The organism is Bacillus sp. CH30_1T (assembly GCF_008364765.1).
GTDB lineage: Bacteria > Bacillota > Bacilli > Bacillales > Bacillaceae_B > Rossellomorea.
This window is the reverse complement of record NZ_VTUY01000003.1, coordinates 346,028-431,948: the sequence shown is the minus strand read 5'-3', so window position 1 is coordinate 431,948 and position 85,921 is coordinate 346,028. Positions and strand designations below refer to the sequence as shown.

The 85,921-nt window shown below is 39.8% G+C and carries 87 protein-coding genes, 3 pseudogenes and 4 riboswitches (1 of these 94 only partly in view); of the genes and pseudogenes, 21 read left to right on the top strand and 69 right to left on the bottom strand.

Annotation, left to right across the window (positions count from 1 at the left end):
• Positions 1-54 precede the first annotated feature (54 nt).
• The 3 genes and pseudogenes from F0342_RS07640 to F0342_RS07630 form a co-directional block, all read left to right on the top strand.
• Positions 55-618 (top strand): helix-turn-helix domain-containing protein, encoded by a 564-nt coding sequence (locus F0342_RS07640; protein WP_149155373.1) that lies wholly within the window; start codon positions 55-57, stop codon positions 616-618.
• Entirely contained in the window at positions 504-1,448 is a 945-nt protein-coding gene (locus tag F0342_RS07635) for an IS3 family transposase (RefSeq protein ID WP_262481674.1), read from the top strand. Before F0342_RS07640 ends, F0342_RS07635 begins: the two co-directional genes overlap by 115 nt.
• Before the next feature lie 31 nt (positions 1,449-1,479).
• Positions 1,480-1,728: pseudogene (locus F0342_RS07630) on the top strand (transposase); the annotation flags it as partial.
• Positions 1,729-1,776: 48 nt separating this feature from the next.
• On the opposite strand, the gene F0342_RS07625 reads toward F0342_RS07630, so the two are convergent.
• The 8 genes from F0342_RS07625 to F0342_RS07590 all read right to left on the bottom strand — a co-directional run bounded on the left by F0342_RS07625 (position 1,777) and on the right by F0342_RS07590 (position 10,693).
• Positions 1,777-2,433: a potassium channel family protein gene (locus tag F0342_RS07625; protein ID WP_149155370.1), complete on the bottom strand. Its 657-nt coding sequence runs from the start codon at positions 2,431-2,433 to the stop codon at positions 1,777-1,779.
• Positions 2,434-2,546: 113 nt separating this feature from the next.
• Positions 2,547-3,560, bottom strand: a complete 1,014-nt coding sequence (locus F0342_RS07620) for a cytochrome d ubiquinol oxidase subunit II (protein ID WP_149155369.1) — start codon at positions 3,558-3,560, stop codon at positions 2,547-2,549.
• Between the two features lie 75 nt (positions 3,561-3,635).
• The gene (locus tag F0342_RS07615) at positions 3,636-4,973 is read right to left on the bottom strand and encodes a cytochrome ubiquinol oxidase subunit I (RefSeq protein WP_149155368.1); all 1,338 of its coding nucleotides are present in this window, start codon (positions 4,971-4,973) and stop codon (positions 3,636-3,638) included.
• 246 nt (positions 4,974-5,219) lie between these two features.
• Positions 5,220-5,546, bottom strand: a complete 327-nt coding sequence (locus tag F0342_RS07610) for a hypothetical protein (RefSeq protein WP_188048451.1) — start codon at positions 5,544-5,546, stop codon at positions 5,220-5,222.
• A gap of 222 nt (positions 5,547-5,768) precedes the next feature.
• Positions 5,769-7,598 carry an ABC transporter ATP-binding protein gene (locus tag F0342_RS07605; protein WP_149155366.1) on the bottom strand — a complete coding sequence of 610 codons (1,830 nt, stop codon included), beginning with the start codon at positions 7,596-7,598 and terminating at the stop codon, positions 5,769-5,771.
• 4 nt (positions 7,599-7,602) lie between these two features.
• Positions 7,603-9,357, bottom strand: a complete 1,755-nt coding sequence (locus F0342_RS07600; RefSeq protein WP_149155365.1) for an ABC transporter ATP-binding protein — start codon at positions 9,355-9,357, stop codon at positions 7,603-7,605.
• 206 nt (positions 9,358-9,563) lie between these two features.
• Positions 9,564-10,019 (bottom strand): TlpA family protein disulfide reductase, encoded by a 456-nt coding sequence (locus F0342_RS07595; RefSeq protein ID WP_149155364.1) that lies wholly within the window; start codon positions 10,017-10,019, stop codon positions 9,564-9,566.
• Between the two features lie 131 nt (positions 10,020-10,150).
• Entirely contained in the window at positions 10,151-10,693 is a 543-nt protein-coding gene (locus tag F0342_RS07590) for a peroxiredoxin (RefSeq protein ID WP_113968382.1), read from the bottom strand.
• Positions 10,694-11,051: 358 nt separating this feature from the next.
• Between F0342_RS07590 and F0342_RS07585 the strand changes: the two genes are divergently transcribed.
• Positions 11,052-11,918, top strand: coding sequence for a mechanosensitive ion channel family protein (locus F0342_RS07585; RefSeq protein WP_149155363.1), 867 nt, complete (start codon positions 11,052-11,054; stop codon positions 11,916-11,918).
• A gap of 35 nt (positions 11,919-11,953) precedes the next feature.
• Here F0342_RS07585 and F0342_RS07580 read toward each other — a convergent pair whose 3' ends face one another.
• The 11 genes from F0342_RS07580 to F0342_RS07530 form a co-directional block, all read right to left on the bottom strand.
• Positions 11,954-14,725, bottom strand: a complete 2,772-nt coding sequence (locus F0342_RS07580; protein WP_149155362.1) for a VWA domain-containing protein — start codon at positions 14,723-14,725, stop codon at positions 11,954-11,956.
• Entirely contained in the window at positions 14,709-16,469 is a 1,761-nt protein-coding gene (locus F0342_RS07575) for a vWA domain-containing protein (protein WP_262481673.1), read from the bottom strand. The genes F0342_RS07580 and F0342_RS07575 overlap by 17 nt, the downstream gene beginning before the upstream one ends.
• Before the next feature lie 9 nt (positions 16,470-16,478).
• A complete protein-coding gene (locus F0342_RS07570) occupies positions 16,479-17,360 on the bottom strand; it encodes a DUF58 domain-containing protein (protein WP_149155360.1) in 882 nt (293 codons plus the stop codon).
• Positions 17,357-18,352, bottom strand: coding sequence for an AAA family ATPase (locus F0342_RS07565; protein WP_149155402.1), 996 nt, complete (start codon positions 18,350-18,352; stop codon positions 17,357-17,359). Before F0342_RS07565 ends, F0342_RS07570 begins: the two co-directional genes overlap by 4 nt.
• A 2-nt stretch (positions 18,353-18,354) precedes the next feature.
• Positions 18,355-19,830, bottom strand: coding sequence for a hypothetical protein (locus F0342_RS07560; RefSeq protein WP_149155359.1), 1,476 nt, complete (start codon positions 19,828-19,830; stop codon positions 18,355-18,357).
• Positions 19,831-19,841: 11 nt separating this feature from the next.
• Entirely contained in the window at positions 19,842-20,687 is an 846-nt protein-coding gene (locus F0342_RS07555) for an ABC transporter permease (protein WP_149155358.1), read from the bottom strand.
• Entirely contained in the window at positions 20,684-21,619 is a 936-nt protein-coding gene (locus F0342_RS07550; protein ID WP_149155357.1) for an ABC transporter ATP-binding protein, read from the bottom strand. The genes F0342_RS07555 and F0342_RS07550 overlap by 4 nt, the downstream gene beginning before the upstream one ends.
• Positions 21,616-24,018 carry a hypothetical protein gene (locus F0342_RS07545; RefSeq protein WP_149155356.1) on the bottom strand — a complete coding sequence of 801 codons (2,403 nt, stop codon included), beginning with the start codon at positions 24,016-24,018 and terminating at the stop codon, positions 21,616-21,618. The genes F0342_RS07550 and F0342_RS07545 overlap by 4 nt, the downstream gene beginning before the upstream one ends.
• A 491-nt stretch (positions 24,019-24,509) precedes the next feature.
• On the bottom strand, positions 24,510-25,628 hold the full coding sequence (locus F0342_RS07540; protein WP_149155355.1) for an N-acetyldiaminopimelate deacetylase: 1,119 nt from the start codon (positions 25,626-25,628) through the stop codon (positions 24,510-24,512).
• Between the two features lie 114 nt (positions 25,629-25,742).
• Entirely contained in the window at positions 25,743-26,453 is a 711-nt protein-coding gene (gene dapD, locus F0342_RS07535) for a 2,3,4,5-tetrahydropyridine-2,6-dicarboxylate N-acetyltransferase (RefSeq protein WP_149155354.1), read from the bottom strand.
• Positions 26,454-26,547: 94 nt separating this feature from the next.
• Complete coding sequence (locus F0342_RS07530) at positions 26,548-27,426, bottom strand: transcriptional regulator CcpC (RefSeq protein WP_149155353.1); 879 nt, start codon at positions 27,424-27,426, stop codon at positions 26,548-26,550.
• Between the two features lie 110 nt (positions 27,427-27,536).
• Here F0342_RS07530 and F0342_RS07525 point away from each other — a divergent pair, with 110 nt between their 5' ends.
• On the top strand, positions 27,537-28,262 hold the full coding sequence (locus tag F0342_RS07525; RefSeq protein WP_149155352.1) for a sulfite exporter TauE/SafE family protein: 726 nt from the start codon (positions 27,537-27,539) through the stop codon (positions 28,260-28,262).
• Here the strand turns inward: F0342_RS07525 and F0342_RS07520 are convergent.
• The 3 genes from F0342_RS07520 to F0342_RS07510 form a co-directional block, all read right to left on the bottom strand.
• Entirely contained in the window at positions 28,251-29,744 is a 1,494-nt protein-coding gene (locus F0342_RS07520; RefSeq protein ID WP_149155351.1) for an MDR family MFS transporter, read from the bottom strand. The genes F0342_RS07525 and F0342_RS07520 overlap by 12 nt on opposite strands.
• Positions 29,745-29,842: 98 nt before the next feature.
• Positions 29,843-30,283 (bottom strand): cyclic-di-AMP-binding protein CbpB, encoded by a 441-nt coding sequence (gene cbpB, locus F0342_RS07515; protein WP_113968397.1) that lies wholly within the window; start codon positions 30,281-30,283, stop codon positions 29,843-29,845.
• Positions 30,284-30,439: 156 nt separating this feature from the next.
• Positions 30,440-30,685: a YkuJ family protein gene (locus F0342_RS07510; RefSeq protein ID WP_034756109.1), complete on the bottom strand. Its 246-nt coding sequence runs from the start codon at positions 30,683-30,685 to the stop codon at positions 30,440-30,442.
• Positions 30,686-30,838: 153 nt separating this feature from the next.
• Between F0342_RS07510 and F0342_RS07505 the strand changes: the two genes are divergently transcribed.
• Both F0342_RS07505 and F0342_RS07500 read left to right on the top strand, forming a co-directional pair.
• Entirely contained in the window at positions 30,839-31,795 is a 957-nt protein-coding gene (locus F0342_RS07505; RefSeq protein WP_149155350.1) for an MBL fold metallo-hydrolase, read from the top strand.
• Positions 31,792-32,025 (top strand): glutaredoxin family protein, encoded by a 234-nt coding sequence (locus F0342_RS07500; RefSeq protein WP_149155349.1) that lies wholly within the window; start codon positions 31,792-31,794, stop codon positions 32,023-32,025. The genes F0342_RS07505 and F0342_RS07500 overlap by 4 nt, the downstream gene beginning before the upstream one ends.
• 62 nt (positions 32,026-32,087) lie before the next feature.
• Here the strand turns inward: F0342_RS07500 and F0342_RS07495 are convergent, their stop codons facing one another.
• The 8 genes and pseudogenes from F0342_RS07495 to F0342_RS07455 form a co-directional block, all read right to left on the bottom strand.
• A complete protein-coding gene (locus F0342_RS07495; RefSeq protein ID WP_188048450.1) occupies positions 32,088-32,588 on the bottom strand; it encodes a DUF3993 domain-containing protein in 501 nt (166 codons plus the stop codon).
• A 211-nt stretch (positions 32,589-32,799) separates the two neighbouring features.
• Positions 32,800-33,039 carry a hypothetical protein gene (locus tag F0342_RS07490; RefSeq protein WP_262481668.1) on the bottom strand — a complete coding sequence of 80 codons (240 nt, stop codon included), beginning with the start codon at positions 33,037-33,039 and terminating at the stop codon, positions 32,800-32,802.
• A gap of 260 nt (positions 33,040-33,299) precedes the next feature.
• Complete coding sequence (locus tag F0342_RS07485) at positions 33,300-34,523, bottom strand: EAL domain-containing protein (RefSeq protein ID WP_149155347.1); 1,224 nt, start codon at positions 34,521-34,523, stop codon at positions 33,300-33,302.
• Positions 34,524-34,677: 154 nt separating this feature from the next.
• Positions 34,678-35,445, bottom strand: coding sequence for a 2,4-dienoyl-CoA reductase (gene fadH / locus F0342_RS07480; RefSeq protein WP_149155346.1), 768 nt, complete (start codon positions 35,443-35,445; stop codon positions 34,678-34,680).
• Positions 35,446-35,580: 135 nt separating this feature from the next.
• Entirely contained in the window at positions 35,581-35,799 is a 219-nt protein-coding gene (locus F0342_RS07475) for a hypothetical protein (protein WP_149155345.1), read from the bottom strand.
• A gap of 215 nt (positions 35,800-36,014) precedes the next feature.
• Positions 36,015-37,030 (bottom strand): annotated as a pseudogene (locus F0342_RS07465) (putative bifunctional diguanylate cyclase/phosphodiesterase).
• Positions 37,031-37,043: 13 nt separating this feature from the next.
• The gene (locus F0342_RS07460) at positions 37,044-37,307 is read right to left on the bottom strand and encodes a diguanylate cyclase domain-containing protein (protein ID WP_149155342.1); all 264 of its coding nucleotides are present in this window, start codon (positions 37,305-37,307) and stop codon (positions 37,044-37,046) included.
• 65 nt (positions 37,308-37,372) lie between these two features.
• The gene (locus tag F0342_RS07455) at positions 37,373-38,107 is read right to left on the bottom strand and encodes a PAS domain-containing protein (protein WP_149155341.1); all 735 of its coding nucleotides are present in this window, start codon (positions 38,105-38,107) and stop codon (positions 37,373-37,375) included.
• A gap of 222 nt (positions 38,108-38,329) precedes the next feature.
• On the opposite strand from F0342_RS07455, the gene F0342_RS07450 reads away from it, so the two are divergent.
• Together F0342_RS07450 and F0342_RS07445 are read left to right on the top strand one after the other, a co-directional pair.
• Positions 38,330-38,617 (top strand): hypothetical protein, encoded by a 288-nt coding sequence (locus F0342_RS07450; RefSeq protein ID WP_262481667.1) that lies wholly within the window; start codon positions 38,330-38,332, stop codon positions 38,615-38,617.
• 256 nt (positions 38,618-38,873) lie between these two features.
• Positions 38,874-39,341 (top strand): YkyB family protein, encoded by a 468-nt coding sequence (locus F0342_RS07445; protein WP_149155340.1) that lies wholly within the window; start codon positions 38,874-38,876, stop codon positions 39,339-39,341.
• Positions 39,342-39,435: 94 nt separating this feature from the next.
• On the opposite strand, the gene F0342_RS07440 is transcribed toward F0342_RS07445, so the two are convergent.
• Entirely contained in the window at positions 39,436-40,338 is a 903-nt protein-coding gene (locus tag F0342_RS07440) for a chemotaxis protein (protein ID WP_149155339.1), read from the bottom strand.
• 206 nt (positions 40,339-40,544) lie between these two features.
• On the opposite strand from F0342_RS07440, the gene F0342_RS07435 reads away from it, so the two are divergent.
• Positions 40,545-40,745 carry a hypothetical protein gene (locus F0342_RS07435; RefSeq protein WP_149155338.1) on the top strand — a complete coding sequence of 67 codons (201 nt, stop codon included), beginning with the start codon at positions 40,545-40,547 and terminating at the stop codon, positions 40,743-40,745.
• 42 nt (positions 40,746-40,787) lie between these two features.
• Here F0342_RS07435 and queE read toward each other — a convergent pair whose 3' ends face one another.
• From queE to corA, 4 genes are all read right to left on the bottom strand, one after another.
• A complete protein-coding gene (gene queE / locus F0342_RS07430) occupies positions 40,788-41,513 on the bottom strand; it encodes a 7-carboxy-7-deazaguanine synthase QueE (protein ID WP_262481672.1) in 726 nt (241 codons plus the stop codon).
• Positions 41,507-41,941 (bottom strand): 6-carboxytetrahydropterin synthase, encoded by a 435-nt coding sequence (locus F0342_RS07425; protein ID WP_149155336.1) that lies wholly within the window; start codon positions 41,939-41,941, stop codon positions 41,507-41,509. Before F0342_RS07425 ends, queE begins: the two co-directional genes overlap by 7 nt.
• Positions 41,938-42,603 (bottom strand): 7-cyano-7-deazaguanine synthase QueC, encoded by a 666-nt coding sequence (queC, locus tag F0342_RS07420; RefSeq protein ID WP_149155335.1) that lies wholly within the window; start codon positions 42,601-42,603, stop codon positions 41,938-41,940. Before queC ends, F0342_RS07425 begins: the two co-directional genes overlap by 4 nt.
• A gap of 125 nt (positions 42,604-42,728) precedes the next feature.
• Positions 42,729-42,773, bottom strand: a riboswitch (PreQ1 riboswitch).
• A 182-nt stretch (positions 42,774-42,955) separates the two neighbouring features.
• Positions 42,956-43,951: a magnesium/cobalt transporter CorA gene (gene corA, locus F0342_RS07415; RefSeq protein WP_149155334.1), complete on the bottom strand. Its 996-nt coding sequence runs from the start codon at positions 43,949-43,951 to the stop codon at positions 42,956-42,958.
• Between the two features lie 130 nt (positions 43,952-44,081).
• Here corA and F0342_RS07410 point away from each other — a divergent pair, with 130 nt between their 5' ends.
• Complete coding sequence (locus F0342_RS07410; protein ID WP_149155333.1) at positions 44,082-45,233, top strand: aminotransferase A; 1,152 nt, start codon at positions 44,082-44,084, stop codon at positions 45,231-45,233.
• Between the two features lie 45 nt (positions 45,234-45,278).
• Here F0342_RS07410 and F0342_RS24765 read toward each other — a convergent pair whose 3' ends face one another.
• Positions 45,279-45,455: a hypothetical protein gene (locus F0342_RS24765; RefSeq protein WP_188048448.1), complete on the bottom strand. Its 177-nt coding sequence runs from the start codon at positions 45,453-45,455 to the stop codon at positions 45,279-45,281.
• Positions 45,456-45,814: 359 nt separating this feature from the next.
• Between F0342_RS24765 and F0342_RS07405 the strand changes: the two genes are divergently transcribed.
• Complete coding sequence (locus tag F0342_RS07405) at positions 45,815-46,489, top strand: GNAT family N-acetyltransferase (RefSeq protein WP_149155332.1); 675 nt, start codon at positions 45,815-45,817, stop codon at positions 46,487-46,489.
• A 165-nt stretch (positions 46,490-46,654) separates the two neighbouring features.
• On the opposite strand, the gene ptsP is transcribed toward F0342_RS07405, so the two are convergent.
• The 10 genes and pseudogenes from ptsP to F0342_RS07355 form a co-directional block, all read right to left on the bottom strand.
• Positions 46,655-48,376 carry a phosphoenolpyruvate--protein phosphotransferase gene (gene ptsP / locus F0342_RS07400; RefSeq protein ID WP_149155331.1) on the bottom strand — a complete coding sequence of 574 codons (1,722 nt, stop codon included), beginning with the start codon at positions 48,374-48,376 and terminating at the stop codon, positions 46,655-46,657.
• Entirely contained in the window at positions 48,376-48,642 is a 267-nt protein-coding gene (locus F0342_RS07395) for a phosphocarrier protein HPr (protein ID WP_149155330.1), read from the bottom strand. The genes ptsP and F0342_RS07395 overlap by 1 nt, the downstream gene beginning before the upstream one ends.
• Positions 48,643-48,950: 308 nt before the next feature.
• Complete coding sequence (locus tag F0342_RS07390) at positions 48,951-49,214, bottom strand: hypothetical protein (protein ID WP_149155329.1); 264 nt, start codon at positions 49,212-49,214, stop codon at positions 48,951-48,953.
• An 82-nt stretch (positions 49,215-49,296) separates the two neighbouring features.
• Positions 49,297-49,422 (bottom strand): annotated as a pseudogene (locus F0342_RS25695) (ATP-binding cassette domain-containing protein); the annotation flags it as partial.
• 172 nt (positions 49,423-49,594) lie between these two features.
• Positions 49,595-50,857 (bottom strand): hypothetical protein, encoded by a 1,263-nt coding sequence (locus F0342_RS07380; protein WP_149155328.1) that lies wholly within the window; start codon positions 50,855-50,857, stop codon positions 49,595-49,597.
• A complete protein-coding gene (locus F0342_RS07375) occupies positions 50,827-52,020 on the bottom strand; it encodes a DUF58 domain-containing protein (protein ID WP_149155327.1) in 1,194 nt (397 codons plus the stop codon). The genes F0342_RS07380 and F0342_RS07375 overlap by 31 nt, the downstream gene beginning before the upstream one ends.
• Positions 52,017-52,928 (bottom strand): AAA family ATPase, encoded by a 912-nt coding sequence (locus F0342_RS07370; protein ID WP_395940669.1) that lies wholly within the window; start codon positions 52,926-52,928, stop codon positions 52,017-52,019. The genes F0342_RS07375 and F0342_RS07370 overlap by 4 nt, the downstream gene beginning before the upstream one ends.
• A 267-nt stretch (positions 52,929-53,195) precedes the next feature.
• On the bottom strand, positions 53,196-53,942 hold the full coding sequence (locus F0342_RS07365; RefSeq protein ID WP_149155325.1) for an SDR family NAD(P)-dependent oxidoreductase: 747 nt from the start codon (positions 53,940-53,942) through the stop codon (positions 53,196-53,198).
• 154 nt (positions 53,943-54,096) lie between these two features.
• Positions 54,097-54,276, bottom strand: coding sequence for an aspartyl-phosphate phosphatase Spo0E family protein (locus tag F0342_RS07360; protein WP_149155324.1), 180 nt, complete (start codon positions 54,274-54,276; stop codon positions 54,097-54,099).
• 396 nt (positions 54,277-54,672) lie between these two features.
• Complete coding sequence (locus F0342_RS07355) at positions 54,673-54,867, bottom strand: hypothetical protein (RefSeq protein WP_149155323.1); 195 nt, start codon at positions 54,865-54,867, stop codon at positions 54,673-54,675.
• 165 nt (positions 54,868-55,032) lie between these two features.
• Here F0342_RS07355 and F0342_RS07350 point away from each other — a divergent pair, with 165 nt between their 5' ends.
• Entirely contained in the window at positions 55,033-55,212 is a 180-nt protein-coding gene (locus F0342_RS07350; protein WP_148968546.1) for a YkvS family protein, read from the top strand.
• Positions 55,213-55,344: 132 nt separating this feature from the next.
• Here F0342_RS07350 and F0342_RS07345 read toward each other — a convergent pair whose 3' ends face one another.
• The gene (locus F0342_RS07345) at positions 55,345-55,500 is read right to left on the bottom strand and encodes an IS110 family transposase (RefSeq protein ID WP_149155322.1); all 156 of its coding nucleotides are present in this window, start codon (positions 55,498-55,500) and stop codon (positions 55,345-55,347) included.
• A gap of 748 nt (positions 55,501-56,248) precedes the next feature.
• On the opposite strand from F0342_RS07345, the gene F0342_RS07340 reads away from it, so the two are divergent.
• Positions 56,249-57,634, top strand: a complete 1,386-nt coding sequence (locus tag F0342_RS07340) for a DUF2254 domain-containing protein (protein ID WP_149155321.1) — start codon at positions 56,249-56,251, stop codon at positions 57,632-57,634.
• A 43-nt stretch (positions 57,635-57,677) separates the two neighbouring features.
• Here the strand turns inward: F0342_RS07340 and F0342_RS25145 are convergent, their stop codons facing one another.
• From F0342_RS25145 to F0342_RS07295, 10 genes are all read right to left on the bottom strand, one after another.
• Positions 57,678-57,797 (bottom strand): DUF6254 family protein, encoded by a 120-nt coding sequence (locus F0342_RS25145; RefSeq protein ID WP_220154054.1) that lies wholly within the window; start codon positions 57,795-57,797, stop codon positions 57,678-57,680.
• 73 nt (positions 57,798-57,870) lie between these two features.
• On the bottom strand, positions 57,871-58,902 hold the full coding sequence (locus F0342_RS07335) for a YkvI family membrane protein (protein ID WP_149155320.1): 1,032 nt from the start codon (positions 58,900-58,902) through the stop codon (positions 57,871-57,873).
• 139 nt (positions 58,903-59,041) lie between these two features.
• A complete protein-coding gene (locus tag F0342_RS07330; protein ID WP_149155319.1) occupies positions 59,042-60,736 on the bottom strand; it encodes a M3 family oligoendopeptidase in 1,695 nt (564 codons plus the stop codon).
• A 176-nt stretch (positions 60,737-60,912) separates the two neighbouring features.
• The gene (locus F0342_RS07325; protein WP_395940668.1) at positions 60,913-61,371 is read right to left on the bottom strand and encodes a MarR family winged helix-turn-helix transcriptional regulator; all 459 of its coding nucleotides are present in this window, start codon (positions 61,369-61,371) and stop codon (positions 60,913-60,915) included.
• Between the two features lie 240 nt (positions 61,372-61,611).
• Positions 61,612-61,857: an aspartyl-phosphate phosphatase Spo0E family protein gene (locus F0342_RS07320; RefSeq protein WP_262481666.1), complete on the bottom strand. Its 246-nt coding sequence runs from the start codon at positions 61,855-61,857 to the stop codon at positions 61,612-61,614.
• A 215-nt stretch (positions 61,858-62,072) separates the two neighbouring features.
• Positions 62,073-62,585, bottom strand: coding sequence for a 1,2-dihydroxy-3-keto-5-methylthiopentene dioxygenase (locus F0342_RS07315; protein WP_149155318.1), 513 nt, complete (start codon positions 62,583-62,585; stop codon positions 62,073-62,075).
• Complete coding sequence (locus tag F0342_RS07310; RefSeq protein ID WP_149155317.1) at positions 62,582-63,229, bottom strand: methylthioribulose 1-phosphate dehydratase; 648 nt, start codon at positions 63,227-63,229, stop codon at positions 62,582-62,584. Before F0342_RS07310 ends, F0342_RS07315 begins: the two co-directional genes overlap by 4 nt.
• Positions 63,226-63,888, bottom strand: a complete 663-nt coding sequence (locus F0342_RS07305; RefSeq protein ID WP_149155316.1) for a 2-hydroxy-3-keto-5-methylthiopentenyl-1-phosphate phosphatase — start codon at positions 63,886-63,888, stop codon at positions 63,226-63,228. Before F0342_RS07305 ends, F0342_RS07310 begins: the two co-directional genes overlap by 4 nt.
• Complete coding sequence (locus tag F0342_RS07300) at positions 63,888-65,102, bottom strand: 2,3-diketo-5-methylthiopentyl-1-phosphate enolase (protein WP_149155315.1); 1,215 nt, start codon at positions 65,100-65,102, stop codon at positions 63,888-63,890. Before F0342_RS07300 ends, F0342_RS07305 begins: the two co-directional genes overlap by 1 nt.
• A gap of 111 nt (positions 65,103-65,213) precedes the next feature.
• Positions 65,214-65,316: riboswitch (SAM riboswitch) on the bottom strand.
• A gap of 50 nt (positions 65,317-65,366) precedes the next feature.
• On the bottom strand, positions 65,367-66,551 hold the full coding sequence (locus tag F0342_RS07295) for a pyridoxal phosphate-dependent aminotransferase (RefSeq protein ID WP_149155314.1): 1,185 nt from the start codon (positions 66,549-66,551) through the stop codon (positions 65,367-65,369).
• A 122-nt stretch (positions 66,552-66,673) separates the two neighbouring features.
• Here F0342_RS07295 and F0342_RS07290 point away from each other — a divergent pair, with 122 nt between their 5' ends.
• The 3 genes from F0342_RS07290 to mtnA all read left to right on the top strand — a co-directional run bounded on the left by F0342_RS07290 (position 66,674) and on the right by mtnA (position 70,090).
• Positions 66,674-67,456, top strand: a complete 783-nt coding sequence (locus F0342_RS07290) for a carbon-nitrogen family hydrolase (RefSeq protein WP_149155313.1) — start codon at positions 66,674-66,676, stop codon at positions 67,454-67,456.
• A 103-nt stretch (positions 67,457-67,559) separates the two neighbouring features.
• Positions 67,560-67,716: riboswitch (SAM riboswitch) on the top strand.
• Between the two features lie 116 nt (positions 67,717-67,832).
• Positions 67,833-69,017 (top strand): S-methyl-5-thioribose kinase, encoded by a 1,185-nt coding sequence (gene mtnK / locus F0342_RS07285; protein WP_149155312.1) that lies wholly within the window; start codon positions 67,833-67,835, stop codon positions 69,015-69,017.
• 17 nt (positions 69,018-69,034) lie between these two features.
• Positions 69,035-70,090: an S-methyl-5-thioribose-1-phosphate isomerase gene (gene mtnA, locus F0342_RS07280; RefSeq protein ID WP_149155311.1), complete on the top strand. Its 1,056-nt coding sequence runs from the start codon at positions 69,035-69,037 to the stop codon at positions 70,088-70,090.
• A 42-nt stretch (positions 70,091-70,132) separates the two neighbouring features.
• Here mtnA and F0342_RS07275 read toward each other — a convergent pair whose 3' ends face one another.
• The 3 genes from F0342_RS07275 to F0342_RS07265 all read right to left on the bottom strand — a co-directional run bounded on the left by F0342_RS07275 (position 70,133) and on the right by F0342_RS07265 (position 73,481).
• On the bottom strand, positions 70,133-70,729 hold the full coding sequence (locus tag F0342_RS07275; RefSeq protein WP_149155310.1) for a DUF2087 domain-containing protein: 597 nt from the start codon (positions 70,727-70,729) through the stop codon (positions 70,133-70,135).
• A 122-nt stretch (positions 70,730-70,851) separates the two neighbouring features.
• A complete protein-coding gene (locus F0342_RS07270) occupies positions 70,852-71,313 on the bottom strand; it encodes a methylated-DNA--[protein]-cysteine S-methyltransferase (protein ID WP_149155309.1) in 462 nt (153 codons plus the stop codon).
• A gap of 14 nt (positions 71,314-71,327) precedes the next feature.
• Complete coding sequence (locus F0342_RS07265; RefSeq protein WP_149155308.1) at positions 71,328-73,481, bottom strand: PAS domain S-box protein; 2,154 nt, start codon at positions 73,479-73,481, stop codon at positions 71,328-71,330.
• 170 nt (positions 73,482-73,651) lie between these two features.
• On the opposite strand from F0342_RS07265, the gene F0342_RS07260 reads away from it, so the two are divergent.
• Entirely contained in the window at positions 73,652-74,677 is a 1,026-nt protein-coding gene (locus tag F0342_RS07260; protein ID WP_149155307.1) for an acyltransferase family protein, read from the top strand.
• Between the two features lie 337 nt (positions 74,678-75,014).
• A complete protein-coding gene (locus tag F0342_RS07255) occupies positions 75,015-76,745 on the top strand; it encodes a B12-binding domain-containing radical SAM protein (protein WP_149155306.1) in 1,731 nt (576 codons plus the stop codon).
• A 26-nt stretch (positions 76,746-76,771) separates the two neighbouring features.
• Here F0342_RS07255 and F0342_RS25335 read toward each other — a convergent pair whose 3' ends face one another.
• Entirely contained in the window at positions 76,772-76,897 is a 126-nt protein-coding gene (locus tag F0342_RS25335) for a hypothetical protein (protein WP_262481665.1), read from the bottom strand.
• Positions 76,897-77,058, bottom strand: coding sequence for a hypothetical protein (locus F0342_RS24760; protein ID WP_188048447.1), 162 nt, complete (start codon positions 77,056-77,058; stop codon positions 76,897-76,899). The genes F0342_RS25335 and F0342_RS24760 overlap by 1 nt, the downstream gene beginning before the upstream one ends.
• A 164-nt stretch (positions 77,059-77,222) precedes the next feature.
• Here F0342_RS24760 and F0342_RS07250 point away from each other — a divergent pair, with 164 nt between their 5' ends.
• Positions 77,223-77,747 (top strand): hypothetical protein, encoded by a 525-nt coding sequence (locus tag F0342_RS07250; RefSeq protein WP_149155305.1) that lies wholly within the window; start codon positions 77,223-77,225, stop codon positions 77,745-77,747.
• A 27-nt stretch (positions 77,748-77,774) separates the two neighbouring features.
• Here F0342_RS07250 and F0342_RS07245 read toward each other — a convergent pair whose 3' ends face one another.
• On the bottom strand, positions 77,775-79,127 hold the full coding sequence (locus F0342_RS07245; RefSeq protein ID WP_149155304.1) for a TrkH family potassium uptake protein: 1,353 nt from the start codon (positions 79,125-79,127) through the stop codon (positions 77,775-77,777).
• Between the two features lie 265 nt (positions 79,128-79,392).
• Between F0342_RS07245 and F0342_RS07240 the strand changes: the two genes are divergently transcribed.
• Complete coding sequence (locus F0342_RS07240) at positions 79,393-79,593, top strand: alpha/beta-type small acid-soluble spore protein (RefSeq protein WP_044337619.1); 201 nt, start codon at positions 79,393-79,395, stop codon at positions 79,591-79,593.
• Between the two features lie 79 nt (positions 79,594-79,672).
• On the opposite strand, the gene F0342_RS07235 is transcribed toward F0342_RS07240, so the two are convergent.
• The 6 genes from F0342_RS07235 to F0342_RS07210 all read right to left on the bottom strand — a co-directional run.
• Positions 79,673-80,833 carry an anti-sigma factor domain-containing protein gene (locus tag F0342_RS07235; protein WP_149155303.1) on the bottom strand — a complete coding sequence of 387 codons (1,161 nt, stop codon included), beginning with the start codon at positions 80,831-80,833 and terminating at the stop codon, positions 79,673-79,675.
• The gene (sigI, locus tag F0342_RS07230) at positions 80,830-81,585 is read right to left on the bottom strand and encodes an RNA polymerase sigma factor SigI (protein WP_149155302.1); all 756 of its coding nucleotides are present in this window, start codon (positions 81,583-81,585) and stop codon (positions 80,830-80,832) included. The genes F0342_RS07235 and sigI overlap by 4 nt, the downstream gene beginning before the upstream one ends.
• Positions 81,586-81,784: 199 nt before the next feature.
• On the bottom strand, positions 81,785-82,963 hold the full coding sequence (locus tag F0342_RS07225) for a hypothetical protein (protein ID WP_223145709.1): 1,179 nt from the start codon (positions 82,961-82,963) through the stop codon (positions 81,785-81,787).
• Between the two features lie 210 nt (positions 82,964-83,173).
• Positions 83,174-83,965, bottom strand: a complete 792-nt coding sequence (locus tag F0342_RS07220) for a TerC family protein (protein ID WP_149155300.1) — start codon at positions 83,963-83,965, stop codon at positions 83,174-83,176.
• A 98-nt stretch (positions 83,966-84,063) separates the two neighbouring features.
• Positions 84,064-84,161: riboswitch (yybP-ykoY riboswitch) on the bottom strand.
• Positions 84,162-84,224: 63 nt separating this feature from the next.
• Positions 84,225-84,686 (bottom strand): hypothetical protein, encoded by a 462-nt coding sequence (locus F0342_RS07215; protein ID WP_149155299.1) that lies wholly within the window; start codon positions 84,684-84,686, stop codon positions 84,225-84,227.
• A gap of 186 nt (positions 84,687-84,872) precedes the next feature.
• Positions 84,873-85,921: the 3' portion of an SDR family oxidoreductase gene (locus F0342_RS07210; RefSeq protein ID WP_149155298.1), read on the bottom strand. The gene runs 40 nt beyond the window's last position; 1,049 of the gene's 1,089 nt are visible here — the last part of the coding sequence; the start codon falls outside the window, past its right edge; it ends in the stop codon at positions 84,873-84,875.

Sequence of the window (85,921 nt, the reverse complement as noted above, 5' to 3'; positions counted from 1 at the left end):
TCGGTATCGACCCCCAAAAGTTAGAGTAGACAACTAACTTTTGGGGGTGTTTTTATGGCTAAATATAGTGAGGAATTTAAACTAAAACTTGTCACCGAGTATCTGGATGGCCATCTTGGATATAAATCATTGGCGAAAAAATATAACCTACCCTCTAAGACACCACTACAAGATTGGGTAAGAGCTTATAAAACACAAGGAATAGAAGGTATAAAGCGAAGAGAAATAAACAAAGCGTACTCTGTTCAATTTAAATTAGATACGATACTATTTATGTTAGAGACAGGCGCTTCTTATCAGGAAACTGCGGAACAATTTAAGCTGAACAATCCTTCATTAATTCATTCTTGGACGAAAATATTTAATGAACAAGGAGTAGATGGCCTGAAACCTAAATTAAAGGGGAGACCTTCTATGTCTAAGAAACCTAGTAAATCGGAGAAGAAGGAAGAGAAGAAGGTAACACGCGAAGAGGAATTAGAACGCGAGAATGAATTACTGCGATTGGAAAATGCGTACCTAAAAAAGTTGAGAGCTTTTCGGGAGAATCCGAATGCCTTCMGCGAAAAGCACAAGCCAAGCTCGCATTCGAACTTAAAGAAGCAGGATTCCGATTAAAAGATATTTTCCAAGTAGTGGGGATTCCCGAAGCAACCTATCACTATCATGTGAAGGGTTTTGACAAAGAGGATTCGAATACAGAATTAAAAGAACTCATTACTTCCTTATTTAAAAAATTTCATGAACGTTATGGATATAAACGGATTACGAAGGAATTAAAGAAATTAGGTCATCATATCAATCATAAAAAAGTATATCGTGTTATGCGAGACCTCGGATTGAAATGTGTAAAATTCATGCGGAAATCCYGTAAATACAATTCGTATAAGGGGAACGTTGGAAAGRTAGCGAAGAACCGATTATCACGCCGTTTTAACACGCATGTCCCTCTACAAAAATTAGTAACTGACATTACAGAATTTAAATGTCTAAACGAAGAGAAGTTATATTTAAATCCCATTCTTGACCTCTATAACGGAGAAATCATCGCGTATGGAATCAGGAAACGTCCCACGTTAGATCTAGTCATGGAACCTTTACATGAAACGATAGAAATAATAAGAAATCACGCAATCTATCGAACCACCATCCATTCTGATCAAGGCTGGCATTACCAGCACAATCAATGGGTGAAGACATTAAAGAAGAATAATGTATTCCAAAGCATGTCACGGAAAGCTACATGCGCAGACAACGCTGTAATGGAAAACTTTTTTGGTGTTTTGAAGCAGGAAATGTATTATGGAGAAAAATTAGTTACCTTTGAGGATTTAAGAAGCCGGATTGAAGAATATATCCACTGGTACAATCATGAACGTTCAAAAGAAAAATTGGATGGACTAAGTCCAGTCGAATACCGAACTCAGTCCATCCAATCAGCTGCATAACAAAACTCTAACTTTTGGGGTTAGCCACCNATTAAAGAAGAATAATGTATTCCAAAGCATGTCACGGAAAGCTACATGCGCAGACAACGCTGTAATGGAAAACTTTTTTGGTGTTTTGAAGCAGGAAATGTATTATGGAGAAAAATTAGTTACCTTTGAGGATTTAAGAAGCCGGATTGAAGAATATATCCACTGGTACAATCATGAACGTTCAAAAGAAAAATTGGATGGACTAAGTCCAGTCGAATACCGAACTCAGTCCATCCAATCAGCTGCATAACAAAACTCTAACTTTTGGGGTTAGCCACCGTCAGCCTCTTTTTTATTATTATAATACCTTCTTTTCAAAACGGTTAATATCCGTATCTGCACCGATAACAATCAGGATATCACCTTCACGAATTTGTTCATCTGCTTGTGGAGACACAATAATATCCTTTTGTCTCTTAATCGCCACGATATTGATTCCAAATTGAGCACGGATATCCAGTTCAATTAATGAATTCCCACTCAGATTTTCATTCGCCACAATCTCTACGATGGAGTGTTCATCCGACAGTTCCAGGTAATCCAATACATTATTCGAAACGATATTATGAGCAATCCTTCTTCCCATATCACGTTCCGGATGAACGACTTGGTTCGCACCTATTTTGCGCAATACTTTTTCATGATAATCATTTTGAGCCTTAACGGTAATTTTTTTCACACCGATTTCTTTCATCATCAAGGTGGTTAAGATACTGGATTGGATATCGTCTCCAATAGCCACAATGACGTGATCAAAATTTCTGATTCCCAGGCTTTTTAATACGGATTCGTCCGTTGCATCTGCCACTACCGCATGAGAAGCAATGGAAGAGAATTCATTTACTTTATCTTCATCCTGATCAATCGCCATAACCTCCATGCCTTGATCTGATAATGAACGGACAATACTACCTCCAAATCGTCCTAAACCAACAACCACAAACTCTTTTTTCACCATACATCCCCCCGCACTCTCTATATCCTTTATTTTAGCATAAAAAAAAGGAGAAAATGAAATTTCTCCCTGTTGTTCCCCTGTATTAAATTTAGATGGGGTTTACAGATTAATCACTTCTTACCTTTAACATAATCTGCATCAAATAAAAACAGCCTCATTAACAGATATAAAGATGGAATCAATAATAGCAACCCTGCTATGAAGACGATGACCAGGGCCATTCCCATCGTTGGATTCGTTACACTTGTTTCTATCGTAATGAACGGTTTAAGAATATAAGGTAAATGCGATGCACCATAGCCAAAAAAGGCAAAGAAGAATTGCAGCATAACCAATATAAATGCCGTTCCAAAATTCTTACGCACGTATATCATTAGCGATGCACCAAAGAAGCATAGGAGTGACAACCCAAACATCCACCAAATATCAATTGCCTTCGCAAAATGCTCTGCATTATGCTCTCTCAACGATACAAATACTAATAAACTTGCGAGAATCGTAGGTGCACTCCAAAACAGAGAAAACGTCCTTAGTTCCTCCCTGGAATCCATATCTCCTGCACGGTTTGCATAATATGTTAGAAATGTCGCACTGATAAATAACACCGACACAATGGAGAGGGCCACTACACTCCATGAATAGGGGCTGGTAAAAAGCTCCTTTGCGAGGAAGATGACCTTATCTCCCTTCTCTTCCAGAAATCCACCTTCTGAAATCGTTAATGCCGTGGATAAGGAAGCAGGAATTAATAACCCGGTCGCCCCATATAGAAACAGATAAACGATATTGTCCTTTGATCCGTAATTTCCGAAAGCATAGAAACTTCCTCTTATAGCTAATAAAATGATGGCGAAACTTCCCGGAAGCAATAATGCCGTTCCATAATAATAGGCTGCGTCAGGAAAGAATCCGACAAGACCCACAAAGAAGAAGACAAAAAAGACGTTGGTTACTTCCCATACCGGAGAAAGGTATCGACTTATCAACACGTTCAATGTATGCTCCTTGCCTTTCATTCTCCCATAAAAGGCGAAGAAGCCGGCTCCAAAATCAATCGAAGCTACTATCAGGTAACCATAGAGGAAAATCCACAATACGGTAATCCCCACAACTTCCAAACTCATACCCATTCCTCCCTTAAAGCTTGAAGCCCCTTCTTCTCAGTCATCTGAAAAGAAGGAGTACCTATATATATCTGCTTAACTCGCTTTCTTAGGAAAACGTTGTTCTAATTCCGCCTCTGCAGGCTTATTTTTAAACATTTTAATCAGTACAACCACACATAGCACACCCAGAAGGATATAGAGGCCTACAAACAATGCAAACGTCAAGCCTACTCCATCAGCTTTAGTTGCTGCATCTGCCACTTTCATATACCCTCTCATAATCCATGGCTGGCGACCCACTTCGGCATAAATCCATCCAAATTCAATCGCAAGCATCGCAAGTGGTCCACTCGCTACAATTCCCCATAGCAACGGTTTATTCCATTCATTCCGCTTCTTCCACTTCCAGAATAAAACAAATGCTGCAGAAATAAAGATACTGTAGAACCCAATTGATACCATCAGGTCAAACATATAGTGAACCCATAAAGGCGGCCGCTCATCTTCAGGAAATTCATTCAGACCTATAACCTCTGTCTCAAAAGAACTCCCGGCCAGAAAACTTAAGAATCCAGGTAAGCGGATCTCATTATGGACCTCATTATTTTCATCCAGCGTTCCGAATACGATCAAGTCAGCATTCTCTTCCGTTTCAAAGTGCCACTCCGCTGCAGCGAGCTTTTCAGGCTGATACTCGGCAAGAAATTTAGCAGATAAGTCCCCTGCCAGAGCGGTGGCAAAAGCGAATACCAAAGCAGAAACCATCGTTAATCGCAGGGCTTTCTTATGATATTCCCCTCCTTTTTTACGAAGAATAGCGAATGCCGTAATCGCCGCCAACACTAAAGCCGATGTTAAATAGGCAGTCGTCAATACGTGAAAAACTTTCGTAGGCGTGGCAGGATTCAGCATTGCAGCAATCGGATCGATATTAATCGCTTTCCCATTCTCTAATTCAAATCCTTGAGGAGTGTTCATAAACGCATTCACCGTTGTAATAAACAGTGCTGAAGCCGAAGAACCAATCATAACCGGAATCGTCAACAGCCAGTGAATCCACTTATTCTTAAAACGGTCCCAAGTATAAAGATAGATTCCTAAAAAGATAGCCTCAAAGAAAAACGCAAAAGTTTCCATAAATAATGGCAATGCAATCACTTGTCCGGCCACCTGCATAAATGAAGGCCACAATAAAGACAGCTGTAACCCTATGGCTGTACCTGTTACAACTCCCACCGCAACCGTAATGGTAAATCCTCTCGCCCATCTTCTGGCAAGCAAAAGATAATGAGGATCATTTCGTTTGATTCCCATAAACTCCGCAATGGAAATCATAATCGGCACCCCTACCCCAATCGTCGCAAAAATAATATGGAATGCAAGGGTTGTCGAAGTGAGCATTCTACTCAAAATTACACCATCTAAAACCATTCTATACTCCCCCTACTGATCTACTTACTATCGTAAACAACTCTTTTCTACTGTTTATCACTTATTTTTCATTATAAAACCTGAAAATGAGTTTGTGATATGTTGAACATGAATATTTTGTGACGTTTTTCACAAACATTGATTGGTCTTTTATTTTAGAGGTTTTTGGGGTGGTTGGCAATGATGTTGCTTGGGGGAATGTTGCTTGTTTTTCAAGATGATGTTGGAACTATATTTGACTAGAGATTACTGATGGTTGAGGTTTTTTGGGAGAGAGTAGATTCGACCTCTTCCTTTACCTTGTGAATTAAGGTTCATGTTATTTAGTAGAAGATAGGCCACTCTGGAGGATTCAACACCTAAGAACTCTCTTGCTTGTTTGTTAGTAATAATCGGGCTTAAATCATAAATAGCCTGTTGGTGAGCATTCCGGTCAAATTCTCCACAATTAGGACAGTACCAAAACCTCATGTTACGTAACATATTGAATCTCTCGCAGCGGGTACACATAACACTGCGTATGATTCCTTCATGCTGTTGGTTAAATTTAGAATATGGAGCATGCTCATTCATTAGGAAATCGGCAATATTTTCAATTTCCTTCACTTCAAGAATTGAATTCGACCTTTAAGGAGATTTATCAACCGTTTTTTCATTATATCAATCTAATTTTCACGATACCAACCGTTCTGCAAATTCCGACCAATTCCGCAACACCCCACAGCCCCTATCCCCTCCCCTACCATAAACACTACAAAAAAACCCCACACACACCAGTGCAGGGCTCCTCCAAACTCACATCGCATCCAACATCCTGAACTGCGATTTAACCAATTCATAATAATCACCCTGTTGCTCCATCAGCTCATCGTGGTTACCGGATTCTTTAATTCTTCCATTTTCCAGAACAAAGATATTGTCCGACTCACGTATCGTAGATAGGCGGTGGGCGATGATGATTGCAGTGCGACCGTTCAGTAGTTTTTTTAGCGCGTTTTGAATTTTGACTTCTGTTTCCGTATCAATAGATGCTGTTGCTTCATCTAAAATAATGATTCGAGGGTTCGCAAGAAGTGCTCGTGCAAAAGACAACAATTGTCTTTCACCAACGGATAAAACGTTGCCCCGTTCTTCCACTTCGGTCTCGTAACCATTGGAAAGCTTCTCGATGAATTCATTGGCACCGATTGCTTCGGCGGCTTTCTTAACCTCTTCGTCCGTAGCATCAGGGCGTCCGAATCGGATGTTATCCATGATCGTTCCCGAGAAGATAAAAGTATCCTGCAAAACGATGCTGATTTGGCTTCGTAAGCTTGAAACCGATGCATCCCTCAGGTTTACTCCATCAATCTTCACTTCACCGTTCGTTGGATCGTAAAAACGGCTGATCAGGTTAGCGATTGTCGTTTTTCCTGATCCAGTATGACCAACTAATGCGACGGTCTGGCCTGCTTTCATTTCAAGGTTGATGTTTTGGAGTGCTTTTCGTTTGTCATCATAAGAGAATTCTACATTCTCAAACTGTATTCTTCCTTTGATGTCAGTCAGGTTCACCGCATTCGTTTTTTCATTTACAATCGGTTGTTCATCAAGGAATTCAAAGATACGCTCCGACGAAGCCATTCCAATCAGTAATTGATTGTAAACTTGACCGAGCCTTGAAATGGGTTCCCAGAACATCCCTAGGTAGAAGGCGAATGAAACGAATTCTCCCAGTTCCAGTGAGCCGCCTTGAATGAGATGGGCACCGTACCATATGAGGACCGCTGTCCCGATGGCGTTTGTCAGTTCTACCAGCGGGCGGAACATGGCATTTTTCTTTGTAGCTGTTCTCCAGCTATCGAAGTTTTCAGTGTTTACCCCATCGAAGAAGGCCATGTTTTCTTTTTCTTGAGTGAATGATTGAGTAACACGGATTCCTTGAATACTTTCATTCAGGTGGGAGTTCAGCTTCGATTGCTTGAGACGAACCATTTGCCAGGATCTGCGGATGTTTTTTCGTAAGCTGGTTGAGATAAAAAACATGATTGGCAGAATGACCATGACGGCAAGTGTTAACTCAGGACTTAACGTAAAGAGTATGACGATGATTCCAATGAGTAGAATGATATCCATTAAAAGATTAATAACTCCGTTTGTAAAGAGCTCCTGTAGGGAGTTAATGTCATTCATGATTCGAACCAGGATGGAACCGGCTGATCTCTGATCAAAGAAGCGATGAGATAGCCATTGAACATGGCTGAATAAGTGCTTTCTTAAATCATAAATAACTCCTTGCCCCAGCTGATTCATCCACCTGATCCTGAGCACATTTGCAACGTAGTTCAATACATAGAGTCCTGCGATAATTCCAACTAGTGTAAATAGTAAATTGGAATCCTTTTGCCTGATTGCTTTGTCTAATGTGTATACCCCAATCAGAATTGGTACGATCAACCGTACTGCTGTTGTGATCAGAACGGTAATGATGGATAAGGGCAGGAGTTTTCTAGAATAGGGTTTTAAATATGTTAATAACCGGTAGAGTTGTTCCCAGTTAAACGATTTATCGATCACTTGATCTGTAGAGTAATGGAATCTGCTTAATACGCTTTTGTTCACTTTGTTTTTCTGACTCAAATCCACTCACCTACCCTTCCTGTGTTTGTAATATCTGTTTCTGGTCTTTGTATTGGATATCATAGATTCGTTGATACGGGCCATTATTTTTCAGTAGGAAGTCATGAACTCCCCTCTCGACGACTTTCCCATTTTCCAGTACGAGTATTTCATCTGCATGCTTGAGGGATGAAATCCGATGGGCAATTATAAAGGTCGTTCGATCCGACATGACCTCTTTTAGCGCTTTTTGAATCCTGAATTCAGTTTCCATGTCTACGGCGCTTGTTGCGTCGTCAAGGATCAGGATCGATGGATCTGTACAAATCGCACGGGCAATGGCAATCCGCTGCTTTTGACCACCCGAAAGACCTAAGCCTCTTTCACCGAGCCTTGTGTCGTAGCCATCCGGCAATTCTGAAATAAAATTATGGGCTTGTGCCCGTTTTGCTGCTTCCATGATTTCTTCCATGCTTGCTTCTGGTCGTCCATACGATATATTCGCTTTGATCGTCGAGGAGAACAAGAAAGATTCCTGAAGTACGAAACCGATATTTTTTCGAAGTGATTTCAAAGAGTAATCTTTCAGACCCCGTCCATCGATGAGAATTTCTCCCTCTTCAGGTTCATAGAAACGAGTGATAAGCTGGGTGATACTCGTTTTACCAGAGCCGGTACCTCCGATCAGACCGATGACTTTTCCGGGTTCAGCCTTAAAGGTAATATCCTCGAGGGCTGCTTCATCATGAACGGTGTAATTCAGGGACACGTGCTTAAACTCTACTTCACCCTTCATCCGATCGACGTTAAGAACACCTTGATGATCTTTTATCTCTTCGTCCACTTCAAGAATTTCGAGTAAACGTTCCCCTGATGCTTTCGATTGGGAAAACAGGTTAATCGTAAATCCAAGATTCATGATCGGCCAGATAATATACCACACTAAACTGTAAAACGCGACAAGCTCTCCTGGTTGAAGGTTGCCATTCATCACGAGATAACCACCGTACGCGAGGAGTGTCACCACACTTACATTTCCCAAAAACTCCATTAAAGGAAAGTACTTTGCCCAAATGTCCGAGGTAAAAAGGTATTTATCTTTGTAATCACCATTTGATTGGTTGAATTTGTTGATTTGATGATCTTCTCTCGATAATGATTTTACTGTATTGATTCCTGAAATATTTTCTTGCACATTTGTATTCAGTTTTCCGAACGATTTACGGATACCCCTGAAAGCAGGATGAACCGCTTTATCAAATTTGTATACGGCAATTGCCAGGAACGGTAACGAAACGAGGGTGACGAATGTCAGTTGAGGCGAATAATAAAACATAACACCAAAGCTTACCGTTACTAAAAGGAAAAAGCGAAGCAGTTCTGAAAAACCAAAGGATAGAAAGAAACGAAATGCTTCTACATCTGCCGTCAACCGGGACATCAGATCCCCTGTTTTGGCGTTATCATAGTAACTGAATGGAAGGAATTGAAGCTTTTCATACAATTCGTTTCTCAACCGATAAACCGAAGTTATACCGAATAGATCCCCATGGTATTGTTGAATAAATGTGGCAACGCCTTTCACGATCATTATGCCGATAAATCCAAATGCTAAGTACGGAATCCACTGGTAGTTCCCTTGCAGAATCACATCATCAATCGTGATTTGCAGGATCATGGGATAGACTACAGTGATCACTGTAACAAAAATCAAGAAAATCATTGAAATGATAAAATGCCTTTTATATGGCCAATAAAAGGCTTTCAATTTTTTAAATGTATCCATAATTTCTCCCCCTTCAACGTTACAAAAAAAAGAACGTACTAATAAATATATCGGCTTTCGAAATATTTATCTACCCTTTTTTTTAGAATTTTTTACTTTTTTAAGAATTATCCTTCTAGTCTTATTATTCATATTAATTGTAAAAATGAATCCAAAAAAATAGATCGGTCTTTTGACCGATCTATTTCCACATATTTCGTTTGAACTTATTCGCTTTTTTCCATTTCATCCAGCACACGATTGACGCGTTTTTCAAGCATTTTCATTCCGCTTCCGCCCGCTTGGAAGTGACGAAGATTCCCGTCTTTATCAAATACATAGTAAGCTGGGACATATTGATTTTCGAATGCATCTGTCAGTTTATGCTCACTGTCTACGAAGATTGGCTGAGTGATTTCGTGCTCAGCCGCTACCTTCTTTATTTCGTCCAGATTCAAGTCATCCTCGGAGCGTGGCATATGAACAGCCATAACATTCAGTTTATCGCTGTATTGATCACGAAATTCATTTACTTGTGGCATGGCTTCTTTACAAAGGTGACATGAGATGGACCAGAAGTGAATAAGTGTCGGCTTTTCTCCTACCAGCTCTGCCTTTGTTACTTCTCCATTTAACCATTCTGTAGCACCGTTTAATTCTGGCATCGGTTCACGAAGCTTCATTAATATGGCCTCCCTTAATTTATATCGATCTTTTTTCTATTGTTCACAGGATGGTTTTGTACTACTCCTGAAAAAATCAACATGATAAGAAAATGGCCTAACAAACGGTTAGGCCATTATTCATTTAAAGATTATAATGTTTTTTGACCTGGCTTCCAGTTTGCCGGGCAAAGTCCGCCAGTTTGAAGTGCTTGAAGAACACGGAGAGTTTCTTCAACGTCACGGCCGATATTGTTGTGGAATACTACTTGGTATTGTAGTTCCCCTTCCGGGTTGATGATGTATAGTCCGCGAAGAGCAATACCTTCATCTTCGATTAGGACTCCGTATTCGCTGGATACGCTGTGGTTTGTATCTGCAGCTAATGGGTATCTTAACTCACCAAGACCATTTTCTTTACGGTCAGTGTTGATCCAAGCTAAGTGTGTATGAATAGTGTCTGTAGAGACACCGATAACTTCTGCATCTAAATCTTCGAACTCATCGTAACGGTCTGACATTGCTGTAATTTCAGTTGGACAAACAAAAGTGAAGTCCATTGGGTAGAAGAACAATACTGTCCACTTACCATTTTTCATATTTTCTTCCAGTGACACTTTACCGAATTCTTTGTTTGGCAATACAGCGTCCATTTCAAAACGTGGAGCTTGTTTGCCTACCATGCGTTCTGCCATTAGTGAATCCCTCCAATGAGTTTTTAATGAAATATTTTACCAGAGAAAGGAAGACGTGACAGCCTGTCCTTTCTGAATCACAATTTTCATTATATAGGATTAGTTTTTTTTAGTCAATATTAAATTATAATCAATTTAATATTAAAATCATTATAATTTATTGACAATATCCCTTACTTGGTTTTCCCTATTATGTAGAAGTTTACTCACTTTTCTGCTTGAATAAACATCTACATAAAGTTTACCATTTCTCAACTGGGGAATAAAACAATATGCTTTTTTATATACTCTTTGACATGTCCTATGGTGAATTGTGTATACTAGAATGGTCATTATTTAAAAGGAAGGATGTTTTGGATTGAATTACATACTTGGTCTTAGTGCTTTAAGTGACCGACTTTCGAATTTTAATTGGGGCGGTCTATTGGTGACGATCGGAATTGGCGCCTTACAGATAATAGCGATTTGGATTGCTTTCATTATCGTGAAAGGTGCAGCTAACAAAGTGGTTGAGAGAGTCTTTGATAAGTACAGAATGAGAAATGATGTTTCTGAAGGTCGCGCCCAAACACTGCAAAGTCTTTCAAAAAATATAATTGGATACATCCTGATTTTTGTTTTCTTTGTCACGATTTTACAAATCTTCGGTATCCAGGTGACGGCTATTCTCGCCGGAGCAGGAATTGTTGGCCTTGCAGTCGGCTTTGGGGCTCAAGGCTTAGTAAGTGATGTAGTGACTGGATTCTTTATTCTTTTGGAAAAGCAAGTGGATGTAGGGGATTACGTGTCCACTGGAAATTTCTCAGGGATTGTAGAAGAGGTTGGTTTACGTACGACGCATATTCGTGGGTTCGACGGTACTCTGCATTATGTGCCAAATAGAGAAATAACGAGTGTCAGCAATCATTCCCGTGGAAATATGAGAGCACTTGTTGATATCGGGATCTCATATGATGATGACATTGACAAAGCGATGGTCGTGCTTCAGCAGGTTTGCGATACGATCGCTCAAGAAGATGACAATATTGTAGATGGACCAAATGTGTTAGGTGTTCAGACACTTGGCGCTTCAGATGTAGTACTGAGAGTGCTATGCAAAACGAAAAACATGGAGCAATGGGGAGTGGAACGGAAGCTTCGTAAAGCTCTAAAAGAAGCTCTTGACCAAAATGGAATTGAAATTCCTTACCCTCATCAGGTTTATATTGAGAAGAAAGAAAGCTAATGAAAGTGAAAAGAGAAGGCACCGGCCTTCTCTTTTTATTTGTCTCTTCTCCTTTTTGCATTCAGTAGACGCTGAAGGCGATCATCATCCTTAGTTTCTTGAGGATCCTGTTTAACCTTGGATTTGTTTGTCGGCCCCTTTTTCTCAGAAACTTTAGGCATAGTCTGCTTGCTGCTTGTAGGTTTCTCCCACTCATTCCGCTCGCGGTTCTGTTTCACTTTGCTGCCAAGTTGTTCAAAAGTTGGTTGTTCTTTAGGAACGGAAACGGGTATCTTCCTTTTAAGCTTATTAAAAACTCCCATTATAGGACCTAATCCAAACCTTCTTATTGCAATTTCACTAAAGAATAGTAGAAAGCCCATACTAATAAGGAGTGAACAGATTGATTGCTCTCTGGATGATTTGTTGTTGAACTCTCGAAAGACTTCTTTAGGGGACGAATATCTCTTCCCTCCCGTTGCTTCTACTATCTCTTCCAGTGTTCGGGTTCCCCCCTTGTAGGTGTATTCTTTCGAATATGGAACCGAAAAGCCTGTTTGGTATGAGCTTCCACTCTCTTCACCTGCCTTGGAGATATTCATATGATATAGTCCAGGTGATAACCTGCTCTCAAATTCGACTTCATAGTCTCCCGGAGCCTTGATTCTCGTCGTTGCAGGAATCTCTTTTCCACTTTCATCAAGTGCCGTTACCTCAAGTTGCGAGACATCTCCCGCAGATGATGAAAGCTTTAACTGAGTATGTCCCCGATCGTCTTCCACATCGATGGTGTACGGGTTGGATTGAATATCAGGAAACGAACGTGTAACAAGCTGATTGACGAACGTCGGCCATCCTTTCCACCTGACGAAATCCCCTGTCCATTTTCCAGTTGTATCAGATGTAAATGCAAATGTCCTCCCCAGACCATATCTCCAGGTTGCCAAAATAGGATCATTCTTTTCACTCTTCATCTCAACTTGAGAAGTGCCTTTTGGACTAGTGGCAATATAGGCATTCATTTGCGGAATGCCTTCTGTAAATAACGTTTCCCAGTTAGACGAAGAAATCGCTGGATAGAATGGATTGTCTTCAATATAGGTCCTTGTAGTAATGACTGTCTCCCTTGTTAAGATACTCGGTATCACACTGGCGTCGACAACATCATAAAATCGACCTTTTCCCCATTGTGACAAATCATTTAATAGACCTCGATCTGCTCCTTCACCGATTGAGACGGTGGATAACGTGATTTGTTTATCGTGACCATCCTCAACAAGTGACTGGTAACTGCCTGACGTCGCAGATTGTCCATCCGTTAAAAGAATGATATGTTTTCTTTTTAAAGGCAAATCTTCTAAACTCTTATATGCTTGTTGTAAGGAGGAAAAGATTTCTGTTCCGCCACCAGGTGAAATGGAGCGTATTTGCTCTTCTACTTTTTTGCGATCAGAAAGTGGTTTCGTCTCCACGATTTCCCATGGTCGATCGTCAAATGCAATGACTCCCAGCGTATCTTTATCTCTAAGTAAAGAGACGGTTCTCGCAGCAGCTTCTTTTGCAAGGGCAATCTTCTGACCATTCATACTGCCTGAGCGGTCGAGCACAATGACTAGACCAAGAGACGGAAGCTCTTTTTTACCTTTAACATCCATATCGACGGGCAGTAATATTTCGATCGGCGTTTTAAAATATCCTCCAAGAGCAAAACTTTCGCTTCCGCCAAACATAATAAATCCTCGTCCAAATTCTTTCACGCTTTTCTCCATAAGGAGCATTTTTTTCTCAGGAATGCTTGTAGCAGATACATTATCAAAGAGAATCGTCTGATATTCCAGATAGGAAGTCAGCTTTCCAGGTAACTGCTCAGGTTTGTATGAATCAACGCTAAACCCTGCTGACTTCAGTAATGGGGTTAATGGACTTTCTCCAGAAGGGCTTTCCACCAGGAGTACTTTGGCTGGACCTTCTGAACGGGCAAGATTGTATAAGGTATTATTTTCTTTGCTTCCATCCCCTTCAGTAAACGCCTTTGCCTTATACACCAATAAACCCGATTCACCTACGACATGCTTGAACTGAAATTCATTGTTTCCTTCTTGCACTTGTACAATTTCCTTAATGATTGACCGATCATTTAAGGATATGCGCATCTCTATCTCTTTTTTAGTTGTGCTGTACGCGTTAACGGTTATGACTGTTTCTTCTCCTTCATATTGAATGGAGGGCGACGTAACATTTGTTACTGCCACGTCTTCTTTCGTATCCGATGAAATTGGAATCCAATCCACTTCAATCCCTTTTCCCTTTAATAAAGGTATGACATTTCCCCCAGACCCCGTCGTTTCCTTCCCGTCTGTAATGGCGACAATTCTTCCCCCACGGGTAAGGAGATTCGATGCATATTCCAGTCCTTCTTCGAGGTTTGTTTCTCCCTCTTTGATCTCTCCTGCAAATTGATCGATATGATTTCTTTCTGGTGAAATTGTTCGTTCAATTTCTGAGTTTTCTCCAAAGGCAACGATTCCGTATCCATCTTGTTCCCTAGTGGTTCGGGATGCTTGATTGATCAGATTCAGGATGTGATTCTCTTGTTCCGCCACAGATGCAGAGCGGTCTGCTAGAATAATTACCGACCGCCCTTTATCCGGGAACGTAATATACGGGTTAGCAAGGGCTATGATCAATAGACCCATCCCACATCCCCTCAATATGAGGACGAGCTTTTCTTCTTTCCTCTGCAATCCCTGTTTGGCAAATAGGAAGAGTACAAATCCAAGGGGAATCATTAACCATAACCAAAGAATATCTTTAAATTCGACTCCCACGTCTGTATACCTCCCATTCGATAAATAATAAAAGAATTGCTAAGATTAGAAACCACACAGTAAGGGCTTGGGGAATGCTCTTTGATTCCTCGTTTTTCATTCCTTTAGTGGGTTCAAGGGAAAAGGAAGACCCTTCTGATAATTGCTTTTCCCGATCATCAAGTACGACACTGAAATATTTCGTGTCACCATCTCGTATAGCCTGATATACGCCAGGGGCTTCGGGTGCCTTGAACCCTCCTTCCCCATTCCACTCTTTTACAAACTCACCTTCAGTGGAATATATATCCCAATTATCACCCGTAAGAGGTATTGTCCTCTCTTCTCCCGGTTGATAATAGCCAAAAAACCCATGATTTTCTGATAAAAACTGATAAGAATTATAAAGAAAGATCGGAAATCCCGGATGTAATGGGAAATCTGATTCGTTAAGGTGCAGATTTAACAGGACAAGCTTCTGACCATTCACTTCTCCCTTCTGAATGAGAGGAATGGAATCAGATGTAGCAACTGATTGGAGATTCTTTATTTGGATGGAATTCACTTTTCCCACATACACTTTTTCCAGATCAACATGTTTTAATAGGGGATCTTCATTCGTTGCTTTAATCCCATGTGTCAGAGGTTTGGATTCTTTTGACCGAGCCGGGACGATCATGGCAGGGCTCTCGAACGATAATTGCTGCCACTTCTCCTTTGTGGTCAAGATGATATCATCCCCGGACTTCTTTTGATCCTCTTCAATGGTTTTCACGTCAACTCCGATCGATTGAAACCCCTTTAATAAGAAGGGGTTAATTTCCCCTATAACATGAATGGCCGGCTTTGAAGCAGCCTGAATATTTGAAAGACTGTTATCTTCCATGTAATTATCATTAACATCGATTACCGCCTTATAAATTGGGCTATGGGAAAGATCAGATATTGGAACAACAGTTTCCTTTCCTGGATCCAATGTCAGTTCAACTGAAGAGATCTCATTCTTTTCATCGTGAATGGCGAGGTGACCCCTTAATGATACCCCACTTTGATTTTCGATCACAGCGACTCCTTTATAAGAAGATCCTAGCCGTTCAACCCCGAAACTTGTAAGGGAAACATTTACAGGTTTAGTCAAAAGATTATGTACCTGAATAGGAGTGGTAAGTTCTTCTGTAAAATCCTCTTTTTCCATTGAGTCTGAGAAGATATGTATGATTGATTCCGACCCGCTTGCCAATGCCTCTCCAAGGTGAATCGCTTTTTTCATATCTTCGTGGTCATTAGATAATGGAAGATTCTTTAAACCATTGAGAACAACCCGGTCGTTTGTTTCTTCCGAGACAATGGTGGTTACAGATTTCCCCACTCCTAATAGGGTTACTTTTCCACCTGTTCCTTCAATTAATGATTGAATGTCTTCTTTTGCTTCTTCAAAGTGAGATCGATTGTTCACCACTGCGTTCATAGAGGCAGAGGTGTCCAGTAAAATGACGAGATGATCTTTTGGGGCCATTTCGTTAAATATGTAAGGCTTTACCAGGGCAATCATTAAGAAGAAAAGGATCAGTACTTGTAAAAGAAGTAAGAGATTTTTCTGTAATCTATGAAACCATGGAGAAGCTTGCCATTCCTTCATAACCTCTTCCCATAGTAGATTAGAAGGAACAACTTGATCTCTGTATTGTTTTCGAAAGAAATACATTAAAATAACAGCGGCTATAAAAAAAGAAAATAAAAAAAAGATTGGATTCCCTATTCCCATCATATCACCTCAGCGGATCCATCCATTTTCTTTGAAATCCTTAAAGAATACTTCGTTTAATGGTGGCAGGCAACTTGTTTGGATATAGCCAAACCCCCATTTATTGCATAATGCTTCAATCTCTTTGTTGTGGTTCAGTAATCGATCCTGATAGAGCTCCACCATCCTCAGACTTATTGATACATTCGTTTCCCGGTGTTTTTCACTATCTAATAATTTGACATCACCTTGATAAGATGGTGTTAGCTCTTCTTCATCGAGGAGTTGGATAAAATAAACCATTTCTCTTTTAATCGAAAGTTTTCTGAGTGCTTCCTCTATCACAGAGAGTGATTCGAGTCCATCTGAAATAATAAAGGATACAGAGCTTTTTTTTCGTACCCCTTTTCCTACTTCCTCAAAAAAGGAGATTCCATCTTCCTCTGAACGGTCTAGGGAAAGCTCTTGAATGTCATGGAGAATGGCTTTTGCGTCCCGTGCCCCTTTTTTCATAAAGTACTTTTGGTGATGAGTTCCCATGCAATGCAATGAAAGCCGATCATCATTTGAAAGAACTAAAAATGACAGTGCTCCCGTTAATTCTTTCGCTCTCTTCCACTTTCTATCTTCAATTAACATGGAGTTCGAGCAATCGAGGTAAATATGAACCTTTATTTCTCTTTCATCCAGATACCTTTTGATATATACCTTTTCCGTTCTGGCATACACATTCCAGTCGATTTGCCTTACATCGTCCCCGATTTCATACATTTGATAATCGGAAAATTCCAAGGAACTCCCATGATTGGTTACGAGACGAGAGCCTTTATGATGACCGCTCTTTAATCGTTTGCTGGTAATCCTGTGCCTTTTCAATTGAGCTAGAAACTGGCTGTGCCAAAGTGTTGTCACCGACTATCACCTTTTTGAACGTAATCAATCATTTCAAGGATGAGTTCATCCGTTCCCACACTCATTGCTTCTCCTTCAAAATTCAGGATTATACGGTGCCGCAATACGAGAGGAGCCACCTTTTTCAAGTCCCCCATTGAAACATGGTACCTGCCTTGTGTTAATGCTCTCGCTTTGGCCATTAGGATGACATTTTGGAGCCCCCTTGGTCCGCTTCCAAATTCAACATATTGTTTGATTCTTTCCGTTGTTCTTTCACTTTTCGGGTGTGTTGCATCAATAAGATCAATGGCAAAGTCAGTCATTTCATCTGTGACCATGATTTCTTTCACCAGATCCTGAATGTTTAATAGTTCAGATTGATTCAGCTTTTTCTCAAGAACGATGTCGTCGGTTCCTGTTGTACGCTGGATAATTTGTTTCAACTCTGCTTTAGTAGGATAGGAAACTAAGATTTTACACATGAAACGATCAACTTGTGCTTCAGGTAAAGGGTACGTTCCTTCAAGATCAATGGGATTCTGTGTGGCCAAGACAAAAAAGGGCTTCTCCAATGTCATCGTTTCGCCTACCACCGTGACCGTATTCTCTGCCATTGCCTCAAGAAGGGCACTTTGCGTCTTGGGGGTCGAGCGGTTGATTTCATCAGCTAAAACTAAGTGATGAAACAAAGGACCTTGATGGAAAACGAATGGATGTTGATCGTCCCTGCTTTGTTTCATGACCATTGTTCCAGTGATGTCTGTAGGCATTAGATCCGGGGTAAACTGAATTCGTGAAAAGCTAAGGTCCATAACATCCGCCAAGGTACGCACCAACATCGTTTTCCCTAATCCGGGTAAGCCTTCCAAGAGAGTATGCCCTCCTGCAAGGATGGACCAAAGCACACCCTCTACGATTTCCTCCTGCCCTACGATAAAGCGCTGAACCTCTTCCTTCACTTCTATTATCTTCAATGAAGCTTTCTTAAATTGTTGCTCCTTATCTTCCATGTTCACTCTACCAACTCCCCTGGATCAATTTCACTAAAATAGGATTGCACGATATTCTCTAAGTCTTTAGGGATCATGGATCGATCTGACGACTCCCGGTAAGAAGAATAATAGTCTTGATACACTTCTTCATATGGACGAAGGGTTCCCTTTTGTACCGGCCCATCGCTCTCATATCGCTCTCCATGTTCACCCTCACCTAATTTGCCTGTATCTCGTTCAATATGGTTCTGTCCTTCTATTTTTTCCGGGACAGAAAGCATCTCCCTGGATCCTTGCCCGTTGCCGGCTCCGTTTCCTGCTAGAGGGGAAGAGGAAGAACCGTTTCCATCCCCCCCCTGGCCAGTTGAATTTGAAGCACTGTTGCCCGGCTGATTTCCATTTGCAGATGAAGAAGGATCCTTATTTGCCTGTGACTTACTGTTTGCCTGATCAGATGGTGCTTTACCGGAATTCTGTGCCAATGGATCTGAACCTGTTGTATCACCATGTCCGATTGCAGCCTTTAAGAGATCGGCTTCATTTTGAAGTTCATCTTGGAGTTTAGCAAGCTGATCTAATTCTTCTACGCTATTCGGTTCTTTCATTATTTCTGATAATTCTTCCAAGGAAGTAATATCCTGTGATTTCAAAGCCATTAAAAGCTGATCTCTTTGTTCTTTTGTCATTTGATTAAAAGCTCGTTGGAGTTTATCGCTATTTTTTTCTTGAAGCGCTCTGTTTACGTCTTCTACATTTATATCTGCTACCTTTTTCTTCACTTCCTGCAGCTTTTCATTCTGTTTTTCTTTTGATTTCTTCTGAAACTCGACCTCTTTAACTTTTTTGATTATTTCATCATATCGTTTGGTCGCTTCCTTTACTTTCTCGAGCTCTTCATTTTTCTTCAACAGCTTTTCTTTAATAGAAGCATTCTCTTTCTTTTTCGCCTGTTCTGCTATTCTTTTATTTGACTCCGCAATGATCTCCTTTTCTTTCTCAATCCGATTCGCTTCTTGAAAAGAGGTATCCCATTGAGTAAAAATCAGTAAGGATATAAGCATAAGAATTCCGCTTGACAACAGGAATGAGGGCTTAATTCTCTTCTTTCCAAATTTTAATACTTCCGGATGAGCCCTTTTCATCTTCTTCAATGCATCATGCACAACTAAGGAGGATAGGGCATGGCCACTGTGAAGGCTACTATAAGCGGCAGTTACACGATTGTCGTCCACAAACCTATCATAGGTTAAGGCACTATCCTTCAAGGTGGCTCTTCTTCGATAAAACAAAATCGCAACACCAATGAAAATAGAGTGGCTACCTACCCATAGGATTCTTTCCCAATATGGGATTACAACAAAGGCTGCTATCGAAACGATGCATAGAGCAAAGACTCCTGCATAAACAAGCAGGAGCTGAATGTAATACCATAATTGATTGATCCAGAGCTTTTTTCTTATTTGCCGAAGCAAATGAAGAAATTGTTTAGTTTCCATCTTCTCACCCTTTATTTAGTGCTCTTCACCTTCATGCTTGGTCGTAGCTTCATGATACTGAGGGACAGGGAAATCACTGCAAGAACAGTGTAAATGATCAGGAATGAAATCCATAAAGGAAACGTAACGCCGCTGCGAGTGTATATCTCTTCAATCATCATCGGTTCAAAATGGCCCATCATGACGATCCCGGGATTAAACATGGCAATTAGATATGGTGCAGGATTGGTCTGATTCTGGTAAGGACCGTTCCCGATTGCCATTGAGAGCATAAAGAGGAATAACGTCCCCCCTGCAAGAAACAATACCGTTGCATAGGTTGTGACCATCGACACGATCGTCTTTCGAATAATCGTTGAATATAAAACTCCGACGGAACCAAATGCAAAAACCAGAAACAAACTGTATCCGAAGACAAAAAGTAAATCCGTTGGGGAAACTCCCCCGAACAAGAACACAAAGCTGTATAGAGGCAAACTTGAGACAACGAGTAATAACAAATATGAAACTGACGATACCAGTTTACTCAGGATTATACTCAATGAGCTTTGCTCCGTCGTCAACAACATGTTTAATGTTTGCTTCTCTCTTTCTCCGCTGATGACACCGCCTGTTAACCCAGGTGTAATGAATAACACGAGAGCAAGCTGTAAAAATGAGAGAATCATAAACATCACCCGACTTTCTTCGGGACGAAAATAACCAGTATTTGAAAATCGCGTTTGCATGTAGATGAAACCGATCACGACAATTCCTACGGCAATTAAGTAGCATAACATCCCGATAAATGCCTTAATGGAGCGAAAGCGAAGTTTAAATTCTTTATTTAACATTGGATTGATGAGTAACTGCTTCATGAAAGTGTCACTCCTTTCGTGATCTCCATAAAGACATCTTCTAAATTCGTTTCAGTCTCTTTGAAACTCACAATCTGGATGTCGTTTAAAACAGCTTTTTTCAATAGCTCTATTTGCTCCGTTTCTTCTCCTTTATAAAGGAATTGAAACGTTGTATTCTCCTCGTCCACTTCAACCTTTGAAACAAAGGGGTCGTCTTCAAAGAAAGCCACAGCACTCTCCACCATTCCCCTTACCCTCACGACAATCAGTTTATCTGCCTGCAGTTGAAACTGGATATCCTGAACAGAGCCATGAGCTACGAGTTTCCCATTATCAATCACGCCAATTTCATCACACATTTCCGCAAGCTCCGGAAGGATATGAGAGGAAATTAAAATCGTTTTTCCCATTTTCTTTAATTCTTTAAGAATTTCCCTCATCTCGATTCTGGCCCTCGGATCAAGCCCTGACGCCGGTTCATCGAGTATCAGCACTTCCGGATCATGGATGAGGCACCTTGCTAAACAAAGACGCTGCTTCATCCCCCTGGATAAAAGGTCAACATAGGAATCTTTTTTATGAGATAAATTCACCAATTCCAACAGCTGGGGAATGAGTTTCTTTCTTTGATCTGCAGGAATTTTATAGCTTGCACCATAAAAGTCCAAGTATTCGTCAGCTTTTAATTGATCATACACTCCAAAGAAATCAGGCATATAGCCGATTTGTCTTCTGACCAATTTTGGATCTTTACTTATATTGAATCCGTTCACGGTAGCCGTTCCTTCAGTAGGAGCTAAGAGAGTAGCCAAAATGGAAAATGTCGTAGATTTCCCCGCTCCATTTTGACCAACAAAGCCAAATACGGTTCCCTTCTCAATGGATAAGTTCAGGTCATCAAGGGCCAGGAACGACCCATAGCGTTTAGATAAGTTTTGAATCTCGATCATGGTTGAACCTCTCCTTTCAACACAATGTTAGGAAGACGAACAAACGGATCCCCTTGAGATCGTTTTTCAAACTCGAAGACGATTTCCCCATTGTCATCTATATATTTGTTCAATTTATCATTTACCTTGATTGAGTTCGTGGATGATTCAGAAAGCACCAGCCGCTCATCTGTTTGTGGATCGACCAGAGAAAACTGAAGCACCCCTCCTGTATGAAGAGTCATATTTAACGAATGAAGAGTAACCTTCGATAATTCAATTTGATTAGGAAGGTGAATGGATAGTTCATATGTCCCATCTTCGAGTCCCATCTCATCTGCACCATTATGTGAGTAATGCTCAATCACCTGTCCCTTAACAGGCAACACATCTAGTTCAAGTTGTTCATTTCTAAGTGTAAAAGCACCCTTATAGTTTCCCATGGAAGGAAAATGTTGATAGAGTAATGAGAAATTTTCAGACTTGGATTCTTTGTTTTTAATCTTCATATTGAATATCTCCGCATCTGTATACCCAAAAATGACTGGGGAGTTATTTTCATTATCCACAGAAATCATTTGAGATGCGAAGTTTTCCAACCGTTCTTTCTTTTGCTGCTTAATATTTTGCTGATTCGGGAATGGCGCTGACATATTTGGGGTCACACCAATAGGAGAAGATAAATAATTCGTTGAAAGCTTTTTATCAACGTCGAGCGTATCCCCGGCTTTCATATCCCCCAAACGATACATTCTGGACCCCGACCAAATATATACATCTGTAAAATCATATGGAAAATCGTTTTGAATCGTACCGGATAAGGTTTGATCCTCTAACACTAATTCCGGTATAAACCTTCCTACTTCTTCCTTTTCGCTTGAACCGAGTAAAGTCCTCGTGGACCAGTATTCTACATCCCGAAATATAATGGATCGATTATCCTTCGTTATCTCTTCAACTGCAAACTTATACTGATTTACTCCCCCAGCACTATTCCTGACTCTTGCAGGTGTGATATCTAAATTATGCTTATTTGAAATAAAATCATAGTCTCCCCCGGAGTTTGATAATGCGCTAAAAGCTGAAATTCCATGTACGCTCTTATCTTCCTCGACTTTTAAGACATTCATTTGATTCAAATGAGGCTTCGAGATTCTATCTTTAGCTCCGGTGATAAAGATGCCTGAGGAAACGAGGACCGAAATGGCAGGAATGATCCACCATGCTTGTTCACGCTTATCCACTTTTCTTAATAAGAAATAGAGAAGAGGTACAATGACAATCAAATAAATGATGAGAATGATGACAAGTGTACTTACTTTAAAATTGGTAGTCGGAAAGAGCTCATTACTGTCAGCTACTTCATAATAAATTCTCTCCAGGAAACTTTGATCTCCGTTGGACTGCCCAAGGAGAAAGTGGGGTTTTGTTTTAGAAAGGACATTTGCAAACCAATCGTCATAGCTTTCCCATGCATTTAATGCAGGGTCACCTAGTGAGAATGCCGTCTGCCACACTTCTCCTAAGCCTTCAGAGCTTTTCACAACCAACGGGATCCCGTCTTGCTCAACCAGAACATCCGATTCTGGTTTAACAGTCCCTTTAAAGATTGCTAATGAGTTAAAGGTAGCTTCTATATTCTTCTTAACATTAAAGGTTGAAGTGTCGGAGAGTGTTGATTCTTCCCCGAAAGTAAGAGGAGCCATATCTGCTACAGAGCCTAGAGTACCCTCTAAATGAGGAGCCCCCCCTATAAATAAAACCCCACCTGTGTCAACCCAGCTTTTCAACGCTCTTTGTTGATCCTGACTAAGTTCTGATAAGTTATATTGGTCAATGATAAGATAATCAAGCATTTGAAATCCGGTCTTCTCTTCAGGAATATTTTCCTTTGTGAGTGTTAAAGCCTCTACCCGATTCCCTCCCATGTTAGTCCCTTTAATTCCCTTCAAACGGTCAGGATTTTCACTTAATAAACCGATGGTCGTATAATTGCTATAGATGAAATCAGGAGTTAATCGTTTATCTCCTTTAAATTTTATCTCCTTTCCTTTTTCCCAAGATCCTTGGAACAAATGAATGGTTTCCTGATTGGAGTTATGCCTGATTTCATCATTGAATCCTGGAATGGATAATGTATATGTACGTTTTGAATTTGCTGGTACATCTATGGATAACGCTCTTGCCCCTCCAGTCTGATAGGAAGGAGCATAATCAAACAATAGATCTCCTTTAAAATCAGAACCTGTATTTTCGACGGTTACTTTAAGGGGGAAACCTCTTCCCTCCTTCACTTTTCCATCGATTCCTTCTTCCACTGAAATTTTTATTTGTGCTTGTGCGAGTGTTGTGTCCTCCATGAAAAGAAACATCAAGAACCCTAATGTCATCACAAATATTGCTTTCCTCCATCTTTTCACATGCATTCCCCTCTTTCTTTCTCTCTACAAGATAGACGAAATCATTATGGGAAAAGTTTCTATTATTTTTATATTTTTCCTTATTATCCATCTACCTTAAGTGTAATTTTACACTATTATCAACTCTTAGCAAGACCATTTTAGAAATTTATGTTAATTATTTTTTGAATAGCTCTTCTCATAAACATTGTTGCTAGTTACACAGGGAAAGTACGACCGGTGAGAATCCTGTCGCCATTATGGCCTCTCCCACTGATTATTCACAGATTTCTAATAAAGTAAATTTATCTTTTTAATGAGGGAAATATGAAACATGGACCGTTCCTTTCCGCTCCAGGCACAAGATTCCCCGGGAAGGAAGTCGAGCCTCTTCATTGAGAAAGCCAAAGCAGATTCAATGTTGAACAACAATCTTGCGAAAAGAGCCTTTTAAACTGACAAAAAAAATCACGGAACGATATCCGTAGATATCGTTCCGTGATTCACACTCATTATTTTAATCCGCCAATATAATCTGAGAGAAGGGTGATGGCAAAGTCTATCGCTTCCTCATCAGGGTTTAATTTAGAATGATGCAGTCCAAATGGAGAATTCACGCCAAGCCAAAACATAAAGCCTGGTATATCCTCAAGCATATAACCAAAGTCTTCACCCGTCATAGCTTCTTTACAGATTACGAGGTTCCGATTCGTTTTTTGGAGGAAAGAAATGAAATGATTTGTCCAATCCGGGTCATTGTAGACTTGGCGATACATGCTGCCATAATCCACCTGAATATCACAATCATAACTGATTTTCATACCATCGATTAACGCTTCCAGACGTTTTTTTACACTTTCCATCGACTCGGCTGATAGGGTACGGATCGTACCTTCCAATCTGGCTGTTTCAGCGATTATATTTTGCACCGTCCCACTTTCCATTTTGCCGACGGTAATCACTGCACTGTCTAATGGATCCACATTTCGAGCCACAATCGACTGCAGTTGTGTCACAAAGGTAGAAGCAACGACAATCATATCCTTCGTATGGTGAGGATAGGCGGCGTGACCACCCTTCCCTTTAAAATCAATAAATAACTCAGACGTATTGGCAAAAAGCAGCCCCTCTTTAACAGCAACCGTCCCCACTTCATATTCCGGCGCAATGTGAAGTGCGAATATACAATCCGGCTTCCATTCCTTCATGATTTCACTTTCAAGCATGGGCTTCGCTCCACCTGGTCCCTCCTCTGCGGGTTGAAATATGAACAGAAGATTATCCTCTATCGGGTGGTGAACGAAATGGGTTAAAACCCCCAGCTCAATCGACATATGAAAGTCGTGGCCGCATGCATGCATTCTTCCTTCATGTGATGAAGGGAAATCCAATCCTGTTTCTTCCGTGATCGGCAGACCATCAATGTCACCACGGTACCCAATCATTCTTTTAGGATTGGTGCCATGAACCTTAACGAAAATGCCTGTTCTCCAGGTCTTAATCTCTATGCGGTCAGCAGGTAGGCTTGAAATATAATTCAATAGGTATTGCTGTGTTTTAAACTCTTGAAACCCAAGTTCAGGAATTTGATGGAGATCTCTCCTGATCGACTTAAAGTCTACTGTTGACATGGGTATCCTCCTTAAATGAATAATAGATGTATAGATAGTGAAATTGAGACCTTACAAGAAAAGAACAGACGCCAGCCGTCCGTTCTCTCCTTGATCATGCTATTGTTGAAATGATTACAGTTGACGTAATTCTTGTTTTATTTCAGTCTTTGATTTTGTTTTTTCATCAATGTCTTTTAATTTCTTTGCAGGTGTACCGGCCACAACCGTGTATGGAGCTACATCATCCACGACAATCGCTCCAGCTGCAACGACAGCTCCTTTTCCGACTGTTACACCTTCAAGGACAACGGCATTGGCACCAATGACTACATCGTCTTCAATGACGACGGGTTTTGCCGATGGCGGTTCAATGACCCCGGCAAGCACTGCACCCGCTCCAATGTGACAATTCTTCCCTACTGTAGCACGGCCACCAAGTACAACATTCATATCGATCATCGTTCCCGCACCTACTACAGAACCGATATTGATCATTGCACCCATCATAATGACCGCATTGTCACCAATTTCTACTTGGTCGCGAATGATGGCGCCTGGCTCAATACGCGCTTTAACTCCTTTTAGGTCAAGAAGAGGAATCGCAGAATTTCGGCGATCATTTTCTAATACGTAGTCGTCGATTTTATCTTTATTTTCTTCAAGAATAGTAGAAAGCTCGCTCCACTCCCCGAATACGACACCGGAATTTCCTTGAAGGAAGGTTTGGGAAGATGAACCAAAGTCGATTCCATCTATGTTACCTTTCACATAAACCTTCACAGGTGTTGATTTGGTACTATTTTGAATAAAAGAAATAATTTCGTTTGCGTCCATCATTTTCATATGAATACCCTCCGTAATTATGTATAAATTCAGAATTTGTTTCTTGAATTACTTTATCAAATTAAAGGATGTAAGACAACCCTAAACGTCAAAACTATGAGTTTTCTTCAATGAATTCGTTTACAACTTCAACAAATGCTTCTACTTGTCTTAATTGAAAGGCGGATTCATAACCCAGTAACCAAGTGTCCCTATGTATCAGAGAATCATGTTCATCGATTAAAGGGATTTTATAAATATCTTCTTCCATCCCGTCTAACGTGATTGCTGGTAAAATCGCGTAGCCGATACCGTTTAATGTCATCTGCTTACATGTTTCAATTTGATCAACAACGATCGTTCGCTTCGGGGTTGTCTGGAATTGCCGATGCCACCAGTCCTGAATTTCCTGATAATAATTCGAGTCACTTTTAAATTGAATAAAAGGCCGATCAGTTTTCATGACTTCTTCTATCGATTGAATCTCCCTATCGACCAAGTACAGTGTATCTTGAAAGAGATGGTGTTTGGGACCCTTCCAATCGGGAGTACCACGAATGATCCCGATATGCACTTCATTTTCATAAATTGCTTTAAGAATTTCACTGCTCCACCCTGTCATTAACGAAATCTTGGCATGTGGATAAGTTTTCACAAACCTTTTAAGTACTTTAGGAAGCCAATTCTGACCTACAATCGAGGCACATGCAATTTTTAAGGTTCCATGAACCTCGAACTCCAATGCTTGAATTCTGTCCTTCACACTTTCTTCCTTCAGAAGCATTTCTTCAGCCAACTTCACCACAAGCTCTCCGGCAGGGGTTAGGGCAAGTCCTTTTTGAGAGCGAAGGAATAATCTGGTACCCCATTCCTTTTCAATTGTCTGGAGTCTTTGTGACAGTGCCGGCTGTGATACAAATAGCCGCTCTGCTGCTTTACGCATGTTCATTTCCTGAGCTAGTACGTGCAGTAATTGATATTCTGAGAACGCCATCTTTTTCACCTTCATAAGTTTTTCTTATATTATATCTTAATTAATATAAAATTTCATTATTGCTAAGAATGGAATAGACTGATAGTAGGAACATGGGGAGGTGCCTGAAAATGGAAGTCGTTCTCTTTTTCACTGGATTGGTGGTAGCACTCATTGGAACGTTGGCAGGAAGCGGGGGATTGATTGGTATGCCGGTGATGCTTTTGCTTGGTTTACCCATTCATACAGCCATTGCCACGGCCAAATTTTCAAACATTATGAGTTCTTTTTCAAGCTTTGTTTATTTAATAAAAGATCGAAAGGTTACATGGAAAGAATGTTTACCTATTCTTCCTATTGCACTTGCAGGCGGATTGACCGGGGCATTTTTCTCGGATAAAATATCTCCTTCTTCGCTCGAATGGATGGCCTTTTTCTTTCTATTATTCGCCCTCCTGCTAAGTATCATAAAAGGATTCAAACCCAAGAAGGTGAACCCTAAGAAATTTAGGGTTTATGGACTTTTGTACTTAATCAGTACGTATGACGGATTGTTCGGACCAGGGCAGGCAACCATGCTCATGTACACTCATCTGCTACACGGGCTTTCATATTTAAAATCGGTAGCTCTCACCCGCTTTCAGACTTTTGTAAGCTGCTTAGGAGCATTCACCGTCTATTTTCACAATGGCCATGTAGAATGGGGAGCTGCCATCCCTTTTGCACTGGGTGCACTAATCGGGGCTCAAGTGGCAGTGAGGGTAGCAGCTAAACTTTCTACGAAACATGTACAAATTTTATTAAACGTGCTTACTCTCATTCTTATATTACAGCTGGGGAAAAATCTATTTCTTTAGCGATTGGTCCCTGGGTAGAAATAAGATGCCGATAAAGCTAAACAGGGCGAAAAGTAAAACGACTAGATATACAGATTGCAAGGAACCTGTAAGTGCATTTTGTAACAACTCGAGCATGTCGGAAGACAATTGCTCCCTATCTTGTTCATTCAAGAGCATATTCACATCATTGATCGAATAATCATTACCGCTTTCTTCAAAGTATCTCTGCAGGCGGCTGTTTAAGATTCCTCCCAATAACGCAGCTCCTATGGTCGTACCTAAATTCCTCATGAACATATTGGTGGCAGTCGCAATCCCTCTGACTTGCCACTCGACAGTAGACTGAATGGAAACGATAAAGGATGTAGAGCTTAGCCCCATCCCTACTCCTACAAAGAATGAGCCAAACGCGGCCCATAATGGACCATATGATGGATCCATCAAGACAAAGATAGTTCCACCTGCCAGAAGGGATATCCCCCCCATCATGGATGTTTTAAAGTAGCCGATCCTTAATAATAAGCGTCCGGCGATTGTAGCAGAAATTGGCCATCCAATAGACATGGCCGTCAATGTAAACCCGGCGACAGTTGCACTCCGCTCCATGACACCTTGTACAAAGGCAGGGAGGAAGCTTGAGATGCCGATTAACATAACGCCTGTTGTTAGTGAAACGATATTGGCGACCAAAATGGAACGGATCTTCCATAGATCAAAAGGCATCATCGGTTGTGCTGTTCGTCGTTCGTGATAAATAAACACAACAAACCCTAAGATGATAATGTTGATCAGAGACATTGCCTGCCAGGAGTCCCAAGGCAGGTGTACCCCTCCTTCCACCAGTAAATACATTAAAGATGAGAGAGTTACGACTAATAGAAATGCACCACCATAGTCGATAACCGGTTTTTTCTTTTCAATATTCTCGTGTAAGTACAGCCATAGGCCCACAATCGATAATAAGCCGAGTGGGATATTGACCCAAAACACGTACCTCCAACTCGCATATTCAACCAACAAGCCACCAACGAGTGGTCCGCTAATGGCGGAAATCCCCCATACGCTTGATAAATACCCTTGTATTTTGGCACGTTCCTCCTTTGAATAAATATCTCCCACAATCGTAGTGGCCATAGGTAATACTGCTCCCGCACCAAGTCCCTGGATAAATCGGAATAGAATCAGTTGCTCCATCGTTTGGGCAAATCCGCATAAAACAGACCCAATGAGAAAAATCACGATCCCGATTGTGATAATCGGTTTCCTTCCAAATAAATCAGATAGTTTACCGTAGATAAGAACGGTTATGGCATTCATTAATAGATAAGCTGAAAACACCCAACTATACAGAGAGAAGCCACCAAGATCACCCACGATGGCAGGCATGGCGGTAGAGACGATTGTTGCTTCAATGGCCCCCATGAACATAGCCAGCATAACAGCTATCAATACAAGCGGTTTTTTCGTCCTTTTGATTGAACCCAATTCTAAACTGCTCATCTTGTTCTCCTTTGTATCGTCTTAAATAAACAAAATAAAGAGGATGACAATTATGCCATCCTATATAATCTTACCGTTATGTAACTGTCATGAAGGGTTTAGTCCCTTTTAAACAGTTGTCGTTGAAGTTGCTTTAACACAACTCTCCTTGTCATGATTCCTTCAAAGTATCCATCATCAGAAACCACACACAAGAATGGATGATCCACTAAAAGCTCAAGTGCTTTCTTAAAGTCTGATTCTAAGGAGACGCTGGGAAATTCAGTTGTCATGACTTCCTCTACCTTCTTTGCTTCAAGTTGTTCAAACTCAAAGCGTTCAAGACCAAGAATGGAATCTGTGATTAAACTGGAACTGATTAAGCCCTGAAAACGAAATGTCGGATCAAGTACAGGGATGGCTGAGTAACCACTCTTAGTGAGTAATAGTAACGCATGCTCCAAGGAATTCCCCACTTGGACATGAGCCACCTTCTCAGAAGGAATAATGAAATCTTTAATATTCGTTTCTAATAACTCCTTGCTACTCAATGAAATCATGTATAACCCCTCATTTTAAAAATAAGAATTTGCGTGCCAATCTATAAACAAAAGAAGCAGACACTATCTATTTTAACATATTGGAAGAAAAATGTATGTTTTGACGATTGGTTTAAAGACTAAAAAAGATAACCGAATGGTTACCTTTTTAGTACATTAATCTTGTTGAGCTTCTTGTAGAAGTTCAAAAATTTCAATCGCTGTAATGTCTATGTTATCAAAAGGAAAACTGTTTCCTTTTTCATTCATGACTTCAATTTCGAATGTATCTTGTTTTGGTAAATATTTTACCTCACAAATTTTCTTTCCATTGTATTCGAAAAATCGTTGTTGAGTTTCCCCTTGTTCACCTTGTTCTTGTAATGATTTTAATCTTTGTATAATTCCAAGAAGCTGAGACATAATCGGTCTCTCCTTTCCTGTTCTAATTCTTGGTCATAGCTTTTGCATTGTACCAGATTCTATCCTGTAAAATCTAATGTTTTGTCCTTTTTCTCCATAAATTCCTTTATAATGAAAGGGTAGAAATATATTCTCCCCGAAAGGATGGATCCGATGAGTATTTATCGTATAGATTCCCGAATATCGTTAGTTGATCTAATGGATTTGTCACTACAGGAACGTACAGGAAGTTATATTTTAAACGAAGAGTCCCTTACCATTATCGAAACATCTGCCAGTCCTTCTATACCTCATCTAAAAAAAGGTCTCTCTAAGTTAAACATTAATCTTGAAGATATTCAATACATAATTTTAACTCATATACATCTTGATCATGCAGGGGGTGCCGGTCTTTTCCTGAAGGAATGCCCCAATGCAAAAGTCATCGTTCACCCTAGAGGACGTCGTCACCTTTCAGATCCTACACGCTTGATCCGAGGAGCAAGAGCGGTATATGGAGAGAAATTCGATGATCTTTTCCACCCGATTGTGTCAATTCCGGAAGACCGGATGATTGTGATGGAGCATGAGGAAAAACTGAATCTGAGCGAAAACTGTACATTAACGTTCTACCACACCCCTGGTCATGCAAATCACCATTTAAGCATCTTTGATTCTGTGTCAAATGGGATGTTCACCGGGGACACATGCGGAATCCAGTATACGGTGGGGTCAAAGCACTTCTATATCCCTTCTACTTCCCCCAACCAATTTAGCCCTGAAAACATGAAGGATTCCATACGCATGTATAAGGGTCTGAAGCTCGATCGCTTGTATTTTGGACACTACGGTGTCACTGAAGAAGTATCATTTGCATTAGGGGAAGTAGAAAGATGGCTTGATCTTTTCATGGAAAAAAGTGAGGAACAGTTCTCACACAAAAGAACAGGGGAAGAGAACGTTAAAGCGATATCTGCTGTACTTTTTGAACATACAAAGAGTAAAATGGTCCAAAAGGGCGTTGATCCAAACAACCCGATTTTCAATTTATTAACTCTGGATACGAACGTATCAGCAATGGGAATCGTAGATTATTTCGTAAGACAAAGCAAAGGAGAAAAACCATCATGAAAAAAGTCACTTTATACACTCAACCAGAATGCCCACCCTGTGAAGTGGTCAAAATGTATTTAAAGGAACACAATGTTGAGTACAGAGAAATCAATATTAAAGAAGATGAACAAGCAAGGGATTATCTGGTTAAAGAGCTGAAGTCTTATTCCACTCCGACAATCACTGTGGACTCTGAAGTGATTTCAGGCTTCAACCTGGAATCCCTAACGGCAGCATTAAACAAATAAACATTAGGTTTATCAACAAAAAAGAGTTGGCCAATTCATTTTCATGGCCAACTTTTCTTGTATTATTGGGATTGAATTTTTTCTGGTAACTCGTAGGTAATGGATGAAACCTTCCAAGTACCTTCTTCTTCACTTAATACGACCGCTTCTATACCTGAAATCCGTGACACAGGACCTTCTTCCTCATCTGTACGTTCTTCCCATACGTACCAATTTCCATCTATGTATTTTACGTTAGTAGACTCATCATACATAAAAAATGGAATGTAGTGTGGTGCGAAGTCCGATCCAAATGTGATATATCCGCCCTCAACTTCATATATATTTTCCTTTATGAAGCTTGCTGTTAGATCCTTTGTGAAATACTGTGACAGCTTGTCATTAATCTGTTTCTTCGATTGTGGTTTTTCACTTAATGATACTTGGGTACGAAAGGCATCTTCCACAAGAGACAATGCGTTATCTTCAGTAAATTCTGATGCCTTGGTTTGACTTACTTGCCCACATGCCGCTGTAACGAGCCCTACAATAAGAAATAATAGCCATAATTTTTTCATTTCCATTTGCTTTCCCTCCCTTAATAAACTTGTTGAAATTATTGTAGCAATGGAAAATTGTCGATTGGTTATCATTTGTTCGTTAAATCCTAACAAGGACTGACATATATTTTGGTTTGGTTGTAAAATTCCCTCTATTGGTGACAGTCAAACACAAAAATTAATGGTACATTTAACCAAAAAGGGTGCCGCATGATTTCATGCGGCACCCTTTTAATTATGATAAATAGCGAATGGACCAATAAATAATAAACAGTGTAATGAGAATGGTGGCAATTAAGATAGACAAGAAAATAGGATTCCGAATATAAGGATGCTCCTTCACAACATCCGGTATATCTGTATCATATTCACCCTTCAGCCGCTTTTCCTGCCCAGCCAGTTTAAAGGTATACACTAACGAATAACCTGCTACCCCTATAACAATCAGGGCAAGCACGATCATATATATACTCATCATAGCCCCTCCTTACAAAAATGTCCTTAAGAATAATTTGTCCTAATAGGAAAAGGCTATACAAGAAAAGCGGAAGGGCTTTGACCAGAGGCGACAAGCATAAGACGATGCTGACAGAAAGGCGCATTTTTGCCTTTTTGTCAGCTTTGGCTTATGACCTCGAGCCTCTAAGCCCTGTAGCTGGACATCAAGAAAAGCGGAAGGGCTTTGACCAGAGGCGACAAGCATAAGACGTAGCTAAAAGAAAGGTGTCAAGGGATTTAAAAGATCAAACCATCCTCCTCAAATAGAAATTCATACGAAAGATCCATAAATAAATATAATCCATTGCCAAATGGAAAGGAGTAAGTCCGGATAGATTCGCCTGAATCAATATCGCTGTAGATGTCCGATAATAAACCTTTCTTATTGATCCTCATACGAATGATATTTTCAAGAAAGTACGGGCGCCAGCTCCAGTTCTTTCCTTTGTACCTTGGTTCTATGTGCCACTTTTGATCAGTTTTTACTACGTTACTTGTCACTTGGAAGCCATTTTCATCACAAATGTATAACCGGAAGCATTTGTCGGTAAAATACTTCCCCAAGTCAAAGAGTATGTCATCGAACTCGGTACTTTGTTTTTTTATCATCATCAGCTTTTGACTGATTTCTTTATGTAGGACGTCTGCGAATTCATACCCTGCTTCAAGATGCTTCTTCTCATATCGAATATAGTCCTGACATTTTTCCTTCAATTTCTCTTTTAGTATATCCGGCTTCAAAAATGAGTCTGACGGGTGCTGCAGGTAATACCCTTGATAATAACGACCACCGTTCAACCAGGCAAACTGCAGTTGAAAGTTGATTTCGATATTCTCAAATAAGAGGGATGCCCCTATCTTTCTCGCAAGCATTGACAAACTGTACAATATATCTTTATAGACTTTATTCCCCGCATCATTTCTCAGTTGGTATAAATCCACTTTCAATATATCAGGTGAGAATTGAGATAGCCGATCCAGCTGACCGCTGTTTCCGCCAACGTTATCAATCGCTATCTTAATTCCATATGTTTTGTAATACAGAAGCAAATGAACAAGCTGATCGAAGTCCCCGACGAACGTTTTTTCAGACAGCTCAATTACCGTCCTGTTCAAATCCAAACCCTTTTTTTCGTAATCTTGAAGTAGCTCCAGAAAGGATTCCCCGTGGTCAAGCATCAATAGCCTTGCATCTCGGTTTAAAAAGATGTATCCCTCTTGTTCCTCACTAATAAACTTACACAGTGCCAGTCTGGTTACCCGTTCATCCACTTCCACTTTATATTCATCGGGTATCTCTTCATCTCCAAAGAATGGTCCGAGACTCTCAATGATTCCTTCATCGACTTCCATTCTCCCTAATACCTCGTAGCCGATGATTTTATGTTCATCCGCACTGAAAATCGGTTGAAAGTACGGAATCACTTTTTCAATATTGGTTAATACTTCTAATGCGTCCATGCGCACTCCCCCACCACTACTCATGTTTTTTTGCATAATTATAACACAACTATACAGTGGAATTGAAAAGACATAAACAAAAAAGCTTTCCCTGCACTGCCGTTTTAACATATGCGGGAAAGCCATTTATCTTTCTTTCATATTTTATCTTATATTAGAACGGAAATTGATTTAGCCATTGGCCCCCGTCCATTGTGATGCACTCTCCGTTTATATACGCCGCTTGACCTGACGCAATAAAGTAAGCAAGGCCCGCAATCTCTTCCGGTGTTCCTAATCGTTTTAACGGGACACTGTCAATCGTTCTTTTCGCTGCCTCATCAGATATCCAAAGCTTATCGGCCCCACCGGTTCTTTCGATTGGCCCTGGTGCAATGGCATTTGTACGAATACCGTATTTATGCCCCCACTCGACGGCAAGTGTGCGGGTTAACGATAAGACTCCGGCTTTCGCAGCCGCAGAATGAGCCACACCTGCACCTGCATTCCAAGCGTAAGTGGCGACCATATTAATGATGGACCCCTTTTGATTGTTCTCAATCCAATAATTCCCTACAGCATGTGAGCACAGGAACGTTCCATTTAGGACGATATCAATAACAGATTTCCATCCATTAGGAGTGAGCTTTTCCGCCGGACAGATAAAATTTCCTGCTGCATTGTTTATGAGTACATCGATTTTGCCGAACTTTTCAGCAGTAAATTCAACCATCGCCTTTACGTGTTCCTGTTCCCTGACATCCATTTGAAAGACTTCAATCTTTCCATCAAGACCCGAAAACTCATCTTTCACCGATTGTAGTCGTTCTTCATTTCTCCCTGTTACGACGACGCTTGCCCCAGACTCGACGAAGTGCTTCGCCATATATTTCCCCATACCATTCGAACCGCCTGTTACAATTACAACTTGTTGTTCTCCCATATGTAACTCCCCCTTAATTATGAATGAATATTCACTCATAATTTTATCATATAGTGATGCGTTGCAACCATTTTAAATATAAAAAAGACCGATTTTTAAGAAAATATCTTCTTCTTAAAAAATCAGCCTTAAAAATCAGCTATCCGGATTGTTAACAATAGTATCGTGTAATTGTGCCAACGCCTTAATAATGGTTTTATTTCTCTTATATCCTTTTGCTTCAACAGAAACATTATTATATGAAACGACTACCTGACCTAAAGATCGAGGAGTTTTAAAGCCAAAAATATATGCTTTAATCGTTCCTCTATCGGTAGGGAGAAATAGGATTTCCATACGTTTTGTCTTTTTCATAATCCCTCTCCTTAATAAAGCATTCGGAACTCTGATTCACACGGATTTCGATCCTTATATGCCTGTCTATGAATCTTTTACTCTCCTCACTTTAAAATAAGTCATAGGAACTACTCTGTCAAACATTTCATCGCATTTACCAGACGTATGTGAAAAAGAATGAAAATAAAACGTATCATCAAATGACAGGTTGCTCAAGTAGTGGGGCAAGAACGTTACATAAGAACAAATTGCTGTTGCTCGATTTCCTTTGGGCAGATCGGTTTACTAAAGAAGTAGCCTTGGGCTTTTTGGCAGTTCGCCTCTTTAAGAAAATCAACTTGTCCCTCACTTTCTACACCTTCTGCAATCACCTCAAGACCCAGGCTATGTGCAAGATGGATGATGGTAGTCGTTATGGCAGAATCCTTCTGATTCATTCCTATCTCTTTCACAAACGATTGATCGATCTTCAAGATATCAATGGGAAATCGTTTCAAATAATGCAGTGAGGAATATCCTGTTCCAAAATCATCCACCGAAATGTACACTCCAAGATTTTTAAGCTTCCTCAGATTTTTAATGTTTGTTGAGTATCTTGCATGGCTCCCTCCGTAATTTCAATTTCTATGCAAGAAGCGGGAAGATTATACGTTGATAAATAGAAATCAATGGTATCTACTAATTGCTCCTGAAGAAATTGCTTGGGAGAAATGTTGATAGCCACACGTACCGTCTTATATCCTTTGTTTAGCCACTTTTTCAACTGCATACACACTTGTTCCAGTACCCATTCGCCAATTTGATGTATCAAGCCTATTTCTTCTGCCAACGGAATGAACTGTGCAGGGGATACAAACCCAAATTTGCCGTTGTTCCAGCGAACTAACGCTTCGAAGCTATCAATGGTACCTGTAGCTAAGTTTACCTGTGGCTGATAGTGGACGTATAGCTCTCCCTTCTCTATGGCTCTTCTCAGATGTGCTTCCATAATGATATAATTCGGAAAACTTGATTTCATATGCGTCTGATAAAAACGATAATGGGCGCGTCCTTTTTCTTTGACTTCAAAAAGGGCTTGAGCTGCTTTTTGAATGAGTGAATTAGAATCATATCCATCTGCAGGATAACGGCTGATCCCAATCGAAGGAGAGATGTAAAATTCCTGCCCATCTATTGTGAAAGGGTCTATGAACAGTGCCAAGATTTCCTTCGCTTTCGTCTTGGTATCTTCAAAACCACTATTCTTCAACAGAAAAATAAATTCATCCCCCCCCTTGTCTGTATAATAAACATTCTTCGTTCGTCAGGGTTAGCAAACGGTCTGTGATTTTTTTGAGAAACCGGTCTCTTCCCTTTAATCCAAGGGTATCATTTACAAATTTAAACCGGTCTAGATCCAGGTATAAAAGCGAGAGCTCTATACCTCTTTCTTCCATATTATGAATGATCAGAGGGACATGATCATCCAGTGCTCTCCTGTTCCAAAGACCAGTTAATTGATCATGCAGAGCCATATAATGGATCATTTCATTCTGTTCATGATGCTTGGTTATATCCTTAACAATAATATAACAGCCGTCACACTTTTCTTTTACGACGATGGAACCATTTTCAGCTGGGTTATTTTCTCCTCTCCGGCTTCGTTCAGAAGAAGACTATAATCAATCGTAGTAGGAGTTCCCAAAAGTGTGTGAATTAGTGATTCTGTCAGTAGTTTCTCATTTTGAGAGTGAAATAAATCATAGAGTTTCATATTAACTAAGTTTTCTTTTGAATAGCCCGACAATGAGCAGCCTGCTCCGTTAGATTCCTTGATGACACCTTCTCCGTCCAGAATGAATATGGCATCCAAATTATGCTCGATAATGGATTTATAACGTTCTTTCGCTTTCACTAATTTCTTCTTCTCCAGAATGGACGAAGTTATATCTCTCGTAATTGAAACAACATACTCTACTTTTCCATATCCATCCTTGATGGGTGTCAGTATGGATTCGTTCACGACCTGACTTCCATTCGTATGAAAAAAAGTATCCTGAAAGGTGACGCTCTCACCCTTTTGAACAAGTTGGGTGTATTTCTCCTGTAAATCAGTAGCCATCTCGAATGAAATCACTTCCTCCAAAAGGCGCCCCATATCCCTATTCTGAATGGATGTGTACCTTTTGGCTGATTCATTTATGTATAGGTACCTGAAAGAAGGTCCCTCTTCAACCTTCATAATGAAAATCATATCATGTATATAATCTAAAATAAGTTCTTTCAATACAGTGTCAAGGACCTGTTGATCTTGATCGTTGGTGTCTATAATAGTAGTCCAATTCATGGATTCGTCATCCTTTTAGCCTTCTGTCATTTTCTACATAATGCATCCTCCTTATATTTTACTAGTTAATCCAAGAATTCCCTATATTCGTTATTTTCTTCACTATCTGGTACTTTATACCTACATTCCACTCCATTCGTCTGCCTATTATATGTGAGACAGGCGCGCAGTCCGAATGTGAACCATACACTAATGTGAATAGAGAGAGGAGGTTTATTGTATATGTATCAACACGCATATTACCCATACCACGGTTATCCACAGTTTAGAAGAGGAGATCAGCGCTTCTTCCCATTCTTTGGATTACCGTTTATAGCTGGTGGGTTAGCTGGGTTGGCCATTAGCCCGTTCCTTTTCAACAGACCTTGCTACGGTCCTGCTTGCTATCCACCTTATTCGCCTTATGGAGGGTATCCTTACCCTGCTTACCCACAACCCTACGGGGGAAATAATATCCAATCTTCACCGTACAACTTTACAGAGAATATTAATATATACCCCCAAAGATAAACAAAAGGCTCACCTGAAAATGTAAGAGTTACATTCTTTAGGTAGAGCCTTTATGATATTTACCCTCTACAACTTTCACCCTGAGGCCTGGATACCCTGTCTTATCCTTGTAAAGTAACGCAATATTTCCTCCCGGCATAGAAATGGACCTGTCAAAATATTACTAACTTCCAACAAGAAACTCCCCACCGTACCTTTCCAATCCCATAAAAAGGGGGTATAATGAAGATTAATACAATAGAAAGGAGCTAATAACTTGAGGAATACTAGTAAATCTACCCCTTCTTCCACATCCGTAATTACCCTCTCTCAAGCTATTTTCACTGTGAATCGTCATGCGAAAACAGCAGGTAACCCAAAATACTTATATTCATTAAAAAAACGAGCCTTAATGAAAATGATTCGGGAAGGTAAGGCGAAGAAAGTTGGACTTCACTTTTCCAACAACCCAAAGAATAGTCAACAACAATCCGACGTATTGATTGATTGCGGAGATTATACCTTTCATATCCCTGCAACGAAGGAAGATTTCAAGGAATTGCCTCATCTGGGTTCACTTGATCATTCGTTAAGAAATCCTAAATGTAAAATGGGACTTCAGCAGGCTAAAGGGATTTTAGAACATTATACAGGGATGTCTGATCGTAATGAACAGCCACGTAAACCCGGGAAGAGCAGTTATCAAAAACCTGTTTTTAAAAAGTTGGGCGATAGCTTCTTTTAATGCTCAAAGATTTTAGCGGATTAACGCATATATGTCATAAAGGGTTCAGACAAATGTCTGAACCCTTTATGATTATCCTCGATCTCATTTGATTCTACAATATATGTTGATCAATTTTTAAAATCAAATCAGCAATTTCGGGTTTACTGATTTGATCTTCTGCTCCGACCATCTCACCTTTATGTTTTAAATCATTTGTAATCAGTGAAGAAAAAATGATGACTGGGAGTTTGTTGAGCTTAGAATGACTTTTGATTCTTTTGGTCAAATGGTGTCCGTCCATTTGCGGCATTTCAATATCTGTAATGACTAGCTGAACTGACTGTTGAACATCATGAGTTCCCTCAACAAGTGATTCCAGATAATTGAATGCATCGGCCCCATTTTCAAAAAATTCAACTTCTTCATATCCTGCTTCACTCAACGTATCATTCAAAAGTTTGCGGAGTAAAGGGGAATCCTCAGCAGCAACAATCTTCTTATTCCTTCTCTGCCTTGGTCCTAACTTCTTTACTTGTTCCACCCGGATCCCTGTATCAGGATTGATTTCCAGCATGATACTCTCAAAATCCAGTAACAATATCATTGATTCGTTTCGCTTGATGACCCCTATTATTCCGGAATGTACACCAGAATACATTTCTGAAGGCTTCTCTATTTGATTCCAGGAAATGCGATGAATTTGAGTAACGTTATGTACATGAAAAATGACTTTCTGTTGATTAAACTCAGCAACAATGTACTTTGAATTAGATGTTTCTTCCTCTTTCACTCCAAGTACCCTAGCCATATCGATTACTGGAAGTACCTCTCCCCTCAATTGAATGAGTCCTTTCACGTGAGGATGAGAATGAGGAATAGGGATGCAAGGAGTTGGTTGGATAATCTCCTTCACTTTAATTACATTGATACCAAATTTATTGTGATGAACTTCAAATTCAACAATTTCAAGTTCATTGGTCCCGCTTTCAAGAAGAATACTATTTGATTGATTCAATTATTTTCGTCCTTCCATACAAACATGAGTATTTGCCTTACTCTTTTTATATCGAACATTTGCGAAACATGTTTACAGGTAATCATGAAAAAAAGTCGTCAGACCCTTCCTGAGAGGAGACTTTTTCAACCCTCGCTTTCTTTACCGTGACCTAAATGGTAATAGAAAATGATTCCCTATGCATACTAAGGGGAGGAGGTGTATATATGACCGATCGAAGGGACTTAGAGAACCGTAACCTGCCTGATTTTGATGAAATTAGTGACCACATCCTTCCCTCACAAAACAATCTTCCCATTGTTGCTTTCGGGAAGAATGCTGATGGAAAAGATGAACCCGATGAACTTTCTTATTTCGAAGGACAAAGGAGAATAAATCAGGAGCACCGTGAAAACCCTCAAAAATAAAAAAAATAGCGATTGAAGACTTCCCTTCAATCGCTTTTTCAATTATACTCCCCGCTTGTTGCCCCACACCAAAGTATGCAGCTGCGGGAGCACCCGCACATGATTTAATTCTTCGTTCCCACAAACCTTTTCAATGAGCGCTTCATAATCCAATAATAAATTTGACAAAAGCTTTGGTGTATCTTCTTCGGAAACAGAAGGGTTACCTGTCTGAATATAGAATGGAACGTCAGGGTAGAGTTTATGAATCTTTGTGGCGTATTCCAGATCTTTATCATCAAACACTACAACTTTTAAGCTAAATTGTGAGCCATTTTCAATTAAACGGTGAACAATGAAATTCAGCTTCTCAAAATCAGTCTCCATTTTCGAACTTGGAGGCTTTGGAGATAGTGTCAGGTCATCTATATCATAGAACCAATCCTGCCAGCGGCTACCTTGCGTCTCTAAGGCCGACGCTATGCCATTCTCCTTTAAGATCTCGATAAGCTCCTTCAAATGAGCCAACAGAGCAGGATTACCACCGGAAATGGTTACATGAGAGAAGTTGTTTCCACCGACTTCTTTTAGCCTGTTCCACACTTCTTCAGCCTTCATAAGCTGAATATCCTCTTTCGCAGAACCATCCCACGTAAATGCAGAATCACACCATGAACAACTATAATCACATCCTGCAGTTCGGACAAACATCGTCTTTTGACCTATTACCATACCTTCACCCTGAATGGTTGGACCAAACACTTCTAATACAGGGATTTTTTTCATGATTGTCTCACCTTTGGTCTGTAAATGACGTAACTTGTCGGTGTTTCTCTTAAAAATACTTGAAGGCATTTAGGTTGGTGAGGTAATGTGTCTAAATGAGCCTGAATGATTTCCCACATCACCTTCGCTACAACTTCAGTGGTTGGGAACACATTGCCGTTCTCTGCAGAAAACAATTCATCTTCGTTCATGACTTTATGATCAAAGCGCTTATGAATCAGCTTTTTAATGTGTTGGAAATTAATAAGAAATCCGGAATCATCAAGCTGATCCCCTCCAATAGTAATATTGGCAAAGTACGTATGACCATGGATATCCTGACAGCTTCCTGCATCCACATGTGGAATATAATGGGCTGCCGCAAAATGCATATCTTTATTTAATTCAAATTCATAAATGTGGTCAGGAGTCGGGTAGATTTGTTGTATCATCTTCCTTCTCCCCCTTTTTTTGCACTTTTATATTCTTCCAGCCCTTTTTGCCTAAGCTCACATGCAGGGCACTCACCGCACCCGCTGCCTTTTATCCCATTATAGCAAGTGAGTGTATTTTCCTGTACATAACGGAAGGCACCTAAATCATCTGCCATTTCCCACGTTTGTGCCTTATTGATCCACATTAGTGGAGTATGGATCACAAACTGATCATCCATGGATAGATTGAGGGAAACATTCAAGGATTTCACAAAAATATCACGGCAATCAGGATAACCGCTGAAATCCGTTTCACATACACCTGTTACAATATGCCTCGCTCCGATTTGCTTCGCTAATATGCCTGCAAATGACAGGAATAATAGATTTCTTCCAGGAACGAATGTAGATGGTAATTCACCATCCTGATGAGTGATTTCTTCATCCTCCCTTGTTAAAGCGCTTGGTGCCAATTGATTTAATAAACTCATATCTAATACATGGTGAGGCACTTTAAGATCCTCTGCAATCTCTTTTGCACAGTCCAGCTCTGCAACATGCCTCTGACCGTAGTTAAATGTCACCGCTTCTACTTCATTAAATGCTTTCTTTGCCCAAAATAAACACGTTGTACTATCTTGACCTCCGCTGAATACGACTAACGCTTTCTGTGTGTTCATAAAAGGTTCTCCTTTCTTTTCTACAGGCTCATTTGCCATGAAAAGAAGAAAGAGATTCTGTGATACCCTATAACATTGGCTTTAAAGCCGTCATTAACAAAAAATAACGACACCTAAGGATGCCGTTTTCCTTAGTTTTTTATAGAGGGTTGTGCTAGAACCTCTCGAGACTTATCTATAATCCCAATTCTTCTTCTTTTGTCCTCAATTAATATAACGTTTTTTCTCAAAAAAATCTACCGTTTACGGGAATTTCATGAGAAAATTCATCTCATCGTGACAAGGTCTCCCATAATGGAAACAAATGAAAAAAGCAGAACACCTTTATGGAGTCACTGCTTTTTTAGCTTGCTTATTTTAAACGAAGGAGCCTTCTTCGTTTTCTCCGTTTTTTCGTGCTGAACCTGAGCCAGCCTATTTTCATAAAGAAACCAAACATGATCAGTGCTATGATACCCATAACCCCGAGAACGATAAAGTATCCGCTTCGCTCATCGAGTTCCGGCATATAGACAAAGTTCATCCCATACAGACCCGCAATAAACGTAAGAGGCATAAAAATCGTCGTAATGACGGTTAAGGTCATCATGATATTATTCATTTTATCTGAGTTAATGGATAAATAATTATCCCGGATATCTGATGAAAATTCACGATACGATTCAAGCATCTCGACAAGCTTAATTAAATGATCGTACACATCATTAAAATATAGCTGCTCTTCTTTGAGTGCATTCAATCTGCCGGAATTGCTGATACGATATAATAAATCCCTCATGGGAACGAGGGTTCTTCTTAACTTTGACATATCATGACGAATATCGAATAATTCATCCATCAGATCACTATCCGCATCTTCATTCGTGTTATCTTCTATTTTATTGAGGCGATCTTCAATACCATATACGAGGGGAAAATAATCGTCCACTAACCGGTCAACAATTCCATGCATGATCTTAAAAGGACTGGGCTGATCCCCTTCTTGCTGAACTTTTTCCCATACATTATTTAATTCCCTCACAGGTTGTTTATGGAAGGTAACGATAAAACTTGCGTTCACAAACATATTCACTTCGTGAGAATCCAGCGTTTTCTGATTAATGGCATGAAGAAGGACAAATATGTATTGATCATAAAAATCGAGCTTAGCCCGCTGACTGAAATCGTCCAGGCAATCCTCTATCGCAAGTGGATGGAATCGAAAATACAGCTTAAGTAACCGAATATCCTTGCTAGTCGGCTCTGAAAAATCCACCCAATACCATTTAACACCTTTTTCTTTTATTCTGGATAAGGGAACATTCTGTTCAATTTCCCCATTTTCCATAATAATACTCGTACGAATCATATGGCTCTCCCTAACTGACATTTATTTTTTTTATCATTTCCCTTTTTCTTTACCATTCAAACAAAATCACTACGTAAATGCTGGAATTAATGATAAAATATGAATCAAATTATTAAAGTAGGTGTACGTATTGGAACAGTATATTAACCCTCGGATCAAGGACATCCAGATATCAGGTATTCGAAAGTTTTTTAATATGGTGGCAGACATAGACGACATCATTTCCCTGACAATCGGTCAGCCGGATTTCCCCACCCCACAACATGTCAAAGACGCGGGTAAGGCTGCCATTGATGATGACTTCACTTCCTATACCCATAATGCAGGATTTCTCGAACTACGAGAAGCCGCGGCTTCATATGTAAAAGAAAAATATAATGTACATTATAACCCTGTAAATGAGGTCATAGTCACAAACGGCGCTTCTCAGGGGATCGATGTGATCCTTCGTACGATCCTATGCGAAGGAGATGACTGCCTTATCCCGGGACCTGTGTACCCAGGCTATGAACCGATCATTACACTTTGTGGTGCTAATCCCGTACATATTGATATCACACAAAATGATTTTAAGTTGAATGCTGCTCTTATTGAGGAGAGCTTAACTCCTTCTACAAAATGTGTTATATTGCCTTATCCATCCAATCCAACAGGGGTAAGCCTATCCAAAGCAGAATTAAAAGACATTGCCGACTTGCTTAGAAATAGAAATATCTTTGTGTTAGCTGATGAAATTTATAGCGAGCTTACCTTTGATGATTCGCATTATTCCATTGCCGAATATTTAAGAGAACAAACCATCGTCGTCAATGGACTATCTAAATCACATAGTATGACCGGTTGGAGGATCGGACTGGTATTCGCTCCAGAATCGATTTCTAAGCATCTAATAAAGGTTCACCAATACAATGTTTCCTGTGCTTCTTCCGTCTCCCAGAAAGCTGCCTATGAAGCACTTACAGTTGGAAAAGATGATGCTGAAAATATGAAGAAAGAATATAAAAAACGAAGGGACTATGTATATAACCGATTAATTGAGATGGGATTTGAAGGAATCGTCAAACCCGATGGAGCCTTCTACTTTTTCGTGAAGATACCAGATCAAATTCTTTTGAGTTCATTTGACTTCTCGTTGGCTCTTGCCCAAGAGAAAAAAGTGGCTGTCGTTCCTGGTGATGCTTTTTCCCAGTTCGGCGAAGGATACTTCCGACTATCCTATGCCTGCTCCATGGACCAGCTGACAGAAGGGCTCGACCGTATCCACTCCTTCATCCAAACCTGACAAGAGGGACGGACCTTGTATAACAAGGTCCGTCCCTCTTCATGTTTACCCTTTATATTCACCGTTATTTTTAGGTGCTTTTTCTTTTTTGGCTTTGTCTTTGTGTATTTTGTTTGTTGCCGCACTTCCGATTTCGTGGGCAAATTCCGCATTAATCTTAGAAGAATCGAATCCTTTTTTGTTCTTCTGTTGTGGATCATTCTTTTTTGTACGCTTCGCCATTATTTATTCACCCCTTTTATTGATCATGCTTATCCTTCAATGGATCAGCATAAGCATAAGATTATTATTCACTTTCTTCTTTTTCACTATACGAATCAACTTCCGGGATAAAAATAGCAAAAAAAAGAACCAACCCAGTTAACTGAGTTGGTTCAAAAAAAGGAAAAGGGGGTGTTAGTGAGAAATTAATCTCCAATTTCATGCTTAATTATAGAATACCCGCTTTCCAGAATGATAAACCGCTCTTCTGAAAAAATTTCAATTTTTTTCAGAAGAAAAGTTATTTCAGTAAAACACTTTAAAAAAGCGCTTTCATAACGTATAATAAACAAGTAAATTCTGAGAAGTGAGGTTCTGACATGTATATGAAAGAACAGTATGTTTTCAGAAACGATCAAATTTATAAAGCGGTTATCAGAAATTATTGCAAGGATGATTTCGACGACTTGATATCCGTTCAAAAAAGAGCATTCCCACCTCCCTTCCCATCAGAATTATGGTGGAATAAAGACCAACTCGCACATCATTTGTCTCATTTCCCTCTTGGCGCTATTTGTGTGGAAGTTGACGGGAATTTAGTGGGGAGTATGACAAGCTTAATTGTCGACTTTGATCCGTTAAAGCCGGACCATACATGGGAAGACATAACTGATGATGGATATATCCGGACTCACAATGAGAATGGAAATACATTGTATGTGGTGGATCTATGTATCGACCCTGATTATAGGGGATTTAAGCTTGGAAAGGTCTTGATGAATGTCATGTTTGAGATTGTGGTTCATTTAAAATTGGATCGCTTACTTGGCGGCGGTCGGATTCCATCCTATCATAAAGTGTCCAAAGATTTTCCGATTGAGGATTATATACAGAAATTAACGAGTGGAGAATTCAAGGATCCTGTCATTACGTTTCTTCTGCAAACAGGACGCACTCCATTAAAAGCTGTTAAAGGGTACCTGAAGGATGAAGAATCATGTGACTATGGGGTATTAATGGAATGGAAAAATCCTTTTAAAAGTTCGAGGTTTTAGCGCATTTTGCAAGAAATATAATCCCTGAAAAAGAAAATAGGGATTGAAAGAACAATACGTTCCTTCAATCCACAAGAAAGGGGGAAATGAGAATGAAAAGGCCCAAAGGGTGTGCCTTATTCTTCACAGATATAATCCCCTCATTTCCACCATCTAAACCTAAATTTATTCCATTGATGTCGCTTTTTTCACAGCAGAAATGACAGCATCATTGGTGTCTAATTGTAGTGCTTGCTCTGCCAGTTCTTTCATTTCAGCACGATTCAACTGACGGATTTGAGAACGTGCGCGTAAGATCGATGTAGCACTCATAGAGAACTCATCCAAACCTAATCCCAGAAGGATTGGTACAGCAATCTCATCTCCAGCCATTTCACCACACATACCTGCCCATTTTCCTTCTTTATGAGCCGCATCAATCACCATTTTGACTAGACGTAAAATGGCAGGGTTATACGGTTGATATAAGTAGGAAACTCGCTCATTCATGCGGTCGGCAGCCATTGTGTACTGAATTAAATCATTGGTTCCGATAGAGAAGAAATCTACTTCCTTAGCAAAAACATCCGCCATTACAGCAGTTGATGGAATTTCTACCATGATTCCTACTTCAATATGATCAGCTACTTTCGTACCATTCTCAAGAAGAGCTTTTTTCTCTTCTTCAAGGATGGCTTTCGCTTCTCTGAACTCTTGAAGATTTGAAATCATCGGGAACATGATTTTCAGATTTCCAAATGGGCTGGCCTTTAATAACGCTCTAAGCTGAGTACGGAAGATATCCTGTTCGTCCAGACAAAGTCGGATTGCACGATACCCGAGGAATGGATTCATTTCTTTTGGCAGATTTAAGTAAGGAAGCTCTTTATCTCCACCGATGTCAAGGGTACGAACCACTACAGGTTTCCCTTCCATACCTTCTAATACAGCCTTATAAGCTTCGTATTGCTCGTCTTCAGACGGTAATTCGTCACGACCCATGTATAGGAATTCTGTACGATACAGACCTACACCTTCTCCGCCGTGATTCTTCACCCCTTCAAGATCCTTAGGTGTCCCAATGTTAGCAGCAAGTTCAACATGCTCCCCATCCTTGGATACCGTTGGTTCATTGACAAGCTTTGCCCATTCAGCTTTTTGTTCTTCATATCGGGCATGCTCTTTCTTATACTCTTCGATGACTTCCTGAGTCGGATTAATATGTACTTCTCCACTTAATCCATCAATGATGATCATGTCACCATTTTCAACAGAGGAAGTAATGGATTTCGTTCCCACTACAGCTGGAATCTCCATTGAACGGGCCATAATGGCCGAGTGAGATGTTCTTCCACCGATATCTGTTGTAAATCCTTTAACAAATTCACGGTTTAATTGTGCCGTATCAGAAGGTGTTAGATCCTCTGCGATCACAATCACTTCTTCTGTCACCATGCTTGGGTTCGCAATCTGCACGCCCAACAGGTGTGATAGGACACGCTTTGTCACGTCACGAATATCCGACGCACGTTCTTTCATGTATTCATTGTCCATGGATTCAAACATGGATACAAACATATCCGCTGTTTCTTTAAGGGCGAATTCAGCGTTTACATTTTCAGATTTCACTTTGTCTTCGATTGGTGTCAGTAGTTCTGGGTCGCTTAGGACAAGAAGATGCGCTTCAAAGATTTGAGCTTTATCTTCACCTAAATCAACTCTTGCTTTATCACGGATCACTTCAAGCTCTGACTTTGACGTCGCAATAGCTTCCTGGAAGCGTGAAACTTCCTGTTCCGCATCGTCTACGTTTTTCTTTTCAAAGCTTAGGTCGGGTTCAACTAAGCGATACGCTTTCGCTATGGCAATACCATTTGATGCCGCAATTCCTTTTAAAAGACTGGACATTACTCAGCTAAACCTTCTTTGTTCAATGTTTCTTGTAAGCTGTTTAACGCTTCTTCTTCGTCGCTACCTTCAGTAATGATTATGATTTCTGCACCTTTACCAACACCTAAAGACATTACACCCATGATTGATTTCAAGTTTACTTTCTTTTCTTTGTATTCTAGATGTACATCGCTGTCGAATTTGCTTGCCGTTTGAACTAGTAGAGTTGCCGGACGAGCGTGAATTCCTGTTTCAGCTGTAACTGTAAATGTTTTTTGTGCCATGTAAATCGACTCCTTAATTTATCTTGTTTTTGGTTGCTTCATTAAAGTAATGGATTATGTAGAATACGTCAACTATTTCTAGTAAATAATCCATTCCTACTATAAAGCTGTTCAATAAAAAAGAATAGCATGCAATGAAGATATACACAATTGTAAAGCTTGATTTTTTTAGTATTTCATAAATTTGCCACTGTTATGAACCTATTTATGTAAAATTTCATGTTTATTCATCAAAAAAAACTGACTCTTTAAATTCCCCTGTAATGTGGGGGGGATCTTTAGTATGAGCCAGTTTAGTCAACATGATACTATTCTCTTTCTACCGCTTCAGATTTTGCTTTCATGATATTATAGCCGATTTTTGCTTTTATGACCGTGCCTTTCAGTGTCATTTCATGATCTTCAGAGGTGTTTGTATAAACGTTTACTAAGTCACATATGCACCGAGAGAATAATTCTGAGAGTTGTTTTAATTCCTGCACCTCGTGCTTGCCATCCTCTTTCATTAGTTCTTCTATGACATCTATGACTAGACTTTTCACTCTTAGTGCCTGTTCTGTTTGGTAATTCATATAGAACTCTCCCCTTCCCTGTCATTCTTTCTCTATCATATGCAGGTAAAAACTAGATTAGAACAGGAGTGTTATATGGTATCTATACATATAACTGGGCATCTTGAATCTTATTATAATAGACCTTTCCTTCATCTGGTATATTCATTTTATTCAGCAATTTTAGAAGAGTAGTCTTTCCCGCACCGCTTTCACCTTTGAGGCTGGTTGTTCGGTTTTTAGGTTATCTCCATGTATCGATGCTTACTATATTTATATATATTACTTTCTCTAAGTGAAACAACACTATCTTCGCCTCTCATATATTCACATTTATCATATCCAAAAGTCGCATGAAATAAAGAAGCTGAAGCTCGGAAGGAGAACTTCCTGCACCAGCTTCATTCATGTAAGGTATTTAAGGATTCGATGTGTTCCCGGACTCGTTTTGTGAAAAAATCCACTTCATCCTGTTCCGGAACTCCACGTCCATATCTCACACGTTCGTATATAGTGAGAAATCGGGCACTTTCCTCCAACTCAATTCTAGTGAACCAAGCTTGGACGTTTTCATTCGGAAGTCTGCCCACTTCATTCTTGTAAGCTTCTTCTTCTAACATTTTCATCGATTTCCTGATGGCGTCCCTTGCTATAGAATATTCGACCTGCTCTCTTTGATTTGGAGTATCACCCGCTCCTGCTACCCGGGTCGTCATGACAGGTGTTGTTCCCCCACTCGTAGATAAATGTAAGGACGTTTTTCTTTTCTTGACCAAATAAATGATAGCAAAGCAAACTAATAGTCCCAGCAATGCCTCATCCAACCATGAAAAAGAAAGTCCATCCCCCAGGGAAGACAGTTGTGATTCATCATAAACCTGTTGTTCATTCTCATTTCCGTCTCCTTTTTCCGGATTATTTTCAAAAAACTTCATGATCGAATCCCTTAATTTTGTCAAAATACTAAAGATCGGGTTAACCAAAAAGGAGAATAGCCAAAACACCTTTTCAAGCAGCCAAAAGACTCCCTGGCTGACCACTGAACTAAAAGCTGCTAGTATCCCCCCGATTAAAAACACAGTGATAAGGAGGGCAAAAGGTTTATATATACTCTTATTTACTCCTTTACTTTCACTGGCCAACATCCTTTGAATCGAGGTTAAGGTCCCAACGAACGCGAAAAATAGAAATAGCAGACTGTATAGCAGATAGGTGTTTTCCAACTGTCTGAGGGATCCCGAGAATAAAGAAACAGCAGAGATAAAAAGAAAAATCAATACGTTACCACTGCTGATTTCAATTGATGGGTCCTTGATCTGTAGATAAGAGCTGATCTTCCAGTGCAGATAGATCGTAGCGGGAAGAAAAACCCACCAGGATGCCGAGAAAAATAAGATTCCAGTTCCAATCCCCAAGGCAAATACTGCATATAACAGAAGATGATTAAAGCTCTGCATTTTGATGGATATGGCCATGTAAGTCATTACCAACACCAACATCATCGCAAAAGCCGGCACGTATTGATTCAACACGACGTCACCTGTAAATAGAAACGTAATGGTCAAAAGGACAAACAGAAGATCAATGCCTGCATACAGACCCATTTTGATAAAAAGCATTTGTTTATGTTTCGTTAGGAAGGAATTTTCAACGAACGATTCCATAATGTGACGACTCCTTCTTCTTCTTCTAAGCTCAGCTTAAAGATATGTGGATGGCCTTTGCCGATATTTTGCAATAACTCCTCTTCCCTTGACCCAAGCGAACCGGCAACAATAAAAACGGAAGGTACCAGTCTGCGTAGATACAAATGCTGGAGGACGATGTGGAAGGGCATGGTGAATTCATCGGTTGATAATGTAGCTAAAAGCTCCAGCCCTCTCTGCCGGTGCTTCCGTCCTGTCCCTGGTGGCAGATAATAATAAGGCGTAACTCCCGGTGTTCTCACATTTAAGACCAGGGAGAAGGAGATGTTTTGTTCCACGGCAAGTTGCATAAGGTAAGCTGTATGCTTGATGATGCTCTCCAACTTGCTAGTAATGGCAAAACGATCAGAGATATTGATGGCAATCATCCACTCATTTTGAGTAGATGGAGCGAAGATTTTCGTTTGCAGCTCTCCTGTTCGTGCAGAAGCCTTCCAATGAACGTCCTGAAATCGATCGCCCTGTAAGTACCCCCTTGTTCCTACGGGATGGAACACATCATGGAACAAAGAATGGGGAGTAGAAACATCCCCCTGCCTTAAAGTAAGCTGATGTTCCGCCATCCTGACAGGGGATGAAGTGGGGAACACCATAATGGTGGTTGGAACTGAATCGAGTAGATTCAGGATAACCTTACCACTTCCGAAAAGATGAGGAATCTCAAGGTGCATATTGGTTATTCGGCATAATCCTCTTCTCTTTCCTTTGACCGGCAACAAAATTTGCCCCACTTCATTTTTTCGAATGGAGAATGGGATGGATACCTCGATCTCGTTTGCAATGCCCAATGAATATGGATGCATTGTAGGCTCAACAATATCTTTAAAGGTCATCTTCAACGTTGCTCCCCAAATGGGAAGCCCTTTGTTTTCAAATTTAAATACCCAATTATCTTCCTCATCAAAATGAAGCCTTAATCTTCGTTGAGATCTTTCAATCATGACTCCCTCTCCAACTTTAAGCAGATACCATTGATGAACGCGAAAATATAGGATGATCAACAGGAAAATCCCCAAGCCAATATACGATTGCACGTAGAAGCTTACTGCCCCGACAATGACAAGGAGCACTATACTCATGGATATATTAGGGTCTTCAACTACTTCGCGCTTCCAGTTCACTGCGCCTGCCTCGCTTCAACAGGCAGCATGACCATCTCTATGATTCTGTCAATTAATTCTTCAGGTGTTTTAGTAAGGGATGCCTCAATGGTTAATTGAACTCTATGCTGAAGAACAAATGGTGCTACCGCAACGACATCCTGGGGTCTGACGAAGTCCCTCCCAGCTATGAATGCCTGAGCCTGGGATGCTTTTAATAGAGCTAAACTTGCACGTGGACTCGCCCCTACTTCAACCCATTCATGATCCCTTGTCGCCCTTGTGATTTGCAGAATATAAGATTCAATATCCTCAGATATGTGTACCTCTTTAACGAGACTTGTAAGAGATTGAATTTCAGCCAGGCTCATCACCTTTTCTACTGTATTTAAAGGCTGTGCAGATTTAAATCGATTAAGGATACTGCGTTCCTCTTCGAAACTTGGATATGTAAATGGAATCTTCAACAGAAAACGATCCAGCTGAGCTGCAGGTAGAGGGAATGTCCCCTGCTGTGATTCAATCGGGTTTTGCGTAGCTACAACTATGAAAGGAGGCTGTAATAATACCGTTTCTCCATCGATGGTGATCTGTTTCTCTTCCATCACTTCAAGTAAACTTGCCTGCGTTCTTGGAGTAGCCCTATTAATTTCATCTGCTAATAACACATTAGTGACAACTGGTCCGGTTCTTAATTCGAATTCTTGAGTTTTTGGATTGAAAAACTGAATGCCAGTTACATCACTCGGCAATACATCCGGTGTGAATTGTATCCGCTTAAAATTCCCTTCAATACAGTGTGAAAACGTCTTAGCCAATAATGTTTTACCGGTCCCAGGTACACTCTCAAGCAGGACGTGCCCTTCCTGAAGTAAGGCAACCAATAGAAGATCGATTTCTTTCTCCCTTCCAATCAGAACTTTGCTCATTTCTTTTTTTATGTCTCGTATAGTTGACAACTTTGCTCCTCCTTTATGGATCTTTATATATCTATTAATTAATAACAATAGCAAATATTTATCCAATATTCTAAAAATAGTTCCTTCCTCATCATACCATAGTTAGTTGTTAAAATATCCCTTTTTATTTTTGGACAGTAAAGAGCCGGTCACCATCCCTGTCTTGGATTCGTAACCGGCAGTTCTTCTATGTTCATTCAAATCTATACAAATAATTTTCCTATTTCCCTTAATGCATTAATGCTTATAGATCATCTTCCTTGTCATTCCACCATCCACCACTAAGTTTTCTCCTGTAATGAAATCATTATCAGGATGAGCAAGAAATAAGCATGCCCTTGCTATGTCTTCTGGTTTCCCCACTCTGCCCGAAGGATGCTGTTCATGGTCCCTGTATCGTAATGAATCATAATCTTCGGTTTGAATCCAGCCAGGACTAATTGAATTCACACGGATTCCCACATCACACAGTGTGATGGCCATTGAATGAGTCAAACTCAAAATGCCTCCTTTTGTTGCAGAGTAGGCTTCCGTATCCGGTTCTGACATTGATGCTCTGGTAGATGCCATATTAATAATGCACCCCCCTCGGTTCTTCATTAAAACGGCCCCCTCTCTACTGCAATAGAAGACACTACTTAAGTTTGACGATAGAATGCTGTCCCAGTCCTCGGGATCCATCTCCCAAAAGGACATGAACTTCGAAACACCAGCATTGTTAATAAGTACGTCCACCATGCCATGATCTTCTTTTATCTTTGAAAAGACATCTTTCACCTGTTGATAGACTCCTACATTCACTTCATGAAACCGTGTTGAATAACCTTCTGAATTGAGCTGCAGGGACAATTCCTCCCCTTTCCCTCCATTCATGTCCATAAATTCAACAACTGCGCCTTGCTTCGCAAAAACTTCAACCAGCGTTTTACCGATCCCATTCGCTCCACCTGTTATGCAGACAATTTTATCTTTCAACCTTGTCATCTCCCTTTACCTTCAAACATTTTCATTTGCTTTTTTTCTGTACATTCTCCCTAAAAAGCATACCCTTTCCCCGTGGCTCTCAACCCTATCCCAGACATATAGAAAAGGATCAACCTTTGGAGATGCCGGGGCATTCCAAGGTTAATCCTTTTATTTATTGTACTATCTTATTTTTTGTAGTTTTATTAATATCATTACGCTGATGAATACTGATTAAGGCATCCAGCTCTTTACTAAGTTGAATGGTGGCTGGACTGCTAAGCCCAAAACGAACGCCTGACTGTATCATCTTCCATCTTACCGTTTCAATTCGAGCCACAATGGTCCCATTCATCAACATCACCTCTTTTTCTTTACTCTATTTTACTATTAATTCCACGTAGAGAAAAGAAAAAAGTATCCGCAAGCTATTTTGATATTGAGTGAAATCTTGCGTAAAAATTATTTAGCGAAGCGGTGTTTTCCAATATTTAACATGGTTTCTCTATCGGTAATCCAATCGCTTGTAGATGTTGCAATTCCTATTAGTAAGCTTTTCTTAATCATATTTCTACCTCCTAATTAGCGCTCCCCACTAAGATTACAACGAAGAAGCAGGATTTCATCAGGTAATGGTAATGGTTACCACCGTCCTTTCTTTGCAGCTTGGCAATACATTCTAAATAACCATAGTGCTACATATATTGGATATGAATAAGAAAAAAACGGAGGATCTCATCCCCCGCTTCTTCTAACTTCTTGGTGTATCTAAATAGTGATAAATAATATTACCGCCATGCTGAGCCACTCCACGAAACTGTTTAAAATCCTCTTGTTTAACGAGTACAGATCTAAAGGTAAGAAAGTCTTCTTTCATCACACTTATTTCTACCACTTCTCTTGTACGCAATAATTGTAATTGTTCAAGAATTTCTGTTTCACTCATATCCAAACCTCCATCCTGAATGTCTCTATTGTAGTTTTAAAAGGATGTAAACCTCAAGAATAATTTTTTTGATGAAATTTTTAGAAAACTCTTTACCTTTTCTTGAGTTTACGTCAAAATATTAGTAATTGTTTTTAGAATTTTGGCAAAAAGGAGCGACCTCTGATGAAAAAAGCAGAAATTGGAAATGTGATTGAATTTAGAGAAGGTTTAAAAGGTATTGTAGAGAAAGTAAATGAAAACTCGGTTATCGTTGATCTAACGTATATGAAAAATTATCGAGACCTTGAACTTGAAGAAAAAACAGTTGTTAATCATAAAAACTATAAAATAATTGAAGCATAGTACGACTTTCTAAAAGGTGGAGAACGAAACTCCACCTTTTTAAATGGCACCCTTCGAAAAGATTATTGTTTTTAAACAAAAGGTCTGCTTCGGCTCTGTCAAACAGTATGTGCCGGATGGTGAGGGGAATTCTCACTCTCCAAGCTTACTCATCAATTTGTTCACAGCTTCTGGTGTATGATCAATCGATCCCCAGTATCTAGGTGCTTCCCGTCCCTCTTCTGCGATAGCAACCGCAATTTTTTCTTTTGATACGTCTAAACCAACGTATTTTATTGTATCCTTCATAGTAGCTAGCTCCTTCCGTAATGTAGCTCTGATTTGGTATTTGTTTTCTTCAAAAACAGTTTACCCAAATTAACCTACGTTGTTACGAGTAAGTAGCTAGTTTCGTTCATGATAACTCAGCTTAGCCGAACGGGGCCTCTCCAAAATCCGCCGGAGTCTACGCAGTTCCCCTCACCATCTATAAGAAAATTTCGTGACAGAGCTTAAAAGTGACAAAAACAATCTTTAGAAAAAGGACCGCCCCTCTTTTTACAAGAGGTTATTTACCGTAGGAGCAAAAAAGATTTTCTACAAATATAGGTAATCATGGCGATAAATATTTTGTTCCATATGCCTTGGGGCTTGATGCCCCCAACATGTACAAACAATAGAAGCTTTTTTGTTTTTTTCTATCTATACTGATAGGCATGTAGAATGTAGTAGCACAGAGTGGATTGTAGCGGAAGGCACTTGACTCCTGCGGGAGATAGAGGAAAGGAAGTGCCTGGAGCGGAAAGGAACGGTCCATGTTTTTACACTACACTCATTCAAAAGGTAAATTTACCTTTTTTGTATTTAGCGCAGTATGAGTGGGAGATATCCCAAATAAGCTACAAGGATGCTCACCGGCCGTACTTACTCAGTGTAAATAGCAACAATGTTTACGAAAAGTTCCTATTAAATTGAGCTCTTAAACAAGAGAAAGGTTTACGGAAATGCCTTTAAGGATACTCTTATAGCATACTGTAGTTCAAGGTGGACCCCCGTCATGAATTTAAATATTCACATTTTTAACAAAGCCAGGAAAAGTTTTTGGTTTGTACCATTTTTATTTTCAGTCATCTCATTAGTACTTGCTCTCATCACCTTCTATTTTGATTGGTGGTTGAGTCAGCATGATTATCCTTTGTTCCCTAAGGTACTGTTTTCCAATTTTGATTTATCCATGACCATCATCAGTACGATAGCGTCTTCGATCATGACCATGACCACGATTACCTTTTCAACGATTATGGTCGTGTTAACCACCTTTTTATCCCAATATTCACCAAGGACCCTGCAGAACTTCATTAATGACCGTCCTACACAACGGGTTCTAGCCATTTTTGTGTCAGGTGTGGTGTACTGTATCACTTTGTTGGTCCTCCTTCAGGACGAGTCCGGACAAAAATTATATATTTCTTCGGCCTTTGCCGGCATAGTGGCGATTATTTGTTTATTTGTTTTCGTCTACTTTGTTCATCATGTTTCCAATTGGGTGAAGGTAAGTAATTTAATACATAATATAACAATCAAAACGAATCAAAAAATCGATAATAGTTATTTATATAGAAAGAATGCCATTAATGAACAGCCTTCAAATTTTAATGAGACGCTCTTTGACGATACGGAGCCCATTATGGTATATAGTGAGCAATCGGGGTACTTACAACAGCTTAATATTGAAGGAATGATCAAAAAAGCTGCTAAGGATGATGCAGTTATCCGCATGGTGAAAACACCTGGTGAATACTTACTTGAAGGAACCCCTGTCATGACAGCATGGACGACGAATAAAGAAATAAATGTAGAAGATTACTTGGAATTCCTCGTACTTGGGCCTGATAAAGAGCCCATGGAAGACATTGAACTCGGGATAAGAAAGCTGGTTGAAATAGCCTTGAGAGCCATTTCCCCCGCCATTAATGACCCGAATACGGCAAAAAACTGCATAGAAGAAATCGGGATAATTCTATCGAAGCTTGCTAAACACAAGCTTCCAAGCTCATATTTATCAGATGAAGAAAACAATGTGCGAATCATATTGGAACAGCCGACCTTTGTAGATTATTTATACCGAAGCTTTTACCAGTTAAGGCATTATGGGAAGCAAGATATATCCATAATTGCAGAAATTCTGCGTTCACTGAGAATGATAGGGGAAAACAATAGCGAAGAAACGAAGCGCATGGTCTGGACGTTTAAAGACTATATTCTGGAAGGAATCGACTATGACAGCCTCCAAAACCTCGACATGCAGTACATCATGAGACATCTTGATGAACTGGCTGCATCTTCCGGACAACCGAATTGGGATAAGGATGAAGTGAGGAATAAATATTTCCCCGAACAATATAAGACAAGCGACTCTTACCATCATCAGAAAGAAGAGTAATTGGAGCCAAACAAAAACGGATGCCCGAAGCATCCGTTTTTTCTTATTCTTTTCCTTTTTTTCCTTCTGAAAGCTCCTTGAAGGATGATACTTTGCCATGAGGATGCTGTTCCTGTTTTCTTACATTCCACTGTCTTTCTTTTTCGTGTTTTGATTGCGTCATGGTCGCCACTCCTTTTTTCATTTGTCTCTATTAACATGAGCAGCAGACCCGCATTTTACTCTCACCTTGATGATTATTTATTGGGTTTCATCCAAAGAAGGATGATGAATAATAAGCTCATATACCCAAAGAGCGGGTATAAATAGGACAAAAGTTCACTGTATTCAAAAAAGCTTAACGAATAGATCATCAGAAAGATACCCGTAAAGGTCATTAACGAAGAGCCCTTCCAATAATTCGTTAATTGTTTCTCCAGACCAAATACTCCCCCGATCACGGAAGTGAAAATTTCACCATAAATGATGATGATATAAATAATATAAAAGCCGGCTACAAAGGATTTCATCACCACAGCCATTGGAATTTGGTATTGTGTCACATCCGGGATCATGACTAAGGTAATATGACTGGAAATAAGGATCATTGTAAGGAAAAAACCGCCCAGATATCCTCCATACTTAATGGTCTCCCGGTCTTTCACTTCGCCGGCAACGGGAACGAGTACAGCTTGAGCCATGGCCAGATTAAAGGCCACGTATGAAAAAGGTGCTACTACGGATTTCCATCCATCCTCGGCATGAGGTATCAAAAGAAATGCGTCTAAAAAAGCAGCGTTTCTTACAGAATAAACCATCAAGAAAAGATTAAAGACAATCATAAGAGGAACAACGAACGTATTGACTGCAAAAAGCCCTTTGATTCCAACCATCATCGTAATGAAACCAAGTACGATCGTCAGCAGTATCCCTAATTGCTTTGGTAGCAAAAGCTGCTCTTGAAATACAGCCCCCGCTCCTGAAAGCATTACCGCTGAAACCCCGATCAGCATAATCATCATGACGATATTCATAAACTTAGAAAACCATTTTCCAAATAGATATTCATTAAATTCTTCAAAGGACTTTGCTTTAATATCATGGGACTTCAGCATAATCTTCGTTCCCATTGTAATAAATAAGTACCCGCTTAATAAAATCGCAATAAACCCAACAAAGCCAAACCGGGTGAAAAACTCTACAATTTCCCTTCCTGTTGCAAATCCGGCTCCGATAACGGTACCAACATAAACGGCAGCTATTTGAAACGACCCAGCTATTTTTTTCATCCCATCACCTCTGACAACCTTCTACTTCACCTTATGTACAAGCACGGAAAATCAGAAGCAAAAGAACATAATTCTTCCGGAATTGTAGCAGAACCCAAACAATAGAGGCAGCCATAAAAAATGCGGCTGCCCTTTTACTTTATAATGATTGATCATCAATTCCATTTAACCATTGTCTTATCGGTTCAATGACTTTCTCAACAGTCCCCTCTTGGAATGGAGAGTCGAGTTTGGCTGCTTTTACAAGCCCTGTGAATGAAAGGCTTCCCCCGAGTTTACAAAGGGCAACATAGTCATTCCATGCTTCTTCACGATTAAGATTCATTTTCTTCCAGAATTGGAATGCACAAATTTGAGCCAATGTGTAATCGATATAATAGAATGGAGAATTATAAATATGGGATTGACGCTGCCAGAATCCCCCATTTTCTAAATACGAAATATGGTCGTAGTCCTTATGGGGAAGGTATTCCTTTTCAATTTTTCTCCATGCGGCATTCCGTTCAGAAGGGGAAGCTTCAGGGTTCTCATACACAAAATGCTGGAACTCATCAACAGCCACACCGTAAGGAAGAAATTGAAGTGCTTCACTTAAATGTGAAAATTGATATTTGTCTGTATCCTCCTCGAAGAAATAATTCATCCATGGCCACGTGAAGAACTCCATGCTCATTGAATGAATTTCACACGCTTCATACGTTGGCCAAATATATTCAGGGATATCGAACCCTCTGCTGGAGTATACCTGGAACGCATGACCTGCTTCATGGGTCAAAACATCGATATCCCCTGAGGTCCCATTGAAGTTCGAGAAAATGTATGGAGACTCATGGTTTGCAATATACGTACAGTAACCGCCTCCAGCTTTTCCTTTCTTCGCTTCCAGATCCATGAGATCATGTTCAATCATGAAATCAAAGAAATCCTTTGTTTCCTGAGACAGTTCTTCGTACATCTTTTTGCCGTTATCAATGATCCACTGAGGACCTCCCTTAGGAACCGCGTTTCCGGAAATGAACTTAAAGCCTTCGTCATAAAATTTCATCGAATCTATCCCAATGCGCTTCTCTTGTCTTTCTTTAAGTTCAGTAGCCAGAGGAACGATATGTTTCTTCACTTGATCGCGGAAAACCTTTACCATATCAGGCGTATAATCTGTTCTCGCCATGCGATAATAACCTAGTTCAACAAAGTCCTTATACCCTAAAGTAGTAGCAATCGTGTGACGCACCTTGACTAACTCATCAAATAGACGATCCAATTCTTCTTGATTCTCTTCAAAGAAGGCAACGGTCGCTTGAGCAGCCTCTCTTCTTTTTTCCCGATTGATAGATTGTGTGAATGGGCCCATCTGAGCCAAAGTTCTTTCTTCCCCTTCAAATGGAATCTTTGCAGACGCCATCAGCTTTGTATATTGGGAAGATAACTTATTTTCCTTCTGTAATAGAGTCACGATGTCAGGAGAAAAAGTCTTCATTTCGCTTTCTGCGAGAGCGAATAGCTGCTTTCCCCACTTTTCTTCTAATTCTTTACGATAAGGAGAATTTACGAGTTCCTTGTAATATTCCGTCACCATCCCGTGAACCTCAGGCATCATTTCATCGATATGATCCTGCTCTTTTTTGTAAAACTCATCATTGGTATCGATTGAATGCCGGATATAGCAAATATTTTGCATGGTATCGATGTTCAAGCGTATATCATTTAGTTCCTTCATGGCCTCCACCTGATTTTGAACATTGGACGCAGACTTGAATTTTTCAAGTAATTGTTGGAAAACAGGTTTAATCTCTTCTAAACTGGGCCTTTCATATGTAAACTGATTAAACTTCATACTATTGCCTCCTCATAATATAATCCCGATTATAGTTATTCGACTTACGATAGAAAATCTCCTGTTTATTATAATATCGAATTTCAAGAATTAGAAATAATGGAAACGATATGGAAGAGACGTGCTTTAAGACAAAATAAAAGCCCCGTCTCGTGAAAGACGGGGCAAAGGGAGACTCAATACGACAAGTCTTTAATCGATAATCCTAATTTCTTCAGCATTTCTATCGTTTCTTTCTTCTCATCTTGAGAAAGAGCTGACATCAGTTCATGAATACGATTTTCGTGATTGGGGAATATCTCATCAATTAACTTTCTGCCGCTTTCTGTTATTTGAGCATATGTGACCCGACGGTCCTTAGGACAAGCATTGCGCTTTAGGTAGCCCTTTTGTTCAAGCTTATCCACCACGTACGTTATGCTGCCGGAAGCTAATAGAATCTTTCCGCCAATTTGTTGCAAAGGCTGATCTCCCTTATGATAAAGAAGCTCCAGGACGGCAAATTCAGTAGGGTTTAAACCGTTCTCCTGAATGTTTTTATTTATCTCTTCATTTAAGGCTTTGAAAGCTCTTGACAAGACAATGAATAGCTTTAATGATTGTTTCGTATCCTGAGGTTCGTTCATGGCATTCATTCCTTTAAAAATTAAATATCTCAGTTTCAAAATATTATACAAATAAAAGCTGTTATTGTCAAACATGATAGACTCCTCAGTATTTAATAAACGAAGGACGGTTTGCATATTGCGCACCGTCCTTCGTTTATCAAATAACGACAAATTAAGTTGATTGTTTTGGTATTCGTGTGGACATTGTCGGAGATTTGTTTTCTCTGGTAAATCTTTAATGATGAGGGAAGATCTTGATGAATAGTCTCAAGAAGCAGTTCGTTTTAATAAGTTCTTAATGTATTGCCCAAATTCGTTTGATGTTTCTTGGAGGGTTAATGATACGATCTTATTTGTGCACTTTTCATAGTCGTTCAAAAGCTGATCTAATTGCTGACTGCATTTGACTGTCTCCGCTGCACATAATCCTAAACTCTCTCCCAACCCAATCATTTCTGAACGTTTTTGATTAATTCTCATTAATAACCACTTCTGTTTTAGTAGACGACCCATTTCTAATAAACTCCTTTTTAGCTCCTAGCCTTTATTAAGTTAAATCGTTACTTGAGCATTATCGCAAGTATTATTAGAAAAGTAAATAGATTCGCAAAACAAGACAAAATAGCTAGTAATGTTTCTAAATTAGACATTTTCCGCCAAATATCTCCCCTAATAAAAACAAAAGGATAGACAATCGATTCTACTCTTTGTCTATCCTGAAAAATATATTAATAGATTGGTACCCAGCCCTCCTGTGTGACGAATATGCGGACGGCAACTACTTGCTTGTCTTCACTTAATGTGAAATAATGGCGGATGTTTTCAGGGACTGAAATTAAGTCACCCGGGTTTAGATGCACTTCAAAGAAATCACCATCACTCCCTTGAATGACAAATACACCATGGCCGTTTACAATAAAACGGACTTCATCATCTGTGTGATGATGCTCCTGTTGGAAATTCTTTAAAAGCTCTTCAAGATTTGGTGTGCGTTCGGACAGGGAGATCACATCCCAAGCCTGATATCCTCTTCGCTCTGAAATGTCTTCAATCTCCTCTTTAAAAGTAGACAGGATTTCCGCTTTATCATCTTCGGTTAAAGCGTATTGGTTCCTTAGACCTTCGACCAGCTTTTCGATATTCCAATGCTCATATATGACTCCTTGTTCGCTTAAATACTTCACTACTTCTTCCTGATTATCAATGACTTGGTTTTTCCCTTGGATTTTAATTGTCGTCATAATCTGACTCCCCCTTTAGTAATTGGCCTCGTATTCGTTAAAGATAAAAGAGTGAGTTGATATTGAAATAAAAACTCACAAGCTTCCAATAGTTTCTTAGCTTCAAAACCGGTTCTCCCCCATACCGTTATTCCGTGGTTGCGAATGAGCACCGCCCCTTTGTCTGCTTTAATAAACGACTTAAACTCCCCGGCAAGCGTCGGGATATGTGCATGATTACGAATAATTGGAATGGATAAAGAATCATCTTCCTCCCATTTATCCCACGCTTTAATTAATTCTTGGTTTCTAAATGTGACGATACCTTCATCTCCATACAGTTCACTGATTACATTATTTGCCACAGTATGGACGTGTAAGCTGCATCCTGCTGAGCTTTCTGTGAAAACATTACTGTGCAGCAATGTTTCGGCCGATGGTCGTGCAGGAGTATCCTGGGTAGCCTCACCACGAGCATTTACAAGCAAGAAATCTTCATCGGTTTGCTTCCTTTTATCCTTTCCACTTGACGTAACCAGGAAAGTAACTGGTAAAGAACTCACTCGTATCGCAAGGTTCCCGCTCGTTCCCATAAACCAATCCCTCTCTGCCAGTTCCCTTTTGATATCAGCGAGCTCTTCCCATTGAGATTGATAGGAATTCATATTTTCACTCCTTTTTCAATGACGTCCATGCAATCGTGAAAGGATTCAAACGGATGATAGGGGATTCTTTTTTCTTCGCATGTATGTGCCAAATAGTCTCTGGCGATCACAGTATCTCCAAGCTTTGCCATTTCAATATCTGTGACAGAATCCCCTATCACAACGACCTCAGTATCTTCTGTTAAAGACAACCTCCTCAAGATGGAAGGCTTGCAGCATCCACAACCTTTACTTTCACAGTGATCATCGCATGGATGTGGCCAATGAATCGCTATGGTTGAGTCGTTAAAGCTTGCTTCATTACAATAAATCCCATTAAAAGGCCCATAATCTTTTAGTAAGGGACGAACAAAAAAGTCCATTCCACCGCTAACGATATACAAAGGAATCTCATGTTCCTTTGTATAATCTACAAATTCCTTAAACCCTTTACGTATGACTGCTGTGTCTAATAGATACTGAACCATTACCTCTTTCAGTGATGAAGGAATAAGTGAGAACAGCTTGCTCACTCCTTCTTTAATGGACAATGACTGATTTAAGATGTCGTCTTTAATAGGTTCCCATTCTGGAGGAGCAAAGTTTTTCATCAATGAGATGATATTATCGGTTTCTGTAACCGTTCCATCAAAATCACAGAAAATGATCGGACGCGTCATTATACCTTTACCTCCTCTCCCCATTGGGATAGTGCTTTACGAAGTTCATCATGGGTATCTGCTGCATCTGAGAGAGACTCACCCCTTAAAACTGCTTCAATTGCTTGGACGAATGCCTTTCCTCCTCCAATTGCACCATCTGGATGACCATGGATGCCACCACCTGCATTAATGACACAATCTAAACCAAAATCCTTCACTAAAAGGGGCACAAGCGCAGGATGAATGCCTGCTGACGGTACGGGCAATGCTCTTCTTAAATGATCGTCATCCTTCGTTAGCTCATGGCTTACGGATATAGCTTTGCTCTTCTCTAATGCGACACTTCCGTATGGAGATGGAAATAAAGAGAAATCAGCTCCGGCCATTCGTAGGAATTTCCCTAACCATAAAGAATAGCTCACACCATATGCAGGAGATGAAGCAACAGCACCTGCGAATGCAGGATGTGCCATAATCGGCAATCCGATCTCATGGTCCTCCCTCAACTCTTGAAGAACATCCAGGCCGTAAGAAAATACATTGAATAAAAGGGCATGGGCTCCAAGTTCACGTGCTTTTCTTGCTTTATCACGTAATTCTGAAGTCCTTCCTGTAAGGTTTACTGCATACAACGTTTTCTTACCTGTCTCTTCAAACAGCTCCTGTAACACTCTTTTCCCTATATTGATCCTCTCAGTGAAAGGTGTCAGTGGATTATCAAAGAGAATCTCATCGTCTTTTACTACATCAACTCCTCCAAGTGCCTGGGCCTTTAATTGAGTTTCAAGGTAGTTAAGATCTCTGCCGATCACGCCTTTAAAGATGCTCATTAACAGGGGTCTTTCTTGTACACCTGCTAGCTCCCTGATTCCTTCTATTCCAAACCGTGGACCAGGATAGGCTTTTTTCAAGTCACTGGAAAACTCTATATCTACTAATTTCACTTCACCATCAAGGGACAGCTTGCCGAATACCGTAGCAAGGATGGCTGGAATATCATTTGAATAATTATGACCGGGATAGCCAATTTCCACCTTGCCTCTGGGGCCATCTTTGCCTTCCCACTCTTTCACGGAAACGACTCTCCCCTTGTATTTGCGCAATTGGTCCTGTTCCAGGAGCGGTAAGTCCGTCCATGAACCGACCGTCAAACCCAGGGCGATCCCCTCTGCCTTTTTGTCAAATGATCCACTATTTCCCTTTATTTCATATGTGGCTATCACTTCACTCATTGTTGTCCTGCCTCCTTTTGAAATTGCTATTCTTAGCCGCAAGTTGATTTCATAAGCCTGGGCAAGCAAAAAACCTCTTCCAAATAAGAAGAGGTTTGATAAAGTCACTCTTTCTTATCTGTCAGCTTTATTGCTGCAAGAATTAGCACCGTGCTTGAATAAGTCGGTTGCCGGGCTTCATAGGGCTGGTCCCTCCGCCTGCTCTTGATAAGAATTTCATTATTCATTATTTCAGTTGGATTATTGCACCAATAATAACTTCTGTCAATCCCTTTTATGGAATAATTCTAAATTTTCTATACGCGAAACCGCTTCTCTTATCCGCTCGTTTGAGGTTAAGAGCCCTACACGTACATACCCTTCTCCGAATTCTCCAAAGCCTACACCCGGGGCTACAGCAACTTTGATTTTTTCAAGTAAATAAGTAGAGAACTCTACAGATGTGAAGCCCTCAGGTACTTTTAGCCAGGCGAAGAAGGAGCCTTGTGGAGCTTTTACATCCCACCCTATTTCCTGAAGTCCGGAGATTAATAGTTTTCTTCTTTCTTCGTATGTTGAAACCAGTGCATGTACACATTCCTGGGAACTTAAAAGCGCTGTGGTAGCCGCTTCCTGAATGGCTCCGAACAGACTCACATATAAGTGATCTTGAAGGAGGTTAATCGCTTCAATGACACTTTTATTCCCTACTGCAAACCCCACTCTCCAGCCAGCCATATTATACGTTTTCGATAATGTATAAATCTCAATCCCCACATCCTTTGCTCCATCTGTTTCCAAGAAGCTTATGGGCTTATTTCCATCAAACCCTATAGCTCCATAGGCAAAATCATGTACAACACAAATATCATGCTGATTGGCAAGAGTGACTGTTTCTTCAAAGAATGATTTTGTGGCGATCGCTCCAGTAGGATTGTTAGGGTAGTTCAGAAACATTAGCTTCGCATTATCCAGCTCATTACGGGAGTGTTCACTATAATCGGGAAGAAATCCATTCTCCTCTCGTAGAGGCATTTTTATCATTTGTGCTTCTGCCAATGCTACCCCTGATAAATAATCGGGATAACCGGGATCGGGCACCATTACCCCATCACCAGGATTCAATAAACATTGAGGGATTTCAACTAACCCGGCCTTTCCTCCGAACAGCACAGCTACCTCTGTTTCCGGATCTAATTGCACACCATAATCACGCAGGTAGAAAGTAGCAATCGCCTCTTTAAAGGACGATAAACCGCGAAATGGAGGATACTTATGATTGGACGGGGAAGCTGCTGCTTCTGTCAGTTTTTCCACAATATGTGAAGGAGTAGGTTGATCCGGATTTCCCTGGCCCAAATTAATGACATCATGTCCCTCTTTGACCACAGCATTCACTGTTTTAGCGAGGGAAGCAAAAAATTGTTCAGGTAATAAATCTAATCGCTTTGCTTTACTAAAGGTTTTCATACACTCACCCACTACATTTTTTTGAAAATTAATTACTTTCAAATTCTAGTCACAAATGATATAACGGAAAGTAAAGAATGTAAAGGAATAAATTCCAAAAAGTCCTTAATGAGGTGAACGAAATGATTCAAAAGATAGGTCTTGCACAGATGGATATTGTGTTCGGACATCCCGAAGAAAACAAGAAAAAAGTAGAACAATGGGTTGAAAAAGCAAGTGACTACGGCTGTAATACTGTTGTGCTCCCTGAGCTGTGGACGACTGGATATGACCTTACAAGAATGGATGAAATCGCTGATGAAGGAGCAAAAGACTCTACCTCCTTCCTGTCTGCCCTATCAAAGAAATATTCTATTCACATTGTAGGTGGTTCTGTTGCGCAGAAAAAGCAGGATGGGGTGTCCAATACCCTTTTAGTCACCAATTCAAAAGGCAAGTTGGTGAAACAGTATTCGAAGCTCCACTTGTTTAAATTAATGGATGAACATCATTATTTACTTCCTGGGCATGAAGATGGCATCTTCACCCTTCAAGACACAGAGATGGCCGGATTGATTTGTTACGACATCCGTTTCCCGGAATGGTTCAGAAAACAAGTTCTACTAGGTGCCAAGGTTGTTTTTGTCGTAGCAGAGTGGCCTGCAGCACGAATTGATCACTGGCAGACCCTCTTAAGGGCAAGAGCGATTGAAAACCAATGCTTCGTGATTGCCTGCAACCGGGTGGGAAGTGACCCGAACAATGAATTTGGCGGTTGTTCCCTCATCATTGATCCATGGGGGGAAATTCTTTCAAAGGGATCGCAAATGGAAGAATTGGTTACGGCTGAAATCAATTTACAGGAAGTAGAAAAGGTCCGAAAGAAGATTCCGATATTCCAAGATCGAAGACCGGATTTTTATTAGAAAGGTTATTTTTCCAATAAAAATGTTGACATGGAAAATACTTCGATGGTACTATTCAAATCAAATGAAACATTCTGAAAGTTTAATTAAATAGTTAACGCAACTCTTATCAAGAGCTGGCTGAGGGATTTGGCCCTATGAAGCCCAGCAACCGACCATAATACCGTTGTATAACGGGGCGTAGCATGCGCCGGATTGAATGATCCAGTAAGGCACGGTGCTAATTCCAACAGAAAGATAGTCTTTCTGAGAGATAAGAGGCGACGAAGATACCTTCTTCAAGCCTCTTTCGAACATGAAAGAGGCTTTTCTTATGCCACGGAAAAGCCTCCACAACACAGTCTTTCATAAGTCTGTAATATAAGGAGGAACGATGATGGCAATTACGAAACTCAATGCATATCAACCACTAACTGAACAGGCGGCAATTGCACTGGCGATTGGCTTAAGAATTTTTGAGGACGGCACTCTCTTAACGTGTGAAGAAATTGGAGACGGAAATTTAAATCTGGTCTTTCGAGTATTAGAACGGGGAACAGGTAAAGGAATCATCATCAAACAAGCCCTTCCATATGCGAAGGTTGTAGGCGAAAGCTGGCCCTTGACAATCGAACGGGCAAGAATAGAAGCGAGTGCCCTTAAGCTTCAGCAATCATTTGTAGGGGATCTCGTTCCTGAAGTGTACTACTCTGATCCGACACTTGCGATTACAGTCATGGAAGACCTGAGTGCACTGACCATTGCCCGGGTCGGCCTTATCAAAGGGGAAAAGTATCCCAGGCTCTCCCATGACATTGGAACATTTTTAGCTAATACCTTATATTTCACCTCTGATTATGCCCTTCATCCTTTTAAGAAAAAGGAGTACGTGAAAGAATTTTCAAATCCTGAGTTGTGTAAAATCACTGAGGACCTAGTATTCACGGACCCTTTTTTCAACAGTGAAAACAATGATTTTGAAGAAGAGCTTTCCCAGGATGTCCAACATTTATGGGATGATTTCACCTTGAAGCTTGAAGTGGCCAAATTGAAAAAGAGCTTTCTTACTGAAGGAGAAGCACTTCTTCATGGAGATCTTCATACGGGAAGCATCTTTGTAGATAAGAATCAAACGAAAGTAATTGATCCCGAGTTTGCCTTTTATGGACCGATTGGCTTTGATATTGGACAGTTTATTGCCAACCTTATTTTCCAGGCCATTTCAAAACCTGAAGAGAAGGAAACGATTCTCTATCACATTGAGAATACCTGGAACGTCTTCTCCACTGAGTTCTCCAAGCATTGGAAGGAAAGCGGAGACGCCTACACGAAAGTGAATGGCTACCTTGAATATGTATTGGAGAAGAGCTTTCAAGACAGCATCGGCTTTGCAGGATGTGAATGCATCAGAAGAACGATCGGCCTCGCTCATGTAGAAGATCTGGATGGCATCCCGGATAAAGAACGAAGATTACAGGCAAAGCGAACCTGCTTGACACTCGGTAAGGAACTGATAATAAAACGAAAACAGATCCATTCGATTGAAGAGCTTCTGTCCGTATTAAAGTCTCATTCTGAATAACCAAAAAGGAGATTATCATGACACAAACACTGACCATTCCAACTTCACTAGAGTGGCATGAAGATTATTTACTGATCCTTAATCAACAAAAACTGCCTAACATAGCGGAGTACATTAAATTGACGACCATTGAAGAGTATTATGATGCGATTATCACACTAAAAGTGAGAGGTGCACCTGCCATTGGCATCACGGCTGCTTACGGTTTAGCCCAGTCTGCATGTCAGTATGAAGTGAAAACGTTAGAAGAATTCATCGACCTGTTTCAACTAGACAAAAAATATCTTGCCGATTCACGCCCTACAGCAGTCAACCTGGTTTGGGCTTTGAACCGCTTAGAAAAGGCATTCGAGAATGTTTCTACTATTAATGAAGCTAAAACCAATTTACTCCATGCTGCCATCCAACTTCATGCAGAGGACGAGGCAGTGTGCCGTCAAATAGGGGAAAATGGTTTGAGTGTATTGAAGGATAAAAAAATCGTGATGACCATCTGTAATGCCGGGTCTATTGCAACGAGTAAATACGGTACAGCATTGGCCCCTTTTCATTTAGGAAGAGAAAAGGGAAAAGTGTTTCAGGTTTATGCATGTGAGACACGGCCCGTTCTGCAAGGAGCCCGTCTGACATCTTGGGAGTTACAGCAATCAGGAGTAGATGTCACCCTCATCACAGATAGCATGGCTGCCCATACCATGAAAGAAAAAGGTGTAGAAGCCGTGATTGTCGGGGCTGACCGGATTTCTGCCAACGGGGATACCGCAAATAAAATCGGAACATCCATGCTTGCCATCTTGTGTAAACATTTCAATATACCCTTTTATGTCGCTGCTCCTTCTTCCACATTCGATCTATCCAGCTTCAATGGAAACGACATTCCCATTGAAGAGCGAAACCGGGAAGAGATTACGACGGTCGGCGGGAAGCTGATTGCGCCAGAAAACATTCCTGTTTATAATCCAGCATTCGATGTTACTTCTCATGAACTGATTACCGGCATCATCACAGAAAAAGGTGTCCTGTACCCTCACTTCGAGGAAAGTATTCAACAAACCATAGGTGTAAAACAATAGCCAAAAGAAGAGCTTACTATTGCTCTTCTTTTGGCATTCATCTTATTCCCTGAATAACTTTGTCGACGCCCACATTTCCCTCGGATTCACTTCATAAATGCTATTTTCTCGGTACATAAACTGATGAATGATAAATTCTCTTCTTAAGGTTGCAAAATCTTCATGAAATTGCTGAATATATTCATTCAAATCTTTTTCCTTATATTTTTCTCCCACCTTTAATCCTTCCACCATATGTTCCAAAATAAATAATTTCTTCTTTTGTTGAGAAGGAATCGTTTTGATCCGTCCATTCTTGTCCAAGAAATTATTCATCACCTTTTGTTTTTCTTTCAATAGCTTCTCTGACATCACACTTTCCCCTTCCTCTCCCTGAGCAAACTGATGAAGGACATTTCCATGATGACTCAGGACTTTTTTATTCAAATAGTAGTAAACCGTGTTCTTCTCTCTTCGTGAATATACAAGGTTGCACTCTTTGAGTTTCGTTAGGTGATGGGATATTGTCGGTGCGGTGAGTCCCAGTTTTCCCGCAATGGCTCCTACGTGCAAGCTTTCTGACGCCAGCAAATAGACAATCTTAATCCGGGTCGGATCCCCCATCGTCTTATGAAAAGCCACCTGTTTACTTAATTGCAAAACATGTCTCCGCCTCTCTGATTAGATTACTATCTAATTAGATAATAGTCTAAATAGAATAAGGAATCAATCACGAATTAATAAAACAGGCATCCTCCCTGGGAGAATGCCTGTTTTTCATTCTATTTTTCTAACAACAATAAGGTTTCTTTCTTATCAACCTGCTTACCGGCATAGCCTGTAAGTGTATTATTCTTTCCGATGACACGGTGACATGGGATGATGATGGGGAAACGGTTTGCTTTATTTGCTTGCCCTACCGCCCTGACAGCTTTAGGTCTTTGAATCGCTAGGGCTACATCCTGATAAGACCGGGTTTCACCAAATGGAATCTGTTGCAGAGTGTTCCATACATCCTTCTGAAAAGCCGTTCCCTCTATCTTTAGAGGAAGATCGAATTCTCTTCTCTCCCCCTTAAAGAATTCCGTGATCTGTTCTTGTGCTCTTATTAATATTGGATTCTCAGTGTAAAAATCTTCTCGTGAATCACTTTCTAAAAATTGCACCAAAATTAGATGGCTCTGATCCGCTTGAAGTTCTAACTTTCCAATCGGGCTCTCCATTACAATAGAATCATATGACATTATACAGGACTCCTTTACGATTTAGGGAGATAAATGTGGAAGATCGTTCCTTCCCCGACGATACTCTCAACCTGAACGCTTCCTTTATGCTCTTTAATAATTTTAAAGCTTACCATCAGGCCAAGTCCAGTTCCCCGTTCCTTCGTTGTGTAAAAAGGTTCACCAAGCTTTTTAATCTTATCCTTTGATATCCCGCCCCCCTGGTCTTTTATGCGAATGTGAATCATTTCATCATCCGTCTCTTGGATCCGGATGGAAATGAATCCACCGTCCGTCATGACTTCAATAGCATTCTTGATGACATTAATGAATACCTGCTTTAACTGATTGGGCTCTGCGATGATGGTTGGGAGGTCCGCTTGGTAACTCTCCTCATACTGCACATTATGCATGACTGCCTGAGCACTTAATAGTTCAACAGTATCTTTCATGATCCTGATTAAATTCGTTTCTTGATATTGAATCGCCTGTGGCTTTGCCAATACCAGGAACTCAGTAATGATGGATTCAATTCGCTGAAACTCAGAAGTAATCACATTGAAGTACATCTCATGATCTTGACCCACACTATTTTCCAACAATTGAATAAAGCCTTTAAGGGCGGTCATTGGATTTCTGATTTCGTGGGCAATCCCTGCAGCAAGCTCCCCAACCACACTCAATGTATCAGACTTTCTCAACTGCTCCTGCATTTCAATTTGTTCTGTAATGTCACGAATGATCGTTAGATTTAAATTAGAGAGTAAATTGTACTTGGATGAAAGCTCAATGTATTGAACCTTATCCCTATGAGAAGTCAATGTTTTTAAAAATGTCGCCTGCCCGTCTTCTTTCAATTGTTGTAAGTATTCATCATAGGGCTCTTCACCGGGTTCTATATTCAAAATTTCACGTACATCTTTACCGATTAGGTGGTCTTTCTCGATGTCAATGATCTTACTCACTTCAGGATTTGCGTCTACGACAACATAATTGTGATTGGTAAGAATCAGGCCATCCAGTGAACCTTCGAAAATCTTCCTGAACCTCTCCTCGCTTTCTCGTAGTTCCTTTTCCATTTGATAACGCTCACTGACATTCCTGAAGATCGTCATGTTATACCCATCAACGGAATGAAGTTTAGAAGTGAATTCCAAATGCTTTAACTGATTGTTAGGCATCAGAAACAGTACTTCATCCCTTACTGCACCGCTCCTGTTTAACTGTTCCATGACTAAATCAAACTTTTGGCTTTCCAGAGGATAAACAAAGTCACGGATCCTCTTTGAAAGAAGCTCTGAAAGGGAGCATTCAAAGATCTTCAGAGCAGAAGAGTTCGCTTTAAGTACTCTGCCATCCTGATCCCATAACACGATCGCATCAATCGCTTCTTCAAATAAACCTTTAAACAACTCTTCGTTTCGTTTTAATTGAATCTCCATCTGCCTCTTCTCGGTTACATCCCTAAGAATGGCCATATGAAGCTTGTGATGCACATACGGACTTGTGGTAAATTCCACAATTGAAATGCTGTGTGATTTTTTTATTGGAATTTCCCCACGGGCTTTTTTGTTTTGAGAAATCAGTTTTTTTATCTTTTTAACCTTATAATGCGCACTTTTAGGGATAAATGAGCTTATGTTCCTGTTTGTGATTTCATCCTTTTCCAATCCGACTTGTGAACTGAACGCCTGATTCACGTCGTTAATATTTCCTTCTATATCAAAGAGAACGATTCCTTCTGATGCATTTTGAAAAATATTCGATAACAAATGGACATTCATATGATCTTTCCGCTCTTTTTCCTTTAGTGCCGTTACATCTTTGAAATACAAATAGGCATTAGGAGAAATGATCGATTTTTTAAGCAATAGTTCAATATGGATGATTTTCTTATCACTAATATTCATTAAGGTTTCATCTTCAAGGTTCTTTCCGGTTTCCATTACTTCCTTATAATGAGCCACAATCGGGGCCGGAACTGAAGAAAAAAAGTTACTGAACAGTGTGCCTACAATCCTATCTTTCGTGGTCTGCAGTGTTTCACATGCTTCTCCATTGGCAAAGACAATTTTCAACTCTTTATTGATCACGAACATCGGCATGGGTGATGCTAAGCAAATTTCCCTATCGACGGGATGACATTCTTCCTTATTCAACTCTTTCTGTAAATTACTACTATTAGTCATTTCCTCATCCCCCTACTATTTTAAAAGACGACTATTGGCTCAGGTCATTATAGAGTCCGCATAGCTTCCCATACTATTGGTGATAATTAACAGTGAAATTCATGTTTTACTCATTGTATCCTAGGGTAAGAATGAATTAGGATAAATCTATTCTAAGAGATGGTGAAGATATGAAACAGCGTGACTATTACTTCGACAATGCCAAATTCATTTTGATCTTCCTGGTTGTATTCGGACATTTGATCCGGTCCTATATAGAAAGCGATCCATTTATCCTTTCTCTGTACAAAACGATTTACACCTTCCACATGCCAGCCTTTATTCTTGTGGCAGGGTTTTTCGCAAAAGGATTTTATAAAAAGGGATATATTCAAAAACTGGCGAAAAAATTAATTCTTCCTTACATTGTGTTTCAATTGATCTACACGGTGTATTACTATTTTCTTTATCAAAAATCAACATTTGAAGTCGATCCCCTTAATCCGCACTGGTCATTATGGTTCCTCATCAGCTTATTCTGTTGGAACGCATTATTGTATGTTTTCATCAAGTGGTTTAAGTTCAAGCCCGGCATCGGATTGACAATAGCTTTCTCAATTGGGCTGCTTGTAGGATTTGCTGATGTGATTTCAAACTATCTTAGCCTGTCCAGAACATTTGTTTTCTTTCCGATTTTCTTGATGGGCTATTATTTGGAGAAGGAGCACTTCGAATATTTTAAAACGAGTAAAGCACGTATAGTGGCAGGAACATTATTTATTCTCGTATTTTTAGGAATGTATTTCATCCCTGAATTCTCCGATAAATGGTTACTTGGCTCTAAGCCTTATGGAGACTTCGAAGGGAACAACGCCGTTAGTTTAGCTGTCAGGGCGTTTGTTTACATGCTGAACGTTGTGATGATCTTTAGCTTCTTTACCTTTGTCCCTACGAAAAGACAATTCTTCACTAAATGGGGCAAAAACACGCTATATGTATACTTGCTGCACGGCTTTCTTATACGCTTATTCCGGGAAAGCCAGCTGAAGGATACAATAGATCCCACTACGAGTTTATTAATCTTACTCGGTGTGTCATTGGTTCTGACAATGATTTTCTCGACAAAGTTTTTCACAAGCATAACGCAACCGATAGTCGAGTTTAAATCAACCAAGCTCCAAAAACTTCTTTCAAAAAGAGAAATGAATACAAGATAAACCTCACTAGAAAGGGCTGACCCAATAGCAGACACGGGTCAGTCCCTTTTCATCAGAATCTATTCTCTTAAGGTATATATTGATCATCTTCTACACAATTTTCAAAAAACTATTCATTTTATTATACTATTCGTAACTTTTCCTTAAATTCCTTCTAATACTTACAATAAATTTAAATTCATTCTAGACAAACATTGAGCTTTCTCTCTTCCTTAGATAAAATGATAATCAGTACGGTTTGGATTAGATGTACGAACAACTCGTATATGTTGGAAAATATGGTTTACAATGGTTCACATGGTCCATCAAGTGAGCTTAGTATAAAAGGAGCTTATTTATGAAGAAAGTCGTTTTAAGTACGTTAAATGCAAAATATATTCACACCAATCTTGCCATTCGTTGTCTCAAGGCCTTTGCAGAGCCTGAACATGAGATAGAATTGGCTGAATACACCATTAAGGATCCCACTCTTAACGTCGCTAGTGACTTGTTCTCGAAAAAACCTGATATTATAGGATTCAGCTGTTACATTTGGAATATCGAAGAGACGATCAAAGTGATCAAGATCCTTCGCAAAATCCTGCCTGAAGTAACCATCGTCCTAGGAGGACCAGAAGTAACATATGATGTTCCCTACTGGTTGGAGCGGCTTCAAGACGTTGACTTTATCGTTATCGGTGAAGGGGAAGAATCCTTTAAGCAGTTATTGGATGAATTGGATGGCGATAGGGACTTTTCAAAGGTCCATGGGGTGGCATACTTAGTAGATGGAAAACCGGTCATAAAGCCGCAGCAGAATAAAATTGATTTAAGAGAAGTACCCTCACCGTTTCGCTTTCAAGAAGACCTGCCTCAATTAGGTAAGAGGGTTACGTATATCGAGACAAGCAGAGGTTGTCCCTTCCGTTGTCAATTCTGCCTCTCTTCGATCGAAGTAGGTGTACGTTACTTTGACAGAGAAAAGGTAAAAGATGACATTCGATTCTTAATGAAAAATGGCGCAAAAACAATTAAATTTGTGGATCGTACGTTCAATATCAGCCGAAGCTATGCCATGGAAATGTTTCAATTTCTAATCGACGAACACTTGCCTGGAATCGTCTTTCAATTTGAAATCACAGCAGACATCATGAGACCGGAAGTCATTGAATTCCTTAACGAAAATGCCCCAGCAGGGTTATTTCGTTTTGAAATTGGAATTCAATCAACAAATGACGAAACGAATGATCTTGTGATGAGAAAACAAAATTACTCTAAACTTACAAGAACCGTTACGATGGTCAAGGATGGAGGAAAGATCGATCAGCATCTGGATTTGATTGCCGGCCTGCCTGAAGAGGATTACAATTCATTCCGGAAAACCTTCAATGATGTATTTGAACTGCGTCCAGAGGAACTTCAATTAGGATTCCTGAAGATGCTTCGTGGTACGGGCTTAAGGATTCGTGCCAACGACCATCAATATACTTACATGGACCATTCACCCTATGAGATCCTTGGCAACAATGTATTATCCTTTGATGATATCGTTAGGATCAAACAGGTTGAAGATGTATTAGAAAAGTATTGGAACGATCATCGTATGGATCGGACGATCGAATATCTGGTGACCGAATGCTTTGAAACCCCATTTGATTTCTTCCAACTATTCGGCTCGTACTGGGAAAACCGTGGTTGGTCAAGAATCGGACATCAACTGGAGGATTTGTTTAAAAGACTGCATGAGTTTTTATATACAAAAACAAGCTATAACGTTTCGATTATTGAAGGTCTAATGAAACTGGATTATTTAGAGAATCAGAAGTACAAACCAAGAAAGCCTTGGTGGACACATGAACTGACGAAAGAAGAAAGGTCTGCTATTTATCAAACCTTGCTGGCACAACCATCCATCGTAGGTGACGCTTTCACTCGGCTAAACTTAAATGAAAAAGAATTGTATAAGCATACACTCCTTGAAACGATTCAGTCGAAGGATGGACAAGATCAGTATGTATTAGCTTATTTTGAACCAGCCTCAGGTCAATCTACCGTATTTGAGTTTGGCCAACAATCTGTTTCACTATAAACAAGAAAAAATGTTAAGCAGTTCGCTTAACATTTTTTCTTGTCTTCTTTTGCTTTTGGCTGTTTTTGTGTCACTTCCAGAATCTTAGCGGCATTAACATCTCCAAATTCCTGACCAAACTCTTCACGGGAAGATTGTTTTTTATCCTTCATCAGCTTCTACCCTTCATACCTTGAGAAGAGTTTCTATTCTTTCCCTTCGCAGGATCTTCTCCTTGTGAGAATTCAGCGGAGAATTCTGCTTCTTGCTTATTCTTTAAAGGTGTTTGATTGTTCTTTTCAGCAGCATTATACTGAGCTTTACGTTTCATCATTAACTCATCTCCTTTGTAACCTTACTTTCCCCACCCGATACTCTTTCCATTCCAAAAGAAATATGATTTGGGCTGAGAAAGGTATTCCATTACTAGTAGAAAAAATCTGAATAAATGAAGCATTAAACCAAAAACTAAGCAAAAATGCTAAATGAGGATATGAAATGATACTTGCCTTCTTACTTTGTTACATTCTTCTCGGGTGGAAATTCGGAAATTGGAAAGATTTCTATAGCTATTATCCAACTCTACTGTTTTTTATTATTGGTGATTTACTATCCCAATTCCTTTTATATGACTATTCAATGTGGAAATTCCAAACAATTACACCATTCGGAAATCACATCAACCTGAATCATACGATCATTTCACTATCTAAAATGGTTGTTCAATACACCTCAACTATTTCCATCTTTATCGGCAGGCTCCCCTCAACATTCCGGGGAAAACTTGCATGGATACTATTGTGGACCGGTATTTATGGTGTGACGGAAGGATTATCCTATATACTTGGGATGATGACCTATCACAACGGCTGGCATTTGGGATGGGATATCCTATTTAATATCATGATGTTCACCGTTCTCATAGTTCATCATAAAAGCCCGATTGTAGGATGGATTATATCCATCCCCATCATTCTCTTCCTTTGGATTTACTTTGATGTACCCTATTCTGTGCTCAAATAAAAAAACGATGCGGCATGCATCGTTTTTCTATCCAATAATGACCCTTTCCTTTGGATAATGATATTTGGTTGTTTTCTCTTTTCCACCTATCATAAACAGGAAAGCGAGTATTCCTACACGACCGATGAACATTAGCGCGATAATGATGCACTTCCCTACAGAAGATAAATCCGAAGTAATCCCTAATGATAAACCCGTTGTTCCAAAGGCCGATGCCACTTCAAAGATTATTTCTATCAGACTGTGATCTTCTGTAATCGTTAAGATAACGACCGACACAAAACACATAAGAACAGCCACCATCGTAACAACAAGAGATTTAATGATGTCCTGTTCATGTACCTCTCTTCTAAAAACCTTAATCGTTTGATTGCCTCTGGCAAAGTGAAATAAGAACAGGATGTTTAATGCAAAAGTGGTCGTCCTGATTCCACCGCCAACTGAACTTGGGGATGCTCCGATGAACATAAGCGCACTCATCACCATCAGAGTCGGAGTGGAGAACTCTGCGACATTCATGGTTGCTAGTCCACCACTCCTAGTGGATGCAGACTGAAACAATGAATAAAAGAATGATTCATGCCATGTCATTCCTGCAAAAAATTGATCATATTCGAATAACCAAATAATCAAAGTACCAAATACCAACAACAGCCCAAAAGTAATGGTTGTAATTTTGGTAAACAAGGAAAAATGATGTTTACTTCGCTGTTTATTCAATAGATAGTCTTTTGTTTCAATCAATACGGGAAATCCGATTGCACCCAACGTAATTAAAATAATGGTAATAAATTGAACAAAATAGTCATTTTTAAATGGGATAAGTGACTGACCAGTGATATCAAAGCCAGCGTTAGTTGTTGCACTTACAGAGGCGAAGAGTCCATGTATGAAAGCTTCCTGCCAACTTGGATAATAACTCAAAAAATAAACCCCTAAAATGAATGCACCTACTAGTTCAATAATAATGATGAGGAGGAGTATTTGTTTTAACAAAAGGACCAAGCCGGACAAATTGGATTGATTTTGATCCAACATAATCAATCGTCGTTCTTTCAAACCAATTTTCTTACCTACCAAGAGCCAGAAAAAAGTTCCAAGAGTCATGATTCCAATTCCACCGAACTGTAAAACAAATATCAATAAGAAAATCCCTACTGTGTTAAACGTATCCGCAGTACTTACAACCGTTAAGCCGGTTACACTCACGGCACTGACGGAAGTGAAAATAGCATCAATAAAACTCCACTCTGCCCCGGGTTTATGAGCAAATGGTAAGCTCAATAGAATCGTTGCCACTGTTACAGCGATAAGATAGAAGGTCACTATTACTTGAGCTGGAGTCAATTTATTCAAGTTTAATCTAAGTTTATACCACATTTGTGTATTTCCCTTTCAAGGTTATTTCCTTTTCTATCTTAATGAATATGTACGAAGAATGAAAGGAAAAATGGATAATTTCCTATATGTTTATTCTTTCTTTAAGGAATGAAGCTTAAACCACCATGTATCAGTGATTCATCTCCTCCCATACAAACTATACAATTCCGGCGAAATATTACCATTCATGTTCGAAGAAATAAGACAAATAATACTACTACAGAAACATCATTGTTTCAAGTCTACTACTAAGGAGGAAACAACCATGGCTAGAAGCAGTAATAAATTACTCGTACCTGGTGTTGAACAATACCTTGATCAAGTGAAATATGAAATCGCTCAAGAATTTGGTGTGACACTCGGATCAGATACTGTAGCTCGCTCTAACGGATCCGTTGGAGGAGAAATTACAAAACGACTGGTTAAACAAGCTCAATCTCAACTTTCCGGACAACAAACTAAATAATATTGGCTTGGGGTAGCTGGATTCACCAGCTACCCCTTATAAATGAGAACGACCCATTTTTGCAAATGGGCCGCGTTTTTTAATCTTCTTTATATTTTTTATTATCTTTTCGTTCTTGGTGATACCTTTTCTCGTCTTTTTTCCTGTCTTGATGATCTCGTCTCTTATCTTCTTTCCAATCGTTATGATTTCGTTTCTTTTCTTCTTTTCTGACTTGACCTCGTTCATTTTCTTCTTTATTATTTTTAGGACTATGCGATTTTGCATTTCCTCTATATTTGTTTTTATCACGATTAGAATGATCATTGGATTTCCAATGCTGATAATCAGAAGAATTGTTTTTTCGTTCAGTCTGTAAAGGCTTTTCTGGGTTCTTTTTTTGATTTGAATGGGTTTTATCATTTTTTTGAAATTTCTCAATACCCTCTGGTTTCTGCTTCTTCTCCACAGAACGTAAATCAACCTTTTGATTCTCAACCTTAGAACTCTTCTCTTTCTTTATTCCCTCTTTGAGGACGTCTTCGTCTTTTATCTCTCTTTTTGTATCCTCGACGGGTTTAGGTGTTTCAGTTTTTTCAGTTTCCCGTAATAAGGAGCCTGCAGTCATTCCTTTATCAGAAGCTTCTTCTCTCATTTCCTGCGATGTTTCTTTCACGGTGATGTTCATGTTGTGGTCTGTGCTGTATTCTTGAACAAACTTATTTATTTCAGCAGCCAAATCTTCTTCAAGCTGATCATTTGAATCCTCAATAAATGAAGAAGTGATGAGAACATTTTGATTCTCTTTTATATATCCCATTTCTTCACATAGGAGGAAGATTTCCTCTGTCACTTCACTTACATGCATGTTTCCCCAGCCATCTAACTCTTCTAGAAGCACTTTGGCATCTTGATTGTAAGGAGTAATCTTTATCACCTGTTGTTTTTCATTCAATGTCAATTCCATACTTGGGTTTATATCGACAGACACATAGGCATATGCCTGGTTACTCTGTAAGAAACCACTTGAAAACAGGGTGAGGACGATGATTATGGCTGTTAATAATGCAGTCGATACCTTCCAATTCCAATTAAAGGATCGTTTGCCCATAGCAGGTTCATGATGCAAAGGAAAGAAAGGAATTTCTTCGCCTATTGTATAGTGTTGATTGGGCTGCCTACTTCCCGTCAGAAATTCCCCTTCTGACGTCATCATAACGAGGATATCACGTTTGATTTCCATAATGATCCCTTTTTTCATATCTCTAACCGCCCTTTTAAGTAATCCCGTAAATACACATAATTTCCAATAAGAATAAGAGTAATGGCAATAATATATTTTCTATTTCTCTCAATTGTTTTTCTACTAACGTTTACCTGTTTCTCTAATTTTTTTATGGGTAATCGTTTCTTTTCAAGGAGGTAGTCCAATAATTCTTTGGAATTCACTACCGTTTTAGCAATGTCAATGGCATTCAGTCTGGCATCTTCATGCTTAGGTGATTGTTCTACCAGCTCATGGAAGGATAATTTGAAGTGAGAAAGATGTTCTTGGAAAGAGATGATCTCTTCCCGCCTCTTCTCACCTTCTTGCTGTTTTCCATATTCTTCAACAGAGACGATTTGCTCGATTGTTAAATTTGCGGTCTCATCATCATCCTCAACCAGACTCATGTCGATGCTCACATCCTGAAACTTCCCGTTTTTTCTGATATAATCAATTACTTTCCGTTTGATGATTACTTCAGAAAAACTGATGATGGATGACCCTCGCTGATGATTATATTTTAAGATAGCGTCATGAAACGCGATAAGACCGATGCTAAATTCATCATCACTTTCATAGATATATCGTTTGCAGACTGAAGACACCGTTTTTTTTATAAATGGCTTATAGTCTTCCAAGACTATGTTCAGTACTTGTTCATCACCATTTTGTATTAGTATCGCCATGTCTTCAAGCGTTTGTTTTTTCTTTTGTCTGGCTAGTAAAAATAGTAATACATTTAGCATCAGTCTCACTCCATCCTGCACACTATTATACTCATATGATGTTGATTTTAAAAGGATAATAGAGAGGAAGGGGTACTGCTTAAGTAATCTTTCCAGATGCACTCAACCAAGCAAATGGAAAATTACTTTAGGTCCAGTATCCCCTTCGTGACTGACTGTCATTAGAATTCCAACTTATCCTGGAGCTATTGCTCTATACTTAATCTTTATTGTGGCCCTTGCCGTTTTCTTTTCCGCTTTCCCTGTTCTGTCCCTGGTGTTCCTTTTGTTTTGCAGCTGGATGATGTTGTTTCTTTTCTTCTTTAACATCATGTCGAGCTTGTTTTTCCTCGTTTTTCATTTGTTTAAGTACTTCTTTACCTTCTTTTTTCACTTGCTTTTGTTGTTGCTTTAATTCTTTTTTCACTTCTTTTTCAACGTGCTGAACTTTTACTGGTGTAGTTTTTTCTGTTTCTTTTTTCACTGTTGGACTTGCCACAGTTTTATTTTCATCTGTGTTTTCATCAGTCGTTGAATCGTTTGCTACTGATTCTTCAACCGGAGTTACAGAGTCATCCTTCATGGATTCATCGGATTCTGTTTCTTCTTGAGCATTTGCTTTTTTCGACGATTTTCCTTCTAGCTTCGCGAGCTTTTCGGCTAATTTCATATAACTTTTTTCAATGTTCTTTTGTAGGGCGGCTTTCGCTTTAGGGTTCTTCACTTTCTCCAGATTAGCTTTAAGAGAAATGATATTTTGTGACATTAATTCTTCCATTTCAGTCATTTCATCGGATTTTTCTTCGGAATCTGCTTCTTCTACAGTTCCTTCTTCATTACCATCTTTGGTTTGTTCAGTTTCACTGTTTTCCTCTTCAGTATTCGATTCATCTTCTGTTTCGCCCGCTGACTCTTTCATTGAATCATCGTTAGAAGCTTCTTCATTCTCACCGTGTGGTAATTCTTCTCCAGAGCGTTGAATCATTTCGATGGCATGATTGATTGCTTCGATGGCTTCCTCTTCTTTACCTTCTTCAAATAAAGCTTCTACTTCAGCAAGTCTTTCTGCTGCATACTCTGCTACTAATTTGGCTTCTTTCGCATCATCCATCGTAAAGGCAAGCTTCACTTTCTCTAGAGCAAGCTTAGCAAAATAAAAGAAATCACCAGGAAGTAATGATGGGGTTTCTTTCTTTTCTAATTTTTCAATTTCTGTTTTAGCAGAATCAATCATAGCTTCATCATTCACTGTAACTCCTGTACTGTCCTTTTGCTCAATTGTAACCGTGTCGAACGTTTTTTCATCGTTATTCGCATAAGCCAATGAACCTGAAAAGCTAATAGATCCTGCTACTAATACAGCTAAAGATGATTTCATTAATTTGGAATGTTTTGTCATATGTACACCTCGGAAGTTAAATTTTTATTGGTCGATCGATTGCCTTATTAAAGGAGTTACGTTATGCGGATTTTTTTTGAGGGGGTTTATACAAATTTAAATTAAAAAAGTTCTCATGGAGGGAATGAATGGTAAGGGGGAGGTAGACATACGATTTCTCATAGTAAAAAAGCTAACGTGAATTTTTCTCACGTTAGCTTTCGATTTTTTTTATTCTGCTTTGGCTTCTGCTTTTGTTTCTGCTTTGGCTTCTTCCTGTTTTGCTTTCTTTCGTGATAATAAATATCCTCCGACTGATAAAAGGATTAATACGGTCCAGAAGACGAGCTTCCATGGCTTTGATTCAGGGAAATGGTGATCCAGGATCGCCACATCAGGATGAGCCAGCGTAAAGACAGCCAGCTTCACCCCAACCCAACCAACAATTAAAAATGCCGCTGATTCCAATGTAGGATATTTCTCCAATAGTTTCACAAACCATGTTGCTGCAAATCGCATGATCACCAAGCCGATTATTCCACCAAGGAACATGACGATAAACTGGCCGCCGTCAATTCCACCGACATCAAACCATCCGGTTGGCTGCAAAGTAACCGCTAAAGCTACGGCAGCTAACATGGAGTCAACTGCAAAGGCGATGTCTGCAAGTTCCACCTTTAATACCGTCGTCCAGAAACCTGAGCCCTTGTTTGACTCTGACTCAACAATTCCCATGTCTTTCCTCTTTTTAACGAAATGATGAATCGACACATAGAATAAATAGATTGCCCCGATGGCTTGAACCTGCCAAACATTCACTAAGAACGAAATGAGAAATAGTGCAGCAAATCTAAAAACAAATGCTCCTAACAGACCATAAAAGAGTGCTTTCTTTCTTTGTTCTACCGGCAGATGTTTAACCATGACCGCCATAACAACTGCATTATCAGCAGCCAGAATTCCTTCAAGACCGACAAGGATGAGCAGTACCCAACCATATTCCAATAACATTGAAGCATCCATTAATGTAAGTCCCTCCTATTTACACAGTTAGTTTTCCAATAGGCAAGGATTTTTATAAAATAAAAAGACCCTTGCCTAAATAAGGCAAAGGTCTTGCTGAGCATAATCATTATGCCAACAAAGCCGATGGAATAATCCATGAACTGACGACTTTGTTTAGGTATGTCACCTATAGCTACTCCCCTTTGACAGGTAGAAAACGTTTAAGTTGTATAGCCATATCTTACCTCATGAATGACGTTTCGTAAAGAGATAAAACTTAATGGATCCGGATGAGAATTGACCGAATGATCAGCCCAAGTACCACTCCGGGAATTACAAACAACATCGGCAAAAAGATAGGTCCTATAAATTCACCAAATAAATATACCTTCGGAGAGTACATCAAGCCAACTGTCACCATATAAGCAGACATGACAAAAGGTAAAAATATATAAGGCTCTTCCTTGGGTTGAGCAAGTTTATAAGCATCCCACATGGCAAACATATAAAGACATGGATAAAACATCAACCATTGATAATCAATTACAGAAGCTGATTTATGGGTTTCCCCTAAAAAACTATACATAATCCCTTGATTGAAGTTACTTTGAACATTGATGATAATCTCAAGAAGCACAAATAACGTTCCCTTAAACCAAAGTCCAACCAGTAATTGCGGAAAACCAGGGAGTGCAATGCTCCATAGAATTCCTTCTAATTTTGTAATAGAAGTCTTCATGGGCATCCCAGCAATTGGAGATGAAGTGAATAAACTATAGGATGTATGTACCGGGTCGGCTCTTGCGTAAGGGAAAATGACATCTCGAGAATCCTCCTATTGATGCTTCTCCCAATATTTTTACCATTTTCCTCCCAATTATTACGAGGATTATGATACTATCTAACAATCTTCATGAAAACATCCTTAATTAATCTTCACATGTAAATTTTCGTGAGAAGAATGTTCAAGATAAAATTCAACCATTTTTTCAATTTGGCTTGAGAGGGTTGGGCATTGAATGTGAGATCCTCTTAAGTCTTCTTGAGCATATTGACAATCGAACCTTCCTTCAAGTGTAAAATAATCAAGCGCTTCACGTTCAACCTTCAAATATCTGCGTACAAACCGAAAGCCCAGTGCCCAATTGGAAAGAGATAAGGGAACTCTTCCCCGCGGCTGTTTCTTGTACATATGCCATAGAATCTGTTCATACACTTCCTTTACCGTCACTGGTTGTGGATCGGTAAGATGATAGGTTTTTCCTGTTCCGATCCCTTCGTGGCCGAGGTATATAGAAGCTCGGACGACATATTCTACGGGAACGATATTGATAAGGGCATTTCCTTCTCCGAGAAAGGGTATCCAAGGTAAAAACGATAATCGTTTAAACATATTCATAATAAAATACGGGCCATCAAACTTAACTGTCTCACCCGTCTTTGAACTTCCTTTAACGATACCTGGACGAATGATCGTAATCGGCAGGATTTCCTTCAGTTCCGCAACGTATACCTCTGCTTCATACTTTGTCTGTTCGTAAAAATTATTAAAGCTGTCTGGATACTCAAGCTCGTTCTCATAAACTTCTCCTTTACGTGTACCGGCCACAAACGCAGTAGAGAAATAAACATATCTCTTTAATCGGTGAAGAGTTTTACAGAAAGAATTAACGTGTCGTGTTCCCTCGACGTTTACTTTAAATGCAAGATTTTCAGGCACGGCAAGATCATAGATGGCAGCCAAGTGCCAGACATACTCCACAGTTTCTCGTATTTCACCTATTTTTTCTTCAGACATTCCAAGGTCATGTTGTGTAATGTCCCCCTTCACTAAAATGAGGTCGGTTCCTTTGTTTCCTGCAAGCTTCCCGGCTAATTCCTCTGCTTCTATAGTGATAGTGTCTAAATGGAGCAAGTAGATTGTTGATGCCTTCTCTTGACTAATTAATTCTTCCACAATATTACGACTCAAAA

Coding starts and splice junctions, on each gene's coding strand:
- F0342_RS07620 (WP_149155369.1), bottom strand. CDS start 3,560: ATGAGTTTGGAAGTTGTGGGGATTACCGTATTGTGGATTTTCCTCTAT.
- F0342_RS07615 (WP_149155368.1), bottom strand. CDS start 4,973: ATGGTTTTAGATGGTGTAATTTTGAGTAGAATGCTCACTTCGACAACC.
- F0342_RS07610 (WP_188048451.1), bottom strand. CDS start 5,546: ATGAATGAGCATGCTCCATATTCTAAATTTAACCAACAGCATGAAGGA.
- F0342_RS07600 (WP_149155365.1), bottom strand. CDS start 9,357: ATGGATACATTTAAAAAATTGAAAGCCTTTTATTGGCCATATAAAAGG.
- F0342_RS07595 (WP_149155364.1), bottom strand. CDS start 10,019: ATGAAGCTTCGTGAACCGATGCCAGAATTAAACGGTGCTACAGAATGG.
- F0342_RS07590 (WP_113968382.1), bottom strand. CDS start 10,693: ATGGCAGAACGCATGGTAGGCAAACAAGCTCCACGTTTTGAAATGGAC.
- F0342_RS07575 (WP_262481673.1), bottom strand. CDS start 16,469: ATGGGAATAGGGAATCCAATCTTTTTTTTATTTTCTTTTTTTATAGCC.
- F0342_RS07565 (WP_149155402.1), bottom strand. CDS start 18,352: ATGGAAGATAAGGAGCAACAATTTAAGAAAGCTTCATTGAAGATAATA.
- F0342_RS07560 (WP_149155359.1), bottom strand. CDS start 19,830: ATGGAAACTAAACAATTTCTTCATTTGCTTCGGCAAATAAGAAAAAAG.
- F0342_RS07555 (WP_149155358.1), bottom strand. CDS start 20,687: ATGAAGCAGTTACTCATCAATCCAATGTTAAATAAAGAATTTAAACTT.
- F0342_RS07550 (WP_149155357.1), bottom strand. CDS start 21,619: ATGATCGAGATTCAAAACTTATCTAAACGCTATGGGTCGTTCCTGGCC.
- F0342_RS07540 (WP_149155355.1), bottom strand. CDS start 25,628: ATGTCAACAGTAGACTTTAAGTCGATCAGGAGAGATCTCCATCAAATT.
- dapD (WP_149155354.1), bottom strand. CDS start 26,453: ATGAAAATGATGGACGCAAACGAAATTATTTCTTTTATTCAAAATAGT.
- F0342_RS07530 (WP_149155353.1), bottom strand. CDS start 27,426: ATGGCGTTCTCAGAATATCAATTACTGCACGTACTAGCTCAGGAAATG.
- F0342_RS07525 (WP_149155352.1), top strand. CDS start 27,537: ATGGAAGTCGTTCTCTTTTTCACTGGATTGGTGGTAGCACTCATTGGA.
- F0342_RS07520 (WP_149155351.1), bottom strand. CDS start 29,744: ATGAGCAGTTTAGAATTGGGTTCAATCAAAAGGACGAAAAAACCGCTT.
- cbpB (WP_113968397.1), bottom strand. CDS start 30,283: ATGATTTCATTGAGTAGCAAGGAGTTATTAGAAACGAATATTAAAGAT.
- F0342_RS07510 (WP_034756109.1), bottom strand. CDS start 30,685: ATGTCTCAGCTTCTTGGAATTATACAAAGATTAAAATCATTACAAGAA.
- F0342_RS07505 (WP_149155350.1), top strand. CDS start 30,839: ATGAGTATTTATCGTATAGATTCCCGAATATCGTTAGTTGATCTAATG.
- F0342_RS07500 (WP_149155349.1), top strand. CDS start 31,792: ATGAAAAAAGTCACTTTATACACTCAACCAGAATGCCCACCCTGTGAA.
- F0342_RS07495 (WP_188048450.1), bottom strand. CDS start 32,588: ATGGAAATGAAAAAATTATGGCTATTATTTCTTATTGTAGGGCTCGTT.
- F0342_RS07490 (WP_262481668.1), bottom strand. CDS start 33,039: ATGAGTATATATATGATCGTGCTTGCCCTGATTGTTATAGGGGTAGCA.
- F0342_RS07485 (WP_149155347.1), bottom strand. CDS start 34,523: ATGGACGCATTAGAAGTATTAACCAATATTGAAAAAGTGATTCCGTAC.
- fadH (WP_149155346.1), bottom strand. CDS start 35,445: ATGGGAGAACAACAAGTTGTAATTGTAACAGGCGGTTCGAATGGTATG.
- F0342_RS07475 (WP_149155345.1), bottom strand. CDS start 35,799: ATGAAAAAGACAAAACGTATGGAAATCCTATTTCTCCCTACCGATAGA.
- F0342_RS07460 (WP_149155342.1), bottom strand. CDS start 37,307: ATGATCCATTATATGGCTCTGCATGATCAATTAACTGGTCTTTGGAAC.
- F0342_RS07455 (WP_149155341.1), bottom strand. CDS start 38,107: ATGAATTGGACTACTATTATAGACACCAACGATCAAGATCAACAGGTC.
- F0342_RS07450 (WP_262481667.1), top strand. CDS start 38,330: ATGTATCAACACGCATATTACCCATACCACGGTTATCCACAGTTTAGA.
- F0342_RS07435 (WP_149155338.1), top strand. CDS start 40,545: ATGACCGATCGAAGGGACTTAGAGAACCGTAACCTGCCTGATTTTGAT.
- F0342_RS07425 (WP_149155336.1), bottom strand. CDS start 41,941: ATGATACAACAAATCTACCCGACTCCTGACCACATTTATGAATTTGAA.
- queC (WP_149155335.1), bottom strand. CDS start 42,603: ATGAACACACAGAAAGCGTTAGTCGTATTCAGCGGAGGTCAAGATAGT.
- corA (WP_149155334.1), bottom strand. CDS start 43,951: ATGATTCGTACGAGTATTATTATGGAAAATGGGGAAATTGAACAGAAT.
- F0342_RS24765 (WP_188048448.1), bottom strand. CDS start 45,455: ATGGCGAAGCGTACAAAAAAGAATGATCCACAACAGAAGAACAAAAAA.
- F0342_RS07405 (WP_149155332.1), top strand. CDS start 45,815: ATGTATATGAAAGAACAGTATGTTTTCAGAAACGATCAAATTTATAAA.
- ptsP (WP_149155331.1), bottom strand. CDS start 48,376: ATGTCCAGTCTTTTAAAAGGAATTGCGGCATCAAATGGTATTGCCATA.
- F0342_RS07395 (WP_149155330.1), bottom strand. CDS start 48,642: ATGGCACAAAAAACATTTACAGTTACAGCTGAAACAGGAATTCACGCT.
- F0342_RS07390 (WP_149155329.1), bottom strand. CDS start 49,214: ATGAATTACCAAACAGAACAGGCACTAAGAGTGAAAAGTCTAGTCATA.
- F0342_RS07380 (WP_149155328.1), bottom strand. CDS start 50,857: ATGGAATCGTTCGTTGAAAATTCCTTCCTAACGAAACATAAACAAATG.
- F0342_RS07370 (WP_395940669.1), bottom strand. CDS start 52,928: ATGAGCAAAGTTCTGATTGGAAGGGAGAAAGAAATCGATCTTCTATTG.
- F0342_RS07365 (WP_149155325.1), bottom strand. CDS start 53,942: ATGACAAGGTTGAAAGATAAAATTGTCTGCATAACAGGTGGAGCGAAT.
- F0342_RS07360 (WP_149155324.1), bottom strand. CDS start 54,276: ATGAATGGGACCATTGTGGCTCGAATTGAAACGGTAAGATGGAAGATG.
- F0342_RS07355 (WP_149155323.1), bottom strand. CDS start 54,867: ATGAGTGAAACAGAAATTCTTGAACAATTACAATTATTGCGTACAAGA.
- F0342_RS07350 (WP_148968546.1), top strand. CDS start 55,033: ATGAAAAAAGCAGAAATTGGAAATGTGATTGAATTTAGAGAAGGTTTA.
- F0342_RS07345 (WP_149155322.1), bottom strand. CDS start 55,500: ATGAAGGATACAATAAAATACGTTGGTTTAGACGTATCAAAAGAAAAA.
- F0342_RS07340 (WP_149155321.1), top strand. CDS start 56,249: ATGAATTTAAATATTCACATTTTTAACAAAGCCAGGAAAAGTTTTTGG.
- F0342_RS25145 (WP_220154054.1), bottom strand. CDS start 57,797: ATGACGCAATCAAAACACGAAAAAGAAAGACAGTGGAATGTAAGAAAA.
- F0342_RS07335 (WP_149155320.1), bottom strand. CDS start 58,902: ATGAAAAAAATAGCTGGGTCGTTTCAAATAGCTGCCGTTTATGTTGGT.
- F0342_RS07330 (WP_149155319.1), bottom strand. CDS start 60,736: ATGAAGTTTAATCAGTTTACATATGAAAGGCCCAGTTTAGAAGAGATT.
- F0342_RS07325 (WP_395940668.1), bottom strand. CDS start 61,371: ATGAATGCCATGAACGAACCTCAGGATACGAAACAATCATTAAAGCTA.
- F0342_RS07320 (WP_262481666.1), bottom strand. CDS start 61,857: ATGGGTCGTCTACTAAAACAGAAGTGGTTATTAATGAGAATTAATCAA.
- F0342_RS07315 (WP_149155318.1), bottom strand. CDS start 62,585: ATGACGACAATTAAAATCCAAGGGAAAAACCAAGTCATTGATAATCAG.
- F0342_RS07310 (WP_149155317.1), bottom strand. CDS start 63,229: ATGAATTCCTATCAATCTCAATGGGAAGAGCTCGCTGATATCAAAAGG.
- F0342_RS07305 (WP_149155316.1), bottom strand. CDS start 63,888: ATGACGCGTCCGATCATTTTCTGTGATTTTGATGGAACGGTTACAGAA.
- F0342_RS07300 (WP_149155315.1), bottom strand. CDS start 65,102: ATGAGTGAAGTGATAGCCACATATGAAATAAAGGGAAATAGTGGATCA.
- F0342_RS07295 (WP_149155314.1), bottom strand. CDS start 66,551: ATGAAAACCTTTAGTAAAGCAAAGCGATTAGATTTATTACCTGAACAA.
- F0342_RS07290 (WP_149155313.1), top strand. CDS start 66,674: ATGATTCAAAAGATAGGTCTTGCACAGATGGATATTGTGTTCGGACAT.
- mtnK (WP_149155312.1), top strand. CDS start 67,833: ATGGCAATTACGAAACTCAATGCATATCAACCACTAACTGAACAGGCG.
- mtnA (WP_149155311.1), top strand. CDS start 69,035: ATGACACAAACACTGACCATTCCAACTTCACTAGAGTGGCATGAAGAT.
- F0342_RS07270 (WP_149155309.1), bottom strand. CDS start 71,313: ATGTCATATGATTCTATTGTAATGGAGAGCCCGATTGGAAAGTTAGAA.
- F0342_RS07265 (WP_149155308.1), bottom strand. CDS start 73,481: ATGACTAATAGTAGTAATTTACAGAAAGAGTTGAATAAGGAAGAATGT.
- F0342_RS07260 (WP_149155307.1), top strand. CDS start 73,652: ATGAAACAGCGTGACTATTACTTCGACAATGCCAAATTCATTTTGATC.
- F0342_RS07255 (WP_149155306.1), top strand. CDS start 75,015: ATGAAGAAAGTCGTTTTAAGTACGTTAAATGCAAAATATATTCACACC.
- F0342_RS25335 (WP_262481665.1), bottom strand. CDS start 76,897: ATGAAGGATAAAAAACAATCTTCCCGTGAAGAGTTTGGTCAGGAATTT.
- F0342_RS24760 (WP_188048447.1), bottom strand. CDS start 77,058: ATGATGAAACGTAAAGCTCAGTATAATGCTGCTGAAAAGAACAATCAA.
- F0342_RS07250 (WP_149155305.1), top strand. CDS start 77,223: ATGATACTTGCCTTCTTACTTTGTTACATTCTTCTCGGGTGGAAATTC.
- F0342_RS07245 (WP_149155304.1), bottom strand. CDS start 79,127: ATGTGGTATAAACTTAGATTAAACTTGAATAAATTGACTCCAGCTCAA.
- F0342_RS07240 (WP_044337619.1), top strand. CDS start 79,393: ATGGCTAGAAGCAGTAATAAATTACTCGTACCTGGTGTTGAACAATAC.
- F0342_RS07235 (WP_149155303.1), bottom strand. CDS start 80,833: ATGAAAAAAGGGATCATTATGGAAATCAAACGTGATATCCTCGTTATG.
- sigI (WP_149155302.1), bottom strand. CDS start 81,585: ATGCTAAATGTATTACTATTTTTACTAGCCAGACAAAAGAAAAAACAA.
- F0342_RS07225 (WP_223145709.1), bottom strand. CDS start 82,963: ATGACAAAACATTCCAAATTAATGAAATCATCTTTAGCTGTATTAGTA.
- F0342_RS07220 (WP_149155300.1), bottom strand. CDS start 83,965: ATGGATGCTTCAATGTTATTGGAATATGGTTGGGTACTGCTCATCCTT.
- F0342_RS07215 (WP_149155299.1), bottom strand. CDS start 84,686: ATGAAGACTTCTATTACAAAATTAGAAGGAATTCTATGGAGCATTGCA.